General features: G+C 41.1%; 114 protein-coding genes, 19 tRNA genes, 6 rRNA genes, 2 pseudogenes and 2 other annotated features (2 of these 143 running past the window's edge). Of the genes and pseudogenes, 12 read left to right on the top strand and 129 right to left on the bottom strand.

Going from position 1 to position 115,343, the window contains the following annotated elements; translation table 11 throughout:
• From RCG22_RS14355 to moaC, 11 genes are all read right to left on the bottom strand, one after another.
• Window position 1: a 1-nt sliver of a cytoplasmic protein gene (locus tag RCG22_RS14355; protein WP_308103553.1), read on the bottom strand. Its footprint begins 710 nt before the window's first position; only 1 of the gene's 711 nt is visible here; only part of the start codon is in view: it crosses the left edge, with 1 base visible at window position 1; its stop codon lies off the left edge, out of view.
• Window positions 2–14: 13 nt separating this feature from the next.
• Complete coding sequence (locus RCG22_RS14360; RefSeq protein WP_308103555.1) at window positions 15–734, bottom strand: polymer-forming cytoskeletal protein; 720 nt, start codon at window positions 732–734, stop codon at window positions 15–17.
• 14 nt (window positions 735–748) lie between these two features.
• Window positions 749–1,372, bottom strand: coding sequence for a YhbD family protein (locus RCG22_RS14365; protein WP_308103557.1), 624 nt, complete (start codon window positions 1,370–1,372; stop codon window positions 749–751).
• Between the two features lie 145 nt (window positions 1,373–1,517).
• Window positions 1,518–2,732, bottom strand: coding sequence for an NAD(P)-dependent malic enzyme (locus tag RCG22_RS14370; protein WP_308103558.1), 1,215 nt, complete (start codon window positions 2,730–2,732; stop codon window positions 1,518–1,520).
• Window positions 2,733–2,846: 114 nt separating this feature from the next.
• Entirely contained in the window at window positions 2,847–4,193 is a 1,347-nt protein-coding gene (locus RCG22_RS14375; RefSeq protein WP_308103559.1) for a 2-hydroxycarboxylate transporter family protein, read from the bottom strand.
• A gap of 118 nt (window positions 4,194–4,311) precedes the next feature.
• Entirely contained in the window at window positions 4,312–5,019 is a 708-nt protein-coding gene (locus RCG22_RS14380) for a response regulator (protein ID WP_308103560.1), read from the bottom strand.
• The gene (gene dcuS, locus RCG22_RS14385; protein WP_308103561.1) at window positions 4,997–6,616 is read right to left on the bottom strand and encodes a DcuS/MalK family sensor histidine kinase; all 1,620 of its coding nucleotides are present in this window, start codon (window positions 6,614–6,616) and stop codon (window positions 4,997–4,999) included. The genes RCG22_RS14380 and dcuS overlap by 23 nt, the downstream gene beginning before the upstream one ends.
• A gap of 26 nt (window positions 6,617–6,642) precedes the next feature.
• Complete coding sequence (locus RCG22_RS14390) at window positions 6,643–7,395, bottom strand: sulfite exporter TauE/SafE family protein (RefSeq protein ID WP_308107168.1); 753 nt, start codon at window positions 7,393–7,395, stop codon at window positions 6,643–6,645.
• 283 nt (window positions 7,396–7,678) lie between these two features.
• Window positions 7,679–8,926 (bottom strand): NADP-dependent malic enzyme, encoded by a 1,248-nt coding sequence (gene ystJ / locus RCG22_RS14395; protein WP_308103562.1) that lies wholly within the window; start codon window positions 8,924–8,926, stop codon window positions 7,679–7,681.
• 155 nt (window positions 8,927–9,081) lie between these two features.
• Entirely contained in the window at window positions 9,082–9,741 is a 660-nt protein-coding gene (locus RCG22_RS14400; RefSeq protein WP_308103563.1) for a redox-sensing transcriptional repressor Rex, read from the bottom strand.
• 35 nt (window positions 9,742–9,776) lie between these two features.
• The gene (gene moaC / locus RCG22_RS14405) at window positions 9,777–10,274 is read right to left on the bottom strand and encodes a cyclic pyranopterin monophosphate synthase MoaC (protein WP_098263274.1); all 498 of its coding nucleotides are present in this window, start codon (window positions 10,272–10,274) and stop codon (window positions 9,777–9,779) included.
• A 178-nt stretch (window positions 10,275–10,452) separates the two neighbouring features.
• Here moaC and RCG22_RS14410 point away from each other — a divergent pair, with 178 nt between their 5' ends.
• Complete coding sequence (locus tag RCG22_RS14410) at window positions 10,453–12,372, top strand: ABC-F family ATP-binding cassette domain-containing protein (RefSeq protein WP_308103564.1); 1,920 nt, start codon at window positions 10,453–10,455, stop codon at window positions 12,370–12,372.
• A gap of 336 nt (window positions 12,373–12,708) precedes the next feature.
• On the opposite strand, the gene tsaD is transcribed toward RCG22_RS14410, so the two are convergent.
• The 19 genes and pseudogenes from tsaD to RCG22_RS14505 form a co-directional block, all read right to left on the bottom strand.
• Window positions 12,709–13,731, bottom strand: a complete 1,023-nt coding sequence (gene tsaD, locus RCG22_RS14415) for a tRNA (adenosine(37)-N6)-threonylcarbamoyltransferase complex transferase subunit TsaD (RefSeq protein ID WP_308103565.1) — start codon at window positions 13,729–13,731, stop codon at window positions 12,709–12,711.
• Window positions 13,728–14,176: pseudogene (rimI, locus tag RCG22_RS14420) on the bottom strand (ribosomal protein S18-alanine N-acetyltransferase). The gene tsaD and the pseudogene rimI overlap by 4 nt, the downstream one beginning before the upstream one ends.
• A gap of 12 nt (window positions 14,177–14,188) precedes the next feature.
• Window positions 14,189–14,896: a tRNA (adenosine(37)-N6)-threonylcarbamoyltransferase complex dimerization subunit type 1 TsaB gene (tsaB, locus tag RCG22_RS14425; protein ID WP_308103566.1), complete on the bottom strand. Its 708-nt coding sequence runs from the start codon at window positions 14,894–14,896 to the stop codon at window positions 14,189–14,191.
• Window positions 14,893–15,348: a tRNA (adenosine(37)-N6)-threonylcarbamoyltransferase complex ATPase subunit type 1 TsaE gene (gene tsaE, locus RCG22_RS14430; protein WP_308103567.1), complete on the bottom strand. Its 456-nt coding sequence runs from the start codon at window positions 15,346–15,348 to the stop codon at window positions 14,893–14,895. Before tsaE ends, tsaB begins: the two co-directional genes overlap by 4 nt.
• A 197-nt stretch (window positions 15,349–15,545) precedes the next feature.
• Window positions 15,546–15,622 (bottom strand) — tRNA-Asp (locus RCG22_RS14435).
• A gap of 35 nt (window positions 15,623–15,657) precedes the next feature.
• Window positions 15,658–15,731: transfer RNA gene (locus tag RCG22_RS14440), tRNA-Met, on the bottom strand.
• Window positions 15,732–15,813: 82 nt separating this feature from the next.
• Window positions 15,814–15,930: ribosomal RNA gene (rrf, locus tag RCG22_RS14445) — 5S ribosomal RNA — on the bottom strand.
• Window positions 15,931–16,007: 77 nt separating this feature from the next.
• Window positions 16,008–18,942: ribosomal RNA gene (locus tag RCG22_RS14450) — 23S ribosomal RNA — on the bottom strand.
• A gap of 208 nt (window positions 18,943–19,150) precedes the next feature.
• Window positions 19,151–20,688 (bottom strand): 16S ribosomal RNA (locus tag RCG22_RS14455).
• Together the 16S, 23S and 5S rRNA genes with 11 tRNA genes alongside form the textbook arrangement of a ribosomal RNA operon.
• A 112-nt stretch (window positions 20,689–20,800) precedes the next feature.
• A tRNA-Gly gene (locus RCG22_RS14460) sits at window positions 20,801–20,874 on the bottom strand.
• A 15-nt stretch (window positions 20,875–20,889) separates the two neighbouring features.
• A tRNA-Pro gene (locus RCG22_RS14465) sits at window positions 20,890–20,966 on the bottom strand.
• Between the two features lie 6 nt (window positions 20,967–20,972).
• A tRNA-Arg gene (locus tag RCG22_RS14470) sits at window positions 20,973–21,046 on the bottom strand.
• A 60-nt stretch (window positions 21,047–21,106) separates the two neighbouring features.
• A tRNA-Leu gene (locus RCG22_RS14475) sits at window positions 21,107–21,192 on the bottom strand.
• Between the two features lie 61 nt (window positions 21,193–21,253).
• A tRNA-Leu gene (locus tag RCG22_RS14480) sits at window positions 21,254–21,338 on the bottom strand.
• Window positions 21,339–21,363: 25 nt separating this feature from the next.
• Window positions 21,364–21,438, bottom strand: a tRNA-Gln gene (locus RCG22_RS14485).
• Window positions 21,439–21,499: 61 nt separating this feature from the next.
• Window positions 21,500–21,571: transfer RNA gene (locus RCG22_RS14490), tRNA-Glu, on the bottom strand.
• Window positions 21,572–21,582: 11 nt separating this feature from the next.
• Window positions 21,583–21,673 (bottom strand) — tRNA-Ser (locus tag RCG22_RS14495).
• A 3-nt stretch (window positions 21,674–21,676) separates the two neighbouring features.
• Window positions 21,677–21,751: transfer RNA gene (locus RCG22_RS14500), tRNA-Asn, on the bottom strand.
• A gap of 128 nt (window positions 21,752–21,879) precedes the next feature.
• Window positions 21,880–22,353: a SprT family protein gene (locus tag RCG22_RS14505; RefSeq protein ID WP_308103568.1), complete on the bottom strand. Its 474-nt coding sequence runs from the start codon at window positions 22,351–22,353 to the stop codon at window positions 21,880–21,882.
• 95 nt (window positions 22,354–22,448) lie between these two features.
• On the opposite strand from RCG22_RS14505, the gene cmpA reads away from it, so the two are divergent.
• The gene (cmpA, locus tag RCG22_RS14510; protein ID WP_007083554.1) at window positions 22,449–22,562 is read left to right on the top strand and encodes a cortex morphogenetic protein CmpA; all 114 of its coding nucleotides are present in this window, start codon (window positions 22,449–22,451) and stop codon (window positions 22,560–22,562) included.
• An 18-nt stretch (window positions 22,563–22,580) separates the two neighbouring features.
• Here the strand turns inward: cmpA and RCG22_RS14515 are convergent, their stop codons facing one another.
• The 6 genes from RCG22_RS14515 to acpS all read right to left on the bottom strand — a co-directional run bounded on the left by RCG22_RS14515 (window position 22,581) and on the right by acpS (window position 29,078).
• The gene (locus RCG22_RS14515; RefSeq protein WP_308103569.1) at window positions 22,581–24,755 is read right to left on the bottom strand and encodes a Tex family protein; all 2,175 of its coding nucleotides are present in this window, start codon (window positions 24,753–24,755) and stop codon (window positions 22,581–22,583) included.
• 571 nt (window positions 24,756–25,326) lie between these two features.
• The gene (gene ndoA / locus RCG22_RS14520; protein ID WP_007083556.1) at window positions 25,327–25,677 is read right to left on the bottom strand and encodes a type II toxin-antitoxin system endoribonuclease NdoA; all 351 of its coding nucleotides are present in this window, start codon (window positions 25,675–25,677) and stop codon (window positions 25,327–25,329) included.
• A gap of 4 nt (window positions 25,678–25,681) precedes the next feature.
• The gene (locus RCG22_RS14525; protein WP_066259565.1) at window positions 25,682–25,963 is read right to left on the bottom strand and encodes a CopG family ribbon-helix-helix protein; all 282 of its coding nucleotides are present in this window, start codon (window positions 25,961–25,963) and stop codon (window positions 25,682–25,684) included.
• A gap of 269 nt (window positions 25,964–26,232) precedes the next feature.
• Window positions 26,233–27,396, bottom strand: a complete 1,164-nt coding sequence (gene alr, locus RCG22_RS14530; protein WP_308103570.1) for an alanine racemase — start codon at window positions 27,394–27,396, stop codon at window positions 26,233–26,235.
• A 124-nt stretch (window positions 27,397–27,520) separates the two neighbouring features.
• Window positions 27,521–28,534: a LolA family protein gene (locus RCG22_RS14535; RefSeq protein ID WP_308103571.1), complete on the bottom strand. Its 1,014-nt coding sequence runs from the start codon at window positions 28,532–28,534 to the stop codon at window positions 27,521–27,523.
• Between the two features lie 193 nt (window positions 28,535–28,727).
• Window positions 28,728–29,078, bottom strand: a complete 351-nt coding sequence (gene acpS / locus RCG22_RS14540) for a holo-ACP synthase (protein ID WP_308103572.1) — start codon at window positions 29,076–29,078, stop codon at window positions 28,728–28,730.
• 105 nt (window positions 29,079–29,183) lie between these two features.
• Between acpS and RCG22_RS14545 the strand changes: the two genes are divergently transcribed.
• Entirely contained in the window at window positions 29,184–29,912 is a 729-nt protein-coding gene (locus RCG22_RS14545) for a rhomboid family intramembrane serine protease (protein WP_308103573.1), read from the top strand.
• A gap of 74 nt (window positions 29,913–29,986) precedes the next feature.
• Here the strand turns inward: RCG22_RS14545 and uvsE are convergent, their stop codons facing one another.
• The 4 genes from uvsE to RCG22_RS14565 all read right to left on the bottom strand — a co-directional run bounded on the left by uvsE (window position 29,987) and on the right by RCG22_RS14565 (window position 35,714).
• Window positions 29,987–30,952, bottom strand: coding sequence for a UV DNA damage repair endonuclease UvsE (uvsE, locus tag RCG22_RS14550; RefSeq protein ID WP_308103574.1), 966 nt, complete (start codon window positions 30,950–30,952; stop codon window positions 29,987–29,989).
• Between the two features lie 135 nt (window positions 30,953–31,087).
• On the bottom strand, window positions 31,088–32,587 hold the full coding sequence (gene cshA, locus RCG22_RS14555) for a degradosome RNA helicase CshA (RefSeq protein ID WP_308103576.1): 1,500 nt from the start codon (window positions 32,585–32,587) through the stop codon (window positions 31,088–31,090).
• 559 nt (window positions 32,588–33,146) lie between these two features.
• Window positions 33,147–34,535, bottom strand: coding sequence for a UDP-N-acetylmuramoyl-tripeptide--D-alanyl-D-alanine ligase (locus RCG22_RS14560; RefSeq protein WP_308103577.1), 1,389 nt, complete (start codon window positions 34,533–34,535; stop codon window positions 33,147–33,149).
• Window positions 34,536–34,640: 105 nt separating this feature from the next.
• On the bottom strand, window positions 34,641–35,714 hold the full coding sequence (locus RCG22_RS14565) for a D-alanine--D-alanine ligase (RefSeq protein WP_308103578.1): 1,074 nt from the start codon (window positions 35,712–35,714) through the stop codon (window positions 34,641–34,643).
• Window positions 35,715–35,936: 222 nt separating this feature from the next.
• Here RCG22_RS14565 and RCG22_RS14570 point away from each other — a divergent pair, with 222 nt between their 5' ends.
• Window positions 35,937–36,605, top strand: coding sequence for a sulfite exporter TauE/SafE family protein (locus RCG22_RS14570; protein WP_308103579.1), 669 nt, complete (start codon window positions 35,937–35,939; stop codon window positions 36,603–36,605).
• A 204-nt stretch (window positions 36,606–36,809) separates the two neighbouring features.
• Here the strand turns inward: RCG22_RS14570 and RCG22_RS14575 are convergent, their stop codons facing one another.
• On the bottom strand, window positions 36,810–37,586 hold the full coding sequence (locus RCG22_RS14575; RefSeq protein ID WP_308103580.1) for a hypothetical protein: 777 nt from the start codon (window positions 37,584–37,586) through the stop codon (window positions 36,810–36,812).
• Between the two features lie 239 nt (window positions 37,587–37,825).
• Here RCG22_RS14575 and mgtE point away from each other — a divergent pair, with 239 nt between their 5' ends.
• Window positions 37,826–39,184: a magnesium transporter gene (gene mgtE / locus RCG22_RS14580; protein ID WP_308103581.1), complete on the top strand. Its 1,359-nt coding sequence runs from the start codon at window positions 37,826–37,828 to the stop codon at window positions 39,182–39,184.
• Between the two features lie 148 nt (window positions 39,185–39,332).
• Entirely contained in the window at window positions 39,333–39,926 is a 594-nt protein-coding gene (uptA, locus tag RCG22_RS14585; protein WP_308103582.1) for an undecaprenyl phosphate transporter UptA, read from the top strand.
• A 97-nt stretch (window positions 39,927–40,023) separates the two neighbouring features.
• Here uptA and RCG22_RS14590 read toward each other — a convergent pair whose 3' ends face one another.
• From RCG22_RS14590 to argS, 4 genes are all read right to left on the bottom strand, one after another.
• Window positions 40,024–41,850 carry an APC family permease gene (locus RCG22_RS14590; protein WP_308103584.1) on the bottom strand — a complete coding sequence of 609 codons (1,827 nt, stop codon included), beginning with the start codon at window positions 41,848–41,850 and terminating at the stop codon, window positions 40,024–40,026.
• 231 nt (window positions 41,851–42,081) lie between these two features.
• Window positions 42,082–43,269, bottom strand: a complete 1,188-nt coding sequence (locus RCG22_RS14595) for an MFS transporter (RefSeq protein WP_308103585.1) — start codon at window positions 43,267–43,269, stop codon at window positions 42,082–42,084.
• Between the two features lie 118 nt (window positions 43,270–43,387).
• Window positions 43,388–43,852 (bottom strand): DinB family protein, encoded by a 465-nt coding sequence (locus RCG22_RS14600; RefSeq protein ID WP_308103586.1) that lies wholly within the window; start codon window positions 43,850–43,852, stop codon window positions 43,388–43,390.
• 71 nt (window positions 43,853–43,923) lie between these two features.
• Window positions 43,924–45,618, bottom strand: coding sequence for an arginine--tRNA ligase (argS, locus tag RCG22_RS14605; RefSeq protein ID WP_308103587.1), 1,695 nt, complete (start codon window positions 45,616–45,618; stop codon window positions 43,924–43,926).
• A 52-nt stretch (window positions 45,619–45,670) separates the two neighbouring features.
• Window positions 45,671–45,884, bottom strand: a binding site (T-box leader).
• 103 nt (window positions 45,885–45,987) lie between these two features.
• On the opposite strand from argS, the gene RCG22_RS14610 reads away from it, so the two are divergent.
• Complete coding sequence (locus tag RCG22_RS14610; protein ID WP_308103588.1) at window positions 45,988–46,245, top strand: alpha/beta-type small acid-soluble spore protein; 258 nt, start codon at window positions 45,988–45,990, stop codon at window positions 46,243–46,245.
• A 53-nt stretch (window positions 46,246–46,298) separates the two neighbouring features.
• Here RCG22_RS14610 and RCG22_RS14615 read toward each other — a convergent pair whose 3' ends face one another.
• Entirely contained in the window at window positions 46,299–46,871 is a 573-nt protein-coding gene (locus RCG22_RS14615) for a TetR/AcrR family transcriptional regulator (protein ID WP_308103590.1), read from the bottom strand.
• A 109-nt stretch (window positions 46,872–46,980) separates the two neighbouring features.
• A complete protein-coding gene (locus RCG22_RS14620) occupies window positions 46,981–47,898 on the bottom strand; it encodes a class I SAM-dependent methyltransferase (protein WP_308103591.1) in 918 nt (305 codons plus the stop codon).
• Between the two features lie 364 nt (window positions 47,899–48,262).
• Between RCG22_RS14620 and RCG22_RS14625 the strand changes: the two genes are divergently transcribed.
• Entirely contained in the window at window positions 48,263–49,159 is an 897-nt protein-coding gene (locus RCG22_RS14625) for an ABC transporter permease subunit (RefSeq protein WP_308107169.1), read from the top strand.
• A complete protein-coding gene (locus RCG22_RS14630; protein ID WP_308103592.1) occupies window positions 49,152–50,054 on the top strand; it encodes an ABC transporter permease subunit in 903 nt (300 codons plus the stop codon). Before RCG22_RS14625 ends, RCG22_RS14630 begins: the two co-directional genes overlap by 8 nt.
• 101 nt (window positions 50,055–50,155) lie before the next feature.
• Here RCG22_RS14630 and RCG22_RS14635 read toward each other — a convergent pair whose 3' ends face one another.
• From RCG22_RS14635 to RCG22_RS14745, 23 genes are all read right to left on the bottom strand, one after another.
• Window positions 50,156–51,304 (bottom strand): mannitol-1-phosphate 5-dehydrogenase, encoded by a 1,149-nt coding sequence (locus RCG22_RS14635; RefSeq protein WP_308103593.1) that lies wholly within the window; start codon window positions 51,302–51,304, stop codon window positions 50,156–50,158.
• On the bottom strand, window positions 51,305–51,742 hold the full coding sequence (locus tag RCG22_RS14640; protein WP_308103594.1) for a PTS mannitol transporter subunit IIA: 438 nt from the start codon (window positions 51,740–51,742) through the stop codon (window positions 51,305–51,307).
• Between the two features lie 2 nt (window positions 51,743–51,744).
• Window positions 51,745–53,868: a BglG family transcription antiterminator gene (locus tag RCG22_RS14645; protein ID WP_308103595.1), complete on the bottom strand. Its 2,124-nt coding sequence runs from the start codon at window positions 53,866–53,868 to the stop codon at window positions 51,745–51,747.
• 199 nt (window positions 53,869–54,067) lie between these two features.
• On the bottom strand, window positions 54,068–55,483 hold the full coding sequence (locus tag RCG22_RS14650; RefSeq protein WP_308103597.1) for a PTS mannitol transporter subunit IIBC: 1,416 nt from the start codon (window positions 55,481–55,483) through the stop codon (window positions 54,068–54,070).
• Between the two features lie 211 nt (window positions 55,484–55,694).
• On the bottom strand, window positions 55,695–57,497 hold the full coding sequence (gene glmS, locus RCG22_RS14655; protein WP_308103598.1) for a glutamine--fructose-6-phosphate transaminase (isomerizing): 1,803 nt from the start codon (window positions 57,495–57,497) through the stop codon (window positions 55,695–55,697).
• A 475-nt stretch (window positions 57,498–57,972) separates the two neighbouring features.
• Entirely contained in the window at window positions 57,973–59,322 is a 1,350-nt protein-coding gene (gene glmM, locus RCG22_RS14660) for a phosphoglucosamine mutase (protein WP_098262691.1), read from the bottom strand.
• Between the two features lie 36 nt (window positions 59,323–59,358).
• On the bottom strand, window positions 59,359–60,591 hold the full coding sequence (locus RCG22_RS14665; RefSeq protein WP_308103599.1) for a CdaR family protein: 1,233 nt from the start codon (window positions 60,589–60,591) through the stop codon (window positions 59,359–59,361).
• The gene (gene cdaA / locus RCG22_RS14670; protein ID WP_098262689.1) at window positions 60,584–61,411 is read right to left on the bottom strand and encodes a diadenylate cyclase CdaA; all 828 of its coding nucleotides are present in this window, start codon (window positions 61,409–61,411) and stop codon (window positions 60,584–60,586) included. The genes RCG22_RS14665 and cdaA overlap by 8 nt, the downstream gene beginning before the upstream one ends.
• 128 nt (window positions 61,412–61,539) lie before the next feature.
• Entirely contained in the window at window positions 61,540–62,166 is a 627-nt protein-coding gene (locus tag RCG22_RS14675; protein ID WP_308103600.1) for a zf-HC2 domain-containing protein, read from the bottom strand.
• A gap of 18 nt (window positions 62,167–62,184) precedes the next feature.
• Window positions 62,185–62,748, bottom strand: a complete 564-nt coding sequence (gene sigW, locus RCG22_RS14680) for an RNA polymerase sigma factor SigW (RefSeq protein ID WP_066249483.1) — start codon at window positions 62,746–62,748, stop codon at window positions 62,185–62,187.
• Between the two features lie 259 nt (window positions 62,749–63,007).
• A complete protein-coding gene (gene rocF, locus RCG22_RS14685; RefSeq protein WP_308103601.1) occupies window positions 63,008–63,904 on the bottom strand; it encodes an arginase in 897 nt (298 codons plus the stop codon).
• Between the two features lie 386 nt (window positions 63,905–64,290).
• A tRNA-Lys gene (locus tag RCG22_RS14690) sits at window positions 64,291–64,363 on the bottom strand.
• A 2-nt stretch (window positions 64,364–64,365) separates the two neighbouring features.
• A tRNA-Gln gene (locus tag RCG22_RS14695) sits at window positions 64,366–64,440 on the bottom strand.
• Between the two features lie 48 nt (window positions 64,441–64,488).
• Window positions 64,489–64,573 (bottom strand) — tRNA-Tyr (locus RCG22_RS14700).
• A gap of 18 nt (window positions 64,574–64,591) precedes the next feature.
• A tRNA-Thr gene (locus tag RCG22_RS14705) sits at window positions 64,592–64,667 on the bottom strand.
• Window positions 64,668–64,693: 26 nt separating this feature from the next.
• Window positions 64,694–64,769: transfer RNA gene (locus tag RCG22_RS14710), tRNA-Val, on the bottom strand.
• 38 nt (window positions 64,770–64,807) lie between these two features.
• Window positions 64,808–64,882: transfer RNA gene (locus tag RCG22_RS14715), tRNA-Glu, on the bottom strand.
• A 21-nt stretch (window positions 64,883–64,903) separates the two neighbouring features.
• Window positions 64,904–64,976 (bottom strand) — tRNA-Thr (locus RCG22_RS14720).
• Window positions 64,977–65,003: 27 nt separating this feature from the next.
• A tRNA-Asn gene (locus RCG22_RS14725) sits at window positions 65,004–65,078 on the bottom strand.
• Between the two features lie 14 nt (window positions 65,079–65,092).
• Window positions 65,093–65,209, bottom strand: a 5S ribosomal RNA gene (rrf, locus tag RCG22_RS14730).
• Window positions 65,210–65,335: 126 nt separating this feature from the next.
• Window positions 65,336–68,270 (bottom strand): 23S ribosomal RNA (locus tag RCG22_RS14735).
• A 208-nt stretch (window positions 68,271–68,478) separates the two neighbouring features.
• A 16S ribosomal RNA gene (locus RCG22_RS14740) occupies window positions 68,479–70,016 on the bottom strand.
• A gap of 266 nt (window positions 70,017–70,282) precedes the next feature.
• Window positions 70,283–70,513 (bottom strand): hypothetical protein, encoded by a 231-nt coding sequence (locus tag RCG22_RS14745; RefSeq protein WP_066249478.1) that lies wholly within the window; start codon window positions 70,511–70,513, stop codon window positions 70,283–70,285.
• A gap of 138 nt (window positions 70,514–70,651) precedes the next feature.
• On the opposite strand from RCG22_RS14745, the gene pdaB reads away from it, so the two are divergent.
• Window positions 70,652–71,404: a polysaccharide deacetylase family sporulation protein PdaB gene (gene pdaB / locus RCG22_RS14750; RefSeq protein ID WP_308103602.1), complete on the top strand. Its 753-nt coding sequence runs from the start codon at window positions 70,652–70,654 to the stop codon at window positions 71,402–71,404.
• Window positions 71,405–71,431: 27 nt separating this feature from the next.
• Here pdaB and RCG22_RS14755 read toward each other — a convergent pair whose 3' ends face one another.
• The gene (locus RCG22_RS14755; protein ID WP_308103603.1) at window positions 71,432–72,118 is read right to left on the bottom strand and encodes a KinB-signaling pathway activation protein; all 687 of its coding nucleotides are present in this window, start codon (window positions 72,116–72,118) and stop codon (window positions 71,432–71,434) included.
• A gap of 150 nt (window positions 72,119–72,268) precedes the next feature.
• On the opposite strand from RCG22_RS14755, the gene gerD reads away from it, so the two are divergent.
• On the top strand, window positions 72,269–72,874 hold the full coding sequence (gerD, locus tag RCG22_RS14760) for a spore germination lipoprotein GerD (RefSeq protein ID WP_308103604.1): 606 nt from the start codon (window positions 72,269–72,271) through the stop codon (window positions 72,872–72,874).
• A gap of 92 nt (window positions 72,875–72,966) precedes the next feature.
• Here gerD and RCG22_RS14765 read toward each other — a convergent pair whose 3' ends face one another.
• The 3 genes from RCG22_RS14765 to RCG22_RS14775 form a co-directional block, all read right to left on the bottom strand.
• Window positions 72,967–74,022, bottom strand: a complete 1,056-nt coding sequence (locus tag RCG22_RS14765; protein WP_308103605.1) for an Mrp/NBP35 family ATP-binding protein — start codon at window positions 74,020–74,022, stop codon at window positions 72,967–72,969.
• A gap of 133 nt (window positions 74,023–74,155) precedes the next feature.
• A complete protein-coding gene (cwlD, locus tag RCG22_RS14770) occupies window positions 74,156–74,881 on the bottom strand; it encodes an N-acetylmuramoyl-L-alanine amidase CwlD (protein WP_308103606.1) in 726 nt (241 codons plus the stop codon).
• Window positions 74,882–74,965: 84 nt separating this feature from the next.
• The gene (locus RCG22_RS14775) at window positions 74,966–75,409 is read right to left on the bottom strand and encodes a YbaK family protein (protein WP_308103607.1); all 444 of its coding nucleotides are present in this window, start codon (window positions 75,407–75,409) and stop codon (window positions 74,966–74,968) included.
• A 195-nt stretch (window positions 75,410–75,604) separates the two neighbouring features.
• On the opposite strand from RCG22_RS14775, the gene RCG22_RS14780 reads away from it, so the two are divergent.
• Window positions 75,605–76,528 carry a nuclease-related domain-containing protein gene (locus RCG22_RS14780; protein WP_308103608.1) on the top strand — a complete coding sequence of 308 codons (924 nt, stop codon included), beginning with the start codon at window positions 75,605–75,607 and terminating at the stop codon, window positions 76,526–76,528.
• Between the two features lie 347 nt (window positions 76,529–76,875).
• Here RCG22_RS14780 and rpsI read toward each other — a convergent pair whose 3' ends face one another.
• The 55 genes and pseudogenes from rpsI to RCG22_RS15055 form a co-directional block, all read right to left on the bottom strand.
• Window positions 76,876–77,268 carry a 30S ribosomal protein S9 gene (gene rpsI / locus RCG22_RS14785; RefSeq protein WP_098262311.1) on the bottom strand — a complete coding sequence of 131 codons (393 nt, stop codon included), beginning with the start codon at window positions 77,266–77,268 and terminating at the stop codon, window positions 76,876–76,878.
• 20 nt (window positions 77,269–77,288) lie between these two features.
• On the bottom strand, window positions 77,289–77,726 hold the full coding sequence (rplM, locus tag RCG22_RS14790; RefSeq protein WP_066249453.1) for a 50S ribosomal protein L13: 438 nt from the start codon (window positions 77,724–77,726) through the stop codon (window positions 77,289–77,291).
• A 254-nt stretch (window positions 77,727–77,980) separates the two neighbouring features.
• The gene (gene truA, locus RCG22_RS14795) at window positions 77,981–78,721 is read right to left on the bottom strand and encodes a tRNA pseudouridine(38-40) synthase TruA (protein ID WP_098262312.1); all 741 of its coding nucleotides are present in this window, start codon (window positions 78,719–78,721) and stop codon (window positions 77,981–77,983) included.
• Between the two features lie 12 nt (window positions 78,722–78,733).
• Window positions 78,734–79,531: an energy-coupling factor transporter transmembrane component T family protein gene (locus tag RCG22_RS14800; RefSeq protein ID WP_098262313.1), complete on the bottom strand. Its 798-nt coding sequence runs from the start codon at window positions 79,529–79,531 to the stop codon at window positions 78,734–78,736.
• The gene (locus RCG22_RS14805; RefSeq protein WP_308103610.1) at window positions 79,528–80,397 is read right to left on the bottom strand and encodes an energy-coupling factor ABC transporter ATP-binding protein; all 870 of its coding nucleotides are present in this window, start codon (window positions 80,395–80,397) and stop codon (window positions 79,528–79,530) included. The genes RCG22_RS14800 and RCG22_RS14805 overlap by 4 nt, the downstream gene beginning before the upstream one ends.
• Window positions 80,373–81,212: an energy-coupling factor ABC transporter ATP-binding protein gene (locus tag RCG22_RS14810; RefSeq protein ID WP_308103611.1), complete on the bottom strand. Its 840-nt coding sequence runs from the start codon at window positions 81,210–81,212 to the stop codon at window positions 80,373–80,375. Before RCG22_RS14810 ends, RCG22_RS14805 begins: the two co-directional genes overlap by 25 nt.
• Window positions 81,213–81,500: 288 nt before the next feature.
• Entirely contained in the window at window positions 81,501–81,863 is a 363-nt protein-coding gene (gene rplQ, locus RCG22_RS14815) for a 50S ribosomal protein L17 (RefSeq protein WP_024027884.1), read from the bottom strand.
• A gap of 55 nt (window positions 81,864–81,918) precedes the next feature.
• The gene (locus RCG22_RS14820; protein ID WP_098262316.1) at window positions 81,919–82,863 is read right to left on the bottom strand and encodes a DNA-directed RNA polymerase subunit alpha; all 945 of its coding nucleotides are present in this window, start codon (window positions 82,861–82,863) and stop codon (window positions 81,919–81,921) included.
• Window positions 82,864–83,039: 176 nt separating this feature from the next.
• Window positions 83,040–83,429, bottom strand: coding sequence for a 30S ribosomal protein S11 (rpsK, locus tag RCG22_RS14825; RefSeq protein WP_075689916.1), 390 nt, complete (start codon window positions 83,427–83,429; stop codon window positions 83,040–83,042).
• Between the two features lie 22 nt (window positions 83,430–83,451).
• Window positions 83,452–83,817 carry a 30S ribosomal protein S13 gene (rpsM, locus tag RCG22_RS14830; RefSeq protein ID WP_026565543.1) on the bottom strand — a complete coding sequence of 122 codons (366 nt, stop codon included), beginning with the start codon at window positions 83,815–83,817 and terminating at the stop codon, window positions 83,452–83,454.
• Window positions 83,818–83,841: 24 nt separating this feature from the next.
• On the bottom strand, window positions 83,842–83,955 hold the full coding sequence (gene rpmJ / locus RCG22_RS14835) for a 50S ribosomal protein L36 (protein ID WP_000868344.1): 114 nt from the start codon (window positions 83,953–83,955) through the stop codon (window positions 83,842–83,844).
• Between the two features lie 38 nt (window positions 83,956–83,993).
• Entirely contained in the window at window positions 83,994–84,212 is a 219-nt protein-coding gene (infA, locus tag RCG22_RS14840; protein WP_007085268.1) for a translation initiation factor IF-1, read from the bottom strand.
• A 276-nt stretch (window positions 84,213–84,488) separates the two neighbouring features.
• A complete protein-coding gene (locus tag RCG22_RS14845; RefSeq protein ID WP_098262317.1) occupies window positions 84,489–85,139 on the bottom strand; it encodes an adenylate kinase in 651 nt (216 codons plus the stop codon).
• Between the two features lie 58 nt (window positions 85,140–85,197).
• A pseudogene (secY, locus tag RCG22_RS14850) lies at window positions 85,198–86,492 on the bottom strand (preprotein translocase subunit SecY).
• Window positions 86,492–86,932, bottom strand: a complete 441-nt coding sequence (gene rplO, locus RCG22_RS14855) for a 50S ribosomal protein L15 (protein ID WP_066249428.1) — start codon at window positions 86,930–86,932, stop codon at window positions 86,492–86,494. The pseudogene secY and the gene rplO overlap by 1 nt, the downstream one beginning before the upstream one ends.
• A gap of 32 nt (window positions 86,933–86,964) precedes the next feature.
• A complete protein-coding gene (gene rpmD, locus RCG22_RS14860; RefSeq protein WP_066249425.1) occupies window positions 86,965–87,147 on the bottom strand; it encodes a 50S ribosomal protein L30 in 183 nt (60 codons plus the stop codon).
• A gap of 1 nt (window position 87,148) precedes the next feature.
• The gene (gene rpsE / locus RCG22_RS14865) at window positions 87,149–87,661 is read right to left on the bottom strand and encodes a 30S ribosomal protein S5 (protein WP_308103613.1); all 513 of its coding nucleotides are present in this window, start codon (window positions 87,659–87,661) and stop codon (window positions 87,149–87,151) included.
• A 24-nt stretch (window positions 87,662–87,685) separates the two neighbouring features.
• Window positions 87,686–88,048, bottom strand: coding sequence for a 50S ribosomal protein L18 (rplR, locus tag RCG22_RS14870; protein ID WP_098262320.1), 363 nt, complete (start codon window positions 88,046–88,048; stop codon window positions 87,686–87,688).
• 32 nt (window positions 88,049–88,080) lie between these two features.
• Window positions 88,081–88,617: a 50S ribosomal protein L6 gene (gene rplF / locus RCG22_RS14875; RefSeq protein ID WP_098262321.1), complete on the bottom strand. Its 537-nt coding sequence runs from the start codon at window positions 88,615–88,617 to the stop codon at window positions 88,081–88,083.
• A 32-nt stretch (window positions 88,618–88,649) separates the two neighbouring features.
• Complete coding sequence (gene rpsH, locus RCG22_RS14880) at window positions 88,650–89,048, bottom strand: 30S ribosomal protein S8 (protein ID WP_098262322.1); 399 nt, start codon at window positions 89,046–89,048, stop codon at window positions 88,650–88,652.
• 29 nt (window positions 89,049–89,077) lie between these two features.
• The gene (locus RCG22_RS14885; RefSeq protein ID WP_034676107.1) at window positions 89,078–89,263 is read right to left on the bottom strand and encodes a type Z 30S ribosomal protein S14; all 186 of its coding nucleotides are present in this window, start codon (window positions 89,261–89,263) and stop codon (window positions 89,078–89,080) included.
• A 24-nt stretch (window positions 89,264–89,287) separates the two neighbouring features.
• Window positions 89,288–89,827, bottom strand: coding sequence for a 50S ribosomal protein L5 (gene rplE, locus RCG22_RS14890; protein WP_098262323.1), 540 nt, complete (start codon window positions 89,825–89,827; stop codon window positions 89,288–89,290).
• A 28-nt stretch (window positions 89,828–89,855) separates the two neighbouring features.
• Complete coding sequence (gene rplX, locus RCG22_RS14895; RefSeq protein ID WP_098262357.1) at window positions 89,856–90,164, bottom strand: 50S ribosomal protein L24; 309 nt, start codon at window positions 90,162–90,164, stop codon at window positions 89,856–89,858.
• Between the two features lie 35 nt (window positions 90,165–90,199).
• Complete coding sequence (rplN, locus tag RCG22_RS14900) at window positions 90,200–90,568, bottom strand: 50S ribosomal protein L14 (RefSeq protein ID WP_026565532.1); 369 nt, start codon at window positions 90,566–90,568, stop codon at window positions 90,200–90,202.
• 40 nt (window positions 90,569–90,608) lie between these two features.
• A complete protein-coding gene (gene rpsQ, locus RCG22_RS14905; protein WP_098262324.1) occupies window positions 90,609–90,872 on the bottom strand; it encodes a 30S ribosomal protein S17 in 264 nt (87 codons plus the stop codon).
• 22 nt (window positions 90,873–90,894) lie between these two features.
• Complete coding sequence (gene rpmC / locus RCG22_RS14910; RefSeq protein WP_007085282.1) at window positions 90,895–91,095, bottom strand: 50S ribosomal protein L29; 201 nt, start codon at window positions 91,093–91,095, stop codon at window positions 90,895–90,897.
• Entirely contained in the window at window positions 91,085–91,519 is a 435-nt protein-coding gene (gene rplP / locus RCG22_RS14915) for a 50S ribosomal protein L16 (protein WP_066249410.1), read from the bottom strand. Before rplP ends, rpmC begins: the two co-directional genes overlap by 11 nt.
• A 1-nt stretch (window position 91,520) precedes the next feature.
• Window positions 91,521–92,177: a 30S ribosomal protein S3 gene (gene rpsC / locus RCG22_RS14920; RefSeq protein WP_066249409.1), complete on the bottom strand. Its 657-nt coding sequence runs from the start codon at window positions 92,175–92,177 to the stop codon at window positions 91,521–91,523.
• A gap of 3 nt (window positions 92,178–92,180) precedes the next feature.
• Entirely contained in the window at window positions 92,181–92,522 is a 342-nt protein-coding gene (gene rplV, locus RCG22_RS14925) for a 50S ribosomal protein L22 (RefSeq protein WP_066249407.1), read from the bottom strand.
• Window positions 92,523–92,539: 17 nt separating this feature from the next.
• Complete coding sequence (gene rpsS / locus RCG22_RS14930; protein ID WP_026565526.1) at window positions 92,540–92,818, bottom strand: 30S ribosomal protein S19; 279 nt, start codon at window positions 92,816–92,818, stop codon at window positions 92,540–92,542.
• A gap of 60 nt (window positions 92,819–92,878) precedes the next feature.
• Entirely contained in the window at window positions 92,879–93,709 is an 831-nt protein-coding gene (gene rplB, locus RCG22_RS14935; RefSeq protein ID WP_098262325.1) for a 50S ribosomal protein L2, read from the bottom strand.
• A gap of 29 nt (window positions 93,710–93,738) precedes the next feature.
• Complete coding sequence (rplW, locus tag RCG22_RS14940; protein ID WP_066249400.1) at window positions 93,739–94,023, bottom strand: 50S ribosomal protein L23; 285 nt, start codon at window positions 94,021–94,023, stop codon at window positions 93,739–93,741.
• Entirely contained in the window at window positions 94,023–94,646 is a 624-nt protein-coding gene (rplD, locus tag RCG22_RS14945; protein WP_098262326.1) for a 50S ribosomal protein L4, read from the bottom strand. Before rplD ends, rplW begins: the two co-directional genes overlap by 1 nt.
• Before the next feature lie 29 nt (window positions 94,647–94,675).
• Window positions 94,676–95,302, bottom strand: a complete 627-nt coding sequence (gene rplC, locus RCG22_RS14950; protein ID WP_098262327.1) for a 50S ribosomal protein L3 — start codon at window positions 95,300–95,302, stop codon at window positions 94,676–94,678.
• Between the two features lie 39 nt (window positions 95,303–95,341).
• Window positions 95,342–95,650 (bottom strand): 30S ribosomal protein S10, encoded by a 309-nt coding sequence (gene rpsJ, locus RCG22_RS14955; protein ID WP_066094693.1) that lies wholly within the window; start codon window positions 95,648–95,650, stop codon window positions 95,342–95,344.
• A 575-nt stretch (window positions 95,651–96,225) separates the two neighbouring features.
• A complete protein-coding gene (tuf, locus tag RCG22_RS14960) occupies window positions 96,226–97,413 on the bottom strand; it encodes an elongation factor Tu (protein ID WP_308103614.1) in 1,188 nt (395 codons plus the stop codon).
• Window positions 97,414–97,544: 131 nt separating this feature from the next.
• Window positions 97,545–99,626: an elongation factor G gene (gene fusA / locus RCG22_RS14965; RefSeq protein WP_308103615.1), complete on the bottom strand. Its 2,082-nt coding sequence runs from the start codon at window positions 99,624–99,626 to the stop codon at window positions 97,545–97,547.
• 48 nt (window positions 99,627–99,674) lie between these two features.
• Window positions 99,675–100,145: a 30S ribosomal protein S7 gene (gene rpsG, locus RCG22_RS14970; RefSeq protein WP_066249388.1), complete on the bottom strand. Its 471-nt coding sequence runs from the start codon at window positions 100,143–100,145 to the stop codon at window positions 99,675–99,677.
• 40 nt (window positions 100,146–100,185) lie between these two features.
• The gene (gene rpsL / locus RCG22_RS14975) at window positions 100,186–100,608 is read right to left on the bottom strand and encodes a 30S ribosomal protein S12 (protein ID WP_026565517.1); all 423 of its coding nucleotides are present in this window, start codon (window positions 100,606–100,608) and stop codon (window positions 100,186–100,188) included.
• A gap of 102 nt (window positions 100,609–100,710) precedes the next feature.
• The gene (locus RCG22_RS14980) at window positions 100,711–100,959 is read right to left on the bottom strand and encodes a 50S ribosomal protein L7ae-like protein (RefSeq protein ID WP_098262330.1); all 249 of its coding nucleotides are present in this window, start codon (window positions 100,957–100,959) and stop codon (window positions 100,711–100,713) included.
• A gap of 135 nt (window positions 100,960–101,094) precedes the next feature.
• Window positions 101,095–104,694: a DNA-directed RNA polymerase subunit beta' gene (gene rpoC / locus RCG22_RS14985; RefSeq protein ID WP_098262331.1), complete on the bottom strand. Its 3,600-nt coding sequence runs from the start codon at window positions 104,692–104,694 to the stop codon at window positions 101,095–101,097.
• A gap of 89 nt (window positions 104,695–104,783) precedes the next feature.
• Window positions 104,784–108,341, bottom strand: a complete 3,558-nt coding sequence (gene rpoB / locus RCG22_RS14990) for a DNA-directed RNA polymerase subunit beta (RefSeq protein ID WP_098262332.1) — start codon at window positions 108,339–108,341, stop codon at window positions 104,784–104,786.
• 252 nt (window positions 108,342–108,593) lie between these two features.
• Window positions 108,594–109,196: a class I SAM-dependent methyltransferase gene (locus tag RCG22_RS14995; protein WP_308103616.1), complete on the bottom strand. Its 603-nt coding sequence runs from the start codon at window positions 109,194–109,196 to the stop codon at window positions 108,594–108,596.
• 105 nt (window positions 109,197–109,301) lie between these two features.
• Complete coding sequence (gene rplL / locus RCG22_RS15000) at window positions 109,302–109,661, bottom strand: 50S ribosomal protein L7/L12 (protein WP_098262334.1); 360 nt, start codon at window positions 109,659–109,661, stop codon at window positions 109,302–109,304.
• A gap of 201 nt (window positions 109,662–109,862) precedes the next feature.
• Window positions 109,863–110,363: a 50S ribosomal protein L10 gene (rplJ, locus tag RCG22_RS15005; RefSeq protein ID WP_098262335.1), complete on the bottom strand. Its 501-nt coding sequence runs from the start codon at window positions 110,361–110,363 to the stop codon at window positions 109,863–109,865.
• 28 nt (window positions 110,364–110,391) lie between these two features.
• Window positions 110,392–110,553 carry a hypothetical protein gene (locus tag RCG22_RS15010; protein WP_308103618.1) on the bottom strand — a complete coding sequence of 54 codons (162 nt, stop codon included), beginning with the start codon at window positions 110,551–110,553 and terminating at the stop codon, window positions 110,392–110,394.
• Window positions 110,397–110,544, bottom strand: a sequence feature (ribosomal protein L10 leader region). Its footprint overlaps the gene before it by 148 nt.
• Window positions 110,554–110,597: 44 nt before the next feature.
• On the bottom strand, window positions 110,598–111,296 hold the full coding sequence (rplA, locus tag RCG22_RS15015) for a 50S ribosomal protein L1 (protein ID WP_098262336.1): 699 nt from the start codon (window positions 111,294–111,296) through the stop codon (window positions 110,598–110,600).
• A gap of 115 nt (window positions 111,297–111,411) precedes the next feature.
• Window positions 111,412–111,837: a 50S ribosomal protein L11 gene (gene rplK / locus RCG22_RS15020; protein ID WP_007085303.1), complete on the bottom strand. Its 426-nt coding sequence runs from the start codon at window positions 111,835–111,837 to the stop codon at window positions 111,412–111,414.
• 233 nt (window positions 111,838–112,070) lie between these two features.
• Window positions 112,071–112,607, bottom strand: coding sequence for a transcription termination/antitermination protein NusG (gene nusG / locus RCG22_RS15025; protein WP_308103620.1), 537 nt, complete (start codon window positions 112,605–112,607; stop codon window positions 112,071–112,073).
• Window positions 112,608–112,741: 134 nt separating this feature from the next.
• Window positions 112,742–112,924: a preprotein translocase subunit SecE gene (gene secE / locus RCG22_RS15030; protein ID WP_098262338.1), complete on the bottom strand. Its 183-nt coding sequence runs from the start codon at window positions 112,922–112,924 to the stop codon at window positions 112,742–112,744.
• A 46-nt stretch (window positions 112,925–112,970) separates the two neighbouring features.
• Complete coding sequence (rpmG, locus tag RCG22_RS15035) at window positions 112,971–113,117, bottom strand: 50S ribosomal protein L33 (protein ID WP_098262339.1); 147 nt, start codon at window positions 113,115–113,117, stop codon at window positions 112,971–112,973.
• Window positions 113,118–113,236: 119 nt separating this feature from the next.
• Window positions 113,237–113,887: an RNA polymerase sporulation sigma factor SigH gene (gene sigH / locus RCG22_RS15040; RefSeq protein ID WP_098262340.1), complete on the bottom strand. Its 651-nt coding sequence runs from the start codon at window positions 113,885–113,887 to the stop codon at window positions 113,237–113,239.
• A 69-nt stretch (window positions 113,888–113,956) separates the two neighbouring features.
• Window positions 113,957–114,466 carry an NYN domain-containing protein gene (locus RCG22_RS15045; RefSeq protein ID WP_098262341.1) on the bottom strand — a complete coding sequence of 170 codons (510 nt, stop codon included), beginning with the start codon at window positions 114,464–114,466 and terminating at the stop codon, window positions 113,957–113,959.
• A 2-nt stretch (window positions 114,467–114,468) separates the two neighbouring features.
• On the bottom strand, window positions 114,469–115,212 hold the full coding sequence (rlmB, locus tag RCG22_RS15050; protein ID WP_098262342.1) for a 23S rRNA (guanosine(2251)-2'-O)-methyltransferase RlmB: 744 nt from the start codon (window positions 115,210–115,212) through the stop codon (window positions 114,469–114,471).
• Window positions 115,213–115,343, bottom strand: the 3' end of a protein-coding gene (locus RCG22_RS15055) for a Mini-ribonuclease 3 (RefSeq protein ID WP_098262343.1). It continues 289 nt past the right edge of the window; only the last 131 of its 420 coding nucleotides appear in the window; its start codon lies off the right edge, out of view; it ends in the stop codon at window positions 115,213–115,215.

Genomic DNA, 115,343 nt, shown 5'->3' on the forward strand with positions numbered 1-115,343 from the left:
TTTTCATATCCCCCTTAAACCTTTTTATTCTCAGCAACAACGGCCTTTTTATCAATCGAACATTCCTCTGTGTATTCCACCAAACCGATCTGACAATTGGGGCCAATCTTCACCTGATTCCCACGGACGATTTTGGCGATCGTATTTTCAATTTCAATTTTGTCGCCCTCAATTAATTCCGTTTCAAGCTGTGGTTTAAAGAAGGATTTAAGCAAATTCCCGACTAAGGAGCCCTTCGCCTTAATCGTAATGGTTTGCCCGCCGATTTCTTTTGCAAAACACGCTCCAAACAATTTTAGGTTAACTTCGTCTGCATTTAGAAGGCCGCCAATCGTAAACTGCGATTCAGCTTGGAAAATTTCCGCCTCACAATCCCCGCCAACTGTAAATGTCCCCTGTATTTTTATTTCCTCACATTTAACCTTTCCGCCAACAGTTGCCTTACCAGACACCTTTAATTTTTCTGCAGTCAGATTCTTGTCGATTCTTGCGGACCCATCAATCTTAAGATTCTGACTGTCGATATTTCCTCTGAACCTTGCATGACCGTTCACTTTTGCTTTTTCAGATAGGACGTTTCCATTTAAGATACCTGAACCATTACAATCAAGTTCTACGCATTCGATAGCATTGTTAACTGTCCCTCTACCATTTAATGTGACAAGCTGGAACTGTCCCCCATTCGATGCACCGAATCCATTAATAACCAAGTCTCCCCTGCTTTTCATATCCATATCGTCATTCTCCTCTATAATAATTTCGCTTTAATTTCTTCCATGCATGTCAACAGCGAAAGAGTTGTGACCACTTTAGTTCCACGTTCGAAATGAAATTCTTCTGCATTAACTAGTAATAGACATGAAGACATACCAAGCTTCCTAGTCATCACCAATTGACAGCTCTTTTGTTTGATTACCCCCGCATGATCCTTTAACACCTGCAAGACCATTTTGCCTTCATCCAGGTTAATTTCACCTGACTCTAGCATTTTTTCTAAAACAAACACTTCCAACATTCTTGTAAAATTAAATTGAGGACTGCCCTTTTCCTGGTCAAGGTAAAAATCGACAACTGTTGTCGAAACAATGTTACGTTTTATTAATTCGTCTTTGGAATAGTTTAGATTCGTTACATTCGGTGAAAACATATCAGCCAATTCATCCAAGGACAAATTCTCTTTCATCATTTGGATTTTTTCAATTCTTTCTAGAATCTTTTCCTTTGGAAAGAAAGTCTCCTGCCCTGTAAACGTGGACTTGCGGACAAACCATTCTTCCGGAATTAGGTCCTTTCTTTTCCATCTATACAGCTGTCCATAGGATATTCCGGCCAATTCTAATAGGTCTTTCTTTGAGATTAACTCCTCGCTCATCATAAAAACCCCTTTCATAAAAACAATGTAACATAACACTGTTACGTTTGTAAAGTGCGAATAAACTTATTTATGTCTTGCCCCACTCATCCTTCAAAAAAAGAGCCTTTCACAAATTTGTGAAAGGTCCCCTTAGCTATTGTTCTCAAATAATTTCAACAAGTTTTTTATAGTTAGTGCCTTTTCTTGCAACTCCCGATTCAATTGCTGCATTTGCGACTGCTGCTGCAACTCTCTCGCCCACGCGCGAATCCAGGGCGTTAGGAATGATATAATCAGCACTTAGCTCTTTATCCGATACGAGACTAGAAATGGCATAAGCCGCTGCTAATTTCATTTCTTCATTTATGTCTGTTGCTCTCACGTCGAGCGCCCCGCGAAAGATTCCAGGAAAGGCAAGGACATTATTTACCTGATTGGGATAATCAGAACGGCCTGTTCCAACTACGGCTGCACCTGCCGCTACCGCTTCCTCCGGATAAATTTCAGGCACTGGATTGGCCATTGCAAAAACAATGGAATCTTTATTCATGGATCGGACCATGTCTCCCGTTAAAGCCTTGGGACCAGAGACCCCGATAAAAATATCCGTATTTATAATCGCGTCTTGCAGGGTTCCATGAATCCTGCGCAGGTTTGTTCCCTCTGCAATTTCTGCTTGGCGGTCGTTCATCCATTCTTCACCTGGACAAAGAATGCCTTCCAAGCTTACTAATGTAATATCCTTAAAGCCGGCTTTTAATAAAAGCTTGGCAATCGCAATACCGGCAGAACCGGCACCATTAAGGACAACCTTTACTTTATAGATACTCTTCTTCACAATTCTTAGTGCATTTAAAAGGCCAGCTAATACGACAATCGCTGTCCCATGTTGATCATCATGAAAAACGGGTATGTTTAGTTCCTTTTTTAAGCGTTCTTCAATTTCAAAGCATCTTGGGGCAGCAATATCCTCCAAATTAATTCCGCCAAAGGTTGGCTCTAATGCTTTGATAATATTGACTATTTCATCGACATTTTTCGTTGCCAAGCAAAGCGGATAGGCATCAATTCCTGCAAATTGTTTAAATAAAACGGCCTTTCCCTCCATTACCGGCATTGCCGCCTCCGGACCAATATCCCCTAACCCTAAGACAGCTGTTCCATCTGTCACCACGGCTACTAAATTCCCCCGCCCTGTATGTTCAAAAGATGCCTCACTATTTTTTGCTATGATCTTACATGGCTCGGCTACACCTGGCGTATAGGCTAAACTTAAATCATCCGCATTGTTCATTTCTACTTTACTGACGATGCTAATTTTACCTGCAAGCCTTTTGTGAAGCAGTACGGCCTGTTCTTTTATCTTTCGTTCATTCATTCCAACCTTCTCCTTTTGTTCCAAATTAAAACTATTTATTATCTCAGTGAAAAGTATCTTTTTAAATGAAAATTCGAGCTGTGGCTTTAAAGGCACAGCCCGATTGATAAATGACTAGCTTAATAATTTCAGCAAAAGAATAGCCAAAATAACAGTGGAAGCGCCGCCAATTCTTGTCGAAACTTGGGCAAATGGCATTAATGACATCCGGTTTGAAGCTGAAAGTATCGCAACATCACCCGTTCCCCCTAAACCACTATGACAGCCTGTAACAATCGCTGAGTCGACTGGGAACATGTTCATCATTTTTCCTACAAAGTAACCAGTCGTAATCATTGCAACTACAACTGCGGCACAAACAACCACATATCCTGGTGTTACAATTTTAACTACATCCTTCAGTGGAATATAAAGCATTCCTAAGCCAACCATTAATGGCCAAGTTAAACTTGATGAGACAAATTTATATAGATGGTATGCCCCTTGTTCCATTTTAGCCGGCATTACCTTGATACTTTTCACAACAGCTGCCGCAATAATCATTAACACAGGTCCCGGAATACCTAAGAATTTATTTCCAAGTCCACCTAAGATAAAGAAACTGCATGCAATTAACAATCCTGCACCCATAAGTGGAAAGTCAATAGGCTTATCTATCGTTGCCGCTTCTGTGATTCCATCGCCGCCTTTGGTTTTTACTAATACTCCATTACCTGTCAGATGTTTCTTTTTCTCACCTAAGCGCGATAAAACACCTGCACAAATGATCGCAACAATATTTCCAATTACTGCAGCAGGAATTAACTGCCCGACAAATGTTTCTGATGACTTTCCAAGAACCTCAGCGTAGCCTAATGAAAGCGGCAAAATTCCTTCTCCAATCCCGCCACCAATAATCGGAACAACAATATAGAACAATGTGTGTTTCATGTCATATCCAAAAAGCAATCCAACGAGAACGCCTGCTGCAATCGAAGCAATTGTCCCGACAATCAGAGGTACAAACATGCGTGTGAAGCCTTGAATTAAGACTCTGCGATTCATCCCAAGAATACTTCCTACTACTAAAACAGAGATATAGAGATAAAGGAAATTTGATGTTTTCATTAACTGGGTAACCGCATTCATTCCAGTTGTGTTAATTACACTAAAATAGACTAATATAGATGGAATCAATAGTGCTAGAATTGCCGGGCCGCCAATATCCTTCAAGACCGGAATCTTCATACCAAGATCACCAAGTAAAATACCCATGACAATAATGATGGCAAAGCCGCCAATCATATCCGCCGGAAGCAATTTATAGACGGCTGAAAAGTAAACAACAGCTGCGATAACGATATAAAGCGGCAGTGGAATTACCCCTATCTTCATACTGCCGATTTTACCCACTAAACCTTTCTTTTCTTCTTTTTCCCCCGAAACAACCGTAAGCGGTTGCAATTTTTTAACTGGTTCCATAAATTCATCCCCCTATCAAATTTATATCTCTATCATATTTTGATTTGAAACGCTTTCATAGTTTATGTAAATTGAATAAGAATTTTGTAAATAAAAAAAGTAAGCAGTTTCAAACTGCTTACAAAAAGTTCTTGATTAGATGTTCTTTCAATTTATTGAATTCATGCTGGTAAACAGGTCGACCCACTGTACCGTAGATCACCTTAACATCTAAGATTTCCATTTCCTTTAAAAAATTTAGATACTTACGGACGGAAACTCGAGAAATGCCGACGACCTTTACCACGTCCTCCGTTGAAAACGGGGCATCTTTCAACTCCTGAATCGTTTCCCAAATTTGTTTTAGGGTATCTTTTGTCAACCCTTTCGGCAAATCTTCAATCAAAGGCTTGTCCTCTCGGTGCAATATTTGCTGGTCCAAAACGTCTTGGTTAATCACATGTTGCGTCTGAATAAACCTAGTTTGTTCCTTATAGGTAACTAACGCTCTGCTCAAGCGATCAAATTCAAACGGCTTAATTAGATAATCCACCGCTCCGTACCGTAATGCCTTTTTAATCCGCTCCATATCTGATGCAGCTGAAATAATGATCACATCCGTCTCTTTCTCATTTTCACGGAGGTAGGTTAACAGCTCTAATCCTAGTTTTCCCGGCATAAATATATCTAATAAGATGAGATCGATTTCTAGTTTCTCTATCTTCTTAATTGCTTCGTCCACGGAGGCTGCCATTGCCACCAATGTAAATCCCTGAACTTGCTCAAGATAGCGTTTATTAAATTCTGCTACCATTGGATCATCTTCAACAATCATTACCCGGATCATTCTCGGTACCCACCCCTTCATATGGTATATAAACGGTAAAGACGGTTCCTTTTCCAGGCTTTGATGAAAGAATTAATTCCCCTTCCAACTTCTTAACTGCTTGCGAAACGAGATACATCCCTAGCCCTCTATTTTCACCATTTGTGGAGAAGCCTTTATTAAAAATTTGGTTTTGTAGTTCTTCACTCATTCCAGTGCCCGTATCTTTTATTTCGATGGTTAAAATATCATCTCCATATTCGAAACCTACGGCTATTTTCTTGACTGGACTATCAGTCACCGCCTTGATGGCATTATCAACTAAATTGCCAACGATGGTAATAAGTTCATGTGTAACATCAGAAACAACGGGCTTCATGAGAGGCTGCGTGCAGGATACTGATAACTCTACTCCTGTTTCCCTTGCATAACTCAACTTTCCTATTAAAAAACCGGCAAACACCGGGTCCTTTATCTTTTTGGTAACAAAGCCAATTTCGCTATTACGATGGTCAACCGTTTCATTGATATACTCGACCACCTTGTCATAATGGCCAGTATGAACCATTCCTAGGATTACATGAAGTTTATTCATAAACTCATGGGCCTGTGCCCGAAGTGTGTCGGCGTAGGTTCTAACCCCTGTCAGTTGTTCAGCAAGCACCTGCATTTCCGTTTTATCGCGAAATGTAGCAATGGCGCCGACTACTTTATTTTCAACAATTACAGGGACTCGATTGGTTACAATGGTCATCCCATTAATATTCTGCTCTTCATCCAATTCAGGTTTACCTGTTTTTAATAAATCAGTCAAGCGCGTAGTGGACATGTATTCTTCTATATTTATCCCCACCGGATTATCCGGCAAGCCCGCTTTATCAAACAGCTTTAATGCTGCTCGATTGACGAGTGTTATATTCGACTCTTGATCAACAGCGACAATTCCCTCATGCACCGATTGAAGCATCGCACTTCGTTCCTCTAATAATTTCGCAATGGCAAACGGCTCAAGTCCAAGAAGGATTTTTTTTATATATCTTGCTAAAATAACAGCTCCGAGAACACCCATTAAGATTCCAAACATCGTTCCAATAAAAATCCCAGTTCTGCTTTTAGCGACGGCTTTATCCACATTAGCAAGCGAAATCCCAACCGCTACTGCCCCGATCTGCTTTCCAGTTGCATCCCAAATTGGCGTAAACGAACGTAAGGAAGGTCCCAAGGAGCCCTTTGAAATCGACTGGTGCTCTTTCCCTTTTAGGACAGGCCCTTCATCCCCGCCCCTGAATTTCAATCCTATCTCTTTACTATCAGGATGGGATTTCCGAATCCCTTTCATATCCATTACAACAATGAAGTAAACGTTTGTGACCTTTCTCATTTCATTAGCAAATGTTTGAATATCCTTGTCATCCCGTTTTCCGTTCATTGCATCAATTACCAGCGGACTATGGGCAACCATTCGCGCTACATTTCTTGCTTGTTCCGCCTGAACCTTTTCTGTCTGCAATGCAATTCTTGAGCTTATCAGTAAATCAGTGATTAAAAGTGACAAAGTCACCACAACACACACAAATATGATAATTACCGACTGTAAACTCCATCTTCCCTTTCTCATCTTTCCTCCACCTTTGCAATCGCTGCTTAACTAATAAGCAGGATAGCTCCTGCCATAATTGGGGTTATCACCATCGCACTTTTTAATACCGGCTGCGGAGCAAGGGCAGTAAATTTAGCCCCAACATAGGAGCCAATCATGGTCCCCGCCACTACTTCAACTAACAGGGTAAAGTCCAAGTAGCCCTGAAAATAATAGCCGATGCCCCCTGCTAAAGCGATTGGCAGTATGACAAGCATGGTTGTACCCACAGATTGTTTAAGTGATAGCCCTAAAATTAAAAGCAGTCCTATTTGAATGAACGGTGCCGCACCAATTCCAAATGTACCAGACAACAATCCGGTAACAATTCCGACACCGGCCGCTTTCTTTATGAGAAGAAAAGTGCTGTTTGTCTCGCCTTTGTCTTTTGCCTTTATTTTTTGAACAATAAATAAGCGGACAATTAAGATGATAGCAGATAGGAATAACATCCCTGCTGTTAACCAATGCAAAGAGTGCATCGGAATGATACCGGCAAGTTTTGAGCCTAAAAAGGATGCAACTGCACCAAAACCGCCTACGATTAGGCCTGTTTTAATGGAGATATTTCCTTGACGAAAATGGCTGTAGGCACCTGATAAGCTAGTAAACACCATAGCAGCCAGTGAAGTTCCCAGCGCCATATGGATGGGTACTCCAAAAATAACGGTTAAAATAGCAATAATAAAGCCAGAGCCCCCTGCCCCGACAAATCCTAATAAAATCCCCAACACAAACATCGTCAGCACAATCGCCAACTCCATCCCCTCCGATTGTAAAACCCTAGATGATGACCTTCTAGGAAATGTTAGATTACTTGTTTCGATCGACAAAACAACCTCAATTGCCTGTAACTGCATCCTGTCCTCCAGTAACTGGAGACTATCAGTCAGTTATTTCGGCTTCCGCAATATCTTTTATCATTATACTAAAAATTTACAAAGTATAGCTGAATTATACTCCAACCACCATAATTTGAAAGACTACCTCACAATTTGTATGAGGTAGTCTTTCTATAAAAGCTATCATTTTTTTGGTCTTCTAAACAAGCACTGGCTGTTTTGCTGCTCCTAATGCTAACAGGCGTTCTTTAACTTCCTCCACATTGATAATCTTTTGGGCTACCTCAGTTTCCATTGCAGCGTAAGCGACTGCTGCTGCTACCTCCGCAGCTACACGAGGGTCAAATGGATCTGGAATGACATGATCGGCATGCAGCTCTTCATCAGAAATTAAACCTGCAATCGCATATACCGCGGCTAGCTTCATTTCCTCATTGATTTCTTTTGCACGGACATCTAAAGCACCACGGAAAATGCCCGGGAAAGCCAGTACATTATTAACCTGATTCGGAAAATCAGAGCGCCCTGTGCCCACAACAAGCGCACCCGCTTCTTTTGCCACATCTGGCATGATCTCCGGTACCGGATTGGCCATAGCGAAAATAATCGGGTCACGATGCATGGAAGCAACCATTTCCTTTGTCAAAGCCCCGGCAGCTGATACCCCGACAAATACATCGGCGTCGACAAGCGCATCGGCTAACATTCCTTGTTTCTGTTCACGATTTGTCATCCGTGCCATTTCATCTTTGAAAGGGTTCATTCCGGCAGGGCGGCCTTCATAGATAATTCCTTTTGTATCACACAAAATAGCATCCTTAACACCCATATGTAGCAAGAGCTTAACAATCGCTACGCCAGCTGCACCTGCTCCATTAACGGCAACGCGAATATCTTCTATTCTTTTATCCGCCAATTTTAATGCGTTGATTAAACCAGCCGCTGTTACAATTGCGGTCCCGTGCTGGTCATCATGGAAAACCGGAATCTCACAAGCTTTACGAAGTCGGTCTTCAATTTCAAAGCATTGCGGCGCAGCAATATCCTCCAGATTCACTCCTCCGAATGTTGGCTCTAGCAACTTGACGGTTTCGACAATCTGGTCTGTGTCCGTAGTGGCTAAGCAAATAGGAAAAGCGTCAACATCTGCGAACGACTTGAATAACACGGCCTTGCCTTCCATCACAGGCATCGCAGCCTTTGGCCCTATTTTCCCGAGACCAAGAACCGCTGTTCCATTGGATACAACGGCAACAAGATTACCCTTCGAGGTGTAATCATAGACTTTGCTTTCATCTGCAAAAATATCCAAACAAGGCTCTGCCACACCAGGTGAATAAGCAAGACTTAAATCTTTTGCATTATGTACTGTAACCTTTGAATAGATTCCAACCTTTCCTTGATGTTCCTTGTGCATTTTTAACGCTTCATCTCGCAAAATTGACATTGGATTCCCCACTTTCCGGCTTAGTAACCGTTTGCATCTTATCTACCTTCATCTTAGTGCATGCCTTCGTCTTTTGATAGATTATGTAATTAAAAAAAGTAAAGTTTAAAAATACAAAAGGCCTTCCACAAATTTTGTGAAAAGCCTTTTATATTTCATTCTTCTTCTTCTATTTCCACCGTCGGATAATGCTTTAAAAAGTAGACTAGGGACTGCAGTTCCACGGCTAAGTCAATATGATGAACCCTTATTATTGGAGGGACATTTAACCTTGCCGGAGTGAAATTTAATATCCCTTTGATATTCGCACTGACGAGTCGATCAGTTATCATCTGAGCGACGGGCGCAGGAACCGTTAAGATGGCCACTGATATATTAGACTCTGATAAAACCTTCTCTAAGTCATCCATAGCATGAACCGGTACCTCACGGATCATTGTTCCCATCTTGTCCGGATCAACATCAAAAGCGCATTCTATTTTTGTGTTATTATTTTTTAAAAAATTATAGTTTAAAAACGCTGTCCCTAGATTACCGACCCCTATTAAGGCAACTTTTGTTAATTCATCTTGATCTAAGGTTTTACGAAAGAAGGAAATCAAGTAATTAACATTATACCCATAGCCCTTTTTCCCTAATGCACCGAAATAGGAAAAGTCGCGGCGAATCGTTGCTGAGTCCACTTTAACGGCTTCACTCAATTCCGCTGAGGAAACCCTTTGCTTGCCAGAACTATGCAGGTTTTTTAAAAATCGATAATAGAGGGGCAGCCGTTTGGCTGTCGCCTGTGGTATTTTCGTTGTTTCATTACTCATATTCTCCCACACCCCATGAATGGTTTAATTAAAAATTATTTAACCTTTTCATCTCTTTTAAAATCACCGTTTTTACCGCCCGTTTTTTCGACAAGATACGTCGGTCCGATCACCATACCTTTATCAACGGCTTTACACATATCATAAACGGTTAAGGCACAAACAGATGCCGCTGTTAACGCTTCCATTTCTACACCTGTATTTCCCTTCGTTTTAACTGCTGCCCCAATATATAAATGATAGTTCTCATCCATGTCCTGTTCCCACGAGAAAGAAATATTAACCCCTGTTAATGGAATTGGATGGCACATTGGAATCAAATCCCATGTTTTCTTTGCTGCCATGACAGCTGCTACCTGGGCCACTGCTAAGACATCGCCCTTCTTCATCTCATTATTCGTTATTTTATCATAAATTTCCTTACTAACGGTAATGCTGGAATGAGCAAGTGCCGTACGTGCCGTTTCCGGCTTATCACTGACATCGACCATTTTTGCTCGGCCTTCTTCATTAAAATGCGTAAATTCTGCCATATAAACAATCCTCCTATCAAATCATACACTATTTTTCCTTCTATGTGTGTGAAACTTTGAACTAAATATTACATTTTTTGTCGATTTATGACCCTCACACCGCTATTATGGCGAGCAGTTTATTGCCGACCTACCGGGAATAAGGTACACTAATCCTATGTAATAGAGGTGAATGAGAATGATTTTGCTACAGGTTAATCAATTACAAAAATTCTATGGTGCTGACCTTATTTTATCGAATATTAAGCTCGAATTACAAACCCGTGACCGCGTCGCTCTGGTTGGACGTAATGGAGCAGGAAAATCGACATTATTGAAGATTATTGCCGGACACTTGTCGCATGATGGCGGGGAAATCATCAAGCCAAAAGAAGTAACGATTGGTTATTTAGCTCAAAATACCGGGTTAGAATCATCGTTATCCATATGGGATGAAATGCTGACGGTTTTTGAACCGCTGCGTTTAATGGAAAAATCACTCCGCGCACTTGAAGAACAAATGGCGGACCCCAATGTTTTTGAAGACACTGGAAAATATGAACGAATCCTAAAAGAGTACGATTATCTCCAGGTGAAATTTAAAGAACAAGGAGGTTATCAATACGAAGCAGAGATGCGCTCCGTCCTGCATGGATTGAATTTCCATGACAGATCCTTGATGATATCCAGTCTAAGCGGAGGGCAGAAAACACGGCTTGCCTTAGGTAAACTCCTATTAACAAAGCCGGATATCTTAATTCTGGATGAGCCGACCAACCATCTTGATATTGATACACTTACATGGCTTGAGCAATATTTACAAAGCTATCATGGCGCAATTTTAATTGTTTCCCATGACCGTTATTTTTTAGATAAAGTTGTGACTCAAGTTTATGAAGTTTCCCGTAAACAAATCCAAAGATTTTCCGGAAACTATAGTTCTTACCTTGATCAAAAGGCAGCAAATTATGAGCGTGATTTGAAGCTTTTCGAAAAACAACAGCAGGAAGTCGCTGATCTTCAGGATTTTATCCACCGGAATTTAGCGCGGGCATCGACAACTAAACGAGCTCAAAGCCGCCGCAAAAAGCTGGAGAAGATGGAGATGATGGACCGTCCATTAGGCGATGAAAAATCTGCAACATTTTCGTTTGAAATTGAAAAACAAAGCGGCAATGACGTACTAACCGTCGATTCACTCGCTGTTGGATACAAAGGCAATAAAGTATCAGAGAACATTTCCTTTCGAGCCTTCAAAGGTGAAAGTATCGCATTAGTAGGACCAAATGGTATTGGCAAATCCACGCTTTTAAAAACAATTATTAAAAAGTTACCTGAACTTGCTGGAACCATTCTTTATGGGACAAATCTTCAGATTGGGTATTATGATCAGGAACAGGCTGAATTGACTTCTAATAAGCGGGTCTTAAATGAACTCTGGGATGACTATCCATTAAAAAATGAAAAAGAAATCCGTACCGTGCTCGGTAATTTCTTATTTTCCGGCGACGATGTCTTAAAAGTTGTTTCCACCTTAAGCGGCGGCGAAAAAGCCCGCCTGGCTTTGGCTAAACTAATGTTGGAGAAAGCCAATGTATTAATTTTGGACGAGCCTACAAACCATCTTGACTTAGATAGTAAGGAAGTTTTAGAGAATGCATTAATCGATTACCCAGGCACGATATTGTTTGTTTCACACGACAGGTATTTTATTAACCGCATTGCCACAAAGGTCTTAGAACTTAGTCGTCAGGGAAGTACAGAATTCCTTGGAGATTATGATTATTATCTAGAGAAGAAATTAGAGCAGGAAGAACTTGCCGCACTAGCGCTAGCTGCCTCCGTAAAAAAGTCAGCACAAACAGAGGCTGCTGAGAAAAACTCTTACCAACAGGATAAGGAAAGTAAAAAACAAGAGCGTCAGCGCAAAAGGAAATTAGAAGAAATGGAACAAAGAATTGAAGAGCTTGAGGAACAAATTCAGGAATTCGAACAGCAATTATGTGCGCCGGAAATTTTTCAAAATCATGAAAAAGTAATGGAAATCAACCTAAATAGCGAGAAAGCGAAGTCCGAGCTCGAGCAATTAATGGAAGAATGGGCGGAGCTTGCTGAGTAACCCGAAAAGCAGAAACGCCCGTTTAGTTCAAGATAACTATTCTATATTTATGCAAAACCAGGCAATGCCTGGTTTTTTGTTTATAATAATACAAGTATCGACAAATTCCGCCAAAATCCCAAAATTACTAAAGTTGTACACTTTTCCACAAGGTTATACACACTACAAACAGGATAGCTCCAATGCATTTTTTAGTTTTCCACATTATCCACATTAAAAACCCTATTTATCCACATTACACACAGATAACACCCCACTTATCCACATTCATCAGATTTCCATCTGTATTTTTATAAAATCTTATCAACAAAAAAACTCTTCTTATCCAGAAGAGTTTTAGTTATATAATTCGATATCCAGTCCGGGATTGGCGTTTAACGTCAAATTTGCTCGAATTCCCTTTTCAAACATAACACTGCCTGCCGCAGCAATCATGGCTGCATTATCAGTACATAACGATAGAGGCGGGATCACTAATTCAATACCCGGCTTATCTGAAAAAGCCTTCTCTAACGCATTTCTTAGCCCCTTATTAGCAGCAACTCCACCAGCAACTAATACCTGATCCACACCGTATTCTGCGACAGCCTTCATCGTTTTTGTTACTAGAACTTCAATGACGCTCTCTTGAAAGCTTGCTGCCAGGTCCTCAGGGGCGATGATTTCACCGCGTTGCTCGGCATTATGGACCGTATTTATGACCGCTGATTTTAAACCGCTAAAGCTAAAATCATACGAGCCTTCCTCTAACCATGCTCTTGGTAAGTTTATCGTCGGATTTCCAGCTTGCGCCAAACGGTCTATATGGGGACCGCCTGGGTAAGGCATGCTTAACGTCCTTGCAACCTTGTCGTAGGCTTCCCCAGCGGCGTCGTCCCTTGTTTCACCAATGACTTCAAAATGTCCATGTTCCTTCATATAAACAAGCTCTGTATGCCCACCGGAAACGACTAGAGCCAAAAGCGGGAACTTCAATTCTGTCACAAGTCTGTTCGCATAAATATGTCCTGCTATATGGTGGATAGGAACCAGTGGCTTGTTTTGCGCAAACGCCAAGGCTTTTGCGGCATTTACCCCAATTAAAAGGGCACCAACCAGGCCAGGTCCCTCTGTGACAGCAATCGCATCAATCTCAGCAAACGTCATATTTGCTTGCTTCAATGCTTCTTCCGTAACAATGGTAATTTGCTCTACATGGTGGCGGGAAGCTATTTCAGGGACAACACCCCCAAAACGTTTATGACTTTCAATTTGCGATGCGACTACATTCGCAACAATTTCACGGCCATTTTTTATGATGGCAACTGCCGTCTCATCACAGCTTGTTTCTATACCCATAATCCATTGATCTTTTTTCATAAATTTGCCCACATCACTAAACCATCTTCCTGATTATCTGAATAATAATTTTTGCGGATCCCGCCATTTTGAAAGCCGAGCTTCCGGTATAGAGATTGTGCCACATGATTGGTTACACGGACTTCAAGGGTCATACTCTTTCCCCCATCTCTCTGGCAACTGACATCATTTTTCGCATGATTGCCTCACCAAGTTTCCTGCCCCTATATTCAGGCAGAATGGCCACATTCGTTACATGGGCCTCATCAATGACAATCCATGCCCCACAATAACCGAGTATTTTACTATTTTCTTCAAGAACAATATAAACAGCGAATCGATTATTATGTAATTCATTATAAAAAGCTTCACGACTCCAAGGAGTACTAAATGATGCATGTTCTACTTCTAAAATTTGCTCAATATCCTCATCCCTCATATTGCGAAAAACAAAAGAATCTACCATAACTCTCTATTCCTATCCATTTAAAATTTTCCCCTTCGCTTCCAACCATTTCGCTTCAGCTTCCGCCAAACGGATATAATTTGGAACAAAGGAATGAATGTCCTCTCCCGCTTTATCCTTACCAAGAAGGGCAAGCTCCGCTGGACGAGGATTATGTTCCGTAGCAGCTGCGAAAACAGCCTGAGAACCTAACGCGGCTTCTATTGCTGCTTGATGGAGTGGTAAATCATTCCCGATAAATAGAATCGATTTTCCTGTTTCTTTGAGGGAATCAGCCCAATCTGATAACATAGCCAAGCGATCCTCTTTTACTGGTGTTAGTTCTCCACTGTGATATTGGTACAAGCCTGTATAGACCTGTCCCCTTCTCGCATCAAATAGCGGCGACACATAGCCATCAAAATAGCGGCCTGCCCCCGATGCTAAAATTTCTAGGCTGGAAATACCTGCAAGCGGAATGTTCAAAGTCCATGCTAATGTTTTAGCTATGGTTACACCTATTCTAACTCCTGTATATGAACCCGGTCCCTTGGCGACGACAATCTTCGTTAAATCGGCGGGAACCTTTTCACAATCTTTCATTAGTGTCTGAATAGCAGGCATAATTCGAACAGAGTGGTTCTTTTTTAAATTGGTTATATATTCACCAAGTACTTGATTATCTTCTAAAAGCGCCACTCCTAACGCATAGTTAGAAGTATCAATCGCTAATATAGTCATGAAAAAATCTCCTTACATAATTGCTCATATCTTTTCCCCTGAGGTACGAGTACCATTCTTCTAGTATCCCCTTCTTCACGATACAGGAAGATGGTCAGCCGTTCCAGCGGGAGCTGCTCTTCAATCAAGTGAGCCCATTCCACTACCGTCACTCCCTCCCCTTCAAAGTATTCATCAAAACCGAGGTCTTCGAAAGCATCCCCCACCCGGTAAACATCCATGTGATATAACGGGAGTTTTCCCTTATATTCCTTAATAATCGTAAATGTCGGACTGTTAACTGTTCTTTTAATCTCTAAGCCTTTTGCCAAGCCCTTAGTAAATGTGGTCTTCCCTGCACCTAAATCTCCTTCAAGCGCCAGAATATCCCCAGGTTGCAATCGCCCGGCTAATTTAGCGGCAAATTGAGAAGTCTCCTCTGAATTGGTTGTTATTCGTTCGAATTGATTCATTCAATCACCTTTTTATTTCAACTTTGCGTCACATCTTCATTTTACCTTAATTATGTGCAAAAAAACCTTAGGATCTCTCCTAAGGATGCCTTTTTCATATGTAGTTTACATGATTTTTAACAATTGAGCAAAAAAGCTCACGTTTTTTGGCATAAAAAAAGACGAAACCTTGTTTCGTACCATTTTTACAATATTAATGGCGGTCCGGACGGGACTCGAACCCGCGACCTCCTGCGTGACAGGCAGGCATTCTAACCAACTGAACTACCGGACCAGAGTATTTTCAAGCATAGCTTGAAAATAACTTAATTGCGGGGACAGGATTTGAACCTGCGACCTTCGGGTTATGAGCCCGACGAGCTACCAGACTGCTCCACCCCGCGACAATAGAAATGTAAATTACTGCACCATATTATTATATTACCTAGACAGATAATTATGTATGGTTTTTTTTAAAATAAAACAGCCTGGCAACGTCCTACTCTCACAGGGACGCGTGTCCCAACTACCATCGGCGCTGAGAAGCTTAACTTCCGTGTTCGGTATGGGAACGGGTGTGACCTTCTCGCCATTGCTGCCAGACTATTTTGTTGAGGTATCATTCCCTCAAAACTAGATAATGCAGAAGAAGTGTGTAAAAAACGAGTTCGCTTTAAAATTTGGTTAAGTCCTCGAACGATTAGTATCAGTCAGCTCCACATGTTACCACGCTTCCACCTCTGACCTATCAACCTGATCATCTTTCAGGGTTCTTACTAGCTTGCGCTATGGGAAATCTCATCTTGAGGGGGGCTTCATGCTTAGATGCTTTCAGCACTTATCCCGTCCGCACATAGCTACCCAGCGATGCCCTTGGCAGAACAACTGGTACACCAGCGGTGCGTCCATCCCGGTCCTCTCGTACTAAGGACAGCTCCTCTCAAATTTCCTGCGCCCACGACGGATAGGGACCGAACTGTCTCACGACGTTCTGAACCCAGCTCGCGTACCGCTTTAATGGGCGAACAGCCCAACCCTTGGGACCGACTACAGCCCCAGGATGCGATGAGCCGACATCGAGGTGCCAAACCTCCCCGTCGATGTGGACTCTTGGGGGAGATAAGCCTGTTATCCCCGGGGTAGCTTTTATCCGTTGAGCGATGGCCCTTCCATGCGGAACCACCGGATCACTAAGCCCGACTTTCGTCCCTGCTCGACTTGTAGGTCTCGCAGTCAAGCTCCCTTGTGCCTTTACACTCTGCGAATGATTTCCAACCATTCTGAGGGAACCTTTGGGCGCCTCCGTTACTCTTTAGGAGGCGACCGCCCCAGTCAAACTGCCCACCTGACACTGTCTCCCACCCCGATCAGGGGTGCGGGTTAGAATTTCAATACAGCCAGGGTAGTATCCCACCGACGCCTCCACCGAAGCTAGCGCTCCGGCTTCTCAGGCTCCTACCTATCCTGTACAAGCTGTACCAAAATTCAATATCAGGCTACAGTAAAGCTCCACGGGGTCTTTCCGTCCTGTCGCGGGTAACCTGCATCTTCACAGGTACTATAATTTCACCGAGTCTCTCGTTGAGACAGTGCCCAGATCGTTACGCCTTTCGTGCGGGTCGGAACTTACCCGACAAGGAATTTCGCTACCTTAGGACCGTTATAGTTACGGCCGCCGTTTACTGGGGCTTCGATTCAGAGCTTCGCTTGCGCTAACCCCTCCTCTTAACCTTCCAGCACCGGGCAGGCGTCAGCCCCTATACTTCGCCTTGCGGCTTCGCAGAGACCTGTGTTTTTGCTAAACAGTCGCCTGGGCCTATTCACTGCGGCTCTTCGAGGCTATTCACCTCAAAAAGCACCCCTTCTCCCGAAGTTACGGGGTCATTTTGCCGAGTTCCTTAACGAGAGTTCTCTCGCTCACCTTAGGATTCTCTCCTCGCCTACCTGTGTCGGTTTGCGGTACGGGCACCATTTATCTCGCTAGAGGCTTTTCTTGGCAGTGTGGAATCAGGAACTTCGGTACTAAATTTCCCTCGCTATCACAGCTCAGCCTTAGTGAGAAGCGGATTTGCCTACTTCTCAGCCTAACTGCTTAGACGCGCATATCCAACAGCGCGCTTACCCTATCCTCCTGCGTCCCCCCATTGCTCAAACGATAAAGAGGTGGTACAGGAATATCAACCTGTTGTCCATCGCCTACGCCTTTCGGCCTCGGCTTAGGTCCCGACTAACCCTGAGCGGACGAGCCTTCCTCAGGAAACCTTAGGCATTCGGTGGATGAGATTCTCACTCATCTTTCGCTACTCATACCGGCATTCTCACTTCTAAGCGCTCCACCAGTCCTTACGGTCTAGCTTCAACGCCCTTAGAACGCTCTCCTACCACTGACATCTAAGATGTCAATCCACAGCTTCGGTGATACGTTTAGCCCCGGTACATTTTCGGCGCAGAGTCATTCGACCAGTGAGCTATTACGCACTCTTTAAATGGTGGCTGCTTCTAAGCCAACATCCTGGTTGTCTAAACAACTCCACATCCTTTTCCACTTAACGTATACTTTGGGACCTTAGCTGGTGGTCTGGGCTGTTTCCCTTTTGACTACGGATCTTATCACTCGCAGTCTGACTCCCACGGATAAGTCTTTGGCATTCGGAGTTTGTCTGAATTCGGTAACCCGATGAGGGCCCCTAGTCCAAACAGTGCTCTACCTCCAAGACTCTTACTACGTGAGGCTAGCCCTAAAGCTATTTCGGAGAGAACCAGCTATCTCCAAGTTCGATTGGAATTTCTCCGCTACCCACACCTCATCCCCGCACTTTTCAACGTGCGTGGGTTCGGGCCTCCATCCAGTGTTACCTGGACTTCACCCTGGACATGGGTAGATCACCTGGTTTCGGGTCTACGACCACATACTCAAACGCCCTATTCAGACTCGCTTTCGCTGCGGCTCCGTCTTTTCAACTTAACCTTGCATGGGATCGTAACTCGCCGGTTCATTCTACAAAAGGCACGCTATTACCCATTAACGGGCTCTAACTACTTGTAGGCACACGGTTTCAGGAACTATTTCACTCCCCTTCCGGGGTGCTTTTCACCTTTCCCTCACGGTACTGGTTCACTATCGGTCACTAGGGAGTATTTAGCCTTGGGAGATGGTCCTCCCTGCTTCCGACCGGATTTCTCGTGTCCGGCCGTACTCAGGATCCACTCAGGAGGGAACGAAGTTTCGACTACAGGGTTTTTACCTTCTATGACGGACCTTTCCAGGTCGCTTCATCTACCCCGTTCCTTTGTAACTCCATGTTGAGTGTCCTACAACCCCAAGAGGCAAGCCTCTTGGTTTGGGCTATGTCCCGTTTCGCTCGCCGCTACTCAGGGAATCGCGTTTGCTTTCTCTTCCTCCGGGTACTTAGATGTTTCAGTTCCCCGGGTATGCCTTCCATACCCTATGTATTCAGGTAAAGATACTGTTCCATTACGAACAGTGGGTTCCCCCATTCGGAAATCTCCGGATCAAAGCTTACTTACAGCTCCCCGAAGCATATCGGTGTTAGTCCCGTCCTTCATCGGCTCCTAGTGCCAAGGCATTCACCGTGCGCCCTTTCTAACTTAACCTAAAAGGTTTATAACTCTTACTTACATAAGAGAGAAAAACTAAAATGGCGTTTACTCGATGTTTACTTTACTTCTTCTTACGATTATCTAGTTTTCAAAGAACGATTAAAAAAGCTTTGAGAGATTGTACTCTCAAAACTAAACAAACAAAGATCGCGTCACAAACAAACTGTTTTGTCTGGCTCACAGGTCCAGCTTTATTCCTTAGAAAGGAGGTGATCCAGCCGCACCTTCCGATACGGCTACCTTGTTACGACTTCACCCCAATCATCTGTCCCACCTTAGGCGGCTGGCTCCTTACGGTTACCCCACCGACTTCGGGTGTTACAAACTCTCGTGGTGTGACGGGCGGTGTGTACAAGGCCCGGGAACGTATTCACCGCGGCATGCTGATCCGCGATTACTAGCGATTCCGGCTTCATGCAGGCGAGTTGCAGCCTGCAATCCGAACTGAGAATGGTTTTATGGGATTGGCTAAACCTCGCGGTCTTGCAGCCCTTTGTACCATCCATTGTAGCACGTGTGTAGCCCAGGTCATAAGGGGCATGATGATTTGACGTCATCCCCACCTTCCTCCGGTTTGTCACCGGCAGTCACCTTAGAGTGCCCAACTGAATGCTGGCAACTAAGATCAAGGGTTGCGCTCGTTGCGGGACTTAACCCAACATCTCACGACACGAGCTGACGACAACCATGCACCACCTGTCACTCTGTCCCCCGAAGGGGAACGTCCTATCTCTAGGAGTGTCAGAGGATGTCAAGACCTGGTAAGGTTCTTCGCGTTGCTTCGAATTAAACCACATGCTCCACCGCTTGTGCGGGCCCCCGTCAATTCCTTTGAGTTTCAGCCTTGCGGCCGTACTCCCCAGGCGGAGTGCTTAATGCGTTAGCTGCAGCACTAAGGGGCGGAAACCCCCTAACACTTAGCACTCATCGTTTACGGCGTGGACTACCAGGGTATCTAATCCTGTTTGCTCCCCACGCTTTCGCGCCTCAGCGTCAGTTACAGACCAGAAAGCCGCCTTCGCCACTGGTGTTCCTCCACATCTCTACGCATTTCACCGCTACACGTGGAATTCCGCTTTCCTCTTCTGCACTCAAGTCCCCCAGTTTCCAATGACCCTCCACGGTTGAGCCGTGGGCTTTCACATCAGACTTAAAGGACCGCCTGCGCGCGCTTTACGCCCAATAATTCCGGACAACGCTTGCCACCTACGTATTACCGCGGCTGCTGGCACGTAGTTAGCCGTGGCTTTCTGGTTAGGTACCGTCAAGGTACCGGCAGTTACTCCGGTACTTGTTCTTCCCTAACAACAGAGCTTTACGACCCGAAGGCCTTCATCGCTCACGCGGCGTTGCTCCATCAGACTTTCGTCCATTGTGGAAGATTCCCTACTGCTGCCTCCCGTAGGAGTCTGGGCCGTGTCTCAGTCCCAGTGTGGCCGATCACCCTCTCAGGTCGGCTACGCATCGTCGCCTTGGTGAGCCGTTACCTCACCAACTAGCTAATGCGCCGCGGGCCCATCTGTAAGTGTCAGCCGAAACCGACTTTCAGCTTTTCCTCATGAGAGGAAAAGGATTATCCGGTATTAGCACCGGTTTCCCGGTGTTATCCCAGTCTTACAGGCAGGTTGCCCACGTGTTACTCACCCGTCCGCCGCTAACCACCGAAGTGATTCGCTCGACTTGCATGTATTAGGCACGCCGCCAGCGTTCGTCCTGAGCCAGGATCAAACTCTCCAAGAAAGTTGATTAGCTCATTTTGTTACGTTGGCTTAGTTTCATTTCTGAAACTAATAATTTATTGTTTGCACGATCTTGTTTGTTTAGTTTTCAAAGAACAATTATCAAAGTTAGTTGGAGCGGGTGAAGAGAATCGAACTCTCATCATCAGCTTGGAAGGCTGAGGTTTTACCACTAAACTACACCCGCATATATAAAATTTTCTGGTCGGGAAGACAGGATTCGAACCTGCGACCCCTTGGTCCCAAACCAAGTGCTCTACCAAGCTGAGCTACTTCCCGTAAAAGTGCGCCCTGAGAGATTCGAACTCCCGACCTTTTGATTCGTAGTCAAACACTCTATCCAGCTGAGCTAAGGGCGCATATATTGAAGTCAACTTTTAAAGTATATCAGGCTCGGTATCGTTTGTCAACAGTTTATTTGGTGCGGCCGAGAAGAGTCGAACTTCCACGGGGTTTCCCCCACTAGGCCCTCAACCTAGCGCGTCTGCCATTCCGCCACGACCGCATTATAATTAGCGACAAAAATAATCTTACCATATTAACCAAATTAATTCAAGAAAAACATTTGGTGCGGGTGAAGGGAGTCGAACCCCCACGCCTTGCGGCGCCAGATCCTAAGTCTGGTGCGTCTGCCAATTCCGCCACACCCGCAATCATATTTACTTTTTTAAAGAAATGGCTGGGCTAGCTGGATTTGAACCAACGCATGTCGCAGTCAAAGTGCGATGCCTTACCGCTTGGCTATAGCCCAATAATTATAATAATAAAGATTAAGAAACAGGAAATGAATCAAAGTCATTCCCCGTCCCAGATGACCCCTACGGGACTCGAACCCGTGTTACCTCCGTGAAAGGGAGGTGTCTTAACCGCTTGACCAAGGGGCCGATAAATTATATGGCGGAGAAGGAGGGATTTGAACCCTCGCGCCGGTCACCCGACCTACACCCTTAGCAGGGGCGCCTCTTCAGCCTCTTGAGTACTTCCCCATATGGCTCCACAGGTAGGACTCGAACCTACGACCGATCGGTTAACAGCCGATAGCTCTACCACTGAGCTACTGTGGAATAATCGTATTTTTTCCAAAAAATATAATCCAATAAGGCAGTCACCTTATCGACTCTTTACATTATAATGACGATGGATTAGAAAGTCAATATAGTTTTAGATAAAACTATTTATATAAATTCTTACATTACTCCGTAATGATTTCTTTTATTTTCGTCAACGTTCCTCTGCATTTCCCACACACAAATCTGCTAGTATCAATACTTCGTTTTCTTCGGTAAGATTGCTGACATTTTGTGCATTGATATAAGAGAATCTTTTTGGATGACCGTTTTACTTTTCTATCTGGTAATTGGGCACAAAACCGCGGTGCTTCTACCTTTTTTAGTAATCGCTTAAACTCTTGGTCCCTATGCTGATACCCCTTCCCTTCAAGGTGAAGATGATAATGGCATAGTTCGTGCTTAATAATCCCTACTAGTTCTTTTTCACCTAATTGCTCGTAATACTTTTTATTGATTTCGATATTATGTGTCCCCAGCAGATATCTGCCGCCTGTTGATCTTAATCTTGGATTAAACGAGGCTTGATGGCGAAACGGCTTCCCAAAGGACTCAACAGATATTTTTTCAACTAATAATTGAAGTTCTTGTTGATCCATTTTGGGATCCTCTCTTTCTATGCGAACGTGACAACCTATTATAGCATATATTGTATATACCTATAATAAAGATGTACTTTTCGGGAGGTTTTATGATGCCGACTTGGTTGCAAAACCAAATGAAAAGAGCCTTTTATGAGAAGGACCGCTATCAAATTAAACTATTAAACCAATGCTGGTTCTTTTACAGAAAAAAACACTGCTCCTAGGAAGCAGTGTTTTTTCCTTTAGTTTGAAGGTGCCAGCATTGTTAGTGCAACGCGTCCCTTTTTCATATCAACAGAATCTACCCATACAGTAACAACATCCCCGACCGACACGATGTCTAATGGGTGCTTAACAAATCGATTGCTGAGCTTGGAAATATGAACAAGCCCATCCTGCTTCACACCGATATCAACAAAGGCACCGAAATCAACAACATTCCGAACCGTACCTTGTAACTCCATTCCTGCTGACAGGTCCTCAAGCTTTAACACATCTTTTTTCAAAAGTGGCCGTGGTAAATCATCACGCGGATCACGCTCCGGTCTTACCAAAGCATCAATAATATCCTTAAGGGTTAACTCCCCAATAGCAAGTTCGTCAGCAACGGATTTCAATTCAATCCCATGAAGGGCTGTTTTGAGCTCTTCTGAACCAAGATCATCGGTGGTAAAACCTAGACTCGCTAATAGTTTCTTCACTTCATCATAGTTTTCCGGATGGATCCCTGTTCGGTCAAGCGGCTGCTTACCGTCCAATACGCGCAAGAAACCAATTGCCTGTTCATAAGTCTTCGCACCCAGACGCGGCACTTTCTTTAATTGAATCCTGCTCGTAAATTTCCCTTCCTCTTCACGCTTTTTGACAATATTATTTGCCGCTGTTTTGTTTAGCCCGGCTACATATTGTAAAAGTGATGGAGAGGCGGTATTTACATTAACACCGACCCGGTTAACAGCAGTTTCAACCACGAAATGCAACGATTCTGATAGACGCTTCTGGGAAACATCATGCTGGTATTGGCCGACACCAACTGATTTTGGGTCAATTTTCACCAATTCCGCTAATGGATCCTGCAAACGACGTGCAATAGAAGCGGCACTTCTTTCTTCTACCTGCAAATCCGGAAACTCTTCTCGTGCAATTTCAGACGCTGAATAGACACTGGCCCCTGCTTCATTAACAATTAAATAGAAAATCTCTTCGTCCATTTCTTTTAAAATATCAGCGACAAACTGTTCTGTTTCCCTAGAAGCTGTACCATTTCCGATTGCCGCCATTTCCACTTTATAGTCGCGGAGGATGTTTATAAACTTTTCACGCGCTTCTTTTGTTTTGGAAGCCGGCGGGTGTGGATAGATAACATCAATTTTCAATACCTTACCTGTCTCATCCACAACTGCTAATTTACAGCCTGTCCGGTAGGCAGGGTCAACTCCGATAACAACCTTTCCCTTTAACGGTGGCTGCAAGAGTAAGTTTCGAAGGTTTTCAGAGAATATATGTATCGCTTGTTCTTCGCCTTTTTCCGTTAATTCACTGCGGATCTCCCGCTCGATGGATGGCTGAATTAATCTTTTATAGCTATCCTCCATTGCCTCTAACACAACAGGCGCTGCCGGTGAGTGCTGGATTCTGATCCATTTTCTTGATAAATAGGACAGGATTAAATCAGCATTCATTTTAATCGAAACCCTTAAAATATCCTCTTTTTCCCCGCGATTTAAGGCAAGAGTTCGGTGGGGAACAATTTTATTTACCGGTTCTTCATATTCATAGTACATTTCATAGACGTTTTTCTCGTCTTTTTCTGCTTCCTTAACTACCGATACAACAGAACCAGATTTAAAGGTTTCCTTACGAATCCATTTTCTGCTTTCGGCATCATCAGAAACCCGTTCAGCAATGATGTCTTTCGCGCCTGCAATGGCATCGTCAACGGTAAGGACTTCTTTTTCTTCTGATAAAAATTGTTTTGCCTTTTCTTCCACGCTTTCTTTTGTAAAAGTCAGCAGCCACTCTGCCAATGGTTCTAAACCTTTTTCTTTTGCAATCGTCGCTTTGGTCCGTCTCTTTTGTTTATAGGGTCTGTATAAATCCTCTACCTCTTGAAGCTTCTCAGCCTTAGTGATGGCAGAGTTCAGTTCGTCCGGCAATTTCCCTTGTTCAGCAATAATGCGGATAACCTCTTCTTTACGATGCTCAAGGTTTTGAATATACTGCCAGCGTTCTAATATGTTTCGAATCTGAACTTCATCCAGTGCTCCTGTCATTTCTTTACGATAACGTGCAATAAAAGGAACTGTATTGCCTTCATCAAATAAAGATATAACACTCTTTACTTGTTTAAAAGATATCGTTAACTCTGCAGCGATTTTCTTTAACAACTGATCATCTTTTACGATTGTATCATTCACAAAGCTTGTCCTCCCATTCCTTTTCATTCTATTGTAGCATATACAGGGTTTTTATTTGGTTTTCCACACACCAATCCGTGACCATTTTCGAAATAGAATGCGATAGATACTTCATTTTCCGTTCCATTTTTCCAAAAAAACGGTATTTACGCAAATAGGCGGAGAATTTCCGCCTATTGTATATAAGGGAAGCTTAAGAAGCGGATATAAGCGGAGATCTTCCGGTTAACTGCTCTAAATAAGACAAAATCTAAAGATTCGGATAATACAAGCGGAAATACTCCGCTTATATTTAAGGAAATATGGGTATTTCCCAATTTAGCCGGAATTTCTCCGCTTATTTTTCAAACACAGTGAAATCAACATTCAGATATGTCAGAGCCTAACCAATATCTAATATAGGCTTTAAAAGTTTTGTCTTCAATACGCACGGTTGGCGACACATTTGTATTTTTTAGCACATAGCTTTCAAAAAAAATAAGCAAGCACATGGGCTTGCCTAAGCAGAAGTTGAATTTGAGGTCAGGTTATGTATGAAAAAACGCTCTTCCTAGAAAGAGCGTGCTTTAAATTAAAATTCGATGAGACCTAGGCTTACCTGCAAGGCTTCATCCACTTTTTCCATCATTTCGTCATCGAGATGGGTGATTTTATCGGTTAACCGCTGCTTATCAATTGTACGAATTTGCTCTAACAGAATGACCGAATCTCGTTCGAATCCGTAGCGCTTCGCATCAATTTCTACATGAGTAGGAAGCTTGGCTTTTTGAATTTGAGCTGTAATCGCTGCAACAATCACTGTGGGACTAAACCGATTCCCGATGTCGTTTTGGATGACAAGTACAGGTCGGACGCCGCCTTGTTCAGAACCAACAACTGGGGATAGGTCCGCGAAATAAACGTCACCACGTTTGACTATCAAAGGATTATCCTCCGCTTACAAGACGTTCAACTGTGTGTTCTGCCTCATATTCTGCTAAAAATGCCTCTGATGCAATTCTAAGATTTATCTTTGCCATTTCCATGTATCCCCGTCTCATTGACTCGCGAATTTGTCTCTTTTTTCGTTCGCGTAAATACATTTTTGTTGCTTGGTAGATAAACTCGCTGCGGTTTACATTTTCTTGTTTAACAAAACCATCTAATTCCGTTAAAAGATGTTGCGGTAACTTCACTAAGATTTCCGTAGTTGCGCTTGACTCAGCCACAAACATACACCTCCACCATCACTACACACCATTTTTATCTAACCAGATTCCTTATGACGCATAAATTTAACACACTCCACGAATCGACCAAAGCCTGTTTCACACAGTGTGTTCCATTTATTTATCTGTACCATATTTAATAATAACACTTATCGTACTTATTGCATAGACTAATTATAATCCTACTGTATTATAAGCCAATAAAACATCCTTTTATGCACAAATTACCGCAATATCATAAATATGATAATAAATCTTCATTTAGCCCATTAATCTTCGAGAAGATAATTTTTTAAATCGACAATTTTCCCACCCTTTTTATAAAGGCGCGGGACCCGATTGGCTATTATACACGGAACTTCATAATTAATCGTTTCGAGCTTTTTGGCTACTTCATTAACTGAAATAAACTGATCGTCCTGTCCGCCAATTAATGTTACGGTCGTCCCAACCGGAACATTTTCAGGGAGACGAATCATACATTGATCCATACAGATTCGACCGACAATCGGAGACCTGGTTCCCTTAACAAGTACTTCTTGACCTTGCAGCTTCCGAATCCATCCGTCCGCATAACCAATCGGAATGGTTCCAATCCACTCTTCTTCACCAGTTTCATAGGTTGCCCCATAGCTCACTTTTTCGCCCTTTTGCAGCTTCTTCACATGGACAAGTCGTGACCGGAGAGAAAAAGCTTCATGGAGAGGAAATGGGATCTCTTTTTCCATCTCAAGCGAAGGTGTTAGACCATACATCGCGATTCCAATTCGTACTGCATTAAAATTAGCGTTAGGATACCTTAGGGCAGCCGCACTATTGCTGGAATGGATATACTTCGGTTGTTTTTTCAGCCCTTGGATCATCCCTTCAAACAATGCTAACTGCTGGCGGAAATAGGTTTCATCCAATTCATCTGCCGTGGCAAAATGAGTATAAATTCCTTCCAATATCAATTGATCATTTTCTGAGATAATCTGCTCAATGGCCGTTAACTCGGTTACATCCCGAACACCAATTCTTCCCATCCCTGTATCTACTTTAATATGAAGAGAAATTTTATCATCCGAATGTAAGTTTTTTACTGCATCCCGCAGCCATTCCATCTGAAAAACGGTAAGGGTAATATCAAACTTCGACGCCACTTGGACATCTTCAGGTCGCGAAGCCCCGAGGACAAGAATAGGCGCAGTAACTCCTTTATTTCGGAGAGCTATCGCTTCATCCATAAAAGCAACTGCCAGATAGGACGCACCTGCTTCCAGTGCTGTTTCTGCAACTTGAACATCCCCGTGCCCATAGGCATTCGCTTTGACAACAGCGATCATTTTCACGTCTTGAGACAGATGCTTTTTGATAGAGGCAACATTGGCTGAAATGCAATCTAAATCTACTTCTGCCCAAGTATCTCTATAGAAAAAACCTTGCTCTTCCATGGTTCCACTTCCTAATAGCTTTAATTAAATATTATTCCATTTTAACACAAAAGTTATCATACTCTTGTTTAATTTCTTTTACAAACAAAAAACAGGCCCCATAAGAGCCTGCGGGAATAAATCGTTATTTTACTGCTTCACCTTGGACAGAGGTCGCAACCTCAATCATTTCTTCCTTCGTTAAGTTTTTCGACGCAATCATGTAGTCCACACCATTATGAGACCAAGAGAGGGAATGATCCGAAACTGCCCCAATTGTCACCCCTAAATCGACAATATCACCTTCAACATAGGTAGGATTAACGGATGCTGTTTTGGCTGTTACTTTTTCCTGGACAAGCGTGAACGATTTTTTGCCATCATAGGTGAGGACAACCCGTTTACCATCTTCAAGCGTTACTTCTTTTTCTTCAATTAATTTTGTCCCTTTAAGTTCTGTCGTTGGATACATAACGGTGAAGGCATCATCGCCGCCATCTGCCATCGCCGGCAAATTAAGCTGCGCACGTGTCATGTTTTTCTTCATATCGAAATCGTCCTTGTCAAAGCTGGCATTAAATTTCACCTTGGAAAACTCTACCGTGACAAGGGCATTTCGATCTGGATCCATGACTTTTACCACAGCAGGGGATAGATCCCTTTTATTCAGCTTGATTTCTTGGGAAGGCAGCATCGTATTATTTTGATAACGGGTTTTCGTTTCAAATACATAATATTTTTTGGTGGTAGAGAATTTTGCACTTTTATCTGCAACAATGTCCTTAATCAACGATTCATACAAGTAGGCCTGGCTGCTATTTTGCGGCCAATCACTTTGAAAACGGAAACTTTTATTGAGGGCAGGTGTCAGGACAAATACCCCTTCGTTATTTCTTAAAATCATCTGACTTTGGTCCTTTTGCGCATTTTTCAAATTCACGCGATAAAAGGTAGGATCCTTGTGCCAAATTTCCACTTTATACACTTGTGAATCAGAACCCATTTTTAACGTCATTTTTGCATTCACCTTATAGCCGCTTAAGTCATCTAGTTTCCCCGTTAACTCTTTTACCACATCACCTTGTGATTTAGAGCCACAGGCAGCCAGGACAAAAATGACCATGAGCCCAGTGATGAGCAGCAACAACTTTTTCCTCATTCCTTCAACCCCTTCTTGTCTCATTTCATATGATTGCAGAGAAGAGAAAGGCAGGGGTCAGGCAATGGAGTTTGCTTTCCAAAATGACCATGGCTGACCTTGTCTCTCCTGTTTCCCTATGAATATATGAGACAACCTTGGGGATTATGATAAGGAAGTTGCCAAGCTATTTATTTTTAAAAATTTCCGCGCCCTACTCTTCTTCAATAATCACATGTGCTACGGCATATTCTCGACTATGCGAGATAGATAAATGAGCACGCCTTTTCGGCTTTGCAAAAAAGGGCTTTCCTGAACTATCATTTTCAATTTCAATATCTAAAAATGATAGTTCTTCGCCAATTCCTGTTCCATTCGCTTTTGAATACGCCTCTTTCGCAGCAAAGCGACCTGCTAAAAATTCTACCTTTCTTCTCGCCGATAGATCCTCAAATTTCATCCGTTCATTTGGAGTTAACACGCGGTCGATAAACTTCTTTTGTCTTTCGAGTATGTTCTGAATTCTAGAAAGTTCAATAATATCAATTCCAATCCCTTTAATCATGGTTCATCTTCCTTCTATTTTGTATAAAATTAGCATATTATGAGTGTACAAGAACGGAAATTAGTTAATTATTAGATAGAATGTGAAATACAGGAGGTTTATGTCATGTTTACGAGAACGGAAAGCTTTCGCGAATTTATCCGCCTTTATCCGATTGTTTCTATTATTATTGCCATTCATTTAGGATTCTATCTTTTAACGAGTATAACCATCTTCCCCAACTCCTGGATCTTTGAAAACCTGTCCGGAGTAAATCTCTACATTATGGAAGGGGAATATTGGCGGCTGATTACCCCGACCTTTATTCACAGCGGCTTTACACACATGCTCTTTAATAGCTTTTCACTTGTGTTATTTGGTCCTGCACTCGAGCGCATACTTGGCAGCACAAGATTCTTATTTATCTATCTCCTGTCTGGTTTTATCGCTAACGTCGCTACACTGCTGCTCGAGCCGCTTTCCTATACCCATGTCGGCTCAAGTGGAGCGATATTCGGTCTGTTCGGATACTATCTTGCGCTGATTATGTTTCGGAAACAGGTGCTTTCCAAACAGAACTCGCAAATTATCCTTACACTTTGTGTCGTCAGTCTGATTATGACCTTCTTACAACCGAATATAAATGTTATTGCCCATCTATTTGGATTGCTTGGCGGTTTTTTACTAGGAGCTATTCCTTACTTTAATAAAAAGGATTTCTCCGATTCCATTAGAGGCACAGCGGATTGGGCCAGTAGTAAGAAAAGTAGAATCTCCTCCCAATCACCATTGAAGATTATCATTTGGGCGTCGATTATTATCATTGCTATTCTCGGATTACTGGCACAAAAATAACAGGGATTTGCAGCCAGTCACTATTTCTATATTAATTTAAGTATACATGGCTAAAGATGGTGGATGCACAACCTTTAATCGATGATAAAACTGGACTGGTCAATCCACGTCATTCCTTCACTTTCTTGCATATCCTTGACTAATTGAAAAAGTGCCGCATCTTTTTGCTTTGCTTCTATCATACAATGAATTTCCGGTACCGTCCCCTTGACCTCATGTAAAAAGCGAAGAAACATCTGCGGATCAATGGTGTCTGCATGTGCCCTGAAATCTTTTTCAGAGCGCGGACTAGATATATGCATCTTTATTGGCAGCGAGGACTGTGACCAGGTCCCAATGATCCGTTCCCAATCATCTTGCCAATCATCCTCCTCATGATGAGCAAGATGATGATGATAATCAAACACCATCGGCAGACCCAATTTCTCACAAAGATATAATGTATCTTTTACCGTAAACGTCGTATCATCATTTTCGAGCATAATCATTCTTTGAATCGCAGGGGAAACATAGGCCCAGTTATGAATAAATAATTCCAGAGCCTTCTCTTTATTGTTGTATCCTCCGCCGACGTGTAATACGCAACGGTGTTCGGTATCAATCTCCATCCCTTTTAGGAGTCTTTCATGCATAGCAAGCGTCTTTAAGGAATTTTTTAAAATGTCCTTATCAGGCGAATTAAGCACCACAAAGTGATCCGGATGGAAGTCAATCCTAGTTGGGTTTTCCTTAATATAACCAGCCAGTTTGTTGAGTGGTTCTTTCAGCGGTTTCATGTAGTCCCAATCCGGCAATTCTTCATGATTAGCAAGGGGAATGAGCCGTGAACTAAACCTAAAAAAATGAATTTGATTGCCGGCATTGTGTTTTAATAGCCGTAAGCAATTCTCTAAGTTTGATACAGCAATTCTCTCTAGTTTCCGAATCGCTGCGTCCCGGTCTTTAATTTTTTTAAATTGAGCAAATGTCATCGTTTGTGAGGGGGAGGCATTCTGAAGTTCGACACTCATTGCGACATATCCAAGTCTAACAATCGTCATCATAATCACTCCAACTGAATGTGTTTAAATTTACTATTCCCCTTTTAGACATAGAAAAAAAGCATGAACCTAATGTTCATGCTTTTGCTTTATAACTGTCCAGCTACAGCGCCTAGGGGCGCTTCCGCTTTTCTATTAATGATTAAACGTTCTTGGCTTTGATGATGATTTACCGCCGCCGCCAGTTCTTTTTTCACCACTGCGTGGCTTTCCAGCCGGTGCTTTTTTCCTGTTACGGTCGCCACCGTATGAACTTGAACCTCTAGAATCATCTCTTCTTCTACGGTCACGGTCCTGTGGTTTTCTTTCTCTTCTTTGTGGAGACTGCTCTTCTGTTAGTTTAATCGGAGTGGTATCCGGTTCTTTTGTTAACATCTTCAACACAGCTGCGATAACAGTTGATGCATCATTTTCTTCCAACAATTCTTGCGCCGCTGCTTTATAATAATGTAAATTATTCGATTCAATCGTTGCCACGATTTTCTCTACAACCGCTTTTTGTTGGCCTTCTAATGCTTCATCAAGTGTAGGAGCCTTCATTTTTTCCATCTTGCTTCTTGTCGTTTTTTCAACAACAGCTAGATATGATTTTTCACGAGGTGTAATAAAGGTTAAAGCTACACCCTTCTTACCCGCACGTCCTGTACGTCCAATACGGTGAACGTAGCTTTCTGGATCCTGTGGAATATCAAAGTTATATACATGCGTTACTCCGGAGATATCAAGACCCCTTGCAGCTACGTCTGTTGCAACAAGGACATCAATTGTTCCTTCTTTAAACTTACGAAGAACAGAAAGACGTTTGGCTTGGCTTAAATCACCGTGAATACCTTCCGCTGTATAACCTCTTAACGTTAGTGCTTCCGATAATTCATCTACACGGCGCTTCGTACGACCAAACACAATCGCAAGTTCCGGAGATTGAATATCAAGAAGTCTTGTTAATACATCAAATTTATTTCTTTCAATAACTTCAAGATAATATTGATCAATCAAAGGAACAGTCATTTCTTTCGTTTTCACACGAACGATTTGCGGGTCCTTCATGAACTTTTCAGCCATTCTCTGAATCGGTCCTGGCATGGTTGCTGAGAAAAGTAATGTTTGACGCTCTGCAGGTGTAGCAGCAAGGATGGATTCAATGTCTTCAATGAATCCCATGTTTAACATTTCATCTGCTTCATCCAGGATTACAGTGTTAACTGTATCAAGACGCATCGTTTTTCTGTTGATATGATCCAATACACGTCCCGGAGTACCAACAATGATATGTGGTGCTTTCTTTAGTGAACGAATCTGGCGGCTGATATCCTGGCCACCATAAATTGGCAGGACGCGAACTCTTTTGCCTGAACCAATTTTATAAAGCTCTTCAGATACTTGAATCGCAAGTTCACGAGTTGGCGCAATAATAATCCCTTGAATGGCATCCGCACTTGTATCAATTTTCTCAACTAACGGAATACCAAATGCAGCAGTTTTACCTGTTCCTGTTTGAGCTTGACCGATCAAATCAATACCTTTTAGCCCCAATGGAATAGTTTCTGCCTGGATTGGTGTTGCTTCCTCAAAACCCATTTTGAGGACTGCTTGTAACGTGGCATTACCAATGCCTAATTCTTCAAACTTTGTCAATGTTTTCATTCTCCTTCATCTATGTGAAAATATTTTTTAAATGCTGAATATTTTCGCCTGATACTCAGAAAAGCGTAAGCGCCTGCTCTTAGAGGCGAAAAGCGCTGGAGGGCCCAAGTTGAAGTCCTTTTAGACTTAACTAAAAATGAAATAGCTTCTATTTTACTTTTGTTCAAGTAGATTTAATTTCATCAAGGATGGATGGAAGTGGACTTTCATACTTCATCTTAGGCAGGACCGAAACGGCTCGGTTCCCATGGCGCTTGAGCTGACACGCATCAAAATGCCGTAAATAGGTAACATCTTTATTTTACCAAAAAAAAACATGCTCCCTCAAGGAGTATGCCCTTTAATAATCGTTCTTTAGACACGTTGATGAACATCATACCACTATTGCTAGTATTTTGCAATCAAGACAAGTTTGTTACAGTTGATTCAAACTAATCTTATCGCTTCATCAAATGCCTATTACTCGATAATAAGGGCAACTTCTCCTCACAAGGGGGGTCTCAGTTATTTTTCATTTATCAAGCTGAAATCATTCATGAACTGGCAAGTTTTAATTTCCTTTATTTTTTTGCAGCGAGGTAACTATTTCCTCTAATTTCATTCCTCTTGATGCTTTTACAAGGATTAAGGTGTTTTTATTTACATGCCGCTTTAGTTCTTTAATCAGTGATGCTTTGTCTGTGAAGGCAAAGACTCGTTCTTCTCCCAAAAGGTTGCGAGCTGAGTTGGCGATCTGTCCGCCTAAGTTACCATAGGTGAATAGGAGGTCGACTTTATCACTATTTAAGGAAGCGCCAATTTGCTGATGATACTGTTCCTCTTGCGGACCAAGCTCTAACATATCACCTAAGACCAGAATTTTTTGCTCATAGCCTTTAAGATTAGATACTAATTCAATGGCTGCCATCATTGAAGTGGGGCTTGCATTATAGGCATCATTAATTATTTTTTCACCCTGCTCCCCTTCTACTAGCTCCATCCGCATGTTTGTAAGCTTAATACCAGCCAAACCGTCATTCATTTTCTCGAAAGGGATGGAGAAATAGTTGGCAATTAGCATCGAAGCAAGTGCATTTAATATATTATGAGTTCCTAGGACCGGAAGTTCAAAAGAAGTGGTCGAGGTATTAATTTTGAAACGATTCCCATGATCTAACTGGGTAATTTCAGTTGGAAAAATATTATTTGTTTCATTTCTGCCGAACGTTTCAACCCGGACACTGCCTTTATGTACTTGAATTCGTTCCATCAGCAGTGGTTCATCACCATGGAGGACAGCTAGTCCCCCCTCTTTTAGCCCTTGCAGGATTTCAAGTTTTGCATCCGCAATTCCTTCCCGTGAGCCAAGATCAAGAAGATGTGATTCACCAATATTGGTAACTACAACTGCATCCGGGCAGGCAAGATTCGTAAGGAATTCAATCTCTCCTCTGCCGCTCATCCCCATTTCAAGGACAGCAATTTCCGTGTCTTCGTTTAAACCTAAGACTGTTAATGGAAGGCCAATATGATTATTATAATTTCCTTCTGTCTTTTGAACTTTATATTGGGTAGAAAGAATGCCGGCCGTCATATCTTTTGTCGTTGTTTTCCCATTGCTTCCTGTGATACCGACTACTTTTACGCTTAATTGCTTCCGGTAGTTTCTTGCTAATTCCTGTAAGGCCACAAGGCAATTATCGACAATCAAAATGGGCAGATGGGTTGGCGGGTTCGGCACATCCTTTTGCCAAAGGGCAGCACTTGCCCCTTTCTTGATGGATTCCTCCACATATACATGTCCGTCAGAATGCTCTCCTTTAAAAGGAATAAACAGGTTTCCGATTTCAATCTTACGAGAATCAATCGAAACGCCCGTAATAGTCGTTTCAGCAAACGGACTACTATCATTTTGGGCAGAAACCATATCTGCTATCTGTTTTAACGATCGTTTTATCAATTGAAATCCTCCTTTTTTTTAAAAGTGATATTGGACTTCGCTCATCGGGCGATTCCGCTTTTCGACATAGAAACGGACACGGCACATTAGCCGTGTCTCCATTTTTTAAAAAGTAAACTTTATCTGTTGTTTCTCGGCATGTCTTTCTTTAGCCAGACTTACAAGTCGCTCAATCAATTGTGGATACTCTACTCCCGTGTGCTTCCAGAGGAGCGGGAACATACTAAACGGGGTGAAGCCTGGCATCGTGTTTACCTCATTAATCAGGGCTTTCCCATCTTTTGTTAAGAAGAAATCAGCACGGACTAATCCGGAACAATCCAAGGCTTTGAAAGCTTTAACCGCCATTTCATTCAGTTGAGCATATTCCTCGTCTGTAATGTCAGCTGGGATGATTAGCGCCGTATCCCCGCTTTCATATTTCGCTTTATAATCGTAGAAGTCCTTTTTCGGAACAATTTCACCGGCAACCGAACATTCAGGCTCATCATTTCCAAGAACTGCTACTTCAATTTCACGGGCCACAACGCCTTCTTCTATAATGACTTTGCGGTCAAACTGAAAAGCTTCGGCAAAGGCTGCTTCTAATTCGGCACGATTAGTGCATTTACTGATGCCGACACTTGAGCCCAGGTTCGCCGGTTTGACAAAGCAAGGATAGCCAAGTTCCGTTTCGACCTTGCTATAGGCCTCTGCTTTTGCTTTTTCCCATTCACTTTTTATAAAAGCTACATAGTTCACTTGGGCAAGCCCTGCCTGTGCAAACACATTTTTCATCATAACCTTATCCATACCTGCAGCAGAAGCAAGCACTCCATTGCCTACGTATGGCAGGTTTAGCAGTTCCAATAATCCTTGCACGGTTCCATCCTCACCGTTTGGACCGTGTAACAATGGGAAAATCACATCCAGTGTTTCCTGCTTCTCCGCTTGGAAAAGTGCAGGCGCGAGTGATAAAGGCGATAATTGATTCCCCTCTGAAAATTCAAGTGCCTTTACGTTCTCTACCGGCTCACTTAATTGCGGTCCTTTCATCCATTTTCCTTCGGTATTTATGTAAATAGGATGAATTTCAAATTTTTCAAGGTCTAACGCCCGAATAACAGCCAGTGCCGTTTGGAGAGACACCTGATGTTCAGCTGATTTTCCTCCATATAATAAACCTAATTTTGTTTTCATACGAAACCTCCATTTTTTCATTCACGGTTATATTTTAACACTTAATTTCATAAGAAAGGAAATGTAGTTACCTAAGACTTTTTGGTATTTTCCTACTGAATATTTTATGATTGCTATAGCTTGCTTAAAAACTAACAATGGCCATTTTGTCAATTTTCTATCCTTTTCCAGCATATATATCCTGTATAATTATTTTAAACGGTTTAATTAGGAGGTGACATAATGACAGGATCACTATTATCGATATTATTATTAGGCTTTTTGCTAGGAATTAAGCATGCAATTGAGCCTGACCATGTGATTGCCGTGTCAACCATTGCAAGCGAATCAAAAGATTTAAAGCGCTCCATCTTTGCAGGTGTTTACTGGGGTATTGGGCACACTGCCACACTTTTCATTGTTGGAATGTTTTTGATTGTTGCCAAAAACACCATCACTTATACGGTTGCCCTGAGTCTTGAATTTATCGTGGGGATCATGCTGGTTAGTCTCGGCTTAAATAGTATTATAGTGTTTATGAGACATCGCCATCATCACCAAGACTCCCATCATACCTCGACTCATAAGAAAAAAAATCGGACCCATTTTAAATCCTTTTTCATTGGGCTCATTCACGGGCTGGCCGGCAGTGCAGCAATGGTTTTATTAACAATGAGTACGGTGTCGACTGCTTGGCAGGGCGCCTTATACATACTTATTTTCGGTTGTGGTACCGTCGTTGGTATGCTCAGCTTTTCAACAGTTATTGGCATACCCTTTGTGTTAACATCAGGGAAACAGTTGAATAGATATTTGAATAATCTCGCAGGCATTATCAGCATATTATTCGGAATTTATTATATGTATAACTTAGGCGTGAATGAAGGACTATTCACCCTGTGGTTCTCATAAGAAAAGCGCAAGCGCCCTGTTCAGCGGCGTATGGCCTGGAGCGCTCCAACTGAGATAAAGGAAACACGAAGAGCCGTAGGCGATTCGATGTTGACTTATCGTAGGGCGGAGAGCGAAGGACACTAGCCGCTAGGGCGCTGGAGCTGGACAATGAAACAGTCCCACCCAAAAGAGTGGGACTAATTTTTTACCCAACAAAAAGATTTAGATGACATTTAACTTCCATTCCTTTGTCTTTTTATCAAAAATGATTTTTGCATGATAGGGCTTTGATGATATTTGGTCATATTCCTCTACCATATCATCCATATTGGCAAAATCACCAATGACCCAAATGGGAATCTCTATTCGGCCTCGTTGGTGATCTGCATCTCGTAACGAAATGCAAATTCCTTCTTTGATAAAAGGTGTTAAGGCAAGAAGAATTTCTTTATTTACCTGAGGATAGGATTTTTTCTTACGAAGTCCCAGGATTGACTTTTCAATCTTAAGATTCGCTAATTTCCCTGCCACTACTTCACTAAGAACCTGGAAAAAATCCTTGAAGCTTCGGTAATAGGTTTTGTTAAACCAGCCATCATCATGAGCCAAATAAACAAAACGGTTCCCAAGCTTATTGTAAAAAGGTAATTTTAAATGTTGCTTTTGATGACCTAGGTACAATAGTTCAGCGATTTCCTGGCCAGTCAGTTCATTCAACACATCTTCCTCAATAAAATCAATCCAGCAAAAATCCCCATAACTATAGACATCTTCCGCAGCTAACTTGGTAATTCCTTCTTCAGGGCAGTATTCAAGTTGGGTATGCATATTAAAATCAGCATCATCAAAGCGGTGCTTTAGTAAAAGCAAATGACTTAATGAACCTGAAAAAGCAGCAGCAAATTCATCGAATTCGATACCGTAAGACATTACATACTGATCTGTTTGATTTAAATGGACATAGATGAGATCCCGTATGTCTTGATGATGCTTCTTCAAAGCAAAACTCCTCCGTTCAACACATTAAATAATGATATAATCAATACTTCCTTATTTTATCAAATAATAGTCCAAATAGCTTATTTCAATTCTTTTACAAATAATAAGTTTGATTGACACATACTAGATTTAAGCTTAATGATGATTAGTATTTGTTATCTTTCCTTTTTCATCTATTTTTTCTATAGCCTGTTAGAATTTATGCAGTTAGTGCAGAGAATGGAGCTGGTCTCTCATCCATGATTAAAAACATGACTCAAGATGAATTAAGTCTTTATATAATTAAAACCTTAAAGGAAAATAAAAAAACGGACTTTGAGAACATACTGGAAGAACTCCAGCCTTACGATATGGCCAAGATTTATAAGGATCTGCCGGAAAAGCATAAAGGTCGATTCCTGCTGTTTTTAAAAATTGACGTACTTGCGGACTTGATGGAAGAACTTGATAAAAAAGATCAGCTTGGCCTATTAAATATATTAGGAATTGAAAAGTCCGGCAAGGTCCTTGATTTAATGGATAACGATGATTTGGCGTTATTGCTGCATGAATTATCGCCCGAGAAGAAGGATTCCCTCCTATCCGGGATGAAGACGGAGGAATCTAATGCCGTCCGAGATATCATGAAATATCCACCGGAAACTGCCGGAAGGATCATGACCAACCGATTTGTTTGGATCCGCAGCTATTTTACAGTTCGCGAAGCCGTTGATAAGTTTAAGGTATTCGCTGAATTTGCCGAATCGATTAACTATTTATATGTTATTGATGAGGAGCGAAAACTAGTTGGAGTGGTTTCTTACCGTGATTTACTTTTAGCAGAGCCGGAGGAACACATTCGAACAATTATGTACGAACGAATCATTTCCGTTACGGTTACCACAGATCAAGAGATTGTGGCCCAAATCGTGGGGCGGTATGATTTCCTTGCCATCCCCGTTGTTGATGAGAATAATATTCTTGTCGGGATTGTTACAGTCGATGATATTATTGACATCGTGATGAAGGAAGCAAATGAAGATATCGAAAAATTATCGGCTACAGGGAAATCAATCGACTTTGAAACAAGAACATTAGTTGCCGCTGCCAGAAGACTTCCTTGGCTGATCTTGCTATTATTCATCGGGGTCATCTCAGGGCGAATTATCAGCAGTTTTGAAGATACCCTTAAGCAGGTTGTTGCACTTGCCTTTTTCATGCCGATGATTGCCGGGATGACTGGAAATACAGGAACGCAATCCCTAGCCGTCGTAGTAAGAGGGCTGATTTCATATGATATTGATAAAGGCGTAATTACTCGGTTAATCACAAGGGAACTTGGCGTCGGCATTACAATCGGTATTACTTGCTCTATTCTAATCGCTGTTATCGCCTATATATGGCAGGGAAGTCTCATTTTAGGTGCGGTTGTCGGCTGCTCACTTTTTTTCACCTTAATCATCGGGACACTTGCAGGGACGATTATTCCACTCATTCTATTCCGTATGAAAATTGACCCAGCAGTCGCCTCAGGACCACTGATCACAACCTTAAATGATATTTTTTCATTACTCACCTACTTTGGAATCGCTACTATGTTTCTAAAATATCTTCAATAGGAAAAAGTAAAAAGTAACGGCTCCCGTTACTTTTTTAACATTTCAGGAATGTCCTAAAGAAAAGTACCATATTTATTTCTTAAATAGACAATCTAGTTTAAACTAGTGAAGGAGAGAAAATTAACATTTACTTAAGTGAAGGTGAACTATGACAGACTTTATTAATAGTATTTTGGAGTTTTTATCACAATTAGGATATTTCGGGATTGCCTTAGGATTAATGATTGAAATCATCCCTAGTGAAATTGTTTTAGGCTATGGCGGTTATATGATTTCACAAGGGCATCTCAATTTTATTGGGGCCGTTATTGCCGGGACGATTGGCGGGACGATTGCACAATTATTTTTATATTGGGCCGGTTATTACGGAGGCAGACCTTTTTTAGAAAAATACGGGAAATACGTCCTGATTAAAAAGCATCATATCGATATTGCTGAACAATGGTTTGAAAAATATGGTGCCGGCGTAATTTTTTCGGCCCGGTTCATTCCAGTTGTAAGGCATGCCATTTCCATTCCAGCCGGTATTGCCAAAATGTCAGCAACTAAATTTACACTTTACACCGTAGCAGCCATTATCCCATGGACCATTCTATTCCTCTACTTAGGCAAAGTCCTCGGCAGCAACTGGGCCAATATTAAAGAATACGCCCAGCCTTATGTTATGCCAGCCATCATCGGGGCTATTGTTCTAGGGGCAATCTACTTTATAATCAAAAAAACAAAGAAAACCACCGACTAATTCTACTCGCGGTGGTTTTCTTTGTTTGGAAATTTCCTTTGGGCCTAATTGTCCAGCTTCTTTACATGGTTTTTCCCTAATCGTAAATCCATCCCTATTACTTTTTAAAATGAAATGGCAGTGTTGATACGATGACCTTCTTTTTAAAAATAAGATAGGTACGAATCAATAAACTAGATTGGTTGTGGAGAATATTATGCCAGCTTTTCTTCGTAATAAACTGCGGAATCAACACCGTCACCCGGTAGTTGTTCTCACTCGCTTTGTGCTCCACCGTATCAATAAATTTCGATAACGGAATTAACACGCTTCGATAATGTGATTGTAAGGTAACAAGTCGAACATCCGGCTGCCATTGCTGCCATTTTTCTTCAAAACGCTTTTCATCCTCACGATCAAATGAAACATATACGGCAAAGATTTGATCGGTTAAGGATTTCGCATAGTTAATGGAGTTCTCAACAACCCTGGTAATCCCTGCAACGGGAACTATAATAACATTCCCCTCAATCGGAACCGCGGGTTTATCAGAATAAATCCTCAATTGTTCTCCAACTGCTTCATAATGACGATTTATTCGTTTGAAAGCAATCACGATTAACGGTAAAAAGAGGATCACAAACCATACTTGCCAAAACTTTGTCAGGAAGAAAATAATTAAGACGATTAAGGTAATGAGCGCGCCAATTAAATTGGCACTAAGTTTAGCGACCCATCCGGCCGGTTTTTCCCGTAACCACTTGATAATCATCCCCGATTGTGACAAGGTGAACGGAATAAATACTCCAACAGCATAAAGAGGGATTAAATGCTCTGTTCTACCTCTTGAAAAAATAATAAGCAAAATAGATGCTACTCCTAAGGAAACAATCCCGTTAGAATAACCAAGTCTGTCTCCCCTAATGGTAAACATCCTTGGCATATATTTGTCCTTGGCAAGTGCATAAGCTAATAAAGGAAAAGCGGAGTACCCCGTATTCGCTGCCAGAACTAAAATAAGCGCTGTCGTTCCTTGGACAAAAAAGTAAAGGTAATTTCGTCCAAAGGTTTCCTTGGCAATTTGCGAAACGACCGTTTCGTCATGCTTTGGAGAAATTCCGTAATAATAGGCTAAGAACGTAATCCCCGTAAATAACAAAGCAAGGAGGGTTCCCATTAAAACTAATGTCTTAGCTGCATTCTTTGGTGCCGGATCTTTAAAGCTCGGAATCGCATTCGATATAGCTTCAACCCCAGTCAAAGCCGAACATCCCGACGCAAAGGCGCGCAGCAGCAAGAATAGGGTAATCCCTTGAACAGGTGCCCCTATTGGTGCATGCTGAACAGTTGCTGACACATCCCCCGTCATAATTTTATAAAGACCCACACCAATCAATAAGAACAAAGCAATAACGAACAAGTAGACCGGATAAGCTAGAATCGATGCCGATTCTGTTAAGCCCCGCAGGTTCAGAATCGTAATGAGAACAACCAGGACACAAGCAATTCCCACCGTATGTTGATGTAAAGTTGGGAAGGCCGACGTGATTGCATCTGTACCTGCAGATACACTTACCGCCACCGTTAATATGTAATCGACTAGCAGGGATCCCCCAGCAATTAATCCAGCTTTTTCACCAATATTCTCCTTCGATACAATATATGCCCCGCCGCCATGAGGGTAGGAATAGATAATTTGTCGATAGGAAAGGATGAGCGCCGCTAATAGAAATAATACCCCAACGGCAATTGGAACCGAATACCAGTAGGCAATAACGCTTACCGTTGCTAAAACAATTAGAATTTGTTCCGTCCCGTATGCTACAGATGATAAGGCATCGGAAGAAAGAATGGCTAAAGCCTTAAGTACATTTAATTTTTGTTCGCCCAGTGCCGTTGATTTTAACGGCCGGCCGATTAAGAATCTCTTAAAAGAAGAGAGCACCAGATTCACCCACCAAATTTGAAGTAGAATTACCGATTGATTTTAACACAACAGAGTAGTTAATATGAAGTGTTTTCTTTTGACGAATAACCAAATTTTTCATGCGACAAGAGATTAACCTTTTATTACCCCTTATTCTTATCCTAAATAGCACGATTATGAAGAAATTCTTAAAAACATTCGCTGATTCAAACAAAAAGGCACGGAGACATTATTTAGTCTCCATGCCAATTACCGTTTGTGGGCTACTCCCACACGGTCTTTATATAAGAAAAAGAAATAAAGAAGCATCGAAAGGAATATGGATATAGCTGATGCTTTATAAATGCTGCTGTACCCAAACAAGTGACTAATCTGTCCAAACAACATCGCACCAACGCCAATTCCTAAATCGAAAAATGAAAAGAAGGTGGCATTCGCCATACCTCTCCGGTTGATTGGAACCTTTTCAATAGACCAGGCTTGCAGGGCTGGCTGTACGGTACCAAAGCCAAGACCATACAGACAGGCAGCTGTATATAGAACCATACTATTCGGAAGCCACGATAACAGCAGCATGGCTGCCAAAATTAACAGTGTGCCTGGAATAAAGACAGCTTGATGCCCTTTTCGGTCATATAATTGGCCTGCAAAAGTTCGTGTAACCATTAAAGCAATCGCATAAAACAAAAAAAACAATTGGATTCCTGCAATACCCTTTTGAGCTGTATATAACGGGAGAAAGGCGGCCATTCCACCAAAGGTTACGGTAATAAAGAACATGAGCATCGAGGGCTTTAAGGCACTTTTTTCATAAAGATCTCGCTTTAATGTCCTAACTTCCTGTTTCTTGTCTACCTTTTTGTAACGTATTCTGGATGAAAGCAGTAGAGCAATCAATCCAAATCCTGCACATATTAGAAAGAATACCTTAAAGGGTAAAAAGCCCGTTAACACGAGCCCCAGAGATGGACCAATAGCCAATGCTAAATTTCCTGATAAGCCATAATAGCCCATTCCCTCGCCTCTTCTTGTAGCAGGGATTAAATCTGTCGCAATTGTCCCTGATGCCGTCGTAGAAAATCCCCAGCCTATCCCTTGGACGACGCGGACAATAAATAAAAAGACCATACTTGTCAGGAACCCAAATGTTCCAACCGACAGAACAAAAATCGCTAAGCCGATTAAATAAACAAAGCCCCTTCCTTTTGTTTCAAGTGAATGACCTGCAAATGGGCGCAGGAGTAAGGCAGAGAATGTAAAAATCCCTACAACCACCCCAATTAATTGATCATTCCCTCCTAACTCCTCCACAAAGAGCGGAATGGTTGGCAGGGTCATTTGAAATCCAAGAAAGATAAAAAAATTAGCTAATACAATAAGAACAAAATCCCTTGTCCATATTTTCTCTTTAGGTCTTACCTGCGTTTGTTGATCCATTTACCAAGGAGACCTCCTCTCTTTACTTAACTAGAAGATGCTTACTACTCCTTTCCAAGTCTGTTTTAATAAATGAAAAAACGCTTCTACGAATAGTAGAAACGGATTTTCAAACAAACTATTTTGCAGCTGCATTAATGACGCGTTTCATGGCCTGTATTTGGCCTAGATGAATACTCTCATGGAAAATCGCGAAATTGGTTAGTTCACCAAAGGTTTCTTGACCCAGGAATGGGGTTTTTAATCTTTGGTCAAAACTCTCCGCCGGTATTTCTTTAATCCGGGTTACTTGTTCTTGCAGCTGCACAATTAATTGCTGGAGCGAAGGAACATCCCCCTGCCAAACCGCCGGGCTGGTACCAGAGGCAAATAACTCCAGATAGTTTGCCGGTAACTGTGTTGATTTTTTCGGAAAGCCAAACATAAATTGCTCAGCAACCGTTAATACATGGCCAACATGCCAGTGAATGGTATTATTAAATCCCTCCGGTTGAACGTCAGCAAATCCCTCTTCTAGTTCCGCAACACCTTTGATAAATCTTTCCCTCACTAACTGATAATGCTTAAGTAATAATTCACTCATTCTACTTTGCCTCCCTTTCCACTCATACCTATATTCTATCTGATAATAGCTTTAAACATAACTAATAAAGCTTACATTTCTGCCGGTGCTTCTAATCCTAACAATCGCAGGCCTTCCTTTAAAACCTCCGTGACAGAATAGACAAGTGCTAGTCTGCCCTGTTGTTCGGTATTATCTTCAAGGATTTTTACGTCTGCATAATATTTATTGAAAACTTGAGCTACGTCAATAATATATTTAGCCACTTGGGACGGGTCGAAGTTCTTGCAGGCTCTTTTAATGGCTGGAGCGAATTCCATTAAAAGACTGGTTACCTTCCATTCTTTTTCCCAAGTATTTTCGTAGGTTAAAGCGCTCCCGTCTACCTTGACATTCGCCTTTCGTAAAATTGAACATGCCCTGGCGTAAGTGTATTGAACATAGGGACCTGTTTCTCCTTCAAAACGAAGCATCTCTTCTAAGGAAAATTCAATATCATTCATTCGATTGTTCTTTAAGTCATGGAAGATGACTGCCCCGACACCTACCTGCTTAGCCACAGCACCTTTGTTTGGAAGGTTTGGGTTTTTCATTTCAATACTATGTCTAGCCATAGCAATTGATTCGTTTAGAACTTCTTCTAACAAAACAACCTTGCCTTTTCGGGTCGACATTTTCCTACCATCCTTTAACATTAATCCAAATGGAATATGGTGCATTTGTTTCGACCAATCGTATCCCATTTTTCCAAGCACCGCTATTAACTGTTTAAAATGAAGGCTTTGTTCATGGCCCACCACATATAAGGATTGGACAAATTGGTATTCCTCCTGGCGGTAAAGAGCTGCCGCTAAATCACGGGTGGCATACAGGGTTGCCCCATCAGATTTTTTAATCAAGCATGGCGGAAGCTGTTCCTCGGTAAGATCCACCACCTGCGCCTGTTCGGATTCGACCAATAGCTGTTGCTCTTCAAGAAGCTTAACGACACGATCCATCTTGTCATTATAAAAGGCTTCGCCTGCATAGGAGTCAAATTCAACGTTCATTAGCCGATAGATTCGTGAAAATTCCTTTAATGACTCCTCTCGAAACCATTTCCAAAGCGCTAATGCTTGTTCATCTCCATCCTCAAGTCTTTTAAACCAGCTGCGTCCTTGGTCCTCAAGGGTTGGATTAGACTCCGCTTCTTTATGAAATTTAATATAAAGAGTTAGTAGTTCCTTGATTGGATTGAGTTTGACCTTTTCTGCATCTCCCCACAACTGATAAGCTGTGATCAACTTCCCAAACTGTGTTCCCCAGTCCCCAAGATGATTGATTTTTATAGGCTTATAACCACATTTCTCGACAATTAATGCAAGCGAATTGCCAATCACCGTTGAACGCAAATGTCCCATCGAAAAAGGTTTGGCAATATTGGGTGAGGACATATCTATTGTGACAGTGCCACTGTTTCCAAACGTAAGCGCCCCATACGTTCCTTTTTGAGAGATGATGTCATGAACTACTTTTTCAGAAGCCGTCTTTTTGTTTAAAAAGAGATTAAGATAGGCTCCCACCACTTCTACTTTTTCAAAAATGGGGGAGTTTATCTTCTCCCTTAGTTCCTCAGCAATGAGATTGGGTGATTTTCTTTTCAGCTTGGCTAAAGTAAAACAAGGAAAAGCAAGGTCACCAAGTTCTTGGTTCTTAGGTTTTTCAATCATCCGTTCCAGCTCTTTTGCTGAAATCGCTTGGTCAAGTAAGTCGTATAAGATTGCAGCAAGCTCCTGTTTAAAATTCATCTTTTTAACCTCCTTCTATCTGTAAAAAAAACAAAAAACTCCCGTCTCTATTAAAAGAGACGAGAGTTCATAATCCCGCGGTACCACTCTAATTGTTCTTTAAGAACCAGCTTTCTTTCATAACGGAGGATTCTCCGGCATACCCTACTCTCTTTTCAGGCATGCATCTCAAAAGTGCGCTTCATTATCTGCTCTGTTTCAGGCTCCCACCACCCCTGAATCGCTGCTACATCCTAGATAATTACTCTCTTTCTCATTGATTTTATCCGAATTGTTACCAGTTATTATACTGGATTAATATGGGTTTTTCCAGTGATTGTTGATTAATTTTTTCAATCAGGTAATCCTACTAATAAAGGAGGAATTTTCATGGCGAGAAGAAGAAATAAAATCCTTGTCCCAGAGGCACGCAATGGCTTAGATGCCTTGAAGGCAAAAGTCGCAAATACCGGCAACCCTGAGGATGCAAAATTTGAAGCAGCGGAAGAAGTGGGCGTTCCATTGAAAAAGGGTTACAACGGTAAGCTTACCTCTGAGCAGGCGGGAAAAGTAGGCGGCCGACTTGGTGGCAGTATGGTCCGCGAGCTTGTCAAAATGGCGCAGGAAAGCATGGCTAAAAAACGGTGATTTTAAGGGTGAATCCAAAAAGGCTTGTGTACACGTGTGGACACAAGCCTTTTTCATTTCGGCAAACCTTTTACTAAAAACACTTTCATGATTTCTGCGATTTGTTCGGAACTTAACGGCTGATGATTTCTTTCCCAGTCTGAAACCAAGGCAATATACATTTTTAAAAGAAGAAAGCTCGACAGTTCTGTATCGGTTGGTGGGATTGCCCCTTTAGCGTTGGCCAAATCCATTTTCTTCTTTAAGTAGGCAATAATTTCATTCTCAACATGCTGGAGCATTTCCGATACCGCTAAAGTCCCCATTTCTGTTTCCTCTTGGACCAATTTAATCATCAGTTGATGCTGTGAGCGAAATTCTAATAAACGGTATAACGCACGATGGACATTTTCTGTAAATGGTAATTCCGGTTCGATGACAGCTTCCGCCTCCGCCATCATTTCTTTTACCAACGAAGAGATGATCTCTTCAAACAATTCTTCTTTATTTTTAAAAAAAGTATAGATTGTTCCTTTTCCTACATTAGCTAGCTTTGCCACTTGATCCATCGTCGTTGCTTTATAGCCAAATAAGGAAAAAGACTTAGTTGCCGCCTCTACAATCATCTTTCTTCGATCGGTTGCCATATCAACCTCCGTTGACCAATTTAGTTTTTTGGTCACTTTTATTTTACTCAAATATACCATAAATTAAACATCGGTTCAATTTCTGATATGGAAACATGCTAATAATACATTATTTATTCACGACTAGATGAGCAAAATGAAAATGGTCGAAGGCGTGCAAGCCATCTTCTCGATCCACAAAGAACATTTCTTCGATATTGGCTGGTGAAAGATTTTCATAGAGTAACATATTGCAATCCTGCAGCTCTAAATCGAGTTCAAACGGGTCAAAGCCCGTAACCATAGGTTCACCAGTTTGTGCCGTAATTTGTCTCATTTGGGTTAATTTCTTTGAGGCAATTCTGTTATTAAAAGCAGAATCATCGAGGTAATCAAAAATAAAAGAACTTCCGTTTATGGACATCTCCGCCACAGAAGAGAGAAGTTGATAGAAGTCCTTTTTAGCTAAATACATGACAACACCCAGCAAACTAAAATAGGTATATTTTTGCTCATCATAGCCGCTTTTCTCCAACTCTTCACGAAGAGAATGGCTTTTGAAATCGACCGGAACAAATTTTACGTTAGCTGGGAGTTCAATGCCCATTTCATGAAGACGGTTTATCTTAATAGCTTGGGTGGCGGGGTGATCTACTTCATAGATTATAAAGTCCTCCGGCAAATTTTCTTGCCTTAACGCAAATGTATCAAAACCTGCCCCTAAAATGACATACTGTTTAAATCCACGTTCAATCGCAGATCTAAGTCCATCTTCCGTATACCTTGACCGACTTACCAATTGAGGAACCGTTTGGTTGTTCATCACCCATTCTAGTTTTTCATCAATTGTTTCTAACGCTTCACTTTTTTCCTGGTCAAAGAAGGCAATGGCCTTTGCCCAATTGGTGGCAATCAACTGCTTTTCTTCATTTTTTAAAAGCGAATGAGCGATAAAGTCATTAAAAATCGGCTCCTTACTTTTTGATGCATGATATCCCCTCGCAAAGCAGCTAACTAATGCAGTTAAACTTTCCTTCCCAGTTTCCAACTAAATTCCCCCTTCAATATCCCTTTTTAAAACAGAAAAACTCCCAGCATAGATCTGCTAGGAGTTTATTTTATGATAGAAATATAGTCGATGTCAATAAATAATTATTATAACACAAACAACTAAATTTGTCAATAAAAATATGCTCATATATAAAAAAATCCAAAATAATGATGGTTTTTGCCTCGTCGGTGGCACTATTTCGGTATGGTCTTTGCTGATAAGCACAGGATGGATTCCGCTAAAGATGTTCAACATTTAGAATTATTTTACAATTACTCCGTAAATATTGTTATACTAAAAATGGAATTATTTATCTCATTTTTCGGAATTGGAAGGTATCTTTTCAGGAAGTAGGGTGGTGATGTTTATCAAACGTTTCTCCGTGTATATATTAAATCTCTCCATAAAAATAGCTTTACTTTTAATCAGTGTCAGCAGTATTACTTCTCTTCATTCTTTAGTTTATTTGAATACTAATGGGGGCTTTTCTTCTTCAGATTTTGGATTTTTTCCATTAAATTATCTGAAAACAGTTTATAAAACCTTTACTTATTTATTTACACTTTATGATTCAACGTTTTTTTATTTTGGTCAAGAATATGCTGTTTTTCCTTATATTATAGATACGTACATCTACACAATGGTTGTCCTTTTTTCGGCATTAGTGCTTACTATCTTTGTGTCCTTTCTTTTTTCATATGCATTTTTATTCTTTTCAAAGCATTTTAAAAGATTATTCAAAAGTCTATTGTTACTAATAGATTCCATACCGGACATTATCATTATATTGGGAAGCCAATTATTAGTGATCCATCTTTATCAAGCAACAGGCTTTAAGCTCCTTAGGTTGTATGGATTTGGGCGCCATGTTTATCTACTTCCGATTATTTGCTTAAGTTTCGTACCCATCGTCATGGTCATCAAAATTATGATCAAGATTTTTGAAGAGGAAATGGAAGAGCAGTATGTGGAGTTTGCCATTGCAAAAGGTTTATCCCGAACTACCGTGATTTTAAGACATGTCATTCGAAATGTGATGAAATCCTTATATAGCCATATTGGATTAATTTATTGGTATATGTTATCTTCGTTATTTATTATTGAATTCCTATTTCAAATGCAAGGGTTTACCCCGCTTTTATACAGAGTTAGTGATAGCAGCCTAACTTCAGTAGCAATCATCATGATCTTAATCCCTTTTGGCTTATTGAAAGCTGCTTCTTTCAGATTTTATGAGAGGAGCGTATTAAATGACTAAAGATAATCGGTCAAAATGGATCTTATATTCGATTTTTACTTTTTTATTTCTCTTATTGATCGCAAGTTTCTTATTGGAATTTGGAGTAAATAAAAGCGTTGAGCCTGGGAAATTAATTTATTCTTCAGACGGTAAGGTCTTAAGGCCGCCTTTACCCTCATCTCTGGAACACCCATTAGGAACAGATAAAAATGGAAACGACCTATTCACAAAATTGATCATTGGGTTTAAATACACGTTTATCATTTCCATTGTCGTTACACTTATTAGAATGTTAATAGGGATTTTTTGTAGTCTATCAGTTTTATATTTTCTTAGGCCATTAAAGGCTTATATTGAATCATTGTTAACTCCCTTTCTTTATGTTCCCGCTTTTATTTTATTTTTCCTATTAGCTAGTGAAGAGGAGATTATCATCAACAAGTATGGGAGTCACTTCTTTACATTTTATCAGGTGCTTATTATCGTGATAATCGGAACCCCACCTTTAATAGAACTTTTACTAAAGGAATTTGAACTCCTTTTAAATAAGGACTATGTTATTGCGTCAAGATTACTCGGAGCGAGTAAATTTCATATCTCAATAAGACAAATTTTCCCCGTCTTCAAAAAGCGATTTTATATTGTCTTCCTTCAGCAAACGATTGCTACCATTATCTTATTAACTCATCTTGGTGTATTCCAGATATTTATTGGTGGAAAAGCCAAAGGTGGGATTATTGGCGAAGACGATGAGGATAGATTCTTATCACAATCTGGTGAGTGGGGAGGTATGATCGGTCAAAGTATTTTTGATATGGTTCATTACCCTTGGCTGTTAATTTATCCTGCCTGCGCCGTGGTTGGTTTGATCCTGTTATTGAACATTATCATTAAACGATTAGATAGTCACTAAAGTTAAGAGTGGGAATATAAGACACTTATTAAGAAAAAAAAGGCCCAAACCTATTTTGGTTTGGGTCTTTGTATGTCAGTTCAGGACCTTTTTTGTTCGGTTCATGTCAATTGCTGATATTGCTCAACAATCCCTTTAAATAAAATCGATGTGGAATCAAGCTCGGTATACTTCATGATCGCCGCTTCAATTCCTTGTTCACGGATTGTCGTTTGGACCTGTACTGCTTCCTCATCACTTTGAACGTCGTAAGAAAGTGCAGCCGCAATTCCCTTCAGAAGAAATGTCGGTTCCGTACCGAACACTTCTACAAATTGTCTAGCAGGGCTCACAAGTCGATCATTTGGCCCTAGCTTACGAATTGGGGAACGTCCGACTCTGGTTACTTCATCAATAATATATTCATTTGAGAAGCGTCCTATAATCTTTTGAATATATTTGTTATGCTCTTCTCCGTTAAATCCGTATTTCTTAACTAAAAATGCGCCGCTTTCTTTCAGTGCGCCTTCTACTAACTCACTTATTTGCTTATTTGCCATTGCACTATTAATAGTTTCCATTCCATAATGATAGCCAAAATAGGCTGCTAGGGCATGACCAGTATTCACTGTGAATAACTTCCGTTCAATGAAGGGAACTAATTCCTTAACATAAGTTATTCCCTTAACTGGCGGCTTCTCGCCAATAATTTTCGGCTCTTCGACCACCCACTCATAAAAGGGCTCCACCTTAACCATTAGCTTGTCTTCATTGACTTGATTTGGAACAATTCGGTCAACAGCAGAATCTGGAAAACCAAATCGCCCTTCAAATTGTGCTATTTCATCTGCAGTTAGTTTTTCATAAATCTTTTCTTTTAAAAAAGATGTACCGCCAATCATGTTTTCACACGCGATAATATTGAGCGGCTTATCGGTTCGTTCCATCCGCTTCCGTAAACCATCTGCCAACAAATTCGCTATAAACGGTAAAATGTTGGGACCAATAGCTGTCGTTACAAGATCAGCCTCAGCAATTGCGTCGATTACTTGTTCAGGGTTTAGCGCACTATTAATCGCCCTTACGTTTTTGATAACGACTTCCGCTTGTGTTGGTTCTGCAAGAACCACGCGATATTCCTTCTTTTCATTGAGCAAGTCCACAATTTCACGATTGACATCAACAAAGCAAGTTTCATAGCCTGAATGATATAATAAATTACCAATAAAGCCGCGGCCAATATTTCCGGCACCAAAATGAATCGCTAACATTTAGTTCACCTCTTCAAAAATGGCTAAAATCTCATCGGCTGATTTTGCAGCGACAAGTTTTTCGATATTTTCTTCTTCGGAACATACAATGGCAATACTTGATAGAATGTCTAGGTGTTCATTATCTTTACCGGCGATGCCAATTAGCAGCTTGACGATATTTCCATTACCAAAATCAACCCCTTGAGGAACCTGAATAAAGGAAATCCCTGACTCCTTCACAAATGGCTTGGAATCCTCCGTACCATGTGGGATTGCAACAAAATTCCCCATATAGGTAGTAGTTAGTTCTTCTCTTTCAAGCATTTTTTCAATATAGTTTGCATTTACATACCCTTTGTCCACAAGAATGCTTCCTGTTAACCTTATTGCTTCTTCTTTTGAACCTATTACTGCATTTAATAGAATATTTTCTTTTGCTAAGATTGCTTTTGACATATTTATACACTCCTTAAAATGTTTAATTTCTCAGTAAAAAATTGATCAAATCTTACGGTGAGATAGGCTAATATTTCTTCCTTATCGTCCGACTGGAATACAGAAATACTCTCTTCACTTTCAATTAGCAAGGAGCTAAGATAACTCAGGACTTCTAATGAGCTCTCAGCTGTTTCCTCAGGAGATAACATTAATACGATTGACTTTATTTCCATTTCCTTTTGATCCATCCCTACAACCTCAATCGGTTTTTGAGTGACATAGATTGTGAATGTTTGTGTGATTACATGAGCTGACCGTGCATGGAATAAAGCCATTGATGTACCAGGAATGCCTAAACCCCCGAGTTTTTCTCTTTCAAATATTGCATCGACGACTGCTTCAATATCATTAATCTTTTTATTGACTAATAATTCTTTGCATGCTCGATTCATAATTGCTGTTACTGTCTTTTCGTCATTCATTCTTATTAACGCAAATCCTTCTAAGATCGCAGCAATTGTCTTGGCATATCCCTGAATGCTTTTCATTTCTTCGATGAGCATCCTTGTATTTTTCTTACTTATTTTATCAATTAAGGGAACTGGAAATTTCTTTTCCGATCCATTAATGATGATTTGTTCATTAATAAATGAGCGAATCTTCTCGATTTCATCTTTATATAAGATTGGACTAACTAATATATAATCCAAGTGGTAATCAGGAATCGGGATCGTTGAAATAATCAGTTGGTAGTTATCTGCTTTCATTTTCTTAAATTCCATAACTGATACATTCTGGATTTGCTTTAGCTCCGGGAACTCTTGTTGTAATCTCGTTGCAAGCATCTTAGACGTCCCAATTCCACTAGAACAAATAACTAATGTTCTTAATTGAAGGATATCCTTGTTAGCTAAGATAGCCGCACCAAAGTGCATGACCAGATAACCAATCTCCTCATCTGGAACATAAAACTCATGAAACACCTGTTCAACTGCTTGTTTAACAGTAGCAAATAATTCGGCATAATCTCGCTTAATTTTATCCAATAAGGGATTACTTATCCCCATCTTTTGTTTAATTCGATAGATGGCAGGCTTTAAATGAACAACCAGCCCTTCGAATAGGGAACGATTAGTTGTTAAGTCTAATCCCACTCGTTTCCCAACCATGTCCATTAAATTCCTCGATTTAATGGCTATTTGTAAACTGGAATCCTCAATTAAATATTCATTATCATGTCTGAGCTTCGCACCCTTTAAGTGCATCGTAATATAGGCAATCTCTGCGTCTGGAATTTCAATTTGAAAAACTTGCTCCAATTGAGCGACAATTTTTTCTGCAAATTTATACTCCTTCGATGATTGATGATTCTCTAAGTAAGAATGGTTGATCTTGATCCCTTCCCCTTTTTGAATCCGTTCAACCGCCAAGGCCAAATGAACAACCAAACCAATAAAGGCACTATCCGCTATATTAAAAGGTAAATCCTGAATGATTGATTCCACGATTTTTTCAACGGTGAGCAGTTTTTTCTTTTCCACCAGCCCGAGAAGTCTTTCAGAAATTGTATTAATTTGCTGTGTGGACCGCTTTTGAATATTTTCTCTTGCTAGTGAAAGAATTTCTGATTCATCGAGGTACTCAGAAATTAAATTACTCATCGCTCTTCGTTTCGCACCTTCGTCGCCTTCAATTTCAACCCCATAGCCTCTTCTTCTAATCAATGCTAATCCAAACGTTTGTAATCTTTCTTCCAATTTCGTTAAATCAGCACTAACCGTTGCAATGGTAACATTTAGATCATTGGCGAGGCCTAATAGCTTTACCGGCCCATTCGATTCCAACAAAGCACACAAAATGATTGTTTGTCTTTCATCAGGAGTATATTCGGTATGAAAAAGATTAAACAAAAATAGTTCAAGCTCGCCAATTTTCTCCTTACTTCCGCTAATTTGAACGCCTACGCCTGACTTTTTTTGTAAGGTAAGGTCATATTCTGTTAATATGTCTTCAACATTCTTTAAATCTCGATGAACGGTTCTACCGCTCACCCCAATTTGATCTGCGAGGTCTTTCACGGTTATCTCGTCTTTTTCAGTTAACAAGATTTCAAGAATTTGTCTTTCTCGTGCAGAAATATACATGATCTCACTCCGTGTAAAGTATTTTAATCCTCGTCCCCCAATCATCAGATGTTGCCAAAATTATAATTAATATCCACAAGTTAATATTAATTCAGCAAAAGCCTTTATACAACAAGAGGATAATCCAAGTTCGTCATAGAAGTTGTTGACATGATTAAAATAAACAAAAACCTAGCACATCGGCTAGGTATTTGTTCTATTATTTCTTTAAAGCTTCAACTAATTCATCATAACGAGGACTATTTAGGAAATTTTCTACTGAAATATGATTTGCACTTGGAAGCTTTGCTTTGGCACGATCCGTTAAATCCTTGTGGGTTACGACTACATCGGCATCACTTGGTAAATTATTAATCGCTGTATTAATGACAGTGACATCTATACCAGCTTTCTTCATTTTATTTCTTAAAATAGAAGCACCCATCGCACTTGAACCCATACCAGCATCACAAGCAAAGACAACTTTATTAACCGTTTCTGCATTAATAGCTTTTTCACTAGTTAACATTGAAGAAACAGAGCTTTTTTTGCCTTTCATTTCTTCCATTTTTTCTGTAGCAGAAGTTAAATCTTCATCTTTCGACTTACTTGTCTTCAAGATTAATGATGCAACGGCGAAGGAAACAACAGTTGCTACAAGCACACCCGCCAATACCCCAAGGTAATTTCCTTTTGGTGTCATCGCCATAAGAGCGAAGATACTACCTGGTGATGGTGCTGCGACAAGACCTGCACCAAAAAGGTTAAATGTAAAGACTCCACTCACACCACCAGCCATAGCTGCAAAGATTAACATAGGTTTCATTAAGATATACGGGAAGTAAATTTCGTGAATACCACCCAAGAAGTGGATAATTACTGCACCAGGAGCTGTTTGTTTTGCTGTACCTTTACCAAAAAGCATAAACGCTAGTAAGATCCCTAAACCAGGACCAGGGTTAGTTTCTAGTAAGAAAAGAATTGATTTTCCTGCTTTTGTTGCTTGCTCAATCCCTAAAGGACTTAAGATACCATGGTTAATGGCGTTATTAAGGAAAAGTACTTTTGCTGGTTCAATAAAGATGTTCGCTAATGGTAACATATGATGGTCGACAATAAATTGTACACCTGAAGCTAAAACCTTACTCAATGCTTCAACAACTGGTCCAACACCTTTATATGCTACTAAAGTTAACGCACCGCCAAGAATACCTGCAGAAAAGTTATTAATAAGCATTTCAAAGCCTGATTTTATTTTCCCATGGATAGCCTGGTCAAACTTCTTGATAACGTAACCACCAAGAGGTCCCATAATCATGGCTCCTAAAAACATCGGAATGTCAGTTCCAACGATAACACCCATCGTCGCTGTTGCACCGACCATACCACCACGAATATCATAAACCATTCTACCACCAGTAAAACCAATTAATAGTGGCAGTAAGAACGTGATCATCGGCCCAACTAATTTAGCCATATCTTCATTTGGTAACCAGCCAGTTGGAATAAATAAGGCGGTAATAAGTCCCCAAGCAATAATTGCTCCAATGTTCGGCATGACCATACCACTTAAATAACTACCCATTTTTTGAATTCTGACTTTTACATCTGATTTATCATTAACTTTTTCATTCATTATTTTGTCCCCCTCTTATTAAAATATAATCTGCTATAATTTCTATCTTTATAATAAAGCGTTTCCAAAGACATATCTATTTTTACAAAAATGCAATTTGTCATTATGATTGTTGACAACATTAATAATTCTTTAAAATGCAAAAAAATCGAAGAGAAGAAACAGGGCTAGATGCCTGTTCTCTCTTCGATTTTTAAATACTTATTTACGCTTACTCAACTGTTACTGATTTAGCTAGGTTACGCGGTTTATCAACGTCGCAATCACGGTGCAAGGCTGCGTAATAAGCTATTAATTGCATAGGTATGACAGAGATAAGTGGTGTTAATAATTCATGTACTTCTGGGATGACGAGGCTATCTTCGTCCATTTCTAACCCCTTCATTGAAATGATACAAGTATTTGCGCCACGGGCAGCAACCTCTTTCACATTTCCACGGATACTTAGGTTTACGCCTGCTTGGGTAGCAAGAGCGAATACGGGAGTCCCCTCTTCAATTAAAGCAATGGTACCGTGCTTTAATTCTCCACCAGCAAAACCTTCAGCTTGTATATAAGAAATTTCCTTCAATTTCAAAGAACCTTCTAAAACTACATAATAGTCGATACCGCGGCCAATGAAGAAAGCATTACGTGTGACTGCTAAATATTCTCTTGAAATTTGCTCAATCAACTCTTTGGAGTCACAAAGAACTTCCATAGCGTTTGCAATAATTCCAAGTTCATGAATTAGATCAAAATCCACAGTGATATTTTGACTTTTTGCTGTCACTTCAGCCAAAATAGCCAGCACAGCTAGTTGTGCAGTATAGGCTTTCGAAGAAGCAACGGCAATTTCAGGACCCGCATGCAGCAAAAGTGTATAATCCGCTTCACGAGAAAGGGTTGAACCTGGAACATTGGTGATGGTTAACGTTGGATAACCCATTTCTTTTACTTTTACAAGAACCGCACGACTATCTGCCGTTTCCCCACTTTGCGAAATGAAGATGAACAACGGATTCTTTGTTAGAAGCGGCATATTGTAAACAAATTCACTAGCAATATGAACTTCCACAGGAACCTTTGCGATACTTTCAATGAACTGCTTGCCAACAAGACCAGCATGATAAGAAGTTCCAGCTGCAATAATGTAGACACGATCAGAAGCATTCATCGCATGGATGATTTCGGGGTCAATTGTTAATTCCCCTTGCTCATTTTGATAGGTTTGAATAATCTTACGCAACACAAGCGGCTGTTCATCAATTTCTTTTAACATATAGTAGGGGTAGGTTCCCTTTTCGATATCACTTGCATCAAGTTCTGCTGTATATGGCTTACGGCTGATGATTTCTCCGTTAAGATTTTGAATGATCACTTCATCCTTTGAAACAAGAACGATTTCTTTATCCACTAATTCTAGATACTGATTCGTTACTTGCAGCATCGCCATCGCATCACTGGCAACCACATTAAAGTCGTCCCCTAATCCAACTAATAGAGGGCTTTTGTTTTTGGCAACATAAATGGTTTCATTATCTTGTGCATCTAATAAGGCAAGCGCATAGGAGCCATGCAATAACGTTAATGTTTTACGGAATGCCTCTAATACTTCTAGTCCTTCTTTAACGAATAACTCAATCATCTGAACAATGACTTCTGTATCTGTTTCGCTCGTGAAGTTGGCATCTGCTAGATATTCACGCTTTAAAAGGTCATAGTTCTCGATTACTCCATTATGAACAAGCGTAAACCGACCGGATGTGCTTTGATGAGGGTGGGAATTTGTCTGGCTAGGTACCCCGTGTGTTGCCCAACGAGTATGGCCAATTCCGATGTTTGCAGAAACCGTTTCATCAACGATATTACGTAAATCAGCAATACGACCTTTTTCTTTAAAAACATGAACCCCATTTTCGTTCTTAACAGCAATCCCCGCTGAATCATAGCCTCTATATTCAAGCTTTTCTAAGCCTTTTAATAAAATTTCCTTTGTATCATGATTTCCAATATATCCAACAATTCCACACATTTTCTATTCCTCCCTGATATAGGGGGCAAGAATGCTTTGGAGGCTTATGCTTGCCCCCTTATCTCTGTTTTAGTAGGTATCTGTCTATACCTGTTGAAACATTACGATTAGTATGTGCATTTTCTTCTCTTTGTGCACAGAGTTGCCTCTGTGTTTTAAAGAAGAAATTTTCGGTTGTGCACGTTCAACCGGGAGGTATCCGCCGAACATTCGATAACCCTCCTCCTCGTCAACTAACCCAACCACTTTGGGTAAGTCCAGGCGCTTTATTTTAAAAAAGGTAACTCTCCCTCGCAGCCCACCTTTCCAGGTAAAATTGGTAAAATCGCTTTAAGAAACAAAGCAATTTCATAGTACACGATTAGGTATGCTTCGTCAACTAGTACCTAATATATATATTTTTTTCCAATATCAAACAATACATAATAAACTATGCATAAAGGGACTCACTAGTGTGGGTCCCCCTAACATATTCTTATTCCTTTAATTCCATTTCTTCTTTTACAACTGCAACGATCCGGTTGACATAGGATTCACAAAGCTCCTCTGTTGATGCCTCAGCCATGACACGGACCAATGGTTCAGTTCCGGATGGTCGCACGAGAATTCGACCGTTCCCGGCCATTTCTGCTTCCACTTGCTCAATAACCTCTTTCACCTTAGCATTGTCGGTTACATGATGTTTATCGGTTACTCTTACATTGACAAGCTTTTGCGGGAACTTTTTCATTTCACCTGCCAACTCTGATAAAGGCTTGCCGGTTGCCTTCATAATATTAACCAATTGTAAACCTGATAATAAACCGTCACCCGTGGTGTTATAGTCTAGGAAGATAATATGGCCGGATTGTTCACCACCCAGATTAAAACCATTTTTCTTCATTTCTTCGACCACATAACGGTCACCTACAGCAGTCGGTACACTATGGATTCCATGTGCCTCAAGTGCTTTATAGAAGCCAAGATTACTCATAACCGTGGATACAATCGTTCCATGCTTTAAGCGACCTTGTTCTTTCATATACTTGCCGCAAATATACATGATTTGGTCACCATCTACAATCGTTCCATTTTCATCGATTGCAATCAAACGGTCACCATCCCCGTCAAAGGAAAGACCGACATCGGCGCCTTTTTCTTTGACCAAGGCAGCCAATGCTTCTGGGTGTGTTGATCCGACGCCTGCATTGATATTTAGGCCATTCGGTGAAGCTCCCATCGTTGATAAGTCTGCATCTAAATCAGCAAATAAGTGTGCTGCTAGAGAAGATGTTGCCCCGTGTGCACAATCTAAAGCGATATGGATACCTGTAAATTCTTCATCCACACTATTTTTCAAATATTGGAGGTACTTTTGACCACCTTCGAAATAATCCATGACTTGACCAAGATCCGAGCCCACTGGACGAGGCAGTTGATCTTCATGTAAATCGATAAGTGCCTCAATTTCTAATTCCTGCTCATCGGATAGCTTAAAGCCATCAGGACCAAAAAATTTAATGCCGTTATCAGCCACCGGATTATGAGAAGCAGAAATCATCACTCCTGCTTGAGCACCTAAGGCTTTTGTTAAAAATGAAACACCCGGAGTAGAAATGACTCCTAAACGCATAACTTCGGCGCCAATGGAAAGTAACCCTGCCACTAGGGCTCCTTCTAACATATGACCGGATATTCGTGTATCACGCCCGATGAGTACTTTGGGACGGTCGGTATCCTTTGTTAAAACATATCCGCCATAGCGACCTAATTTAAAGGCCAACTCAGGTGTTAACTCGCTATTTGCTACTCCGCGTACCCCATCGGTCCCGAAATATTTTCCCATTATAAAAATCTCTCCTTCAACATGTATTGCTGGATATTATGCATTATTTTTTTCAATCGTAATTTTCGCTGATGACTTATTAGGTTTCCACTTAACTGTCGTCGGGCCCTCCACTTGAATGTCCACTTCATATACCCCTTCTTCTTGAAGGCTGGACAAATCAATAAAGACATTAAAGTCCTTAGACCTCACACGGTTAACATCTGAAATGGGGCCATTTATTAATATATTTACCAACTGATTATCAGGGTCATTTATGGTTGCCTTATATTCAGCGGATAATCCTTGAATTTTTAAAGGTACATCTGAAACTGTTTTCTCTTCTTCTTTTTCAACCACAACGGTTGCTTTCACTGTTTGCGGGGTAACCTTCGTAATACCATTAGAGATAATAACAGGTAAAGTTAGTGTGGTGTTGTCGGTGATTTTACTGATATCGACCTCAACCCGAACGTTTTCCGTTTTGTTTAAAACATTAACATCCCCGGAAATCGTTGCTTCCTTTTCATCGATTTCAATCGATTTAATCGTCACACCCTTTGGTGCGGTACCATTCCTCACAATTTTTATCGGAACAGTCTTACTATTACTTTTTACTGGAATGGTGATTTCTACCTTTTCCGGATTAACCTCAACATTTAACTTATTTAATTCCTTGTCAAGAACCTGGATGTTGGCTTCCTCTGAAATGGTTTCTGTCAGTTTATTCTTTTCTTCAAGGGTCGCTTTTACATAGCTAATCCTGTCGATGACACTTTTGGCACCGGTAATCTTCACTCTATTGGGCTCGACCACTGGTTGTCCAGCAGAATAGCCCTCCTCTATTTGGCTCGAATTAAATTCTGCCTCTACTTTAAATTCCTTCGTGATCTTTTCCTGGACGGAAACATTCACTGTTGATGGTTTCATAGTCGCAGTCAATTTATCAGACAGATCTTTGACTTTTAACTTGACCTTCTGCTTTCCAATATTAGCTTTTGATAAATCTACATAAACTTCAAAGTTCTTTAGCGCTTTGGCAGACTTAATATGCGTTAATGGGCCTTTTAAGGTGATATCAACCGTAGCTGGAATTCCAGACACCACTAAATTCTTCGTATCATAATAAACCTTAACAGGAATATTTTTTATGGTTTCTGTTGATTGCTCGCCGGGGACATTTACATCCGTTATTTTTTTCCCTGTATGTGGTACAGAGGAATATAAAAGCACAGCTAAAAGCAATGCAAGAATTTTAATAAACCAGGGATTATCCATCAATTTATCCATTATTTTTTCCCCTCCAGTTCCAACGGGCTGAAGAAGCTTGTTTTGTCTTCAAATGAGTGAACAATTCACTCGTAAGTAATTCTTTCAGTTGCTCTGTATTAATCGCGCGATGAAGCTCCCCGTTCTTGGTAAGCGAGATATGACCTGTCTCTTCTGACACAATGATTGTAACACTGTCCGTTACTTCACTTATTCCTAAAGCGGCCCGATGCCTGGTTCCCAGCTCCTTAGAAATAAACGGACTTTCCGATAATGGCAGATAGCATGCGGCAGCCGCGACATTATTTCTTTGGATGATAACTGCACCATCATGGAGCGGTGTATTTGGGATAAAAATATTAATCAGCAATTCAGAAGAAATATTGGAATTTAACTGAATACCTGTTTCTATGTAATCGCCCATCCCTGTTTCTCTCTCAATCGAGATTAATGCCCCAATACGGCGCTTTGCCATATAGTCCGTTGCCTTAATAATCGCTTCAACTGTCTTTTCTGGATTTTCTTCATCCGGATTACTACTTCTCGAAAAGAACTTCCCTCTGCCTAATTGCTCAAGAGCTCTTCTAAGTTCCGGCTGAAAAATGATAATAATCGCAAGAAACCCGTATGTTATCGCCTGTTCCATCATCCAGCTTAACGTTTGGAAGCCTAGAAACTCGCTGACAACTCTAACTAGCAGGATAACCAGAATGCCTTTTAGCAATTGAACGGCTTTCGTTCCTCTAATCACATTAATCAACTTGTAAATGACATACCATACGAGGGCAATATCAACAATACTAGCTAAATACTTCCATAATTCGAAATCAGCAAACGGCATTGTTCTTCCTCCGTAATTTTCTTTAACACATATAAATTACAATCTATTTATTATATCATAAATACCTGTTGTACCTATTATATGTATAAGCTTAAAAAAACAAATCACTCCGCCCGAGTGATTTGTTTTTACTTAGTTTCCGGTTGGTCTCCAAATATTTGCAAAACATCCTGCGTAGTCTTTTTAATATGGTACCAAATCCAATCAAATACCTCATTTACTTCATCAATTTGCCCTGTTACATGCCCCGCCGAGGCCAAATACTTCTCACCATTTATGACGGTCACATCACCTTGGACTTCACCCTCTATATCCAAATTCCCATTTCGGACAATAACATCACCTATTACCGTTTCACCCTTAGGAACAATGACCGTATTATTTCTTACCACTAAGTTCTTTTGCTTCGAAACAGAAAAGTCTTTATCTTGATTCCAAGTAGAGAATAAGCTTCCCATCATTAATATGAAAAATAAGGAAGCGGCAGCAAGCAAGGGATGGTTTTTCATCCAGCGCTGCATCCAAATCCTTCGTTTCTCTTTTGGTAACCTGGATAATACGTTGGCTGTAAAATTGTCTGGAGCCTGCATCGTAGATATACTTTTGACAAAAGCGACCGTCTTTTTAAGTTCGTTAAATAAACTTTCGCATTCTTTACAGCTTTGGAGGTGTTCTCTTAATACTCCTTCTTGCTCAGGTGTAATTTCGTCATCTAAATATTCATGCATTAGTTCGATGATTTGTTCTGGACACATTAACAGTTTCACCTCTTATCACACATAGCGTAATTGTTGTCTTAATGCTTCCCGGCCACGGTGAATTCTTGTTTTTACCGTTCCAAGGGGTAAATCTAGAATTTCACTTATTTCGTTTAAGGACAACTCTTCCATATATTTCAATACGATGGCTGTCCGATATTTGTCGGGCAGTTTTAAGATTTCTTTCTGGACAGCCTCTTGCAGCTGTAAGCTTTCTAATTCTGACTCTGGCAGCGGTGTATTCGAAGGAATCTGTGAATACATCGTTAACCCTTCCGCCCCTGCTACTTCTGCATCTAAATAATAATCCGGTTTCTTTTTACGCATTCGGTCAATACACAGATTGGTAGCAATTCGAAATAGCCAAGTAGAAAATTTCAAGTCTTGATTAAACGATTTGATATTAACATAAGCACGGATAAAAGCCTCCTGTGCCATATCCTCTGCTTCATGACGGTTTCCAAGCATTCGGAAACATAGTTGATAAATACTGTTCTTATATATTTCAACGATTTCACCAAAGGCATCTTGATCACCCTTGATTACTTGTTTGATTCTCTTTTTGACTATTGCATCCATTAAGTTACCTCAGCTCCATTGCTGCTAATCGATAATACGTATCGATAGCAAAAAAGTTTCGTTTTCACGAAAAAACTTCTCAGTACCTTTAATATTAACAAAAATTTACTAAAAGGGCCCAATAATTAGTTTAAAGATTTTAAGAAGGGAGGAAAAGTAACGTTTTTTAGTCTTTAATTTTAAAATGAATATAAAAAAGCTGCAACTCGTAAGAACAACAGGTTCGCCCGTTTTCCCTCGATTTGCAGCATTAAGAATTTTATAATAATTTTTCCCCGAATAGGGAACCCATCAATTCAACAGCCACTTTTGCTGTTTTATTTTTTTCGTCTAAAATTGGATTTACTTCAACAAATTCCGCTGAGGTAATAATCTTTGATTCTTCTAACATCTCCATCGCCAGATGACTTTCTCTGTAGCTGATCCCACCTATAACTGGTGTTCCAACGCCAGGAGCATCATTAGGGTCTAAGCCATCTAAATCAAGTGATAAGTGGACACCATCTGTCTTATCTTTCAGGTAAGCGATGGTTTCTTCCATTACTTTCGCCATCCCCATCCGATCAATTTCATGCATGGTGTAAACTTTGATTCCTATTTCTTTTATTAAATCTTTTTCTCCATCATCCAGCGCTCTTGCGCCAATAATGACTACATTTTCAGGTTTAACCTTTGGACCATATCCACCGATATCAGTTAATAATTGGTGGCCTAACCCAATACTTACCGCCAAAGGCATCCCATGGATATTACCAGATGGGCTTGTCTCTGCAGTATTTAAATCACCATGTGCATCATACCAAATGACACCGAGGTTTTTATAATGTTTAGATACCCCTGCTAACGTACCAATTGCAATACTATGATCCCCACCAAGTACCAACGGAAACGCACCAGATTGGACTGCATTATCTACTTTATCAGCAAGCAGCGCACTTTTTTCGGCAACTAAATCTAGATTCCGCAAATTGGATTCTTTATCCACCACTACTTCAGGTCTGCCAATTGGAATATCACCAAGATCATGTACTTCATCAAATAGTGGCTTTAGTCGTTCCACAATCCCAGCATAACGGATGGCACTCGGCCCCATATCTACCCCACGTCTCGTTTGACCTAAATCCATCGGCATTCCAATAATTGATAACTTGTTCATATTCATTCCTCCTACCCCTTTATCTATTCTATTTTAACCGCTTTCATACCAATGACTCAACTCGACAAAATTATGTATATATATACGGAATAAAAAGCGGAAGCGCCCGTTTAGCTGCTTATGGACTGGAGCGCTCCAACTGAGATAAAGGAAACACGAAGAGCGTTAGTGATTCGATGTTGACTTATCGTAGGGCGGAGAGCGAAGTCCACTAGCAGCTGGGCGCTGGAGCTGGATTCAGAGAACCATATCAATGTTATCACGATAAATTGATATATAATCTCGTATATAAACAAAAGACCTTAAACCAATCCGTGGTTTAAGGTCTAAATAGAAAGAATAAAGGACCTTGGATTCTATCTCCAAAGTCCTTTACTGTAATTATATGAGCCATGAAGGACTCGAACCTTCGACCCTCTGATTAAAAGTCAGATGCTCTACCAACTGAGCTAATGGCTCTCTGGCTGGGCTAGCTGGATTTGAACCAACGCATGTCGCAGTCAAAGTGCGATGCCTTACCGCTTGGCTATAGCCCAATAATGATGTGATAAAATATAGTATGTCCAACTTTTTTTAAAATATAATGGTGGAGGGGGACGGATTCGAACCGCCGAACCCGGAGGGAGCGGATTTACAGTCCGCCGCGTTTAGCCACTTCGCTACCCCTCCATATTAACTTTAAAAAAGTGGTGCCGGCGAGAGGACTTGAACCCCCAACCTACTGATTACAAGTCAGTTGCTCTACCAATTGAGCTACCCCGGCGTATAGTAGTTTACATAATAAAATTATGGTGGAGGATGACGGGCTCGAACCGCCGACCCTCTGCTTGTAAGGCAGATGCTCTCCCAGCTGAGCTAATCCTCCACAGAATGTAAGTTACTCTCGCTTCTGCGAAAAAACTTTGGTGACCCCTACGGGACTCGAACCCGTGTTACCTCCGTGAAAGGGAGGTGTCTTAACCGCTTGACCAAGGGGCCATACTATTATTAAAATAGGTAAGCTTCCAAGCGGGCTCGAACCGCTGACCTCTTCCTTACCATGGAAGTGCTCTACCTACTGAGCTATGGAAGCATAGCTAAATATCAATCTACATAAAAATGGCTCCGCAGGTAGGACTCGAACCTACGACCGATCGGTTAACAGCCGATAGCTCTACCACTGAGCTACTGCGGAATAATAATATTTTAGCCTGGCAACGTCCTACTCTCACAGGGACGCGTGTCCCAACTACCATCGGCGCTGAGAAGCTTAACTTCCGTGTTCGGTATGGGAACGGGTGTGACCTTCTCGCCATTACTGCCAGACTATTTTCAAGACATATTTTATTATAATGCCTTTTTAAAATTTTTCAAGAGGAAAAATAAATTTTTTTCATTCCCTCAAAACTAGATAATGCAGAAGAAGTTGTAAAAACGAGTTCGCTTTAAAAATTGGTTAAGTCCTCGAACGATTAGTATCAGTCAGCTCCACATGTTACCACGCTTCCACCTCTGACCTATCAACCTGATCATCTTTCAGGGTTCTTACTAGCTTGCGCTATGGGAAATCTCATCTTGAGGGGGGCTTCATGCTTAGATGCTTTCAGCACTTATCCCGTCCGCACATAGCTACCCAGCGATGCCCTTGGCAGAACAACTGGTACACCAGCGGTGCGTCCATCCCGGTCCTCTCGTACTAAGGACAGCTCCTCTCAAATTTCCTGCGCCCACGACGGATAGGGACCGAACTGTCTCACGACGTTCTGAACCCAGCTCGCGTACCGCTTTAATGGGCGAACAGCCCAACCCTTGGGACCGACTACAGCCCCAGGATGCGATGAGCCGACATCGAGGTGCCAAACCTCCCCGTCGATGTGGACTCTTGGGGGAGATAAGCCTGTTATCCCCGGGGTAGCTTTTATCCGTTGAGCGATGGCCCTTCCATGCGGAACCACCGGATCACTAAGCCCGACTTTCGTCCCTGCTCGACTTGTAGGTCTCGCAGTCAAGCTCCCTTGTGCCTTTACACTCTGCGAATGATTTCCAACCATTCTGAGGGAACCTTTGGGCGCCTCCGTTACTCTTTAGGAGGCGACCGCCCCAGTCAAACTGCCCACCTGACACTGTCTCCCACCCCGATCAGGGGTGCGGGTTAGAATTTCAATACAGCCAGGGTAGTATCCCACCGACGCCTCCACCGAAGCTAGCGCTCCGGTTTCTCAGGCTCCTACCTATCCTGTACAAGCTGTACCAAAATTCAATATCAGGCTACAGTAAAGCTCCACGGGGTCTTTCCGTCCTGTCGCGGGTAACCTGCATCTTCACAGGTACTATAATTTCACCGAGTCTCTCGTTGAGACAGTGCCCAGATCGTTACGCCTTTCGTGCGGGTCGGAACTTACCCGACAAGGAATTTCGCTACCTTAGGACCGTTATAGTTACGGCCGCCGTTTACTGGGGCTTCGATTCAGAGCTTCGCTTGCGCTAACCCCTCCTCTTAACCTTCCAGCACCGGGCAGGCGTCAGCCCCTATACTTCGCCTTGCGGCTTCGCAGAGACCTGTGTTTTTGCTAAACAGTCGCCTGGGCCTATTCACTGCGGCTCTTCGAGGCTATTCACCTCAAAAAGCACCCCTTCTCCCGAAGTTACGGGGTCATTTTGCCGAGTTCCTTAACGAGAGTTCTCTCGCTCACCTTAGGATTCTCTCCTCGCCTACCTGTGTCGGTTTGCGGTACGGGCACCATTTATCTCGCTAGAGGCTTTTCTTGGCAGTGTGGAATCAGGAACTTCGGTACTAAATTTCCCTCGCTATCACAGCTCAGCCTTAGTGAGAAGCGGATTTGCCTACTTCTCAGCCTAACTGCTTAGACGCGCATATCCAACAGCGCGCTTACCCTATCCTCCTGCGTCCCCCCATTGCTCAAACGATAAAGAGGTGGTACAGGAATATCAACCTGTTGTCCATCGCCTACGCCTTTCGGCCTCGGCTTAGGTCCCGACTAACCCTGAGCGGACGAGCCTTCCTCAGGAAACCTTAGGCATTCGGTGGATGAGATTCTCACTCATCTTTCGCTACTCATACCGGCATTCTCACTTCTAAGCGCTCCACCAGTCCTTACGGTCTAGCTTCAACGCCCTTAGAACGCTCTCCTACCACTGACATCTAAGATGTCAATCCACAACTTCGGTGATACGTTTAGCCCCGGTACATTTTCGGCGCAGAGTCATTCGACCAGTGAGCTATTACGCACTCTTTAAATGGTGGCTGCTTCTAAGCCAACATCCTGGTTGTCTAAACAACTCCACATCCTTTTCCACTTAACGTATACTTTGGGACCTTAGCTGGTGGTCTGGGCTGTTTCCCTTTTGACTACGGATCTTATCACTCGCAGTCTGACTCCCACGGATAAGTCTTTGGCATTCGGAGTTTGTCTGAATTCGGTAACCCGATGAGGGCCCCTAGTCCAAACAGTGCTCTACCTCCAAGACTCTTACTACGTGAGGCTAGCCCTAAAGCTATTTCGGAGAGAACCAGCTATCTCCAAGTTCGATTGGAATTTCTCCGCTACCCACACCTCATCCCCGCACTTTTCAACGTGCGTGGGTTCGGGCCTCCATCCAGTGTTACCTGGACTTCACCCTGGACATGGGTAGATCACCTGGTTTCGGGTCTACGACCACATACTCATACGCCCTATTCAGACTCGCTTTCGCTGCGGCTCCGTCTCTTCAACTTAACCTTGCATGGGATCGTAACTCGCCGGTTCATTCTACAAAAGGCACGCTATTACCCATTAACGGGCTCTAACTACTTGTAGGCACACGGTTTCAGGAACTATTTCACTCCCCTTCCGGGGTGCTTTTCACCTTTCCCTCACGGTACTGGTTCACTATCGGTCACTAGGGAGTATTTAGCCTTGGGAGATGGTCCTCCCTGCTTCCGACCGGATTTCTCGTGTCCGGCCGTACTCAGGATCCACTCAGGAGGGAACGAAGTTTCGACTACAGGGTTTTTACCTTCTATGACGGACCTTTCCAGGTCGCTTCATCTACCCCGTTCCTTTGTAACTCCATGTTGAGTGTCCTACAACCCCAAGAGGCAAGCCTCTTGGTTTGGGCTATGTCCCGTTTCGCTCGCCGCTACTCAGGGAATCGCGTTTGCTTTCTCTTCCTCCGGGTACTTAGATGTTTCAGTTCCCCGGGTATGCCTTCCATACCCTATGTATTCAGGTAAAGATACTGTTCCATTACGAACAGTGGGTTCCCCCATTCGGAAATCTCCGGATCAAAGCTTACTTACAGCTCCCCGAAGCATATCGGTGTTAGTCCCGTCCTTCATCGGCTCCTAGTGCCAAGGCATTCACCGTGCGCCCTTTCTAACTTAACCTAAAAGGTTTATAACTCTTACTTACATAAGAGAGAAAAACTAAAATGGCGTTTACTCGATGTTTACTTTACTTCTTCTTACGATTATCTAGTTTTCAAAGAACGATTAAAAAAGCTTTGAGAGATTGTACTCTCAAAACTAAACAAACAAAGATCGCGTCACAAACAAACTGTTTTGTCTGGCTCACAGGTCCAGCTTTATTCCTTAGAAAGGAGGTGATCCAGCCGCACCTTCCGATACGGCTACCTTGTTACGACTTCACCCCAATCATCTGTCCCACCTTAGGCGGCTGGCTCCTTACGGTTACCCCACCGACTTCGGGTGTTACAAACTCTCGTGGTGTGACGGGCGGTGTGTACAAGGCCCGGGAACGTATTCACCGCGGCATGCTGATCCGCGATTACTAGCGATTCCGGCTTCATGCAGGCGAGTTGCAGCCTGCAATCCGAACTGAGAATGGTTTTATGGGATTGGCTAAACCTCGCGGTCTTGCAGCCCTTTGTACCATCCATTGTAGCACGTGTGTAGCCCAGGTCATAAGGGGCATGATGATTTGACGTCATCCCCACCTTCCTCCGGTTTGTCACCGGCAGTCACCTTAGAGTGCCCAACTGAATGCTGGCAACTAAGATCAAGGGTTGCGCTCGTTGCGGGACTTAACCCAACATCTCACGACACGAGCTGACGACAACCATGCACCACCTGTCACTCTGTCCCCCGAAGGGGAACGTCCTATCTCTAGGAGTGTCAGAGGATGTCAAGACCTGGTAAGGTTCTTCGCGTTGCTTCGAATTAAACCACATGCTCCACCGCTTGTGCGGGCCCCCGTCAATTCCTTTGAGTTTCAGCCTTGCGGCCGTACTCCCCAGGCGGAGTGCTTAATGCGTTAGCTGCAGCACTAAGGGGCGGAAACCCCCTAACACTTAGCACTCATCGTTTACGGCGTGGACTACCAGGGTATCTAATCCTGTTTGCTCCCCACGCTTTCGCGCCTCAGCGTCAGTTACAGACCAGAAAGCCGCCTTCGCCACTGGTGTTCCTCCACATCTCTACGCATTTCACCGCTACACGTGGAATTCCGCTTTCCTCTTCTGCACTCAAGTCCCCCAGTTTCCAATGACCCTCCACGGTTGAGCCGTGGGCTTTCACATCAGACTTAAAGGACCGCCTGCGCGCGCTTTACGCCCAATAATTCCGGACAACGCTTGCCACCTACGTATTACCGCGGCTGCTGGCACGTAGTTAGCCGTGGCTTTCTGGTTAGGTACCGTCAAGGTACCGGCAGTTACTCCGGTACTTGTTCTTCCCTAACAACAGAGCTTTACGACCCGAAGGCCTTCATCGCTCACGCGGCGTTGCTCCATCAGACTTTCGTCCATTGTGGAAGATTCCCTACTGCTGCCTCCCGTAGGAGTCTGGGCCGTGTCTCAGTCCCAGTGTGGCCGATCACCCTCTCAGGTCGGCTACGCATCGTCGCCTTGGTGAGCCGTTACCTCACCAACTAGCTAATGCGCCGCGGGCCCATCTGTAAGTGTCAGCCGAAACCGACTTTCAGCTTTTCCTCATGAGAGGAAAAGGATTATCCGGTATTAGCACCGGTTTCCCGGTGTTATCCCAGTCTTACAGGCAGGTTGCCCACGTGTTACTCACCCGTCCGCCGCTAACCACCGAAGTGATTCGCTCGACTTGCATGTATTAGGCACGCCGCCAGCGTTCGTCCTGAGCCAGGATCAAACTCTCCAAGAAAGTTGATTAGCTCATTTGTTACGTTGGCTTAGTTTCATTAATGAAACTAAAAATTTTTGTTTGTTTTGCACGATTTTGTTTGTTTAGTTTTCAAAGAACAACCACTCCGTCACCAAAAAGCGACTTTATTAATATATCACTTGCAAAACATAATGTCAACAACTTTTTTTCAAATTGTTTTTAACGTCAGCAGCGACGCTTATTAATATACCAAGATACTATTTAATTGTCAACGGTTCTTATTCAAAAAAGTATAAAGTTTTTTCCTAACCCTTTTTCCGATCCTTTTTCCCTCTTCTCATATACTTTAAACAATCATGTGGAGAAGCAACCCGCCTAAACAGTGTAAATAAAACCTTATATCTTTCTTCCATCGATCTTTTTACAATATGATCTATGCGATCATCCCTTAAATCAAATAGTATTTCATCCATTTCTCTTTTAATAAGGTATTCCATTTCTTTTACTTCTTTATCATTTATTAGAAGCCCAAACATTGAATAACCTCCAGCGAAATATCTAGTTATAGTAGTCTTTTCCAATTATTGAAAAATTATAATAAAATTTTTCTAATCATATTCTTAAATGTACGGGCATAGGTTGAGACAAGGACAGTATTGGACGAGGTGGGGACAATGAAATTCTTTTTTGTATTTAACGGGAAGTCTTTGAAGAACATTTCACTCATTTTAATTGCTGCATTTTTTACAGCATGGTTCCTCTATATAGAGAATCTTGCACAAATTCCTGTCTTTTCAACAAAAGATGGCCCAAAAGCTGTTTATCGAGGGGAAAAAGATCTTGCCCTTACTTTTAATATTGGATGGGGTGATGAAAAGGCGGAGCCGATTTTAGATACGCTAAATAAAGAAGGCGTAAAAGCCGCTACTTTCTTCTTAGCCGGTTCCTGGGCAGAGAGACATCCGGATATTGTTAATCGAATTGTAAAGGATGGTTATGAAATTGGCATTCTTGGTTACGAATACAAAGACTATCGAGATTTGGAGGATGTAAAAATTGGCCAAGATATTTCGAAAGCACAAGAAGCCTTTCGGAAGTTAAATGTGAAAAATATTAAATTACTTCGTGCGCCAACTGGCCATTTTGATGAGAGAACCTTAAAGATCGCTGAAAGATATGGATATACAGTTGTCCATTGGAGTGTGGATTCAAAGGATTGGAATAATCCGGGGGTACCAGCCATAGTTAAAAATGTGAATACAGCAGACAAAGGGGATATTATTCTCCTCCATGCTTCTGACTCAGCAAAACAAACCGCAAAAGCACTGCCGTTGATTATGAAAGGTATTCAACAAAAAGGGTTAAACCTTATTTCAGTATCAGAAATGATTGCAAATGGAGAGGCAAGTTCAAGAGAAATTAGATGATTTCACATAATAAAACCGTCCAACCTATTAAATGGACGGTTTTTTTGTCTTTTTCAAATTGGCTGTATTTTTGGATTTAGCAGGAGATTGATTTGCTCTTTTTTGTCTATCCTGCTCAGATTGCAGATTTAATTTGTGAAGAATTAGAAGTTGATAGGCATTACATGCTACCAAAGCAAACATCATCAGGTATAGCCAGCTCTGTTCATTAACACGAAGAACTGGTACCCACTCAACTAATGTAACCACAATCATAAAAAACATGGCCGGTATAAACGCATCCCGATTCGTCTGTTTGATTTTATACCAAGCCACAGTCAAACCAACGACCAACAAAATAGCAGCTGGACCAAAGTAGGGAAGAATGGAATCGTCCGGGCCGGCAAAGTTTTCGTAGCGTAAATAAACTAAATCAAATAAACCAAACAGAATAAGGACGACTTGTACAGCATTCCACAGTGAAACTGATTTAAAGATTCCTAGTCCAAACCGGTGAATCGTTAAATATGCGAAAAAGCCCATTTGGCTGATAACACTAAACAAAAAGCCCATGACAATTAACCAAATTAACGTTGATAAGATATCAATGAGTTTAAATTCAGTAAAATAAGGCTGAAACTCATTCCAGCGAACAATAAAGCCCACAATAGCCGTCGTGAGTCCGCCGACTAATAATGTATTCAAAAATAATTTTACCCAATTACGGCTCGTCACACGATAAACCTCCATACTACAAATATAGATAACATTATGATTGTACCAATCCAAATTTGAAAAATCCATAATTTATATTTGCTAACGAATAATCTCTCTACAGTTACTACATGCTAAACTTAAGGATTTTTATGTGAAAGGGGCTTATTAATGAAAGCGAAAAGCATGGTGCTCCTCCTGCCCATCATGGTGTTCCTTACCAGTTGTTCTTCCAGTGATACCAGCGGCGGAGGACAAGTTGATTACGAAGCAACGAAGAAAATGGTTGTTGATATTCTAAAAACGGATGATGGTAAGAAAGCCATTCAAGATGTGATGTCAAGTGATAGCATGAAAGAAAAACTGGTGATGGACCAAAAGGTTGTCTCTGATACCATCCAGCAAACACTTACTACAGATAAAGCAAAAGAATACTGGAAAAAAACATTTAGTGATCCGAAATTTGCACAAAGTATTTCAAAAAGTTTAAAATCAGAAAATAAAAAATTACTGAAGGAACTAATGAATGACCCGGAATATAGAGGAATGATGGTGGAAGTTTTTAAAGAACCCGAAATCCAAAAACAAATGACAGATGCACTAAAAAGCAAAGAATATCGCACACATCTCCAAAAGGTAATTACGGAAACGGTTGATAGTCCTTTATTTAAAGCTAAAATACAAGAATTACTCTTAAAAGCAGCAGAGGAAGCAAATACGAAATCATCATCGAGCGATAAGGGAAACTCAAGTAGCAATCAATCCGGGGGGCAGTAAGAGCGTCCAAGGCAGTTGAAGCCAGATCGTAAAATACTTATCAAAAAAATAGAAGCCTTTTCCGCACTGGAAGAGGCTTCTATTTCGTGTATCTATTTTTTTAGCAAGCCAGTTACTTTTTCAGCTATTTCTAAATATATTTTTCCAATCTGATGGTCATCTTGATAGATCGATGGCGCAAAGTCTTCCTCGTTCCAATCAGGCTGATTTAGAGGCAGACGGCCAAGAACTTCTGTATTCAATTCTTCCGCTAATTTATCGCCGCCACCTTGGCCAAATACATATTCTTTTTCGCCGGTTAATTTACTTTCAAAATATGCCATGTTTTCAATGACACCAAGAATCTCATGGTCCGTTTTCAGAGCCATTGCACCCGCACGTGCAGCTACAAAAGCAGCCGTTGGATGCGGTGTTGTTACAATCACTTCTTTACATGCAGGAAGCATAGTATGAACGTCTAATGCGACATCCCCTGTTCCAGGCGGTAAATCTAATAGTAAATACTCGATGTCGCCCCATTCTACTTCATTAAAGAAGCTGTTTAACATTTTCCCTAACATCGGCCCACGCCAGATAATCGGTGAATTATCTTCGACAAAGAAGCCCATTGAAATGACTTGTACACCAAAACGTTCAACAGGAATGATCTTTTCCCCTCTAACAACAGGTCTTTCTGTAATTCCCATCATATCTGGAACACTAAATCCATAAATATCCGCATCAATAAGTCCAACCTTTTTGCCTAGACGTGCTAGTGCAACGGCAAGGTTAACCGATACAGTTGATTTACCCACTCCGCCTTTTCCACTTGCGATCGCAATGAAGGTGGTCTTCTTTGAATGAAGCAAGTTTGTATCATTTGTTTCTGATTGTGCTTGGCGGTTTGCCGCTAGCACTTCTTCAGGAAGCTCCGTAAAACGAATACCAACCGATGCCGCTCCTTCTTCTTTTAACAAACTAACAATTTGTGTTTGCAGTTGGAGCTGTTCAGCAGTACCTGTCTTGGCGATGGCCACTTTAACACTGACATGGTTTTTTTCTTCTTTAATCTTTATTTCGACAATAGCATTTAATTCAGCTAAGGTTTTATGTAAAAATGGTTCTTGGAGGCTGCCTAGAACCTCATGGACTCTTTCTTCTGTTAACATAAAAAAGCACCTCACATTTTGAATTCGTTTCCATCTCTCAGTATAACATAATCACACTCGGAAACAGTTAAATGAATCACACGTATTTTTAAGAGGACTTTCCTTCGTAAAAAAATAGAAGGTGAACTCACCTTCAATAATCTGGTTCAACTAATTCTTTTTCATTCGTGTAATATCGAGTTATTCCTTGATAAATCGATATGGCAATCTTCTCCTGATAGGCATCCTTTTTTAAATTTTCCTTTTCTGTTGGATTGGATAAAAAGCCGACTTCAACTAAAATACCTGGCTTCTTGGCATTCTTTAAAATATACACGTTATTGATTGGCTTGGCTCTGCGCGTGGTGTTCTCTAAGTTTTTTCGAAGTTCTTCCTGCACAAACTTTGCGGCCTTAGCATTTTCCTTAAAATAAGGCGCATAAAAGGTTTGTGCCCCGCTCCATCTGGAAGAAGGAATTGCATTTAAATGAATGCTGACAAAGAAATCATTGTCACCGTTATTTATCATGTTTAGTCTATTTTTTAAATCTTCAACTTTTCTTCTACTGTAACCCCTTGTATCAGACGCGGCTAAATCTTTATCGGATTCTCTAGTCATAATAACGAGCGCACCCTGCATTTGCAGGTAACCTCTGACTTTCTTGGTAATCTTTAAGGCAATATCTTTTTCCAACGTTTGCCCCGTTCCTGCACCGCCATCCGGCCCGCCATGGCCAGGGTCAAGTAAAATGATTTTTCCCGACAACGGAAGATTCCACGCATTCAACGAGTCATCTTCGGCAAAGTCGTACTGTAAAACGAAAAACAACACAAATAAACCAACGATAAAACTTATGATTTTTAATCTTCGCTTTGACACCCCAATCATTCCTTCCCGCTCGTCCCTTTTCACTTAACTATATGGGACAAAGGGGGTATTTAGAACAGGAAGAAATGTTGGACCTTAATGGAGCCGGAGCTTATGACGCCTTTGCCCTTTTTCGTAGCCTTCTCTCCACCAAATATGGATGTATTGCTCACATAGATAATATAGCGACTCACTCATCGTACCCTCTTCACCGCTGCCCCAATAGAGGAAAAAATTATAGAGGGTATCAATTAAATGTTTTTCTTCTCGGTAGCAGCGCTTGCGAACCTCATCTAGGTTCTCGCCATAATAACCAAACTTGCTGAATTTTGCCCCTAATAAAAAGGACTCAAGTGCGATGTCGTAGCATGCTTCTTCAATTCCAGTATTCATTACTAAGTTTGAGACAATTCTTGTTGATCCAAAGTATTGTTGGACTCGTTCTTTCAATGTATTGATCGATAGTTCCCGAAGGACCGAACGCTCGTATTTTATCTGTTTTTCCCGTTTTTTTTCTTTAAAGGTCGTAATTACTGTCACTACTTTTCACCTCTTAGAACTATTCTTTATCTGGCGTTCAGAAGAAATGCAAAGTTCCGGTCGTTTTAAGTTGCCAATTTTTATCGGATGATTTGGGGGTGGGGTGATAATTGTTAACAAAGAATTCAAACTATTGTTGCATTACTTTTTGTAAAATGAAGGTGGAGTATTTTAAAATGAGAATGGATGTGGGACATGCCGACCTTAAAGCCTCGTACGAAGTCAAAGGAATATCAGATACTGAGCTTTTTAAATGCACGAATGGATTTACCTGCTACAGATAAGCTGCATTATGAAAACCTTGAAAAAGGGTACAAGGGTGAGTTGTTCTTTGACCAGTTAACTTTGATGCTTCAAAATGATTTATACATATTAAATGATTTGTGCCTCCAGACGAACGGTTTTTTTCAAATTGATACATTAATCATTGCTCAACATACCATCTACCCCTATGAAATAAAAAACCATGAGGGAGATTATAGGTATGAATTAGGAAATTTCTATCCTAAATTATCTAAGAATGAAATAAGTAATCCTCTGCACCAATTAAATCGAGGTAAGTTACACCTCCGTCCCTTACTTAAAAGTCTTGGCTTTTATTTGCCACTTGAAGGTGACGTGGCCTTTGTCAACCCCAATTTCACCTTATATCAAGCCCCATTAAACGAACCCATAATACATCCCACTCAGCTTAATAACCTGATGAAAAAATTAAACGAAATCCCGTCAAAGCTAACGGACCGCCACAAAAGGCTGGCTGACCAATTAATCTCAATGCATCAAACCGATTGCCCCTTTACCCGTTTACCACATTATAGCTATGATCAATTGCAAAAGGGGCCTCTTTGCACGGATTGTTACTCATTACTTTGTTTTGTTGATGAAAGTAAGAAGATTCTGGTGTGTAATAAATGCGGGCACAAGGAGTTGGTCGATTTAGCCGTCCTACGGTGCGTGGAGGAGTTAGAACTTCTATTCCCTGATATGAAAATTACTACGAATCTCGTTCATGACTGGTGTGGGGTGGTTGGGTCTAAGAAAACCATACGGAGAGTACTAATGCAAAACTATAAGTCCATTGGAGAAAGGCATTATAGGTATTTTGAAAAAATTAAATGATAAAAATACCTATGTATCCTGAACAGTATGAGGCCCTTTCATTTTCGGTGAAGGGGCTTTGTTTTTTATTAAGGATATGGTACCTGCTTGCATTTACCGTTGAGGTGCTTTTACTCCTTGCCTCGGTAAATGGAGACCAATTTGATTTACCACAGAGGCACTTTTATCCCTTGCCTCGGTAAATGGGGACCAATTTGATTTACCACAGAGGCCCTTTTATCCCTTGCCTCGGTAAATGGAACCTTTTCCTAATTTAAAAGATGTCCTTACCACTTTACCCGATATTTATATAACTCACAAAAAAAACCCCCAACCAAAATGGTTGAGAGCCTTTGAAACGCCAAAAATTAACGTTTTGAGAACTGAGGCGCACGACGAGCACCTTTAAGACCGTATTTTTTACGCTCTTTCATACGTGGATCACGAGTTAATAATCCAGCGCGTTTTAATGTTGGACGGTATTCTGGGTCAGCTTGTAGTAATGCACGAGCTACACCATGACGGATTGCTCCAGCTTGACCAGTGTATCCACCACCGCTTACGTTTACAAGAACATCATAGCTGCCAACTGTTTCAGTAGCTACTAATGGTTGTCTTACAACAACACGTAATGCTTCAAATGGGATATAATCTTCGATTTCACGACCATTGACAATAATTTTTCCTGTGCCTGGTACTAAACGTACACGTGCTACAGAACTTTTACGGCGACCTGTACCGATATATTGAACTTGTGCCAAGTTAATTCCCTCCCTCTTTATTAACCGCGAAGTTCGTAAACTTCAGGTTGTTGTGCTTGGTGCGGATGTTCGCTGCCAGCATATACATGTAATTTTTTAAATGTTTGACGGCCAAGAGAATTCTTTGGAAGCATACCTTTAACAGCAAGCTCGATCATTTTCTCAGCATAGTTAGTACGCATTTCAAGAGCTGTTCTAGTTTTTAAACCACCTGGGTGCATTGTGTGACGGTAGTAAATCTTGTCAGTCAATTTCTTACCAGTTAGTTCTACTTTAGATGCGTTAAGAATAATCACATGATCACCAGTGTCAACATGTGGTGTAAAAGTTGGTTTGTTTTTACCACGTAGGATTGCTGCTACTTCAGAAGCAAGACGACCAAGAGTTTTGCCTTCAGCATCAATCACGTACCATTTACGCTCGATAGTGTTGGCATTTGCCATAAACGTTGTACGCATGAGTTTCCCTCCTAATTTAAATCCATTAAAGATTATTGTTTTCGCACTTTCAAAGCAGTTAGCGTTCCATTCTGTTCCGGGAATGAACGGCTACTACCCTTGTGCGGTTAAGTTTGTATTCATATATTTTCAATCACGATTAAGACTTTCCGGGGCTTTATCGTGGGATTAAAAACACGCACATATAATATAATAAGTTCTTCAAGCTAATATGTCAAGAAAATGTTACACCAGGTAAAGTTGTTTACACTTTTTTATTCATAAAATACTTGCCAAAGATATAATCCTTGGGGTGGAGCAGTCTTTCCCGCTAGCCTCCGGTCTTTGTGAGCTAAGATAATCGGAATATCTTCAGGACTGCGTTCACCTGAGCCCACCTCTAACAGTGTTCCCACCAAGATACGTACCATATTATACAAAAAGCCATTCCCTTTAAAACGAATCGTCAGTAAATCATCCTTAAGGGTAAAGTCAATGGAATCAATCCTTCGAACTTTATCTTCTACTTCCGTTTTTGCCGCACAAAAACTTGTAAAGTCGTGAGTACCCAGAAAAAATTTACTTGCCTGCTCCATCGCCTTTAAATTTAATGGGTATGGAAATTGGTAGGCAAATTTCCGCTGAAAAGGATCTCGTTTTTGAGATAAACGAAGGACATAGCGGTATTCCTTCCCTTTAGCGTCAAAGCGGGCATGAAAAGAGTCGGGTACAGAACCAACTGATAAAACGGAAAGATCTTCCGGCAGCATTGAATTCAATGCCCGTTCCCATTTATCAGCAGGAATATGCAGTGGAGAATCAAAGTGAATGACTTGTCCTTTTGCATGGACACCGGCATCGGTTCGACCTGAAGCACTGACTCTCACGGGTTCGCCCTTATGCATTTTTGTTAAAACTGCTTCCAAAACAGACTGCACGGTCCGCTTATTCGGTTGGACCTGATAGCCGGAAAAGCCCGAACCGTCATAACTAATGATAGATTTATACCTTGGCATCGTTTCGCTCCATTATGAACGTAATAAAATGAGTAGGATGGTTAGAAGGACTAAGAGCCCCAACTGGAAGGAATCTGCATTTTTCCAGGATAATTCCCTGTACTTTGTTCTTCCTTCCCCGCCTCGATAACCTCTAGCTTCCATTGCAATCGCTAGTTCTTCCGCCCGTTTAAAGGAGCTGACAAACAAAGGAATAAGCAGTGGAATGACGGCTTTAATGCGCTCCTTAAAAGGCCCGCTTGCAAACTCCACGCCTCTGGCAATCTGCGCCTTCATAATTTTATCCGTTTCCTGCATAAGTGTAGGAATAAAACGTAAGGAAATCGACATCATCAACGCCATTTCGTGGACAGGGAAACGGATCTTATTCAACGGATGTAATAGTGTTTCAATTCCATCGGTAATCTCAATTGGTGTAGTAGTTAACGTCAGCAGTGACGTCATTAGAATTAAGAAAAAGAATCGGAAGGAAATAAAAATCCCCTGTCTGACCCCTTCTTCGTAAATTTTAATCGGACCTAATTCAAATAAAAGCGTACCTTCTTTTGTAAAAAACAGTTGCAGCACTAAGGTGAAAAGAACGAGCCAGATAACCGGTTTCAGACCCCCGTATAAAAAACGTACAGGAATGCGCGACAAGCCAAGCATTAAGAAAGTATAAATTCCAATAAGTGCATAGGTTACGGCATTATTTGCTAAAAAAATAACGCATACAAACAGAAAGATAATCAGCAATTTTGAGCGGGGGTCCATTTTATGAATAATCGAATCCGCCGGGACATAGCGTCCAAAAATCATTTTTTCCATCATGAGCGTACACCTCTGCTTATTCTTTTTGTTACAGCAGAAGACAGTTCATCAATGGTTAGAAAAATTTTCTCTAATTTCATATCGAGTTTTTCCTCAAGCATTAGTTGAAAACGAACGACCTCCGGAACATCTAGCCCCATTTCAACAAGCTCAGTTGGAGCAGAGAAGATTTCTTCCGGTGTCCCTTTTTTAACTACCTTCCCTTGCTGCATAATCACAATTTGATCTGCGTATCTTGCCGCATCCTCCATACTATGTGTGACAAGGATGGTAGACAGCTTTCTTTCCTTATGGAGGGAATAGAACATATCCATAACCTCTTTACGTCCCCTGGGGTCTAATCCTGCAGTAGGCTCATCCAGGACAATGACATCGGGTTCCATGGCTAGCACTCCGGCAATTGCCACGCGCCTCATTTGTCCACCCGAGAGATCGAATGGTGATTTCTCTAGTATTTCTTCCGCTAGCCCCACTTGCCTTAAAGCAATGCGTGCCCGCTCCTTTGCTTCCGTTTCAGAAACTCCGAAATTCAACGGTCCAAAAATAATGTCTTTTTCGACCGTTTCCTCAAATAACTGGTGCTCAGGAAACTGAAAGACAATCCCGACCCTTTGCCGGATTTTTTTTAAGTTCTTATTTTTCTGCGAAGCAACTATTTCATGTTCCCCAATCTCAACTGTACCCTTTGTGGGTTGTAGGAGCGCATTTAAATGCTGCAAGACTGTTGATTTCCCTGAACCAGTATGACCAATAATCGCCATATACTCACCTGTTGGAATATCAATCGACACATCCTCTATGGCCAGTCGTTCAAAAGGAGTATTTTTTTGATAACGATATTCTACATGTTTGAGCGAGATGTCCATAACTCTTTCACCAACTCTTCTTCCGATAAATAATGCTTCGCTAGGTCAATTCCTTGATCCCTGAAAGCTTTGGTCATTTTCACTGAAAAGGGAATATCTAACCCTAACTGAACTAATTGTTCATCCATGGAGAAAATCTCTTCAGGTGTTCCTTCACGGAAGACTTCTCCTTTGTTCATGACAATAATCCGATCCGCCTTGGCTGCCTCTTCTAAGTCATGAGTAATGGAAATAACGGTCAAAGATTTCTCTTCTTTTAATAACCGAACGGTCTCCAACACTTCTTCACGTCCTCTAGGATCAAGCATCGAAGTGGCTTCATCAAGAATAATGATCGACGGTCTTAGTGCTAGCACACCTGCGATAGCTACTCGTTGCTTTTGTCCGCCTGATAGATGGTGGGGCTCTTGATATAGAAACTTTTCCATCTTTACCTTCCTAAGCGAATCCTCGACTCTTTGTATCATTTCGTCTCTAGGAATGCCGTTATTTTCTAGACCAAAAGCCACATCATCCTGCACTGTAGTTCCGACGAACTGGTTATCAGGATTTTGAAAGACCATCCCTAATTTTTTTCGGATATCCCAAATTGATTCCTCATTAAGCTCTATCCCACAGACATGAATTTGGCCACTTTGTGGAAATTGCAGGCCATTTAGAAGTTTTGCCATTGTTGATTTACCTGATCCGTTATGGCCGACGATGGCAAGCCACTCTCCCTCATATATATCAAAAGAGACGTGATTCAGAGCATAACGTTCTTGTGTATCGTATTGAAATGAAACATCGTTAAGAGATACAATCGAATTTTTCATCAGATATTTCCTCCCCTCAGCTAATCTATTCTCATCTTATCTATTTCTATATATAAAAAAAAGCCTGCACCTCGTCCCTATGCAGCTTCGTTTAACTGCAATATAAGGAATTTCTATAAAAGAAATAGGAGGAGGTGCATGAGCTAGACGAGTCGTAATTAATTTAATTCGCTCATCATAACACTCTTTTGGGCTTGGGTCTAACACGATATAAAGTTCAATTACAGAAAAAGGGCAAAGAACAAGTTTGATTTTAAACTGTCCAGCGCCCTTGTTGTCTGTAAGTGATTAAACTAACTCGATAATAACCATTGGTGCACCATCGCCGCGGCGTGGTCCAAGTTTCATAATTCGAGTGTATCCACCTTGACGCTCTTGATAACGTGGAGCGATATCAGCGAAAAGTTTTTGTAATGCACTTGTATTATTTTCAGCATCAGCAACTTCATTACGAACATATGAAGCAGCTTGACGACGAGCATGTAAATCACCGCGTTTACCTAAAGTGATCATTTTCTCAACAGTCACACGAATTTCCTTCGCACGGGTTTCTGTTGTTTCAATGCGCTCATTGATAATTAAATCTGTAGTTAAATCACGTAGCATAGCTTTACGCTGTGCACTTGTGCGTCCTAACTTTCTGTATGCCATGAAGGGTTCCCTCCTTTGTTGAAGTCATAAGTCGGATGAATAGCTATACTAAAGATCAGTCGTCTTTACGTAAGCCTAATCCAAGCTCTTCTAGTTTTGCCTTCACTTCTTCAAGTGATTTGCGGCCTAAGTTACGAACTTTCATCATATCTTCTTCAGTCTTATTAGCTAATTCCTGAACAGTGTTGATTCCGGCACGCTTTAAGCAGTTGTATGAACGAACAGAAAGGTCTAGTTCCTCAATTGTCATTTCCAGAACTTTTTCCTTTTGATCTTCTTCTTTTTCAATCATGATTTCAGCATTTTGTGCTTCGTCAGTTAAACCAACAAATATATTCAAATGCTCGGTTAAAATCTTCGAACCAAGAGCAATCGCTTCTTTTGGTCCAGTGCTTCCATCGGTCCATACATCAAGAGTCAACTTGTCAAAATTAGACATTTGACCAACGCGTGTATTTTCTACTTGAAACTGCACACGTGAAACTGGTGTAAAAATGGAATCGATTGGAATCACACCGATTGGTTGATCTTCTCTTTTGTTTTGAACAGCTGGTGTATATCCACGTCCACGTTTAGCTGTCAAACGCATGCGAAGATGACCATTTGCAGCCAATGTAGCAATATGAAGATCTGGATTTAAAACCTCAACATCACTATCATGAGTGATATTTCCAGCTAATACAGGGCCTTCACCTTGTACATCAAATTCAAGTGTCTTTTCTTCGTCAGAGTAGATTTTTAAAGCTAGTTTTTTAATGTTCAAAATGATAGATGTTACATCCTCTACGACGCCTTCAATTGTTGAGAACTCATGAAGTACCCCATCGATCTGAATCGATGTAACCGCGGCACCTGGGAGTGAAGATAATAGGATACGACGTAAGGAGTTACCCAAAGTGGTACCATATCCACGCTCAAGTGGCTCTACGACAAACTTACCGTACTTAGCATCGTCGTTGATCTCAATCGTTTCGATTTTTGGTTTTTCTATTTCGATCATCCAATAACCCTCCTTCAAAACGTCGAAACTTCAAATTAGCTTATTTACTAATAGAAAGTCCCCATGTATACGTTCCCGTTTTGTGCACAACAACTGGAATAAATCTTCTGTAAGAGTGCAAAAAATTAATATCATATCCCATTATAGACATATGATACAGAATCTATACAGAAAAATTAAACACGACGACGTTTTGGTGGACGGCATCCATTATGAGGAACAGGAGTAACGTCTTTAATTGCAGTTACTTCTAGACCAGCAGCTTGAAGAGCACGGATAGCCGCTTCACGACCAGCACCAGGTCCTTTTACAGTAACTTCTAAAGTTTTCATACCATGTTCAATGGAAGTCTTAGCTGCTGTTTCAGCCGCCATTTGTGCAGCAAATGGTGTAGATTTACGTGAACCTCTAAATCCAAGAGCACCAGCACTTGACCATGAAATTGCATTACCATGTACATCAGTAATTGTTACAATCGTATTGTTAAAAGTTGAACGAATATGAGCAATACCAGCTTCAATATTCTTTTTAACACGACGTTTACGTGTATTCGTTTTACGTGCCATTTAAATTAACCTCCTTTACCGATTACTTCTTCTTGTTCGCTACAGTCTTACGAGGACCTTTGCGAGTACGAGCGTTGTTTTTCGTATTTTGTCCACGAACTGGTAAACCACGACGATGACGTAATCCGCGGTAACAGCCGATTTCCATTAAACGCTTAATGTTAAGAGAAATTTCACGGCGAAGGTCACCTTCAACTTTTAATTTGTCGATGATGTCACGGATTTTGTTTAATTCGTCTTCTGTTAAATCACGTACACGTGTATCTTCAGAAACACCAGCTTCTGCTAGTACTTTTTGTGCAGTATTTTTACCAATTCCATAAATGTAAGTTAAAGAGATAACAACACGTTTTTCACGTGGAATATCTACACCAGCAATACGTGCCATAGAAAATGCGCACCTCCTTCAAAATTAACCTTGTTTTTGTTTATGTTTAGGGTTTTCACAGATAACCATAACTTTTCCGCGTCTACGGATAACTTTACACTTCTCGCAGATCGGTTTAACAGATGGTCTTACTTTCATTATTATCCTAACCTCCTTAGTAGTACGGAGTGCAAGCATTATTTAAAGCGGTAAGTAATTCTTCCGCGTGTTAAGTCATATGGAGAAAGCTCAACAGTCACTTTGTCACCCGGAAGGATCCGAATGAAATGCATTCGTATTTTACCAGAAACATGCGCTAGCACGGTATGACCATTTTCTAATTCTACCTTAAACATCGCATTCGGCAATGTTTCAATGACTTTACCTTCAATTTCAATTACATCATCTTTGGCCATCGATCTCGTCTCCCTTCTTATCAAAGATAGTGAATACAGATTATACAACTCTTCTCGTTCGTACTCAAATAGCAACCTTATAATAGTAACATATTGTTCTTCTTCTGTCCGCAAGTAAATTCTACATAATTGGGAATTTACAATTCCCCATGTAAGTCTTGCCCAACTCTCGGTCCTACATACTCAGTACAAGAGAAAAGCCGTTTGCTTTCACATACTTTTGATTCTTAGTGAAGAGATGGTCGAGAGTCGCTCGTACGGTTTTACTATCGGTCATTAATGTAAGTCCCTAAGTAATTGCTCGATATCAGCGAATACCTTGTGAATATCCTGCTGACCATCAATCGTACGAAGATAACCTTTTGTTTTATAAAAAGTTAATAATGGTTCTTGTTGTTTGATGTTTACGTCTAATCGATTTTGAACTGTTTCTTCATTATCATCTGCACGTTGGTATAACTCACCGCCGCAGCGGTCGCATACACCCTCTTGGTTAGGAGGATTAAAGATTAAATGATAAGTTGATCCACATTCTTTACAAATTCTACGGCCTGTCAAACGTTCCATTAATAATTCTTTATCAACAGTAATATTAATTACGTAGTTAATTTTTTTATTCAAATCATTTAAAAGATTTTCCAACGCATCTGCTTGAGGTACAGTTCTAGGAAATCCATCTAAAAGGAATCCCTTTTGACAATCTTCCTTGCTTAATCGTTCACGAACAATGCCGATAGTTACTTCATCAGGAACTAATGCACCCTTATCCATGAATGATTTTGCTTGTAAGCCTAGTTCTGTTCCTTCTTTCATCGCTGCACGGAACATATCTCCAGTAGAGATATGAGGGATGCCGTATTGCTCTACGATTCTCTCAGCCTGCGTACCTTTACCGGCACCTGGAAGCCCCATTAATACTAAATTCACACGTGTTCCCCCCTCGTGCTTTAAATAGGTTTTAGGGAGCTTTTGTCCCCTAAAACCTTTATTTAATAAAACCTTTATAATGACGTTTAACTAATTGAGCTTCAAGCTGTTTCATCGTGTCAAGTGCAACACCGACAACGATAAGCAAGCTTGTTCCCCGATTTGCGCCGATTGCGGAAGATTAGCAATGTTAATAAATAACATAGGTAATACTGCAATCACAGCTAAGAAGAGTGCACCAACAAACGTTAAACGATATAAGACGCGTGTTAAGTATTCTTGCGTACTCTTTCCTGGACGAATACCTGGGATATAGCCACTTTGCTTTTGCAAGTTTTCCGCTGCTTGTTCAGGGTTAACTTGGATAAATGCATAGAAATAAGTAAACGCAATAATTAACGCCGCATATAGCGTCATCCCGATTGGATGAGAATAGTCAAATATCTTTGTAATCCATAGTGTCACATCATTTGTTGGAAAAAATGATGCAACTGTTCTTGGTGTTACAATGAACGAAACCGCAAAGATAACAGGAATTACACCCGCAGCATTAACTTTTAATGGCATATGAGTGGATTGTCCTCCTACCGGATTACGTCCAGCAACTACGCGTTTTGCATATTGAATAGGTATCTTACGATTAGCTTGTTGGATAAAGATAACACCAACAACGATAGCTATAACAGCAAGTGCTATTAATACTACAGTAATAATACGTAAGAATAATGCCTCGCCTGCATTCTCAAATTGCTGTACATAAATTTGATTAATAGTCGATGGCATACCAGCAACAATCCCGGCAAAGATGATAATAGAAATTCCATTACCAACACCTTTTTCGGTAATTTGTTCCCCTAACCACATTAAAAATGCTGTACCAGCAGTTAAGACAACTGCGATTAGCAAATAAGTGCCAACTCCGGGATTTTGAATCAATTGACCGCTGGCTAAATTATTAAAGCCATAGGACATACCTAATGCTTGGATAAAACCAAGCACAATTGTAAAATATCGAGTGAATTGTGCAATCTTACGACGACCAGATTCACCTTGCTTTGACCATTCCGTGAATTTCGGTACAACATCCATTTGCAGGAGTTGAATAATAATCGAAGCAGTGATATACGGCATGATACCCATTGCAAAGATGGAGAATTGTTTTAATGCTCCACCACCAAAAGTATTCAAAATACCAAAAACGCTAAGTTTATCTTGATTTGCTAGTACATCTGCATTTACATTCGGCACTGGGATAAATGTACCTAATCGAAATACGATTAACATTAAAAGGGTGAATATGATCTTACGTCTTATCTCACCCACGCGCATAAAATTGGAGATTGTCTGGAACATTAGATCACCTCAGTGGTTCCACCGGCAGCTTCGATCGCTTCCTTAGCAGCAGAGGAGAATTTGTGAGCTTTAACAGTCAACTTGTTCTCTATTGTCCCTTTAGCAAGAATCTTGATTCCTGCTTTTTCGTTACTTACTACGCCTGTTTCGATAAGAAGTTCTGGAGTAACTTCTGTACCTTCAGCAAAGCGGTTTAAAGCATCAAGATTTACTACTGCATATTCCTTACGGCTGAAGTTAGTAAATCCGCGTTTTGGTAAACGACGATATAAAGGTGTTTGACCACCTTCAAAACCTAGACGTACACCGCCACCCGAACGAGCATTTTGACCTTTATGACCTTTACCGGCAGTTTTTCCTTGACCAGAACCGATACCGCGTCCTAGACGCTTACGGTCTTTACGAGAACCCTCAGCAGGTTTTAGTTCATGAAGTTTCATATTGGCACCTCCTTATGAAAGAAAACAATTAATTATTGTTCTTTAACTGTAACAAGGTGAGCAACTTTGGTAATCATACCGCGAATAGCAGCGTTATCTTGATGCTCAACTGTTTGATTTAATTTACGTAATCCAAGAGCTTTAACTGTATCACGTTGATCGCCTGGACGGCCAATCAAGCTGCGAGTGAGGGTAATAGATAGTTTATTCGCCATTTTATTTCCCCCCGAATCCTAACAGTTCTTCTACTGATTTACCACGTAGTTTTGCTACGTCTTCAGCACGTTTTAATTGTGTTAGTCCATCAATTGTTGCACGAACCATGTTAATAGGAGTATTTGTTCCTAATGACTTAGAAAGGATATCAGCTACTCCGCCTAACTCAAGAACGGCACGAACTGGTCCACCAGCGATAACTCCTGTACCTTCAGAAGCAGGTTTTAGAAGAATTTCGCCAGCACCAAAGCGTCCGATTACTTGGTGAGGGATGGTTGTTCCAACCATTGGTACTTCGACTAAGTTTTTCTTTGCATCTTCGATGGCTTTACGAATAGCATCAGGTACTTCTTGAGCTTTACCAGTACCGAAACCAACGTGACCGTTTTTGTCGCCTACAACAACAAGGGCTGTGAAGCGGAAACGACGTCCACCTTTAACAACTTTCGCAACACGGTTAACCGTGACTACGCGTTCTTCTAGTTCAAGTTTGTTTGGATCAATACGACGCATCTTTTTGTGTCCCTCCTTTGTCTTTTAGAATTGTAAGCCGTTTTCACGGGCAGCATCAGCTAATACTTGAATACGTCCATGGTATAGGTATCCGCCACGATCAAAGACAATAGAAGTGATACCTTTTTCTACCGCACGTTTAGCAACTAATTCTCCGACCATTTTAGCAGCTTCAACATTATTTGTTGATTCTAAAGTGAAGTCTTTATCTAAAGTAGAAGCACTTGCTAAAGTTACTCCGTTAATGTCATCAATTATTTGAGCATAAATGTGTTTGTTAGAGCGGAACACATTTAGACGTGGACGAGCTGAAGTTCCGCTAAGTTTCGCACGAACACGAGCATGTCTTTTCTTGCGAGTAGCGTTTTTATCAAGCTTCGTAATCATTTACGTCACTCCTTTCGTTTACCTATGAGGCATTACTTACCAGTTTTACCTTCTTTACGACGAACAAATTCACCTTCGTAACGAATTCCTTTACCTTTATAAGGCTCAGGAGGACGTACTCCGCGAATATTCGCTGCCAATGCACCAACACGTTCTTTGTCAGTACCTTTGATAATGATTTTTGTATTTGCAGGAACCTCAATCTCAAGACCTTCTTCAGGTTCGATCTCAACTGGATGAGAGTATCCAACGTTTAATACAAGTTTGCTACCTTGCTTTTGAGCACGATATCCAACCCCGATTAACTCTAAGCCTCTAGTGAAGCCAGTGGATACACCTTCTACCATGTTCGCAAGCACAGCACGAGTTGTACCATGTAATGCGCGGTGTTCCTTCACATCAGAAGGACGAGTGATCGTTACAAGGTTCTCTTCCACGTTGATAGTGATATCAGAGTGGAAAGTTCGAGTAAGTTCACCTTTAGGTCCTTTTACTGTAACAGTGTTGTTATTTAAAGTAACTGTTACTCCTGCTGGAATAACAATTGGTTTTTTTCCTACGCGAGACATTTAGTGCACCTCCATTCATTCAAAAAGCTCAATTACCAAACGTAAGCTAATACTTCTCCGCCGATTTGTTTTGCACGAGCTTCTTTATCTGTAATAACACCTGTAGATGTTGATACTAATGCGATACCAAGACCGTTAAGAACACGTGGTACCTCAGTTGATTTTGCGTAAACTCGAAGTCCAGGCTTGCTTATGCGCTTAAGACCAGTAATAACTCGTTCGTTATTAGCACCGTATTTTAAGAAGATACGGATGATACCTTGTTTGTTGTCTTCAATAAATTCGACATCACGTACGAAACCTTCGCGCTTTAAAATTTCAGCAATTTCTTTTTTCATATTAGAAGCAGGCACTTCTAACTTTTCGTGACGCACCATATTCGCATTACGAATGCGAGTAAGCATATCAGCAATTGGATCTGTCATGACCATTATTTTTACCTCCTTCCCAGACTTGGGTTTTACCAGCTAGCTTTTTTAACACCAGGAATTTGTCCTTTGTACGCTAATTCGCGGAAACAAATACGACAAAGCTTAAATTTACGATATACAGAGTGTGGACGGCCACAACGTTCGCAGCGTGTATACTCTTGTACTGCATATTTAGGCGTGCGCTTTTGTTTCGCAATCATTGACTTTTTAGCCACGTTTTCGCCTCCATTATTTAACGATTACTTTTGGAATGGCATTCCAAATTGAGTTAAAAGTTCACGAGATTCTTCATCAGTATTAGCTGTCGTTACGATAACGATATCCATACCACGAACCTTGCTTACTTTATCATAATCAATTTCAGGGAAGATTAATTGTTCTTTAATCCCTAATGTATAGTTACCGCGACCGTCGAATGCTTTTTTAGAGATACCACGGAAGTCACGTACACGAGGTAAAGAAACTGAAACTAATTTATCCAAGAATTCGTACATGCGCTCACCGCGAAGTGTAACTTTTGCACCGATTGGCATACCTTCACGAAGACGGAAGCCAGCGATCGATTTTTTCGCACGTGTTACGACAGGTCTTTGACCTGTGATTGTTGCAAGTTCGTCAACTGCGATATCGAGTGCCTTAGCATTAGCAACTGCGTCACCAACACCCATGTTCACAACGATTTTCTCAAGTTTAGGAACTTCCATCACTGATTTATAGTTGAACTTGCTCATTAGAGCAGGAGTAACTTCTTTAACAAATTTCTCTTTTAGGCGGTTCACTTATTGTACCTCCCTTCTTAATTTTAAACTATTTATCTAAAATTTCACCGGATTTTGCTACGCGTACTTTCTTGCCATCTACCGTAGTGGAACCTACACGAGTCGGGTTACCTGACTTAGGATCGATAGGCATTACGTTCGATACATGAATTGGAGCCTCAAAGCTGATGATTCCGCCTTGTGGATTCACTTGTGAAGGTTTTGAGTGTTTCTTCGCAATATTCACACCTTCTACTAGTACACGGCTTTCTTTAGGATAAGCAGCAAGGATTACTCCTGTTTTGCCTTTATCCTTTCCAGAGATGACTCTTACTTTGTCACCTTTTTTCACATGCATCATTAAGCACCTCCTTAAAGGCATTTGAATTTAAATTATAATACTTCTGGAGCTAGAGAAACAATTTTCATAAAGTTGTTGTCGCGAAGTTCACGAGCAACTGGTCCGAAGATACGTGTTCCACGTGGGCTCTTATCATCTTTGATAATTACACATGCGTTTTCATCGAAACGAATGTATGAACCGTCAGGACGGCGAGCACCGCTCTTTGTACGAACAATAACTGCTTTAACAACGTCACCTTTTTTAACAACGCCACCTGGTGTTGCTTGTTTTACTGTGCAGACGATAACGTCACCAATACCAGCAAATTTGCGACCTGAACCACCAAGAACTTTAATCGTTAATACCTCACGAGCACCAGAGTTGTCAGCAACTTTTAAACGTGATTCTTGTTGAATCATGTGTGTAACCTCCCTTCGGAATGAAGCTTAATCCGAACAATTAAATAATAACTGCTTTTTCTATAACTTCAACTAAACGGAAACGCTTAGTAGCTGAAAGCGGACGAGTTTCCATGATGCGTACTACGTCGCCGATTTTTGCTTCGTTTTGCTCATCATGAGCTTTATACTTTTTAGAATACTTAACGCGTTTACCATATAAGGAATGCTTTTTTTGTGTTTCAACAAGAACTGTAACTGTTTTGTCCATCTTGTCAGAAACAACGCGTCCTGTATAAACTTTACGTTGGTTACGTTCACTCATTGTGTGAACCTCCCTTCAATAATCACTTGTTAACGCTGATTTCTCTTTCACGAACAACTGTTTTCATACGAGCGATCGCTTTGCGTACTTCACGAATGCGAGCAGTGTTTTCAAGTTGTCCTGTCGCCAATTGAAAGCGAAGGTTGAAAAGCTCTTCTTTTAAAGATTTTACTTTTTGTTCAATTTCTGCAGTGGTTAGGTCACGAAGTTCATTAGCTTTCATTTGATTCACCACCAATTTCTTCTCGTTTTACAAACTTACATTTTACTGGAAGCTTGTGCATAGCAAGTCGAAGTGCTTCACGAGCAATTTCTTCAGAAACGCCAGCAATTTCGAACATGATTTTTCCAGGCTTAACAACAGCTACCCAGCCTTCAGGCGCCCCTTTACCGGAACCCATCCGTACTTCTAGAGGTTTAGCAGTGTAAGGCTTGTGCGGGAAAATTTTAATCCAGACTTTACCGCCACGTTTCATGTAACGTGTCATCGCAATACGAGCTGCTTCGATTTGACGATTCGTGATCCATGAAGCTTCTAAAGCTTGTAGGCCGAATTCACCGAATGCTACTTCTGTACCGCCTTTTGCGTTACCACGCATGTTACCACGGTGTTGACGGCGATATTTTACGCGTTTTGGCAATAACATATTATTTGCCTCCTTCCGCAGGTTTCTTCTTAGTAGGAAGGACTTCTCCCTTATAAATCCATACTTTTACGCCTAGCTTACCATAAGTTGTATCGGCTTCAGCTGTAGCATAGTCGATATCAGCACGAAGTGTATGAAGTGGAACAGTTCCTTCGCTGTAATGTTCAGCACGAGCGATATCTGCACCGCCAAGACGACCAGAAACTTGTGTTTTGATACCTTTTGAACCAGCGCGCATTGCACGTTGAATAGCTTGCTTTTGTGCACGACGGAAAGATACACGGTTTTCTAATTGACGAGCAATATTTTCAGCAACTAGTTTCGCATCAACGTCAGCTCTCTTAATTTCAAGAATGTTGATGTGTACACGTTTGCCAGTTAATTGATTTAATGCTTTACGAAGTGCTTCAACTTCAGTACCGCCTTTACCAATAACCATACCAGGCTTAGCTGTATGCACTGTTACGTTTACACGGTTTGCAGCACGTTCGATTTCTACTTTAGAAACAGAAGCATCTTTTAAACGCTTCGTGATGTACTCACGAATTTTAAGGTCTTCGTGTAAAAGAGTAGCGAAGTCTTTGCCTGCGTACCATTTAGATTCCCAATCACGAATGATTCCAATACGCAAACCGACAGGATTTACTTTTTGACCCACAGCTTATCCCTCCTTCTTTTCTGATAATACGATAGTGATGTGGCTTGTGCGCTTAAGGATCTGGCTAGCACGGCCCATTGCGCGTGGACGGAAACGTTTCAACGTTGGTCCTTCGTCAACAAATGCTTGTTCAATAACTAGATTGTTAACGTCCATTTCATAGTTATGCTCAGCATTTGCCATAGCTGATTTTAATACTTTTTCCACGATTGGAGAAGCAGCCTTAGGTGTGAGATTTAAAATCGCCACAGCTTCACCAATTTGCTTTCCTCGAATTAAATCTACGACTAAACGTGCTTTACGAGGAGCAATACGAACTGTTCTTGCAACAGCTTTAGCTTGCATTTGGATGCCCTCCTCTCTTAACGTCTTGTTTTCTTGTCATCATTACCATGGCCCTTGTAAGCACGAGTTGGAGCAAACTCTCCAAGCTTGTGTCCTACCATGTCTTCGGTAACATATACAGGTACGTGTTTGCGACCATCATATACTGCGATAGTGTGGCCAATAAATTGTGGGAAGATTGTAGAACGGCGTGACCAAGTTTTAATAACTTGTTTGCTCTCAGTCTCGTTCAACTTTTCTACCTTAACCATTAAATGATCATCAACAAATGGTCCTTTTTTTAAGCTGCGACCCATGAAGGAACCTCCCTTCGTGACTGTTCTACGGTTCTTGCGTTGAACCGTAGGAATATCACGTTATTTTTTACGACGACGTACGATGAATTTATCTGATTTGTTTTTCTTTTTACGAGTTTTGTATCCAAGAGTTGGTTTACCCCATGGAGACATTGGTGATTTACGTCCGATTGGTGAACGTCCTTCACCACCACCGTGTGGGTGATCGTTAGGGTTCATTACAGATCCACGAACAGTTGGGCGCTTGCCTAACCAACGATTACGACCTGCTTTACCAATGTTAATAAGTTCGTGTTGTTCGTTACCTACTTGACCGATAGAAGCACGGCACTCAGAAAGGATCATACGAACTTCACCGGAATTTAAACGTACAAGTACGTATTTTCCTTCTTTACCAAGTACTTGAGCGCTTGTTCCAGCAGAACGAACTAACTGGCCGCCTTTTCCTGGTTTTAATTCGATGTTGTGTATTACAGTACCAACAGGAATGTTTGCTAATGGAAGTGCATTACCTACTTTAATATCAGCCTCAGGGCCTGACATTACTTCCATGCCAACTACTAGGTTTTTAGGAGCTAAGATATAACGCTTTTCTCCATCCACGTAGTTGATTAATGCGATATTTGCAGAACGGTTTGGATCGTACTCAATTGTAGCAACGCGTCCTGGAATGCCATCTTTGTTACGTTTAAAATCAATTAAACGGTATTGACGCTTGTGGCCGCCACCTTGATGACGAACAGTTAACTTACCTTGGTTATTACGGCCGCCTTTTCTCTTTAACGGAGCTAAAAGAGACTTTTCTGGGGTACTAGTTGTGATTTCTGCGAAATCAGAAGTAGTCATTCCGCGACGACCATTGGAGGTAGGTTTGTACTTTTTAATCGCCATTTTATTTCCCTCCTCTTCTTGATAGATGCTTATGCTTCAAAGAATTCGATTTCTTTGCTATCAGTTGTTAGTTTTACAATTGCTTTACGACGTTTGTTTGTGTAACCACCGAATTTTCCCATACGCTTAAATTTACCTTTGTAGTTCATGATGTTAACTTTCTCAACATCAACACTAAAGATTTCTTCAATAGCATCTTTAACTTGAGTTTTGTTAGCTCTCACATCTACTTCAAAAGTATATTTCTTTTCAGCCATTAGGTCAGTAGTACGTTCAGTGATAACGGGGCGCTTAATGATATCGCGTGCATCCATTATGCAAGCACCTCCTCTACTTTTTCAACCGCTGCTTTAGTCATGATTAATTTCTCATGATTAACAACATCTAGTACGTTAATTCCGCTAGCTGTTACTACTGTGATACCAGGAATATTACGAGCAGAAAGTGCTACATTTTCATCAAGGTCAGCTGTAACGATCAATGCTTTTTTGTCAACGGAAAGACCGCTTAAAACAGTTTTAAAATCTTTTGTTTTTGGTGAATCGAAAGCTAAAATATCTAACACTAACATATTCTCTTCTAATACTTTAGAAGAAAGTGCAGATTTGATTGCTAAACGACGAACCTTTTTAGGTAATTTGTAAGCGTAGCTGCGTGGTGTTGGACCGAATACAGTACCACCTCCGCGCCATTGTGGAGAACGGATTGACCCTTGACGAGCGCGTCCAGTTCCTTTTTGACGCCATGGCTTACGACCACCGCCGCGTACTTCAGAACGAATTTTAGTTTTATGAGTACCTTGACGCAATGAAGCTCTTTGCATAATAATCGCTTCAAATAATACGTGCTGGTTAGGCTCAATACCAAATACAGAATCATTAAGTTCGATATCACCAACTTGTGATCCGGTTTGGTTTAATAATGCTACTTTAGGCATTCCTTTGTTCCTCCTTTCTTAAAAAGTGACTATGCTTTAATTGCACCTTTAATTTTTAATAGAGCTTTTTTCGCGCCTGGTACATTACCTTTGATTAAAAGTAAGTTACGCTCTGCATCAACCTTAACAATTTCAAGGTTTTGTACAGTGATTTGTTCTCCACCCATACGACCTGGTAATAGTTTACCTTTGAATACGCGGTTTGGAGCAACTGGTCCCATTGAACCAGGACGACGGTGATAACGAGAACCGTGAGCCATTGGGCCGCGTGATTGTCCGTGGCGTTTGATTACACCTTGGAAACCTTTACCCTTTGAGATTCCTGTTACATCTACGATATCTCCAGCAGCGAAAATATCAACTTTGACTTCTTGACCAACTTCATAGCTTGCTAAGTCATCTCCGCGGAATTCGCGAACGAAGCGCTTAGGAGCAGTGTTTGCTTTAGCAACATGGCCTTTTTCCGGTTTGTTAGATAACTTTTCACGTTTATCTTCAAAACCAACTTGAACCGCAACATAACCGTCGCTTTCAACTGATTTCTTTTGAAGTACAACGTTTGGAGCTACTTCAACTACAGTTACAGGAATTAAGTTGCCGTTAGCAGCAAATACTTGAGTCATACCAATCTTTCTTCCTAAGATTCCTTTGGTCATTTAAGTCACACCTCCTAGATTATTTATCATTTATTTTGATTAAAGTTTAATTTCGATATCAACACCAGATGGTAAATCTAAACGCATTAACGCATCAACTGTTTGTGGAGTTGGGTTAACGATGTCGATTAGACGCTTATGTGTCCGTTGTTCGAATTGCTCACGTGAATCTTTGTACTTATGAACCGCACGAAGAATCGTGTAAATAGTTTTTTCGGTTGGTAACGGAATTGGACCAGATACAGCCGCACCAGAACGTTTTGCTGTTTCAACGATTTTTTCTGCAGATTGATCAAGGATTCTGTGATCATACGCTTTTAAACGGATACGAATTTTTTGTTTTGCCATTATTTTCCCTCCTTTATTCGCCTATTTTTAAAATAGACCTTCTCAGTGGAAATTTCCCTCACACACTCGCCATGGCAAAGCGGCCGGGTGTGTCAGCAACCTTCCACATCATCGCAGTCAAAGACCAACATTGTCTATTATACATAAAACATATAAGAAACGCAACACCTATTATGTTTTTTTCTTTATGTTTCTGTTTCGAACACTTTTCCTATTATAGCGGCTGTTATTCGCTTTTTCAACTATTATTATCAATCTCCAGAAATATCCTAATTAGAAAAGCAGAAGCGACCGCTTAGCGGCGTATGGACTGGAGCGCTTCGACTGAGATAAAGGAAACACGGAGTGCATTAGCGCATTCGTGCTTGACTTATCGTAGGGAGAAGAGCGAAGTCCACTAGCCGCTGGGAGCTGAAGCTAGACAATTTAGAAAGTTCATATATATATTTATATAGAAGAAACACGATTTAAAGTTTGCTTTTAGACATCAAAAAAGCAGATGGATCGTCACCCATCTGCTTCTACTATTGTGATCATTGATCAGCTTCGTAACCAAAGTTACTACTGCTATTCAATTACTCAGTGATTGTAGTGATTGAACCTGAACCTACTGTACGTCCACCTTCACGAATTGAGAACTTAGTTCCTTCTTCGATAGCGATTGGAGCGATTAGTTCAACGATCATTTCGATGTGGTCGCCAGGCATAACCATTTCAGTGCCTTCTGGAAGCATACAGATACCTGTAATATCAGAAGTACGGAAATAGAATTGTGGACGGTAGTTTGAGAAGAATGGAGTGTGACGTCCACCTTCTTCTTTTGATAAAACGTAAACTTGTGCTTTGAACTTTGTGTGTGGAGTGATTGACTTTGGTTTAGCCAATACTTGACCACGTTCGATTTCTTCACGTGCTACACCACGAAGAAGGGCACCAATGTTGTCTCCTGCTTCAGCGAAGTCAAGAAGCTTACGGAACATTTCTACACCTGTTACAGTAGTAGATTTTGGCTCTTCAGTGAAACCTACGATTTCAACTACGTCACCAACTTTAACTACACCACGCTCAACACGTCCTGTAGCAACTGTTCCACGACCAGTGATTGAGAATACATCCTCAACTGGCATCATGAAAGGCTTGTCAGTGTCACGAGTTGGTGTTGGGATCCACTCATCAACAGCTGTCATAAGTTCATAAATTTTTTCTTCCCATGCAGCTTCGCCTTCTAATGCTTTAAGAGCAGAACCTTTGATAACTGGAGTGTCATCGCCAGGGAAATCGTATTCAGTTAATAGATCACGAATTTCCATTTCTACTAATTCAAGAAGTTCTTCATCGTCAACCATGTCACACTTGTTCATGAATACAACAAGGTATGGTACACCTACTTGACGTGAAAGAAGGATGTGCTCACGAGTTTGTGGCATTGGGCCGTCAGTTGCAGAAACAACTAGGATACCGCCGTCCATTTGTGCTGCACCAGTGATCATGTTTTTAACATAGTCAGCGTGTCCTGGGCAGTCTACGTGTGCGTAGTGACGAGTATCTGTTTCATACTCAACGTGTGCAGTTGAGATTGTGATACCACGTTCTTTTTCTTCTGGTGCACCGTCAATTTGATCATATGCACGAGCTTCTGCTTTACCAGTTTTAGCAAGTACAGAAGTGATTGCAGCTGTTAAAGTTGTTTTACCATGGTCAACGTGTCCGATTGTACCAATGTTAACGTGTGGCTTTGAACGGTCGAATTTAGCTTTACCCATTAGGAAATCCTCCTCTAAATTATAAAAGTTTTAGTTTAGTTTTTTATGTAAGCCGTGAACATGGTTGTCCCAGAATCACGGCTTCCACTGCTTACAATTGTAGTTATACTTTATCAAAAGATGAAAATCAATTATTCACCTTTATTTTTTTTAATAATTTCTTCAGAAACTGATTTTGGTACTTCTTCATAGTGATCGAAGTGCATAGAGAATACTCCACGTCCTTGTGTACTTGAACGAAGTGCAGTTGCATAACCAAACATTTCTGAAAGTGGAACACTAGAGCGAACTACTTGTGCATTACCACGTGCTTCCATACCTTCAACGCGGCCACGACGAGCAGTGATTTGTCCCATGATATCTCCTAAATATTCTTCAGGGATAACAACTTCAACTCTCATCATAGGCTCAAGAATAACTGGCTTACATTTAGAAGCAGCATTCTTTAGTGCCATTGATGCAGCGATTTTAAACGCCATCTCTGAGGAGTCAACATCATGGTATGATCCATCAAATAATCTTGCTTTGATATCAACTAAAGGATATCCAGCAAGAACTCCGCGATCTAATGCATCTTCAAGACCAGCTTGGACTGCAGGGATGTATTCACGAGGAACTACACCACCAACGATACCGTTAACGAATTCAAAACCTTTTCCTTCGTCATTCGGTGAGAACTCAATCCAAACGTGTCCGTATTGACCACGACCACCAGATTGACGTGCGAATTTACCTTCAACTTGTGCAGAAGCACGGAAAGTTTCGCGATAAGCAACCTGAGGCGCACCAACATTAGCTTCTACCTTAAACTCACGACGCATACGGTCAACAAGAATATCAAGGTGAAGTTCACCCATACCAGCAATGATTACTTGACCTGTTTCAACGTCAGTGTGTGCACGGAAGGTAGGATCTTCTTCTTGAAGTTTTTGTAGTGCAGTTGTCATTTTGTCTTGGTCAGCTTTTGATTTTGGTTCTACTGAAAGTTGAATTACTGGTTCAGGGAATACCATTGACTCTAGGATAACAAGATTTTTCTCATCACATAGAGTATCACCAGTAGTTGTATCTTTCAGACCTACAGCTGCTGCAATGTCACCGGCATAAACCTTAGAGATTTCTTGACGGCTATTTGCATGCATTTGGAGGATACGTCCTACACGTTCACGCTTACCTTTAGTAGAGTTCTGAACATATGATCCAGCATCTAATGTACCAGAGTAAACACGGAAGAACGTTAATTTACCAACATAAGGGTCAGTCATAACTTTGAATGCAAGAGCAGAGAATGGCTCTTCATCGCTAGAATGACGTTCAACGATCTCTTCATCATCATCCACAGCATGTCCTTTAATTGCAGGTACATCTAATGGTGACGGAAGGTAATCGATAACAGCATCTAACATTAACTGAACACCTTTGTTTTTGAATGCAGATCCACAGATAACTGGGTAGAATTCAACATTAACGGTACCTTTACGAATCGCAGCTTTCAGCTCTTCTTTAGTGATTTCTTCGCCACCAAGGTATTTCTCCATTAATTCTTCATCTAACTCCGCTACTGCTTCAACTAACTTTTCACGGTATTCTTCAGCTTGAGCTTTATATTCTTCCGGAATCTCACGAACCTCAATATCAGTTCCTAAGTCGTTTCCGTAAAATACTGCATTCATTTCCACAAGGTCAATGATTGCTTCAAACTGATCTTCAGCACCGATTGGCAACTGAATTGGATGCGCATTTGCTTGAAGACGGTCATGGATAGTTCCTACAGAGTATAAGAAGTCTGCTCCAATTTTATCCATCTTGTTTACAAATACAACACGTGGTACACCATAAGTTGTTGCTTGGCGCCAAACGGTTTCAGTTTGAGGCTCAACACCAGATTGTGCATCAAGTACTGCTACTGCACCATCAAGTACACGAAGGGAACGTTCAACTTCAACAGTGAAGTCTACGTGTCCCGGTGTATCAATGATGTTTACACGATGGCCATGCCATTGTGCAGTTGTTGCCGCGGAAGTGATTGTGATTCCGCGTTCTTGTTCTTGCTCCATCCAGTCCATCTGAGATGCACCTTCATGTGTTTCACCAATCTTATGGATACGACCAGTGTAATAAAGAACACGCTCAGTGGTAGTCGTTTTACCAGCATCGATGTGGGCCATGATACCAATATTACGAGTATTTGCTAAGGAGAACTCTCTTGCCATTGGGTCTTTCTCCTTCCTAGTTTAAAAGTTTTTATATTGAAGGTTAGATTACCAACGATAGTGAGCAAACGCTTTGTTTGCTTCTGCCATTTTGTGTGTATCTTCACGCTTTTTAACAGATGCACCAGTATTGTTAGCTGCATCCATGATTTCATTCGCTAAACGCTCTTCCATTGTTTTCTCTCCACGGTTACGTGAATAGTTCACTAACCAACGAAGACCTAGAGTTGCACGGCGGTCTGGGCGCACCTCAATTGGAACTTGGTAGTTAGCACCACCTACACGGCGTGCTTTAACTTCAAGTACAGGCATAATGTTTTTAAGCGCTGCTTCAAAAACTTCCATCGGCTCTTTGCCAGAGCGTTCACGGATTGTATCGAATGCAGAGTAAAGAATTTCTTGCGACTTACCTCTTTTACCGTCAACCATCATTTTGTTGATTAAACGAGTAACTAGTTTAGAGTTATAAATTGGATCTGGTAACACGTCTCTTTTTGCTACAGGACCTTTACGTGGCATTATATTTCCTCCTTTCAAAGAAGCTTCTATTTAAGTTGTTTTATTTCTTAGCTGCTTTTGGTCTCTTTGTACCGTATTTAGAACGACCTTGCATACGGTTATTAACACCGGCTGTATCAAGTGCTCCACGTACGATGTGATAACGTACTCCTGGTAAGTCTTTTACACGTCCTCCACGAATAAGAACAACGCTGTGCTCTTGAAGATTGTGTCCAATACCAGGAATGTATGCAGTCACCTCAATACCATTCGTCAAACGTACACGAGCATATTTACGTAACGCTGAGTTTGGTTTCTTTGGTGTCATTGTACCAACACGAGTACATACACCGCGTTTTTGTGGTGAAGATACATTTGTTTGTGATTTCTTGAAGCTGTTATACCCTTTGTTTAGCGCAGGTGATTTTGACTTCTCCTCTTTAGATTGACGAGGCTTGCGCACTAATTGGTTAATAGTTGGCATTTGTGTTTCCTCCCTTCATTATTTGTAAACCCACACATCCAGGTGGTTCATTTTTTTGCAAAAACAAAGTTCTTGCAGACTTTCTATCTACAAAAACAGCTTTTAGCGGATAATTGCAACAGTTGAAGCACCAACTTCAATCCCGCATGCTTTTCCGAGTTTTATCATCGAATCCACATATAGGATAGGAACATTTATATCAAGAGCTTCATTAACAACTTTCACTGTCACTTTCGGGTCAGCGTCATTTGCTACGATCAACTCTCGGACATTACCTTCTTTAAGTGCTTTGACTGTTTGTTTTGTTCCTATAACGAACTTTTGTGCCTGGAATACTTTTTCATAAGACATCGTTCATATCCTCCAAAGTATCAGGTGAATAGGAGCACCTTTGATATAGTATCATTTTAATAAATGGATGTCAACACCACAGTAATTATTTTCTTAAAATAAGGAATCTGCTAGTTAGCAGATCCCTTACTATTATTAATCAATTGTAACTGTTTCTTCAGAAGTGGTATCACGGAGCACAGGCTCTGCTTTACGATAACGCGGCATTCCTGTTCCAGCTGGAATCAGCTTTCCGATAATAACATTTTCTTTTAGACCTAGTAATTCATCACGTTTACCTTTGATTGCTGCATCGGTAAGAACTCTTGTTGTTTCTTGGAACGATGCTGCAGAAAGGAATGAATCAGTTTCAAGCGACGCTTTGGTAATACCAAGTAATACCGGGCGACCTGTAGCTGGTAATTTACCTGCTAGCAATGCCTTTTCGTTCGCATCAGTAAACTGATGGATATCTAGAAGCGTTCCTGGAAGAACATCTGTTTCACCGGCATCCCCGACACGAACCTTACGGAGCATCTGACGGACCATTACTTCCACGTGCTTATCACCAATTTCTACCCCTTGCATACGGTAAACTTTCTGAACTTCTTTCAATAGGTATTCTTGAACCGAAGTAACGTCTTTCACCCGGATTAATTCTTTCGGGTCAATCGAACCTTCAGTTAACTCTTCACCACGAGCGACATGGTCATTAACTGCCACTTTTAAGCGTGCTGTATAAGGTGCATTGTATGTTCTTGATTCCACTTCACCTTGAACAACAATCTCATGCTGGCGGTCACGGCCTTCATTAATTCCAACAACTACACCTTCAATTTCGGTGATAACTGCTTGACCTTTAGGGTTACGTGCTTCAAAAATCTCTTGGATACGCGGTAAACCTTGTGTAATATCGTCTCCCGCAACACCGCCTGTGTGGAAGGTACGCATTGTTAACTGTGTACCTGGCTCACCGATTGATTGCGCTGCAATAATACCAACAGATTCACCCACTTCAACCTCTTGACCTGTTGCCAGGTTGCGGCCATAACATTTCTTACATACACCATGACGTGTATTACATGTAAATGCCGAGCGGATTTTTACTGTTTCAATACCTGCACCCACAATAATCTCTGCTAAATCCTCAGTAATCAAGCCGTTTTCAGGAACAAGCACTTCTTTGGTTTCCGGATGTCTGATCGCAGTCCGAGCATGACGGCCAATTAAGCGCTCATCCAGTCCTTCGATTATTTCTGTTCCATCTTTTAAGGCACTGATTAAGAAACCGCGATCTGTACCACAATCATCTTCACGGACAATTACATCCTGTGCAACGTCAACAAGACGACGTGTTAAGTAACCGGAGTCAGCCGTTTTCAAGGCTGTATCAGCAAGACCTTTACGCGCACCATGTGTCGAGATAAAGTACTCTAATACGGTTAATCCTTCACGGAAACTTGATTTAATCGGTAATTCAATAATTCGACCAGCCGGGTTGGCCATCAGACCACGCATACCAGCTAACTGTGTAAAGTTAGAGGCGTTACCACGGGCACCGGAATCACTCATCATAAAGATTGGATTCGATTTATTCAGGGATTTCATTAGTTTCCCTTGAATGGTATCTTTTGCAGCACTCCAGACAGCAATAACACGATCGTAACGCTCATCTTCGGTAATTAGACCACGTCTGAATTGCTTCATAACATTATCTACTTTACTTTGTGCTTCATGAAGAATTTCCTGCTTTTCAGGAAGTACGACAATGTCAGCTACACCAACCGTAAGTCCTGCTTTCGTTGAATGCTTAAAGCCCAAGTCCTTCATGCGGTCAAGCATTTTTGATGTTTCGGTAATCTTGAAACGCTTGAATACTTCCGCAATGATATTCCCAAGAATTTTCTTTTTGAACGGATCAATTAATGGCATTGACTGAATCTTTGCCTTAATGTCTTCGCCTTTTTCAACAAAATATTTGACAGGTGTTTCAACTTCTAAATTATGTCTAGTCGGTTCATTAATATACGGGAATGATTTTGGCAGAATTTCATTAAAAATAAGCTTACCCACCGTAGTGATTAATAACTTATGATTTTGTTCTTCTGTGAATGTTTCATTTCCTAATGAACCTGCATGGACAGCTACACGAGTATGGAAGTGAACATAGCCGTTTTGATAAGCAAGTACTGCTTCATTTGTATCTTTAAAGATCATTCCCTCGCCGACAGCGCCTTCTCTTTCCAAAGTTAAGTAATAGTTACCTAATACCATGTCCTGGGAAGGAGTAACAACCGGCTTACCATCTTTAGGGTTTAGGATATTTTGTGCTGCAAGCATTAAAAGACGTGCTTCTGCTTGTGCTTCTGATGAAAGCGGTACGTGAACAGCCATTTGGTCACCATCAAAGTCCGCATTGTATGCAGTACATACAAGAGGATGAAGACGAATCGCACGTCCTTCAACTAGTGTCGGTTCAAAAGCCTGAATCCCTAATCTATGCAATGTAGGGGCACGGTTTAATAATACCGGATGTTCTCTGATAACATCTTCAAGTACATCCCACACATCTGGAGATACTCTTTCAATCTTACGTTTGGCTGATTTAATATTATGGGCTAACCCTTTTTCAACGAGTTCCTTCATAACAAATGGCTTAAATAGTTCTAGCGCCATTTCTTTCGGAAGTCCACATTGATACATTTTTAAGTTCGGTCCTACAACGATAACGGAACGACCTGAATAGTCAACACGCTTTCCAAGTAGGTTTTGACGGAAACGGCCTTGCTTTCCTTTTAACATATGGGAAAGTGACTTCAATGGACGGTTACCCGGTCCTGTAACTGGACGACCACGACGGCCGTTATCAATCAAGGCATCAACCGCTTCTTGAAGCATCCGTTTTTCATTCTGAACAATAATACTTGGTGCACCTAGATCTAACAAACGCTTTAAGCGGTTATTACGATTAATTACCCGACGGTAAAGATCATTTAAGTCGGATGTTGCAAATCTTCCTCCATCCAATTGAACCATTGGGCGAAGTTCAGGAGGTATAACAGGAAGAACGTCAAGAATCATCCATGAAGGCTCATTTCCTGACCCACGGAATGCTTCTAATACTTCAAGGCGTTTAATCGCACGGGTACGACGCTGACCTTGTGCACTTTTTAATTCCTCTTTTAATGCGTCTACCTCTTTATTTAAATCGATATCAAAAAGAAGCTTTTTAATCGCTTCTGCTCCCATGGAAGCTTGGAATTTGTTTCCGTACTTTTCACGGTATGCGCGATATTCTTTTTCAGATAATAGCTGTTTTTTATCTAGAGCTGTGTCTCCGGATTCCGTAACTACATATGAAGCAAAGTAGATGATTTCCTCTAAAGCTCTTGGAGACATGTCTAAAACAAGTCCCATTCGGCTCGGAATACCTTTAAAGTACCAAATATGTGAAACTGGTGCAGCAAGCTCGATATGCCCCATTCGTTCACGACGAACTTTAGCACGTGTTACTTCTACTCCACAACGGTCACAAACGACACCTTTATAACGTACACGCTTGTACTTTCCGCAATGACATTCCCAATCCTTTGTAGGACCAAAAATTCGTTCACAGAACAAGCCATCCTTTTCAGGCTTTAATGTACGATAGTTAATCGTTTCTGGTTTCTTGACTTCTCCGAAAGACCATGAACGGATTTTATCGGGTGAAGCAAGACCAATCTTCATATACTCAAAATTATTAACATCCAGCAAGGGGCCTACCTCCCTTTTGATATCCAGGTTATACCCTTATCACGTACAAAAGTTGGAGCGCTATATGCGCTCCTACTCATAATATATATTTACTCTTTTGAACCGACTTTTTCTGATTCAAGTGCTTGCTCAGGAACAATGTTTAACGTGTCGACTTGTTGTAAGTCATCGTCATCTTCCGTATCGCGCATTTCTATTTCTTCTTCATCACCAGACAGGATTTTGACATCCATTCCTAGACTCTGAAGCTCTTTAATTAATACTTTGAATGATTCTGGAACACCTGGTTCCGGAACATTTTCACCTTTGACGATAGCTTCATAAGTTTTCACACGACCAACCACGTCATCGGATTTAACGGTAAGGATTTCTTGAAGGGTGTATGCTGCTCCGTATGCTTCAAGTGCCCAAACTTCCATCTCACCGAAACGCTGTCCACCAAATTGAGCTTTACCGCCCAGTGGCTGTTGCGTAACAAGTGAGTAAGGACCCGTTGAACGGGCATGGAGTTTATCATCAACCATGTGGGCAAGTTTAATCATATACATGACACCTACAGAGACACGGTTATCAAATGGTTCCCCAGATCGGCCATCATAAAGAACGGTTTTAGCATCGCGGGCCATGCCTGCTTCTTCAATCGTCCCCCAAACATCTTCCTCACGCGCTCCGTCAAATACCGGCGAAGCTACATGAATTCCTAGGTAACGGGCTGCCATTCCAAGGTGAAGCTCAAGCACCTGTCCAATGTTCATCCGTGATGGTACGCCCAATGGATTTAACATTATATCGACTGGTGTGCCATCTGGTAAAAACGGCATATCTTCTTCCGGTAAAATCCGTGAGATTACCCCTTTGTTACCATGACGTCCCGCCATTTTATCCCCTTCAGAGATCTTACGTTTCTGAACAATATAAGCGCGGACAAGCTGATTCACACCTGGTGGAAGTTCATCGCCATCTTCACGATTAAAGACTTTAACATCAAGAACGATACCGCCGCCGCCATGTGGAACTCTAAGTGACGTATCACGAACTTCACGTGCCTTTTCTCCAAAGATTGCGTGTAAAAGACGTTCTTCAGCTGTTAATTCGGTAACTCCTTTTGGCGTTACTTTACCAACTAACAAGTCTCCATCTTTCACTTCTGCACCCGTACGAATAATTCCACGCTCATCCAAGTTGCGAAGAGCATCTTCTCCAACGTTTGGTATATCACGTGTGATTTCTTCTGGTCCAAGTTTTGTATCACGAGATTCTGACTCGTATTCTTCAATATGAATCGATGTATAGACATCATCTTTCACTAAACGCTGACTCATAATAATCGCATCTTCATAGTTATAGCCATCCCATGTCATGAAGGCAACAAGAACGTTACGTCCAAGGGCTAATTCCCCTAATTCCATTGATGGACCATCAGCAAGAATTTCACCTTTTGTTACGTGGTTGCCTACAGCGACAATTGGTCGTTGGTTATAACAAGTTCCTTGATTGGAACGAATGAATTTAAGCATGCGGTATTTATCAAGATTTCCTCTTACTTCCTGACCGTCCACCACATTTATGCGGCGTACCCACACTTCACGTGCTTCCACGTGTTCAACAATACCTTCGTGCTTACAGATAACCGCAGCACCTGAGTCTTTACCAGATACATATTCCATACCTGTTCCAACTCTTGGAGCTTCTGGCTGCATAAGCGGGACTGCTTGACGCTGCATGTTCGCTCCCATTAGAGCACGGTTAGAGTCATCGTTTTCAAGGAACGGAATACATGCTGTTGCCGCAGATACAACCTGCTTTGGCGATACATCCATATAATCAATTCGCTCACGTTTAACGACCGTGTTTTCACCACGGAAACGAGCAACAACATCTTCATCAACGAAGGAACCATCGTCACTTAGACGAGAATTTGCTTGCGCTGTAACATAGTTATCTTCTTCATCCGCAGTTAAGTAATCAATTCGGCTTGTTACCTTTCCGGTATCAGGGTCGACACGACGGTAAGGTGTTTCAATGAATCCAAACCGGTTTACTTTTGCATATGATGATAACGAGTTAATCAGACCAATGTTCGGTCCCTCTGGTGTTTCAATCGGACACATACGACCGTAATGGGAGTAGTGAACGTCACGAACTTCAAAGCCTGCCCGTTCACGCGTTAAACCACCAGGTCCTAAGGCAGAGAGACGACGCTTGTGAGTTAATTCAGCAAGCGGATTCGTTTGATCCATGAATTGCGATAATTGTGAACTTCCGAAGAATTCCTTAATTGAAGCAATTACCGGACGAATATTAATCAATTGTTGCGGTGTGATCGTTGCTGTATCTTGGATAGACATTCTTTCGCGAACCACACGTTCCATACGGGATAATCCGATTCGGAACTGATTTTGAAGGAGTTCTCCTACAGAGCGAAGACGTCTGTTTCCTAGATGGTCAATATCATCGGTATCGCCTACTCCATGCAATAAATTGAAGAAGTAGCTAATCGATGCAATGATATCAGCAGGTGTAATATTTTTAATTGGTTCGGCCACATAGGCGTTACCTAAGACATTAATTACTTTTTCGTTCTCATCGCCAGGAGCATAAATCTTAATGTCCTGAAGAGTAATTTCCTCTGCCACTACGCCGCCATAAGGATTGAAGCCTTTGAAATTAATATTCTTTTCTAGGGCTGGCAAAACTCTATCCAGATTTCGTCTGTCTAGAACAGTACCTTTTTCAGCAATAATTTCACCAGTTTCAGGATCCGCAAGGGATTCTGCTAAACGCTGGTTAAATAAGCGGTTTTTAATATGAAGCTTTTTATTAATTTTATAACGACCAACATTAGCGAGGTCATAGCGCTTTGGATCAAAGAAACGCGAAATTAATAGACTCTTTGCGTTTTCAACAGTAGGCGGTTCACCTGGACGAAGACGCTCATAAATTTCTAGAAGCGCTTTGTCAACACCTTCTGTATTGTCCTTTTCTAATGTATTACGGATATACTCGTTATCCCCGATCAATTCAATGATTTCTTGATCAGAGCCGAAGCCAAGTGCACGCAAAAGAACCGTAACGGGCAGTTTCCGAGTACGATCTATTCTCACATATACGACATCTTTGGCGTCTGTTTCATACTCCAGCCAAGCGCCGCGGTTCGGAATGACAGTAGCCGAATAGCCACGTTTCCCATTTTTATCGAGTTTTCCACTAAAGTAAACGCTCGGAGAACGCACTAATTGTGAAACAATAACACGTTCTGCCCCGTTAATGACAAACGTACCTGTCTCAGTCATAAGTGGAAAATCACCCATAAATACATCTTGATCTTTTACTTCGCCTGTTTCTTTGTTTACAAGACGTACTTTTACACGTAATGGAGCAGAATATGTAACGTCCCGTTCTTTTGATTCTTCCACAGAATACTTTGGATCGCCAAGGCTGTAATCAATAAATTCTAGTGATAGGTTACCAGTAAAATCTTCTATTGGTGAAATATCCTGGAACATTTCACGCAAACCTTCATCAAGAAACCATTGATAGGAAGAGGTTTGGATTTCAATAAGATTTGGTAATTCTAAAACTTCACTGATTCGTGCGTAACTTCTTCGTTGGCGGTGTCGTCCATACTGAACTAGTTGACCTGTCAACTGATTCACCCCTCAAATCAAGCGTTATTATTAAAATTTATAAGCGTTTACGGAGCTGGAATTTACATCCTTTCCGTAAACAAAAAGAAAAAGGGTTTTTACTAAAAAACCACATTTTCACATTTAGACTATTATTTTGTCATCATTTCCTTAATATCCCTATTTTATACGCTAAGAAATAACGTTTTTAAGGAATAATTCGGAAATTATTATGATGGCATTTTATAATGCTATCATAGTGACATTTTCAAGTCAACTTTTTTGTGCCCTTATGACAAAATAACCTTTGGATTTGTCAATAGTTTCAACACGGTTAAATAAATTATTTAATTTTTCAATAGCGGATGGTGCCCCTTGTTTCTTTTGAATGACAACCCAGAGCTCACCCTGAGATGTAAGATGCTCGAAGCTTTGTTCAAAAATATCATGAACAGTTTTTTTCCCCGCCCTAATCGGTGGATTTGTTAATATGGCCGCAAACGTATTTTCTTTTACATTTAACAGACGATCACTTTCATAAATCTTAACGTTCTCAATCCGATTAAGTTCTGCATTTTCCTTCGCCAAGGAAATCGCTCGCTCATTAACATCAACCATATGTATCATACGATCATGATAATTCTTTGCAAGAGAAAGACCGATTGGTCCATAGCCACAGCCAACATCTAGGAGTAACCCCCCTGCATTCGGCAATTCAAAAGACTCAATTAATAACCGTGAGCCGAAATCTACTTCTCTTTTTGAAAACACACCGTTATCTGTTTTAAAACGAAATTGATTATTTTTTAAAGTGTAGTCCCAAAATTTCGGGTCACTATCAACCTTCTGTGTTCGAGAATAGTAGTGTTCAGACATTTGACTCACCTCCGAGGAATATTAATAATTGAAGAGTAACGAGGAAAAGAAACTTAGTTAAGTCAAAAAAAGCCCGCTTATACAGCGAGCTCATTTTTTTGATAATTACTTAACTTCAACGTTTGCTCCAACTTCAGCAAGTTTAGCTTTAACTTCTTCAGCTTCTTCTTTAGAAACGCCTTCTTTAACAGCTTTCGGAGTGTTGTCAACAAGATCTTTTGCTTCTTTAAGACCAAGACCTGTGATTTCACGAACAGCTTTGATAACCTTGATTTTTTGATCTCCAGGGCTAGCAAGGATTACGTCAAATTCAGTTTGCTCTTCAACAGCTGCTACTGCTGCGCCACCCATTGCTACTGGTGCTGCTGCAGTTACGCCGAATTCTTCTTCGATTGCTTTTACTAGATCGTTAAGTTCTAAAACAGTCATAGTTTTAACTGCTTCAATGATTTGTTCTTTAGTCATGATTAATTTCCTCCTTAGTTTTCGTTCAAATTTATTTGATTGAGCGTTAAGATTGTCTAGCTTCAGCTCCCAGCAGCTAGTGTCCTTCGCTCTTCTCCCTACGATAAGTCAACATCGGCTCGAAGAGAGCTCCCCGTGTTTCCTTTATCTCAGTTCGAAGCGCTCCAGGCCATACGTTGCTAAGCGGTCGCTTCCGCTTTTCTATGCGCCTTGTTCTTCTTTTTGTTCTGCAACTGCTTTTGTAACAAGAGCAAGGTTGCGGATTGGTGCTTGTAGTACGCTGAGTAACATAGATAGTAAACCTTCGCGTGATGGTAGGTCAGCAAGAGCTTTAATTTCTTCAGCTGTTGCAACGTTTCCTTCAATTACACCTGCTTTAAGTTCAAGTGCTTCATGCTTTTTCGCGAAGTCATTCAAGATTTTAGCTGGTGCTACTACATCTTCAGTACTGAACGCAATTGCGTTAGGACCTGTTAAAGCAGCGTTTAAGCCAGCAAGTTCAGCAGCTTCAGCCGCGCGGCGAACCATTGAGTTTTTGTAAACTTTGAATTCAACGCCTGCTTCACGAAGTTGTTTACGAAGTTCAGTTACTTCCGCAACTGATAGACCACGATAATCAACAACAACTGTTGAAACGCTCTTCTTTAACTTATCAGTAATTTCATCAACGACTTGTTTCTTTAATTCGATTACACTGCTCATCTTTACACCTCCTGTAGATTATCTACATTCATACCAGGCAAATTAAAGCCTCCATATCAATCGGTGACATGGAGGCAGCATACAACAGCTGAATAAGTTCAGCCAATTCTATCGCATTACCTCGGCAGGGAATTAAGCGTCGAAACGCACCTGCTGTCTTCAGTACAAATGTTTTTATTTTAAACAACAAAATAGATTATATAAAATCTATTCTAGATTGTCAATTGGGAAAATTTACTTAACTGTTACTGATGAAGGGTCAACTTTCACGCCAGGTCCCATTGTAGAAGCAACAGTTACGTTCTTCATGTAAGTACCTTTTGCAGCAGATGGCTTCACTTTTACCATAGTTTCAAAGATAGTGTTGAAGTTTTCAACAAGCTTTTCGTTTTCGAAAGATGCTTTACCGATAGGAACATGAATGTTACCAGACTTGTCTACACGGTATTCAACTTTACCAGCTTTAATTTCATTAATCGCACGAGTTACATCAAATGTAACTGTACCAGTTTTAGGGTTTGGCATTAAACCTTTAGGTCCTAAGACACGACCAAGCTTACCAACTTCACCCATCATGTCAGGAGTTGCTACGATTACATCAAATTCAAACCAACCTTGTTGGATTTTGTTGATGTACTCTGCATCACCTACATAATCAGCTCCAGCTGCTTCTGCTTCTTTAACTTTTTCACCCTTAGCGAAAACTAGAACGCGTTGCGTTTTACCAGTTCCGTTTGGAAGCACGACTGCACCACGGATTTGTTGGTCAGCTTTCTTAGGGTCTACACCTAAACGAAATGCTACTTCTAGAGTTGCATCGAATTTAGTGAAGTTTGTTTTTTTAGCAAGATCAATTGCTTCAGCAATTGGATATGCTTTTAGGCGATCTACAAGCTTTGAAGCTTCTAAATACTTTTTACCTTTTTTAGCCATTTTAATTTCCTCCTAGATTGTGGTTTTAGCGGAATAACCTCCCACGAATAAAGGTTGCGAGTGAGAAATATCAGCGTCGCAACCCCCTTCATTACACCAAACAGTTCAACATGAATTAGTCTTCGATGACAATACCCATGCTGCGTGCAGTACCTTCGACCATGCGCATTGCCGCTTCAACGCTAGCTGCGTTTAGGTCAGGCATTTTTTGTTCCGCAATCTCGCGTACTGTATCACGCTTTACTGTTGCTACCTTATTACGGTTAGGTTCACCAGAACCTGACTGAATTCCAGCTGCTACTTTCAATAAAACGGCAGCAGGAGGAGTTTTCGTAATAAATGTAAATGAACGGTCTTCAAAAACCGTGATTTCAACAGGAATGATCAAACCAGCTTGATCAGCTGTACGAGCGTTAAATTCTTTACAGAATCCCATGATGTTAACACCGGCTTGACCTAATGCAGGACCAACTGGTGGCGCAGGGTTTGCTTTCCCAGCAGGGATTTGTAACTTAACGACTTTAATTACTTTTTTAGCCACGAGACACACCTCCTTAAAGTCCGTGATGTGGTAATAGGAATCTTTTCAGAATCCTCCCACTCAGGCATCTGTCTTTATCTATTGATCATAAAGAACTTAACATAAGTCTTGTCTCACATGGAGACATACTGACCTATGAAATATTACCACTTTTTAAAAATGATTTCAAGTTTTTTTACAATATAAGATTATTTTTCTTTGATCAATGCCATAAAAAGAGCTCTTAAGCTTCCTTAATCCAGCTTCTCAATTTGGGTGAATTCCAGTTCTACCGGGGTGTCACGACCAAACATATTGACAAGAACCTTCAGTTTCGAGCGATCCTTATCCATTTCTTCAACCGTACCAGTAAAGTTGGCAAATGGACCTTCCTTCACGCGGACCGTTTCACCTAACTCATAATTAGCATCGACACGTTTTTCCGTCATACCCATTCTCTTCAGGATCACAACTACTTCTTCAGGAAGCAATGGAGTAGGTTTTGAGCCACCACCTGATGAACCAACAAACCCGGTTACTCCAGGAGTGTTACGAACCACATACCAGGAATCGTCTGTCATCACAATTTCAACTAATACATAGCCAGGGAACACTTTACGCTTGACTACCTTCGACTTACCATTTTTGATTTCTGTTTCTTCTTCTTCAGGAACAACCACCCGAAAAATCTTATCGGTCATACCCATCGATTCAACTCGTTTTTCTAAATTAGCTTTTACCTTATTTTCATAACCTGAGTAAGTATGCAAAACATACCAATTTTTTTCCATTTAAGAGGACTAGAACGTCCGTCCCTCCCTACATTTATTCAAAGACTATTTTTTAAGCAAATAAAAAACCCGTGAAACGGGCTTTAGATAAAAATTCCTTTATTAATCACCATTATACCATGAAAGTTGATTTATTATTCAAGAATTAAGCGAATCAATTTTGAAATTCCTAAATCTAGAACCGCAAAGAACGCTGCAAAAAAAACAACAGTCGATAATACAGTAATTGTAGAGCGCGTTAGTTCCCCACGTTTTGGCCAGCTAACTTTTCTCATCTCACGGAAAATTTCACTGAAGAACTTCTTTATGCGTTGCATGTTAAGTAACCCCCAAAATCTAAAAATAACAACGAAAATCTATAGATTATTTTGTTTCTCTATGAATGGTATGGGTGGTACAGGTTTTACAGAATTTTTTCAATTCTAATCTCTCTGTTTGTGTCTGTTTGCTGATAGTTGAATAATTCCGCGAGCTGCAAACAGAACAGGAAAGGATTACTTTTCTACTCATATTCGACACCTTTACCCAATTTTCTACTTTATCTTTTAGAATGTAACATGAGTCCTAATTATTGTCAATGACTCCCGTGATTGGTTCAATTATATGACATATTTAGATAACGCTTACTCTTAAAGTGAAAATTCACGGAGTTCTAAATACCGCTCCAGCTTTCTTTTTACGCGCTGAAGGGCATTATCAATCGACTTCACATGACGATTAAGCTCTTCTGAGATTTCTTGGTAGGATTGCCCATCTAAATAGAGGGCTAATACCTTTCTTTCCAGGTCACTTAGTAATTCAGTCATTTTCACTTCGATATGGTCAAACTCTTCTTGATTAATAATCAGTTCCTCGGGGTCAAGAACCTTTGTCCCTGACAAAACATCCATCAATGTTCGGTCTGATTCTTCATCATAAATAGGCTTGTCCAATGAAACGTAAGAATTTAACGGGATATGCTTTTGGCGTGTGGCCGTCTTAATGGCTGTAATGATTTGACGAGTGATACATAACTCAGCAAATGCCTTAAAGGAGGTAAGTTTGTCCTCGCGAAAGTCACGAATGGCTTTATACAGTCCGATCATACCTTCTTGGACAATATCTTCTTTGTCCGCACCAATTAGAAAATAAGACCTTGCTTTTGCACGTACAAAGTTACGATATTTGTGGATTAAATAATCCAATGCTTCACTATCACCATGGTGCACTAAATCAACAATTCCTTCGTCATCCATTAGAAGAAATTGCTGGTTAATCTTAGTTCCGAAGTCCGTACTCAAAGTCGATCCCCTCCACCGAACAAGCATAGTTAGTAATAGTATACATGACAACTATTTATTAGTCCACGTTCACTTTTGTCCTCTGCGCCATTTTTCAAAAATTTCTGCCATTTCATCACTTATCTTTATTTTGGAAGCAGGCCTTTTTTCTTGAATGGTTTTGACTTTCTTTTCGATCCCTTTTTCAATGGAAGACATTTCAATCAGCAATTCACGGGCTGACTTCCTTAATGCACCTTGTCCAAAAATGGCCCATTGCTCTGTAAAATCGGAAGTCGCCACATGGACTTGCGTTTTTCGATTACTCAGACTGATTGCCAACTTTTCAATCCGCTCATCTGCCGTCTCGTTTTCTTTTGTAAAAATAACTTCTATCTTATGATTTCTATACTTTTTTTCCGTCCCTTGTACATAATAGGCATCAAATACAACAATCACACGAAAACCGGAATAGGCCTGGTATTCAGCCATTCTCTCTACTAAGCGGTCACGTGCGGCAGGTAAATCATGTTCCTTTAACGCTCTTAGTTCTGGCCAGGCCCCGATAATGTTATATCCGTCGACAAGCAGGATATCCATTACTATCCCTCAAGTGTGTGTCGTTTTCGATATACCTCATACATCAGTAAAGCAGCAGCAACAGAGGCATTTAGGGAGGTTACTTTACCAACCATCGGCAAATGAATGAGAAAATCGCATTTATCACGAATCAGCCTTCCCATCCCTTTTCCTTCACTGCCAATAACCAAGCCTAGTGGCAGGGTTCCGTCTAATTGGCGGTAATCATCTTTCCCTTTTGCATCAGTTCCCGCAATCCAAATACCCCGCTCTTTCAATTCATCGATGGTTCTTGCCATATTCGTAACACGAACAACAGGGATATATTCAATCGCACCTGTCGAAGCTTTAGCGACTGTTGCGGTTAGCCCAACAGCGCGCCGCTTCGGGATAATGATGCCATGAGCCCCCACGGAATCTGCCGTTCTCATGATGGACCCTAAGTTATGAGGGTCTTCAATTTCATCCAATAACAAAAAGAAGGGCGATTCGTTTTTCTTTTCTGCTGCGGCAAACAAGTCATCCATTTCTGCATATTGATAAGCAGCCACATAAGCAAGAACCCCTTGATGATTTTCATCAGCGATTTGATCAATTTTTTTCTTTGGTACAAATTGAACAATCACATTTGCTTCTTTGGCTAATTGAGTAATTTGCTGCATTTGGCCTCGCTGCGATCCTTCAGCAATTAAGATCTTATTAATATCCCTTTCTGATTTTAGCGCTTCGATGACCGGGTTTTTGCCAACAATATATTCTTGTTCCATCTAGCGTTCCTCCTTTCTTTCATCCACAAATAAAAATGATCTTTGAATAAGCTCTTCTAAACGCACTATTTTACCAGTTAAATATAGATACCCCATCAATGCTTCAAAAGCTGTGCTGTAATGATAGGTTT

The organism is Neobacillus nitrireducens, from assembly GCF_030915405.1.
Classification (GTDB): Bacteria; Bacillota; Bacilli; order Bacillales; family Cytobacillaceae; genus Neobacillus.

Coding starts and splice junctions, on each gene's coding strand:
- RCG22_RS14360 (WP_308103555.1), bottom strand. CDS start 734: ATGGATATGAAAAGCAGGGGAGACTTGGTTATTAATGGATTCGGTGCA.
- RCG22_RS14365 (WP_308103557.1), bottom strand. CDS start 1,372: ATGAGCGAGGAGTTAATCTCAAAGAAAGACCTATTAGAATTGGCCGGA.
- RCG22_RS14370 (WP_308103558.1), bottom strand. CDS start 2,732: ATGAATGAACGAAAGATAAAAGAACAGGCCGTACTGCTTCACAAAAGG.
- RCG22_RS14375 (WP_308103559.1), bottom strand. CDS start 4,193: ATGGAACCAGTTAAAAAATTGCAACCGCTTACGGTTGTTTCGGGGGAA.
- RCG22_RS14380 (WP_308103560.1), bottom strand. CDS start 5,019: ATGATCCGGGTAATGATTGTTGAAGATGATCCAATGGTAGCAGAATTT.
- dcuS (WP_308103561.1), bottom strand. CDS start 6,616: ATGAGAAAGGGAAGATGGAGTTTACAGTCGGTAATTATCATATTTGTG.
- ystJ (WP_308103562.1), bottom strand. CDS start 8,926: ATGTCAATTTTGCGAGATGAAGCGTTAAAAATGCACAAGGAACATCAA.
- RCG22_RS14400 (WP_308103563.1), bottom strand. CDS start 9,741: ATGAGTAATGAAACAACGAAAATACCACAGGCGACAGCCAAACGGCTG.
- moaC (WP_098263274.1), bottom strand. CDS start 10,274: ATGGCAGAATTTACGCATTTTAATGAAGAAGGCCGAGCAAAAATGGTC.
- RCG22_RS14410 (WP_308103564.1), top strand. CDS start 10,453: ATGATTTTGCTACAGGTTAATCAATTACAAAAATTCTATGGTGCTGAC.
- tsaD (WP_308103565.1), bottom strand. CDS start 13,731: ATGAAAAAAGATCAATGGATTATGGGTATAGAAACAAGCTGTGATGAG.
- tsaB (WP_308103566.1), bottom strand. CDS start 14,896: ATGACTATATTAGCGATTGATACTTCTAACTATGCGTTAGGAGTGGCG.
- tsaE (WP_308103567.1), bottom strand. CDS start 15,348: ATGAATCAATTCGAACGAATAACAACCAATTCAGAGGAGACTTCTCAA.
- RCG22_RS14505 (WP_308103568.1), bottom strand. CDS start 22,353: ATGGATCAACAAGAACTTCAATTATTAGTTGAAAAAATATCTGTTGAG.
- cmpA (WP_007083554.1), top strand. CDS start 22,449: ATGCCGACTTGGTTGCAAAACCAAATGAAAAGAGCCTTTTATGAGAAG.
- alr (WP_308103570.1), bottom strand. CDS start 27,396: ATGGAAGAGCAAGGTTTTTTCTATAGAGATACTTGGGCAGAAGTAGAT.
- RCG22_RS14535 (WP_308103571.1), bottom strand. CDS start 28,534: ATGAGGAAAAAGTTGTTGCTGCTCATCACTGGGCTCATGGTCATTTTT.
- acpS (WP_308103572.1), bottom strand. CDS start 29,078: ATGATTAAAGGGATTGGAATTGATATTATTGAACTTTCTAGAATTCAG.
- RCG22_RS14545 (WP_308103573.1), top strand. CDS start 29,184: ATGTTTACGAGAACGGAAAGCTTTCGCGAATTTATCCGCCTTTATCCG.
- uvsE (WP_308103574.1), bottom strand. CDS start 30,952: ATGACGATTGTTAGACTTGGATATGTCGCAATGAGTGTCGAACTTCAG.
- RCG22_RS14565 (WP_308103578.1), bottom strand. CDS start 35,714: ATGAAAACAAAATTAGGTTTATTATATGGAGGAAAATCAGCTGAACAT.
- RCG22_RS14570 (WP_308103579.1), top strand. CDS start 35,937: ATGACAGGATCACTATTATCGATATTATTATTAGGCTTTTTGCTAGGA.
- mgtE (WP_308103581.1), top strand. CDS start 37,826: ATGATTAAAAACATGACTCAAGATGAATTAAGTCTTTATATAATTAAA.
- uptA (WP_308103582.1), top strand. CDS start 39,333: ATGACAGACTTTATTAATAGTATTTTGGAGTTTTTATCACAATTAGGA.
- RCG22_RS14595 (WP_308103585.1), bottom strand. CDS start 43,269: ATGGATCAACAAACGCAGGTAAGACCTAAAGAGAAAATATGGACAAGG.
- RCG22_RS14600 (WP_308103586.1), bottom strand. CDS start 43,852: ATGAGTGAATTATTACTTAAGCATTATCAGTTAGTGAGGGAAAGATTT.
- argS (WP_308103587.1), bottom strand. CDS start 45,618: ATGAATTTTAAACAGGAGCTTGCTGCAATCTTATACGACTTACTTGAC.
- RCG22_RS14610 (WP_308103588.1), top strand. CDS start 45,988: ATGGCGAGAAGAAGAAATAAAATCCTTGTCCCAGAGGCACGCAATGGC.
- RCG22_RS14615 (WP_308103590.1), bottom strand. CDS start 46,871: ATGGCAACCGATCGAAGAAAGATGATTGTAGAGGCGGCAACTAAGTCT.
- RCG22_RS14625 (WP_308107169.1), top strand. CDS start 48,263: ATGTTTATCAAACGTTTCTCCGTGTATATATTAAATCTCTCCATAAAA.
- RCG22_RS14630 (WP_308103592.1), top strand. CDS start 49,152: ATGACTAAAGATAATCGGTCAAAATGGATCTTATATTCGATTTTTACT.
- RCG22_RS14635 (WP_308103593.1), bottom strand. CDS start 51,304: ATGTTAGCGATTCATTTTGGTGCCGGAAATATTGGCCGCGGCTTTATT.
- RCG22_RS14640 (WP_308103594.1), bottom strand. CDS start 51,742: ATGTCAAAAGCAATCTTAGCAAAAGAAAATATTCTATTAAATGCAGTA.
- RCG22_RS14645 (WP_308103595.1), bottom strand. CDS start 53,868: ATGTATATTTCTGCACGAGAAAGACAAATTCTTGAAATCTTGTTAACT.
- RCG22_RS14650 (WP_308103597.1), bottom strand. CDS start 55,483: ATGAATGAAAAAGTTAATGATAAATCAGATGTAAAAGTCAGAATTCAA.
- glmS (WP_308103598.1), bottom strand. CDS start 57,497: ATGTGTGGAATTGTTGGATATATTGGAAATCATGATACAAAGGAAATT.
- glmM (WP_098262691.1), bottom strand. CDS start 59,322: ATGGGAAAATATTTCGGGACCGATGGGGTACGCGGAGTAGCAAATAGC.
- RCG22_RS14665 (WP_308103599.1), bottom strand. CDS start 60,591: ATGGATAAATTGATGGATAATCCCTGGTTTATTAAAATTCTTGCATTG.
- cdaA (WP_098262689.1), bottom strand. CDS start 61,411: ATGCCGTTTGCTGATTTCGAATTATGGAAGTATTTAGCTAGTATTGTT.
- RCG22_RS14675 (WP_308103600.1), bottom strand. CDS start 62,166: ATGTGTCCAGAACAAATCATCGAACTAATGCATGAATATTTAGATGAC.
- sigW (WP_066249483.1), bottom strand. CDS start 62,748: ATGGATGCAATAGTCAAAAAGAGAATCAAACAAGTAATCAAGGGTGAT.
- rocF (WP_308103601.1), bottom strand. CDS start 63,904: ATGAACAAGTTATCAATTATTGGAATGCCGATGGATTTAGGTCAAACG.
- RCG22_RS14745 (WP_066249478.1), bottom strand. CDS start 70,513: ATGTTTGGGCTTCTAATAAATGATAAAGAAGTAAAAGAAATGGAATAC.
- pdaB (WP_308103602.1), top strand. CDS start 70,652: ATGAAATTCTTTTTTGTATTTAACGGGAAGTCTTTGAAGAACATTTCA.
- gerD (WP_308103604.1), top strand. CDS start 72,269: ATGAAAGCGAAAAGCATGGTGCTCCTCCTGCCCATCATGGTGTTCCTT.
- RCG22_RS14765 (WP_308103605.1), bottom strand. CDS start 74,022: ATGTTAACAGAAGAAAGAGTCCATGAGGTTCTAGGCAGCCTCCAAGAA.
- RCG22_RS14780 (WP_308103608.1), top strand. CDS start 75,605: ATGCCGACCTTAAAGCCTCGTACGAAGTCAAAGGAATATCAGATACTG.
- rplM (WP_066249453.1), bottom strand. CDS start 77,726: ATGCGTACAACGTTTATGGCAAATGCCAACACTATCGAGCGTAAATGG.
- truA (WP_098262312.1), bottom strand. CDS start 78,721: ATGCCAAGGTATAAATCTATCATTAGTTATGACGGTTCGGGCTTTTCC.
- RCG22_RS14800 (WP_098262313.1), bottom strand. CDS start 79,531: ATGATGGAAAAAATGATTTTTGGACGCTATGTCCCGGCGGATTCGATT.
- RCG22_RS14805 (WP_308103610.1), bottom strand. CDS start 80,397: ATGGACATCTCGCTCAAACATGTAGAATATCGTTATCAAAAAAATACT.
- RCG22_RS14810 (WP_308103611.1), bottom strand. CDS start 81,212: ATGAAAAATTCGATTGTATCTCTTAACGATGTTTCATTTCAATACGAT.
- rplQ (WP_024027884.1), bottom strand. CDS start 81,863: ATGGCATACAGAAAGTTAGGACGCACAAGTGCACAGCGTAAAGCTATG.
- RCG22_RS14820 (WP_098262316.1), bottom strand. CDS start 82,863: ATGATCGAAATAGAAAAACCAAAAATCGAAACGATTGAGATCAACGAC.
- rpsK (WP_075689916.1), bottom strand. CDS start 83,429: ATGGCACGTAAAACGAATACACGTAAACGTCGTGTTAAAAAGAATATT.
- rpsM (WP_026565543.1), bottom strand. CDS start 83,817: ATGGCACGTATTGCTGGTGTAGATATTCCACGTGAAAAACGTGTTGTT.
- rpmJ (WP_000868344.1), bottom strand. CDS start 83,955: ATGAAAGTAAGACCATCTGTTAAACCGATCTGCGAGAAGTGTAAAGTT.
- infA (WP_007085268.1), bottom strand. CDS start 84,212: ATGGCCAAAGATGATGTAATTGAAATTGAAGGTAAAGTCATTGAAACA.
- rplO (WP_066249428.1), bottom strand. CDS start 86,932: ATGAAACTTCATGAACTAAAACCTGCTGAGGGTTCTCGTAAAGACCGT.
- rpmD (WP_066249425.1), bottom strand. CDS start 87,147: ATGGCGAATAAACTATCTATTACCCTCACTCGCAGCTTGATTGGCCGT.
- rpsE (WP_308103613.1), bottom strand. CDS start 87,661: ATGCGTCGTATTGATCCAAACAAACTTGAACTAGAAGAACGCGTAGTC.
- rplR (WP_098262320.1), bottom strand. CDS start 88,048: ATGATTACGAAGCTTGATAAAAACGCTACTCGCAAGAAAAGACATGCT.
- rplF (WP_098262321.1), bottom strand. CDS start 88,617: ATGTCTCGCGTAGGAAAAAAACCAATTGTTATTCCAGCAGGAGTAACA.
- rpsH (WP_098262322.1), bottom strand. CDS start 89,048: ATGGTCATGACAGATCCAATTGCTGATATGCTTACTCGCATTCGTAAT.
- rplX (WP_098262357.1), bottom strand. CDS start 90,164: ATGCATGTGAAAAAAGGTGACAAAGTAAGAGTCATCTCTGGAAAGGAT.
- rplN (WP_026565532.1), bottom strand. CDS start 90,568: ATGATTCAACAAGAATCACGTTTAAAAGTTGCTGACAACTCTGGTGCT.
- rpsQ (WP_098262324.1), bottom strand. CDS start 90,872: ATGAGTGAACGTAACCAACGTAAAGTTTATACAGGACGCGTTGTTTCT.
- rpmC (WP_007085282.1), bottom strand. CDS start 91,095: ATGAAAGCTAATGAACTTCGTGACCTAACCACTGCAGAAATTGAACAA.
- rplP (WP_066249410.1), bottom strand. CDS start 91,519: ATGTTATTGCCAAAACGCGTAAAATATCGCCGTCAACACCGTGGTAAC.
- rplV (WP_066249407.1), bottom strand. CDS start 92,522: ATGCAAGCTAAAGCTGTTGCAAGAACAGTTCGTATTGCTCCTCGTAAA.
- rpsS (WP_026565526.1), bottom strand. CDS start 92,818: ATGGGTCGCAGCTTAAAAAAAGGACCATTTGTTGATGATCATTTAATG.
- rplB (WP_098262325.1), bottom strand. CDS start 93,709: ATGGCGATTAAAAAGTACAAACCTACCTCCAATGGTCGTCGCGGAATG.
- rplW (WP_066249400.1), bottom strand. CDS start 94,023: ATGGATGCACGCGATATCATTAAGCGCCCCGTTATCACTGAACGTACT.
- rplD (WP_098262326.1), bottom strand. CDS start 94,646: ATGCCTAAAGTAGCATTATTAAACCAAACCGGATCACAAGTTGGTGAT.
- rplC (WP_098262327.1), bottom strand. CDS start 95,302: ATGACCAAAGGAATCTTAGGAAGAAAGATTGGTATGACTCAAGTATTT.
- rpsJ (WP_066094693.1), bottom strand. CDS start 95,650: ATGGCAAAACAAAAAATTCGTATCCGTTTAAAAGCGTATGATCACAGA.
- tuf (WP_308103614.1), bottom strand. CDS start 97,413: ATGGGTAAAGCTAAATTCGACCGTTCAAAGCCACACGTTAACATTGGT.
- fusA (WP_308103615.1), bottom strand. CDS start 99,626: ATGGCAAGAGAGTTCTCCTTAGCAAATACTCGTAATATTGGTATCATG.
- rpsG (WP_066249388.1), bottom strand. CDS start 100,145: ATGCCACGTAAAGGTCCTGTAGCAAAAAGAGACGTGTTACCAGATCCA.
- rpsL (WP_026565517.1), bottom strand. CDS start 100,608: ATGCCAACTATTAACCAATTAGTGCGCAAGCCTCGTCAATCTAAAGAG.
- RCG22_RS14980 (WP_098262330.1), bottom strand. CDS start 100,959: ATGTCTTATGAAAAAGTATTCCAGGCACAAAAGTTCGTTATAGGAACA.
- RCG22_RS14995 (WP_308103616.1), bottom strand. CDS start 109,196: ATGTCTGAACACTACTATTCTCGAACACAGAAGGTTGATAGTGACCCG.
- rplL (WP_098262334.1), bottom strand. CDS start 109,661: ATGACTAAAGAACAAATCATTGAAGCAGTTAAAACTATGACTGTTTTA.
- rplJ (WP_098262335.1), bottom strand. CDS start 110,363: ATGAGCAGTGTAATCGAATTAAAGAAACAAGTCGTTGATGAAATTACT.
- rplA (WP_098262336.1), bottom strand. CDS start 111,296: ATGGCTAAAAAAGGTAAAAAGTATTTAGAAGCTTCAAAGCTTGTAGAT.
- nusG (WP_308103620.1), bottom strand. CDS start 112,607: ATGGAAAAAAATTGGTATGTTTTGCATACTTACTCAGGTTATGAAAAT.
- secE (WP_098262338.1), bottom strand. CDS start 112,924: ATGCAACGCATAAAGAAGTTCTTCAGTGAAATTTTCCGTGAGATGAGA.
- rpmG (WP_098262339.1), bottom strand. CDS start 113,117: ATGAGTAGAAAAGTAATCCTTTCCTGTTCTGTTTGCAGCTCGCGGAAT.
- RCG22_RS15045 (WP_098262341.1), bottom strand. CDS start 114,466: ATGGATATCCTGCTTGTCGACGGATATAACATTATCGGGGCCTGGCCA.
- rlmB (WP_098262342.1), bottom strand. CDS start 115,212: ATGGAACAAGAATATATTGTTGGCAAAAACCCGGTCATCGAAGCGCTA.